Here is a 114422-nt window from a genome sequence, read left to right on the forward strand (position 1 = left end):
GAAGCTGGGTGCAGGTGGGCTGATTCGGGCTTATGCTCAAGCCGTTGCTGAGCTGGTAAAAATTTTGCCGCTTGAGCAGGTAGAGAGCCGCCGGGAGCTCGCCATCAATTACCCCTACAACCTTGAGCCGCAGATCCAGCGCGTATTGAACCTGTTGCAGGTTGAACTACTGGACGAGCGTTTTGGCGAGTCGATTAGTAAAACGCTCAGCGTTGTAGAGTCTGATTTCGACACACTTAAAGCCAGCCTTGAGGGGCTGGCTCATCTTGGAGTGGTTATACAGTCAGAGTCCTAGGTGGGCTTAGACTTTAAAACGACCCACCAACCCTTGCAGGCTGTCGGCCATCTGCAGCAGCTCTGCTGCGCGGGCTTGGGTTTTGTTCGATTCGTTAAACGTCACCTCAGAGAGGTTGTCGATATCGAGAATGCTTGTTTCGATATCTTTAACTACAGCCTGCTGCTCGGTGACTGCCGAAGCTACCTGGCTCTGCATGCCGTTGACTTCACCTACTAGATCGCTGATCTCGTGCAGCCCGTCGTTGGTCTGATTGCTCAGTTCAATGCCGCTCTCGGCTGCCTCGAGTGAGCGCTGTACGCGTGCAACGGTCTCATCGGCAGCACTGCGAAGCGTTTCGATTTTATCGGCAATATTGACGGTTGCCTCCTGAGTGCGAGAGGAGAGCTGGCGCACCTCATCGGCGACGACCGCAAATCCTCGACCCTGCTCACCCGCGCGAGCCGCCTCAATCGCCGCATTCAGTGCCAGTAGACTCGTCTGCTCGGCGATATCGTTGATGACATTGAGTACCTCTTTGATCTGGTCGATCTCGCTGCTGAGTTGTGAGATCGCCTCTGAGGACTGGCGTGTACCCTCGGACAGACGCTCAATCTCATTGCGTGATTTGAGGGCCAAACCACTGCCGGCCTGGCTCACATCATTGGCCTGATTCATGGTCACCAGTGTCTCGTTACTCGTGCGTGCCACCTCATCGATCGAGGCTGCAAATTCTGTCACCGCACTGGCAATACTTTGCGCCATTTCACGCTGGCGCGAGATGTGAGCGCGGCCCTCTTCAGTCGCACGGGCAAACTCGTTTGAGACACCGGCTAGCTGAGTGGCCGATACCGCAACGTCTGAAACTACCGCACGTATCTTGCTAACGAAGGTGTTGAACGCCGTGGACAGCTCGCCAATCTCGTCGTTGCGCTTAGCTGAGTCAAGCTGCACTGTCAGGTCGCCTTCGCCTTGAGCAATGTCGTTCAAGGCAACAACCAACCCTTTGATTGGGTTGATTAGTTTAGACGACATGTAGAGTCCAAACAGGATGCACACGAAAATCATGATCAACAGGACTGAAACAGCGACAATCAACATCGATCGCTGGACGTCGGCTAGCGCGAGGTAAGCCTCTTCAGTCGTTGTCTCAGCGATGATCGCCCAACGCATACCTTCAATTTCAAGTGGTGCGAACGCCATTAGCGATGGGCGGCCGATGTAGTTATTGGCCTCCTCTACGCCAGACTCTCCGGCCAGCGCCAAATCAACGCTTGATTCATGCAAGCGAAGAAGACCGACCGTACTGCCTCGATTTAAGATTTGGGTGATTTGATCGTCAGAGTTCTTCCCGTAGGCTCGGATCTCCTGTTCAAACTGATCGGTATCCTGCAGGAAAAGACGAGTCTCTGTACGCACGGTTTTGTCCGGACCAACCAGATAGACCTGACCTGTATCTCCCATCCCTACCTCTTTCCACCTCTGGTTAGATGTCAGAATTTCGGTAAACAAAGCGACTGGGAGTTGTACGACCAGCGTGCCGATTTGGGTAGTATCATCAAATACCGGAGTCGAGAGGAAAGAGGCGGGGGCTTCGTAGGAGGGGGCATAGGGATCGAAATCCGTCATTGTTATAGTGCCCGCTTCAACGCCTTGCGAACGGCGCCAGGCCGTCGCTAGTCCAGAATCTGAAAAGGGGCCAGTCGCCAGAGACGTGGCGTAGTCGGTCTCCTTGTAGACCGAGTAGATAACGCGACCGTCGTTGTCAATTAAGAACAGATCGTAGAAACCGTACTCTTGTTGAATGTAGCGCAGTTCCCGGTGATAGAGGGTGTGAAGACTGTCATATCCATTGGGAATCAGAGATATCTCTTCGACGTTCTCAAGCTTATCTTTTTCACCCAGCGGATAAGTATTGTCAGCAATGTAACGTGATTGATAGAAGCGTGCCGTGTCATCTAGCTGCTGGTAAAGGTCCTCGCCGAAACTGCTCGATTTCGCGCCATTTTTCTCGCGGTAAACTCGACCAAATTCGTCACTAAAATAGTCGGCGAGTCCCGCTTGGTTGTAAGGGGTCTCAAAGGTTTGAGCTCGGGTAAAGGAGGCCTCGAATTCACGAGCCATCAGGCGTGTTGCCCCCGTTATCGATTGACTGCGCGCCAATGTGTGCATCAGCTTGTCGAGACTATCAATGTAGATTTGAATCGCTTCAGACTTCTCTTCACGCATCGCCACTAAGCGTGCGCTGGTCTCCTCTTTCAGTGCCGTGGAGACCTCTGAGCTGGTCAGGAAATAGTTGATGCCGGAGGCGACGATAAGGGGAAGAACGCCGACCGCGATGATGGCGCTAAGAATTCGGGTTTTTAGTGTCATGCAACTGCTCCTAAGGCCGAACTGATCACCGAATAACCAGTACTGTTAAAGCTTAGGAGGTAAAGTAAGTGGCTGCCAAATAAAATAGGGGGAGATCGAACAATTCGATCTCCCCCATCTAATCAATTACTTAGCAGTTGTGACTTAAAGTGCTTCTATGTTGCGGTACTGATCTTCGAGCTGCGATTTCGCCTTCAGCGCATCGTCCGCTTTGGCGCGCTCTTTGGCGACAACCGCCTCCGGTGCGTTAGCAACGAACTTCTCGTTGCTCAGCTTCTTCTCAACACGATCCACTTCGCCCTGAAGGCGGTCGATCTCTTTCTGCAGACGCGCAAGTTCTGCATCCTTGTCGATCAGGCCGGCCATCGGTACCAGCACTTCCATGTTGCCTACTAGCTGAGTGGCTGACATCGGCTTGTCGTCACCGGCATTGAGCCAAGTGATCGACTGTAGCTTCGCCAGTTTCTTCAGGAAGGTGGCGTTGGCGTTCAGACGGCGCTGGTCTTCCTCGCTGCCGTTAGCAAACAGCAGGTCGAGATCCGTTGATGGAGAGATCTTCATTTCACCGCGGATGTTACGCACAGCGGTGATTACACCTTTGAGCCACTCGATATCGGCTTCAGCCTGAGTATCGATGCGCTCAGCATTTGGCACTGGGAAAGCCTGCAGCATCAGGGTGTCACCCTCAACGCCAGCCAGACCTTTAATCTGGTGCCAGATCTCTTCCGATATGAACGGCATGATTGGGTGGCTCAGGCGCAGAATGGTCTCCAGTACACGGACCAGCGTGCGGCGAGTACCGCGCTTGGCTTCAGTAGAGGCTACCTCGTCCCAGAGAACCGGTTTAGAGAGCTCGAGGTACCAGTCACAGTACTGGTTCCAGACGAAATCGTAGAGTGTCTGTGCCGCGAGGTCGAAGCGGTACTCATCCAGGTGCTTGGTGAACACCTCTTCAGTGCGCTGTAGCTCGCTGATGATCCAGCGATCCGCCAGAGACAGCTCAACGTCGTTGCCAGTCTGGCCGCAATCCTCGCCCTCGGTGTTCATCAACACGTAGCGTGCAGCGTTCCAGAGTTTGTTACAGAAGTTGCGGTAGCCTTCCAGGCGCTTCATATCCCAGTTGATATCGCGGCCGGTGGTCGCCAGTGCTGCCAGCGTAAAGCGCAGGGCATCGGTACCGTGCGCGCTGATACCGTCTGGGAACTGAGCTTCGGTGCGCTTGGCGATCTTCTCAGCCAGCTGTGGCTGCATCATGTTGCCGGTACGCTTCTCCAGCAGATCAGCCAGAGGGATACCGTCGATCATATCCAGTGGGTCAAGGACGTTACCCTTAGACTTGGACATCTTGTCGCCGCTTTCGTCGCGGATCAGACCGGTAACGTAAACATTCTTGAACGGCACCTGTGGTTTGCCATCTTCATCTTTCATGAAGTGCATGGTCATCATGATCATGCGCGCTACCCAGAAGAAGATAATGTCGAAGCCAGTCACCAGCGTGTCGCTGGGGTGGAAGGCTTTGAGGCGATCTGTGTTCTCAGGCCAGCCGAGGGTGCCGAAGGTCCAGAGCGCCGAGCTGAACCAGGTATCGAGGACGTCGTCGTCTTGACGCAGTGCCAGCTCTGGATCCAGGTTGTACTTTTCGCGTGCGGCTTCAGCCGAGTTGGCGACATAGACATTGCCTGCATCGTCGTAGAAGGCAGGGATACGGTGTCCCCACCAGAGCTGACGGGAAATACACCAGTCCTGAATATCACGCATCCAAGCGAAGTACATGTTCTCGTACTGCTTAGGTACAAATTTGATATCGCCATCTTCAACCGCTTTGATAGCCGGCTTGGCCAGAGTCTTAGCATCACAGAACCACTGGTCAGTCAGCATGGGCTCGATAACTACACCGCCACGGTCGCCGTAGGGCACGGTCATCGCGTTCTCTTCGATCTTCACCAGCAGGCCAAGCTCTTCGAGTTCAGCCACGATCGCACGACGCGCGGCGAAGCGCTCCATCCCGCGGTACTTCTCGGGCAGGGTAGGGTCGAGGTCGTTATTCACGCTACCGTCGAAGTTGAAAGTCTGTGCTTCATCGCGGATATCGGCGTTGAGGGTCAACACGTTAACCATTGGAAGTTTTTGACGCTGGCCCACCTGGTAGTCGTTAAAGTCGTGTGCCGGGGTGATCTTCACACAGCCGGTACCCTTCTCCATATTGGCGTGCTCATCCGCAACGATTGGGATGCGTCGGCCAACGAGCGGCAGAACAATCTCTTTACCTACGAGGTTGTCAAAACGCTCATCCTCTGGGTTTACCGCAACACCGGTATCGCCCAGCAGGGTTTCAGGACGCGTAGTACCCACAACGATGTGATCTTTGCCATCTTTGGTGGTGACGCCTTCGGCCAGTGGGTAGCGGATGTACCACATCTTGCCGTTAACTTCGCGGTTCTCAACCTCAAGGTCAGAGATCGCCGTGTGCAGTTTAGGGTCCCAGTTAACCAGACGCTTACCGCGGTAGATCAGGCCGTCATCGTAGAGACGTACGAACACTTCCTGTACCGCGTGGTAGAAACCTGAGTCCATGGTGAAGCGTTCAGTCGGCCAGTCAACAGAGTTACCCAGGCGACGCATCTGCCGAGTAATGGTACCGCCCGATTCCGCTTTCCACTCCCACACCTTCTCGATAAACGCGTCACGGCCAAGGTCGTAGCGGCTTTCGCCAGTTTCAGCGGCAAGTTTACGCTCAACCACCATCTGTGTAGCGATACCGGCGTGGTCGGTACCAACCTGCCAGAGGGTGTTGCGACCCTGCATACGACGGTAGCGAATCAGCGTATCCATCAACGTGTGCTGGAAGGCGTGGCCCATGTGCAGGCTGCCGGTGACGTTCGGTGGTGGGATCATGATCGAGTAGCCTTCGCCCTCGCCAGATGGGGCAAAGTAGCCCTTATCTTCCCAGTCTTGGTACCACTTCTGTTCTATCGCCTGCGGCTGGTAGGTCTTATCCATGAGGTCGCGTTGTCTCTTCGTTGCAAACACTGATTTCTGAAGGGGCCAGATTATACCTGTACTGGCGTCGGTTATACAGCCGCGGGGGAGGGTTCAGTTCAATCGTTTTGACAGAGGGCTCTATTCAGATTGCAGCGCAGTAATCGGATCGAGTGCGCCCGCCTGGCGGGCGGGAATGATGCCGCTGAGAAGCCCGGTAACAAAAGCTATGCCAAGCGCAAGAAAGAGGTAACCCGGGACAAGTTCGACGGGTAGAGAGGGGGCTAGCAGTTGGGTAATTGCGAGCAGTGCCAACGCCAAAACCAGTCCAATGAGACCACCGATCAGCGACAGCAGTGTCGATTCGGCCAGAAAGATCAGGCTCAGGGTCCTGCGCGAGGCCCCGAGCGCACGAATCAGGCCAATCTCCGAACGGCGCTCATGCACGGCCGTCACCATGATCGTCAGAATACCGATACTACCCACTAACAGCGAAATGGCTCCAAGACCGGCGACGCTCAGTTTGAGAATATCCAGGATACGCCCAAGCGTGCTCATCATCTGATCTTGAGTCATGAGCGAGAAGTCTTCGTTACCGTGTCGGCGAATGAGACGCTCAGTTAGTTGTGCTGCGATGGCATCAGCCGTGTAAGCAGCGCTGTAGGTAACATCGATCTCCATGAGTCCGGGTCGGTTAAACAGTGACAGTGCGCGCTCGGTATCGATATAGACGATGTCGTCTAGGTCATAGCCGAGCATCTGCCCTTTTTCAGCAAGTACGCCTACAACGCGATAGCGCTCGCCACCGACGCGAAGAAACTGCCCCAACGCCTCCTGACCCCGGAAGAGCTCCCGCCAGACCTTGGCGCCGACCACTGCAAATGGCTGCGGGTAGCTGCCGCTGCTGTCGGGTAGAAATTGACCCTGAGCCAGATCGAACTGCCAGGCCTTTGGCATCTGGTGGTTAACGCCGAGGATGTCGGTGTAGCGCACGCGGTTGTTGTACTCCACGGCTCCGGTGCCCTGTACCACGGGAATTACAGTCTCTACACCCGGCAGGCGCTGGAGTGAGTTGGCATCATCTAGGGTCAGTGGACGCGTACTGGCTAAGAGCGCGCCGGCGCCGCCAGTCTGTGTGCGTCCAGGATTGATGGCGATGATGCGTGTGCCGAACTGTGAGAAGGTCTGCATAACATACTGCTGCACCCCCTGACCCAGGCTGGTGAGCAAAACAACCGAGAGAATGCCGATTGCGATACCGAGCATCGTTAGTGCGGAGCGCATGGGGTTGGCGCGGATGCTTCGCAGTGTGAACTGAATCAGATCGCTAGTGCGCATTGGCTGCCCCTCGTAACGCGTCCACCGGGTCCATGCGCGATGCTTTACGCGCCGGCAGCCAGGCAAACAATAGCGCAACGCTGATAGCCACACTAACTGCACTGATCAGTGCCCAGAGCGGCATCTCTAGTGGCATAGATGGCCAGTTAAGATGGGCTAGTGTGAGAAGGAAGACTGCTAGAATCACTCCCAGTAGTGCGCCCATGAGTGCCAAAATCGCGGCTTCGAGCAAAAACAGCCCTAAGACCGTGCGCTGTGGCGCCCCCAGAGCCTTTAGCAGTCCAATCTCTGCCGTGCGCTGGGTCACGCTAATCAGCGTGATGTTCATAATGAGTACCCCGGCAACTAGCAGGCTAATTGATGCGATGCCGACAACGGCCGCTGTTAGTACGCCGAGTATCTGGTCGAAGGTGGCGAGCAGGGCGTCCTGGGTGATGAGTGTTACGTCGGGCTCACCCGCATGACGACTGGCAATAAGTTTCAGCATGGCTGGTTGCACTGTTTTCAGCTGATCCTCCGAGTAGAGTTTTATCAGTAGTCGAAACAGCCCCGGTGAGTTAAACAGCTGTTGCGATGCCTGAATTGGAATGATCACCGCGTTACTCATATCGGTGCCGAGCGAGACGCCGGAGGGCTCTAGCACGCCTGTGATACGAAATCGGCGATCACCCAAGCGGATCCACTCTCCAAGCGGGCTTAATGTCGGAAAGAGCGCCTGTGCCACCTCCGCCCCGATAATCGCAACCGGTGTGTTGGTTTGGTCCGAATTGGCCGGTAGATTACGCCCCTGTTGCAGACTGATACCGCGCAGTTCGAGTAGGCGCTCATTGCTGCCGAGCACGATAAGCTCGCGATTGAGACCGCCAACATAAGCCTCACTCAGACCTGCGATCAACGGTACGGTGTATTCGACCTCTGCCATTCGATTGAGCGCGGCAGCGTCTTCTAGTGTGAGGTCGCGGGAGGACTCGCCGGTTAAGGGCGGCAGACCGCCTTGAGTCTCTTTGCGCCCGGGTAGCATGATCAGAGTATCCTTGCCGAGCAGCGAAAACTCTTGCAGCACAAACTGGCGGGCCCCCTCGGATAGCCCGGTCAGTAGCAGCACAGACATTACGCCGACACTGACGGCTAATAGTGCCATCAGCGTGCGGAACTTCTGTCGCAGGAAAAGTTGTAGGCTAAAGCTGAGCTGGTCAGAGAGGCGCATCGTTGAGCTCGTGTTGTAACTGGCCAATTTGCGTCTCAGCGCGCAGCTGACCGTCGACCATCAGCAGCTGGCGCTTGGCCCGTGCGCCGAGCTCAGCATCATGCGTAACAACCACCAAGGTGATGCCGTCGCTGTTGAGTTGTTCGAGTAGCTCTACCACGCTCGCGCCGGAATGCGAGTCGAGGTTGCCAGTCGGCTCATCAGCAAGCAGCAGGCGAGGTTGAGTTATAACCGCACGCGCGATCGCAATGCGCTGGCGTTGGCCACCCGATAGCTGCTGTGGACGTTGGTGTAGGAAACGTTCGAGTCCCAGTTTTTTCAGGAGTTCGCTGGCACGTTCGCGCCGCAGGCTGGGGTCAACACCGGCCAGGGTCAGGGGTAACTCCACGTTCTCCAACGCGGTTAGCCGGTCAATCAGATGATAGGCCTGGAAGACGAAGCCGATCTGCTCATTTCGAAGGCTTGCCCGCTGCGCCTCACTTAACGTTGTGGTTTCGATACCTTCGAAGCGGAAGCTACCGCTGGTTGGCGTGTCGAGCAGACCGAGCTGGTTGAGCAGTGTTGATTTTCCAGAACCCGAAGGGCCCATAACGCTTAAGTAGTCTCCGGCAGCGATACTCAAACTGAACTGGTCAAGCGCTTTGACCTCTTCACCACCGAGCTGGTAGTGACGGCTGAGTGCTTGGAGCTCAATCACTGTGGATTGACCTCAGTATCGAGCAGTTCATCGAGTTTCTCTAAACGCACAAGTATCTGGTCACCGGCTTGGATACCCGAACGAATTTCGCTCCAGCTCCAGTTACTCAAACCCACTTCAACCGCGACCTTCTCAAGGCGCGAGCTCTGTGAATTGAAGCGCACAATCTGATTGCCCCCGAGAAGTGCTTCCGTAGGGACGCGCACCACGGGGTCTGCATGGCCGGTAACAATTTCTACATCCGCGCTGTAGCCTACAAGTAGCTTTACCTCTTCCGGTGGATTAACAAGCATCACCTCGATATCGAGCGTTCTGGCTTGCTTCTCAAGCGCTGATACCCGTGTGCCAGTGCGGCTTACTGCGCCGTCGAAGATTAGCCCACGAAAAGCATCCAGCGTCACGCGTGTCGGTTGACCCACTTCGACGCGAGAGGCCTCAACCTCATCAATCGGAGCCTCGATATAGAGGCAGCTATCATCGATCAGTTCGATGGCGGGAGGCGTCTGAATTCCTGGCGGTGAGGGGGTGGCGATTTCGCCTATATCCCCGTTAACTGCGGCGATCGTGCCGCTAAAGGGTGCATAAAGTCGGGTATTGTTGAGTTGAATTTGGGCCAGTTGTTCCGCCGCCTCAGCATGCTGGCGCATCGCCTCGCTCTGGCTACAACTCAGTCCTTTGAGTTTGGCATCGGTCTTTAGCTGATCTAGGCGCTCGCTGGAGACCAGTTTCTGGTTGAGCAGTGATTCCGCTCGGTCCGCCTCGCGGCGTGCCAACGCAGCGGCGTCGCAGCTGCGCTGTTGCTCAATCTCTGCCGCCAGAAGGTCGGCTGAGGCGAGGGCAAGTCGAGCCTCTTCAGCGCTGTTGTCGAGCTCTAATAGCAGTTGCTCCGCTTTGACAGCCTCACCTTCGTCGACATAGAGTTTTGCTACACGTCCGCCGACCGCAAGCGATAGGTCTGAACTTTTGCAGGCAAATACGGTTCCGGCGCGACTGTTAGCGGAGATACGCTCAACCAGACCAGTGTCGACCCGTTGTAATTGAACAGTTTGTGGCGGCGTGGGTTTGAGCTGCCACCAAGCAGCAGCGATGATTACCGCAAGAAGGACTAACCAGGTTGTGCGCACAGCATGCTTCCTCTCATTCTAAAGGGGCCCTGATGTGGACCCTTTTTAGAGGTGCGACTTAGCTGGGCATTCTGTGGTTATGCACCTCCCAGCCGGCGTCTCTTCGTTGTTTGAAGCTCTCACGGCTAGCCGCAAGGATTTCAGGATCTTGAATCACGATCTCAGCAACGCGTTTAAAGCGAGTGGCCAACGCTGGCTGCGTGATCGCGAGATTGATCAGGAGATCCGCCTCGATATCAGCCTCGGCATCAGTACTCAGCGTTATCGGCGCTTTGAGCTCTTGTCCCAGTATAGTATGTGGCAGGAAAGCTTCCGGCTTAAATGACCAAAGTTTCTGATCTAATTGAGTTAGATCAGCTTCTGAGGGCAGATGGATGTGGATTGTCATCCGATCCTTGGTAAGTTTGTCACAGAGACGACAGACGAACAGCTCGCGGCTGTCGTAGTCGCTCTGTGGCAGAACGTAGTAGTCCGCGCGTGGCACTTAAGACTCTTTCTCTTCTGCAATATCAAGTAGGTATTGGCACAGCAGCGGTACACAGCGGCCGGTTGCACCTTTAGCTTTACCTGAGTTCCATGCAACACCTGCGATATCGAGGTGCGCCCAGGCAAACTTCTTAGCGAAGCGTGACAGGAAGCAGGCGGCAGTGATGGTGCCTGCGGGGCGGCCGCCAATATTGGCGATATCAGCGAAGTTTGAGTCCAGTTGCTGCTGGTACTCATCCCAGAGTGGTAGCTGCCATGCGCGGTCACCGGCGTACTGGCCAGCGTCCAGAATTTTGTCTGCGAGCTCCTGGTTGTTGGACATCAGGCCGGTTGCCTGGTTGCCCAGCGCGATGATACAAGCGCCTGTGAGGGTTGCGACATCGATAACGCTCTGTGGCTCGAAGCGCTCAACATAGGTGAGTGCGTCACACAGAACCAAGCGGCCCTCGGCATCGGTGTTCAGGATCTCAACCGTTTGACCCGATAGGGTGGTGACCACATCGCCAGGCTTGGTCGCGCGATCGCTTGGCATATTCTCCGCCGCTGCAACCAGAACTACCAGGTTGATGGGCAGTGCCATCTCGGCGATCGCTTCGATAGTACCGAGCACGCTGGCTGCGCCACACATATCGAACTTCATCTCGTCCATCTCTGCGCCCGGTTTGAGGCTGATGCCGCCGGTATCAAAGGTGATGCCTTTGCCGACCAGAGCGTGTGGCTTCTCGGACTCATCAGCGCCGGTGTATTTGAGAACCAGCAGGCGAGGGGGCACCGCGCTGCCTTTACCCACAGCCATCAGCGCACCCATACCCAGTTCGGTCATCTGGTTCTCATCGAGAACTTCGACGCTGATCGATTCAAATTCAGACGCCAGACTCTTAGCGTGCTCAGCAAGGTAGAGTGGGGTACAGATGTTGCCCGGCAGGTTGCCCAGTTCACGTGCACTGCTCACACCATTGGCGATAGCAACACCGTCCAGTAGCGCGCCCTCGGCCACCTCAACCTGCTCCTCTTGAGTCAGAATGTGGATATGCTCGAGTTTGATAGGTTCGGCTTTTTTGCTCTTAGTCGCGTCGTAGCTGTATAGCGCCGCTGAGCTCCACTCGGCGATATGACGGGTGTCGCGGTAGATGTCGTCGTCATCAGATGAGGCGCAATCAAGCGCAAAAACAACGGAGCTGACACCGAGTTTAGTAATGGCGCTGGTGGTGCTGGTGATCAGTGTCTGCTGTTTAGGCAGTGTACGCTCACCCGCTTTGCCTAGACCTAGGAGCATCACGCGCTTAGCTGCGACACCCGGTAGGGCACGTAACAGCTGAGACTCGCCGTTCTTACCACTAAAATCACCGGCATCAATCAGCGCTCGGATATAACCGTTGCTCGCTGCATCGATGGCATCAGCAGTTGGGGTAAATTCAGCATCGGCACCGACGCCGATTACCAGGCATTCAGTTTCAATCTCAGCAGGCGAAGCGGTGATAATTTCGAAGTCCATGAGGTTTCCTTAACGAGACTCTTAACAAGGGTCTTTTCAAGACGGCTAATCGGCGTCTTTACAAGACATGTGCATAGCTTTGCGTAATAATGCGGCAATCATAGGCCAACTGGTTTCAATGTAAACCATCAGCAGGGATAAGGACACCGGGTTGATTATCTTTCGATACCTCTCACGCGAAGTGCTGCAAACCGCGCTCGCCGTGACCAGTGTTCTGCTGTTGATTATCACAAGTACCCACCTAATCGGTTATCTCGCTGATGCCGCAGCCGGTGAAATTGCTACGTCGGTTGTGCTGCAACTGGTTTTCAATCGCATCCCGCTCTTTCTCGAACTGCTACTGCCCCTCGGACTGTTTCTGGGAATACTGATCTCTCATGGGCGACTCTATCTCGACTCTGAGATGGTGGTTTTGCAGGCCTGCGGCATGAGTAATTGGCGCCTGCTCGGCTATACCCTAGGTCCCGGCCTGTTGCTGGCGATCATTGTCGCCTTCGTCAGTCTCTATCTGACGCCCGCGGGCATGTTTAAAGCCAAGACGATTGTGGCGGAGCAGCAGAATCGTACCGAGCTGGATATGGTCATACCTGGAGCCTTCCAAACCTCCAAGTCAGGCCAGGTGACCTACGCCCGAGATATTGATGAACAGGGCCGTTTGGTTGATCTGTTCATTAATGGCCGCACGCGCACAGGCGAGCCCTTTGTGCTCAGCGCTCCAACCGGTGTACAGCGCTTCATAGATGGGCAGGGGCGGTTTCTTATCTTAGAGAACGGCTACCGCTACCAGGGGCAGCCAGGTGAAGAGGTTGTTGAGGAGCTCGGTTTTGGTGAATACGGTGTGCGGTTGCCAGATCCGCAGCTAAGTGCACCGATCCGCCATCTGGATGCAATTCCGACCACAGAGCTATTGAGTGCTACGGACGCACCGCGCGTCAGCCGCCTACATTGGCGCCTATCACTGCCGTTTCTCGCGATCGTCGTCGTGTTTTTAGCCGTGCCCTTGGCGAAAACCAGTCCGCGTCGCGGGCGCTATGCCAAGCTCATCCCCTCCATACTCATATACCAGCTCTATGTTGCGGCTCTCACCGGCGCGCGCTCTTCAGTGGAGCAGGGTGACTCGGGGCCCTGGATGATCTGGTTGGTACATCTTGTGGCACTGTTACTGGCTTTGAGCTTTACCCGTTTTGAGCGCCTTTGGGTACTAGTGCTGCGCTACATGCCGCGCCTGCCAAAGCTGCGATCTAAGGAGGCTGCGTCTTGATGTTGTTGTCGCGCCTTGACCGGTATGTAGCTAGCCATATCCTTGGCGCCTTCCTCGTCGTAATGCTCGTGCTGTTGGGGTTGATGGGTATCTCTATGGTGCTTGATGAGCTGGGTGATGTGAATGATCGCTATCCGCTCAGTGCAGCACTCTACTATGTGCTGCTGAGCCTCCCGGCGATGGCCTACCAACTGCTTCCATTGGGGGCGTTGACGGCGACGCTGGTTGGGTTGGGAATCTTGGCAAGTAGTTCGGAGCTAACGGTTATGCGCGCCTCGGGTCTGTCGTTGAACCGCCTTATTCTCACCGTGATTAAACCTGTTTTGCTCTTAGCTTCGGCTGCTCTGTTGTTAACGGAGTTTGCCGTGCCGGTGGCACAGCAGAGCGCTGAGGGCTTTAAAATTGAACGTCAGGGCGCGCGGGCTGCGGCAGAGCGTCAGGCAGGTGCCTGGTACCGTGAACGAGACGCCTTTATTCATGTCGATGCGATTTTGCCAAGCGGAGAGCTGATCGGTGTTATGCAGCACCGGTTTGATGCTGATAGTCGTCTACTGGAGCGTCTGAGTGCGAAGTCCGCGCAGTATGATGGTGCTAGTTGGACGCTTGCAGATGTACAGCGGGTCACCTTTGCCGATGATGGCTCTGCGATGAATATAGAGTCGCTGCCCGCGCTACACTGGAAGACGGAACTGACCCCTGAATTGCTCAGTGTGGTGCTGGTTGAGCCGCGTTACCTACCCGTTTCCGATCTAGGCGAGTACTCCAGTTATCTGCGTCAGCAGGGCGTAGACCCGAAACGCTACGACCTGGCCTACTGGAATAAGATGCTGCAGCCGCTGTCGATCATTGCGCTAGTACTCGTAGGCACTGCCTTTATCTTTGGACCGCTTCGCAGTGTGACTGTGGGACAGCGAATTTTGACCGGTGTTATCGTTGGGCTAGTATTTAAATTCAGCCAGGATCTGCTAGCGCCCGCGAGTCAGGTGCTGGGGTTTGCCGCCTTTTGGGCTGCGCTCATACCTATACTGGTGAGTCTCGCCTTCGCTCTGTATATGCTCGCCCGAGTTCGTTAGATGATCTGATGTAGATCGCTACTTGCGCTTGGGTTTTGGTGTTCTGACGACGACTGAGTTTGACCAGCGATCGTGCCAGGCGAGTTTCTCATCACTCAAAAGGATGAAGAAAAAGCCGAGACCAAAGCAGAGCAGTGAGAAGGCGCCGCCGAAGAAGCGGATGAGCGCCTGGGTCCAGCTCAGTTTGCGTCCGTCATGATTCTGTACGCGCAGGTGCCAGGCGAGCATGCCGAGCGTGCGTCCCGCTTTGGTCCAGCAGTAGCCGAAGAAGAGGAAGTTGATGCACAGTAGTGCCGACTGAAGTGCCGCCTTGCCCAGCGGTGTATCAATCGCCTCACCACCGTTGAGTCCAACCGCGATCAGTACCACCACCATTGAGATAGCAACAACTAGAAGCGTATCGTAGACGATCGCCAGCAAGCGTCGGATGAGTGTTGCAGGCTTTACTTCAGACAGATCTGCAGTGAAATCACGTGGCATATAAGGCTCCTCAAGTGCGGCGCTAGTTTACCAGAGTCCTGACTAAACAACAGAGCGCCAAGGCGTCCTGAACAGGCAGAAAAAAGCCCGCTGGTGCGGGCTCAAAGGTTAGCAATGGAACAGTTACGAGGATGGTACGATTTAGGATTGGCCGAACAGCGGGCGTAGTTTGGTGCCCAGGTAGCTGCCAGCGAAGGCGCAGGCAATCCACAACCAGCCATGCAAGCTGCCAGAGACTACGCCGCCGATAAAGGCACCGATGTTACAGCCGAAGGCGATCGTGGCGCCGTAGCCCAGCATTACACCGCCCAAAAGCCCGCCAACCAGCTGACGGAAGGTCAATTTAAGGTTTAGCACCAGACGTCCCGCGAGCGCTGCCGCTACCAAGGCACCGATAACTACGCCAATGTTCATCAGTGAACCCGCATCGGCGAGTACCGAGTCCATCAAGGCGGTATCGCGGCCAGGCTGCATCCAGTAGGTTGTGAAATCGAGCTCTAGATCAAGCGCAAACATTTCAGCCACTTTGGCGCCCCAGAGTGGGTAGGCCAGTGCCACTGACCAGGGACGTCCGATCATGGCGAGGGTGACGAAATTAAGCAGGGCTAAACCGACCGCACCCCATATCATAGGCCAAGGACCCTGAACGAGACGTGCTAACAGAGGTGCATTGGTATCACTACTGAATTTTGCGCTGCCCTTGAATGAGCGTGTGGCTAGGTAGATCGCGCCGAACACCGCTAGGTTTGCCGCGATCGCAGGAACCACGCCCAGAAGCTCTATAATGTTGACCGGTGCGAGCTGCGGTAGGCTGGTCCACCACTCGTAGTCCAAGGTGGCCCAGAGCGCACCGCCGGCAAACCCTGCAATTACGGGTATCGCCCTGATTTGACCACCGCCGAGGTGGTACAGGTTGCCCGAACCACAGCCGTTCGCAATCTGCATCCCAAAACCGAAAATAAATGCTCCGAAAATAACCGACAGGCCAAGCGGGCGGACGAAGCCGCTGACGGAATTGCCGAAAAGTTCACCGGAGGCGAAGACAGGGAAAAACAGCAGTACGCTCAAAGAGAGCAATACAAGCTGTGCACGCAAGCCAGTGGCATCGCGATCGACTACAAGCCGGCGCCATGCCGTAGAGAAACCGAATGAGGCATGATAGAGACAGAGTCCGAGGCCCATACCCAGAAGCAAGAGTTGCGCCTCAAAGCTGCTCTGTTCAGACCAGACATAATAGAGAGATGCTGTAGCCAGCAGAGCCGCGAGGGCGAGCCAGGCACTCTTACCGGCGGAATAGGACAGGCCAACTACAGACTGATTAGAATTAGATGCTGCGCTCATTCGAATCTCCAATTTGAATCAGCGCAGTTTAGGTAAAGCGATTAAAAGTATCCAAGAATGAATCAGAACACTTTAATTTCTTTTGGTTATTAAAATTTTCTGATATAGATCTAGTGGTGCTATATGAGGTCGGTTATCACTTAAACGGGGTTACATAAGTTGCAACAAACTCAGCGGCTAGCGATTCAGCTTCTGAGCGGCCGGTATCATCCAGCTTCATCAGGAGGCGCTGCTTGATCACACCAGCAGTCTGGTTGCCGCGTTCAGAGGCAGCGTTCATCCAGGCGTAGGCGAGCTGGTCAGGATCAGTCTGTTTCTCATTGCCATTCTTCGTTGCGTAGAGTGTGCCAAGGAAGAACATAGAGTCGGCGTAACCCTGTGCAGCGGCTTCACGGTAAAGGACTTCAGCTTGCTGGTAGTCAATCTCAGTACCTGTACCAAAATTGTATGCGCGAGCAAGATTGTGCACGGCTGCTAGCAGACCTTGTTTCGCAGCTTTGCTGTACCAATCGAAAGCGTTCTCGAGGTTGCGTTCAACACCCTGTCCATACTCATACATCTCGCCGATACGGTTCTGTGCTCGGGCCTGCCCGCCCTCTGCATCCGCTAGCAGGCTATCAAACTCTACTTTGTACTCTTCATTTTTGATGGCACGAAGCGCATTTACAGATTCGAGGTGACCTTGGCGAGCCGCAGATTCGAACAGTCTCATCGCTTCGACTTTGTCTGCTGTTTTCCCCAGTCCGTCCCGAGTCAACACGCCAAGAAGGTAGAGTGCTTCGGCATCACCATCGCGCACCAGTGGTTTAAGCTCTTCTAGCGCTGCGCTGTAGTTCTTTTGCTCAACTGCGCGCTCAGCTGCGAGGATCGAAGCGGCCTGCGCATTGAAGCTCAGTGCTATAAGTGTGGCTGCGACAAGGGGGCCAAATTGTTTCACTAGACCGTTCAACGGAGAGTCTCCTGTACAAAACTGCTCAAAAATTGGGCGCTATTCTAGCGGCTAACGCTGATGAACGGCAGTGCGAAATCGCAATTTGTACCCAGGACCAGGCTGAAACTGATCTAGCGCAGCTGTTTTTTTTCGGGTGGCTCAAGCTAAACTGAGATTGAAATCGTAAATGGAGAACACCATGTTTCAGAATCTTGATGAGATGATGCAGGGCTCGCTAGCGCCGTATAAGAAGATGATCGAAGTGCAGACAGAGATGCTCGAGCGACTCTCTCAGCAACAGATCGAGTGTACTCAAGCTTGTATGCAAGCGACTATTCAGCAAGCGATGGAGCTGCAGAAAGTTACTAACCCGCAAGAGCTGACGCAACTACAGCTCGAGTACACCAAAAAGTTGGAAGAGATGGTGAACCACGCCAGTCAGCAGAACATGAGATCGCTGCAGCAGGCGCAGCAAGCGATTCAGGAGCTGACGCTCAAGGCGATGAATCCGTCCAACCAGTGATGAACAGCTAAGAGTGTAGAGACAGAGCTTGTGGGAAAGGGAGTTCCGCTGCTTTATGGCAGCACAACTGGGAATACTGCGGGCGTTGCTGAGCGTATCGCCGAGCGGTGGACTGGCAGCGAACCGATTGAGCTAATCGATATTGGGGTCGACGGCGTAACTCCGGTTATAGAGTACGAGACCCTGATCATCGGCGCGCCCACCTGGGACTTTGGCGAGCTACAGCAGGACTGGGCTGACGAGTGGGAGAGTTTTTGCCAACTCGACCTCAGCGGTATGCGTGTTGCGCTTTTCGGTGTCGGCGATCAGCTGGGTTACCCAGAGTGGTTCCAGGATTCGCTGGGGTTGATTGCCAACCAGGTCCGCAAGGCGGGTGGTGTGTTGGTAGCGCCTTGGCCGAATCAAGGATACAAGTTCGAGGCCTCACTGGCGCTGATGGAAGGTGAAGATCAGTTTGTTGGTCTAGCCTTAGATGAGGATAGCCAAGCTTGGGCCACGGATGAGCGACTCGAAGTATGGCTCAAACAGGTTCAATTGGAATTCAGTTAACCGAACGAGGTGTCTATGAAATCTAAACTTCTTGCAGGTGTTCTCAGTGCCACAATTATTGGGGCTTCAATGAGTGCTCCGGTTTATGCGGACAAAGCTGAGGATGCGATCAAATATCGTCAGGGTGTCTTTACTGCCTTTCGTTGGCACTTTGGTGCGATGGGCGCAATGGTGCGTGGCAAGGTAGATTACAACGCAGAGCAGTTTGCGCATCATGCGACGCAACTCGCCGCGCTAACTCGTATGCCGCGCGAAGGCTTTATTGAGGGCTCGGATTTTGGTGATACAGCCGCCAAAGGTGAGCTGTGGGAGAACCTTGACGACGTCAACGCACGCTTTGATAAGCTGATCAGCGATGCAGATGCACTGTTGGCTGTCAGCGGCGGTTCGCTCGACGCTGTGCGTCCCGCTTTTGGTGCCGTGGCTAAGAACTGTAAAGGGTGCCACGACAACTACAAAGAGGAGTAATCCCCGAATAAGGCTCTTGAGCTAGATGCTGAAGAGCCAGAGCGACAGACCGACGCCGGCTGCGAGCGCTATCAAGAGTGCAAGCGTCGGCGTTTTTAGTTCCGGCGTCTGCGCTTGCGTGTCGACTGGTTTTGGTTTGCGGCCATGCAGCATCGCTTGAATCAGGGGCTCTTTTTTGAATTTCTGATGGAACAGCACGCCCGCTAAGTGAACGCAAACGGCTGCGACGAGTAGGTTGAACAGGGTTTCATGAATCTCAGTAATCGCCAGTGAGGTGTCGTAACTGACAAGCGATGCCAGAGGTCCTTCGATAAAGATATCGTCGTTGCTGAACAGCCCCGTTAGTACTTGGGCTGAGACCAGTGCTATCAATCCAATAACGCCCAGTGCTCCCAGAGGGTTGTGGCTAAGGTATTCGTTGGAATCTTTGCCTTTGATATAACGCTGTACCTGCCTGGGTGTCTTAACAAAGGCGCTGAATCTGGCGCTCCAGCTGCCCCAGAACCCCCAAATCAGTCGAAAGATAATCAATCCCGCGGTGATAAAACCCGCTTGGGTGTGCCAGATCATCCAGTTGCCACCGAGCTCGGCGGAGAGCCAGCTAAACAGGATCAAGCCCACCAGTAACCAGTGAAATAGGCGAACCCAGATATCCCAAACTTTCACTTCTGATCGCATCAACTTACTCCTAGCGAACGCGCAACAATGATCTGTATGCCTGAGCTTAGCAGATAGCCCAAAAGAATCGCCCAGCTCCACTTCAGATGGCTGCGGAAGGTATAGATTCCTGAGGCTTGTCCCATTAAGGCCACGCCAGCCGCCGAGCCGATCGCCAGCAGTGAGCCGCCTGTGCCGATGACCAAGGTTAGCAGCAGCCACTCCGCCAGCGGCATGGTCTGATCCATCGATAGAACGGCGTACATGATCGGAATATTGTCGACTAGCGAGGAGGCGAGGCCGAGGCTCAGGTTGGCCCAGGTTGAACCTAAGTGGCCATATAGCCCGGTAGAGACAAGCTGTAGATAACCGAGCGTAGCCAGTCCGCCGACACAGAGCACAACGCCATAGAAAAACATCAGCGTATCCCAGCTGGCGCGCTCAACGACACGAAAGATATCGAATCGGCGAACGACTTGAACATGATCACCTTTGGTCTCTCGTGTGTTGGCGAGGGTATCGGCGTGGTGCTGGCGCAGCTCCATTTCGCGCAGCATGGGATCGTGACGACTGAGGTAGAAGCCATAGAGTTTCAGCACACCAAGTCCCGTCATCATCCCGAGAACCGGGGGGAGGCCAAGCTGGGTGTGTACGACCACAGAGAGCGCGGCGGTGGCAACAAATAGTCCGGTGACGATCAGTGCACCCTGTTTCATCCGTTGGCGCAGATGCGCTGCTTGTGGCGGCCCATCCGGTACCTTGAGGCTGATAATAAGGGCTGGCACCAACCAGTTGCTCAGTGCCGCGGGCAGTAGATAGATGAAATCCGAAAAGTTCAGGTGTCCCGCCTGCCATACCATCAACGAAGTGATATCGCCGAAGGGTGAGAAGACGCCCCCGGCGTTGGCAGCAACCACGACATTGAGACAGCCAAGGGCGACAAACTCGGGTGTGCGGCCACCCACGGCCATCACCACTGAACCCATCAGCAGTGCTGCCGAGAGGTTATCGACGACGGGCGAGAGAATGAATGTGGCTGACCCGGTTACCCAAAACACTTTGCGCAGCGAGAAGTCGCGGGCTATCAGCCAAGAGCGCAGCGCGAGGAAGAGGTGGCGCTCTTCCATCATGTGGACGAAGGTCATTGCCGAGAGCAAAAAGAGAAATAGTTCGGCGTATTCGAGAATCGCTTCACGCAGGGCTAGCCCGGCAGTTTCGTGGTCGCCAGTGGATGCGTAGGCGATGCCAACAAGGATCCAAATAAACCCAGCACCCACCATGACCGGTTTGGATTTGCTCAGATGAATACGATCTTCGGCAATGACAAAAAAGTAGCTAATGGCAAAGATCGCCAGCGCAAGTAGGCCGTAACCCGAGGTGGTGAAATCGATCAATGTCTCTGTCTCGCAGCCCGTATCTGATCTCACGCTAGCTCAATGTTGGGTGCAGTGCAATAAAGTTGGTTGGCGCATTCAATCTGCAGCCCGAATCCTGTAATATATGCCGCCATTTTGATAGACCGGAAATCTAAGCGTCCTATGGAAATCAATCCGATTCTAAACCGCCTGAAAGACTTTGCTGAACGCACCGAGTTGCTGCGCGGTTATCTCGAATACGACGTCACTGCTGAACGCCTTGAAGAGGTGGAGCGCGAACTGGAAGATCCAACTGTTTGGAACGATCCTGCCAATGCGCAGAAGCTCGGTAAAGAGCGCTCAGCACTGGAGATGATCGTTAAGAGCATCGATGAACTCACCTCCGGTGTCGAGGATTGTCGCGAACTGCTAGATATGGCAGTGGAAGAGGATGACGAGGATACCCTACATGAGGTTGAAATCGAGGTGGATCGCCTCGGTGAGATCCTCGCTAAGCTCGAGTTCCGTCGTATGTTCTCTGGCGAAGCCGATGCAAATAACGCCTTTGTCGATATTCAGTCGGGTTCCGGCGGCACTGAGGCTCAGGATTGGGCCAACATGACGTTACGCATGTTCTTGCGTTGGGGTGAGTCCAAAGGATTCAAAACTGAGCTGCTGGAAGTCTCTGCAGGTGAGGTAGCCGGTATCAAGTCGGCCACTATTCGGTTTGAGGGTGAGTACGCCTTCGGCTGGCTGCGCACTGAGACGGGCGTGCATCGTCTGGTCCGTAAGTCTCCGTTCGACTCTGGCGGTCGTCGTCACACCTCTTTCTGTTCAGTGTTTGTCTCGCCAGAGATTGATGACAACGTTGAGATCGAGATTAATCCAGCCGACCTCCGTGTCGATGTATACCGAGCTTCCGGTGCCGGTGGTCAGCACGTTAACCGTACTGAGTCAGCGGTGCGTATCACGCATGAGCCCTCGGGTATTGTGGTTCAGAGTCAGGCTGCTCGTTCGCAGCACCAGAACCGCGACACCTGTATGAAGCAGCTGCGTGCCAAGCTCTATGAGATGGAGATGCTCAAGCGTCGTGAAGCAGCGCAAGAGGTTGAGGACACCAAGGCCGATATCGGTTGGGGTAGTCAGATCCGCTCGTACGTGCTCGATGACCAGCGTATTAAGGATCTGCGTACCGGTGTGCAAACCTCCAACTGTGATCGCGTACTCGACGGCGATCTCGACATGTTTATCGAAGCTAGCCTCAAAGCTGGCCTCTAAATTTTTAATCAGGATAGAACTCGATGTCTGATAACACTGCGCCGCAAGATGAGAACCGTTTGATTGCAGAGCGCCGCGAAAAGCTGGCAGCACTGCGTGAAGCGGGCAACGCATTTCCCAACAAATTCCGCCGCGATAGCTACGCGCAGGATTTGCAGGATGCGCATGCTGACAAGTCTAAGGAAGAGCTGGAAGCGGCCAACATTCGCGTATCCATCGCTGGTCGTGTGATGCTGAACCGAGGTGCCTTTATGGTGCTGCAGGATATGAGCGGTCGTATTCAGGCGTACGTTAACAAGGATGCACGTCCGTTCGCTAAGCAGTTGGATCTGGGCGACATCATTGGTATTACCGGTGCTGTGCATAAGTCAGGCAAGGGCGACCTCTACGTTGATATGGAAGAGTTCGAACTGCTGACCAAGAGTCTGCGTCCGCTGCCGGATAAGCATAAAGGCTTGCAGGATACTGAGATCCGTTACCGGCAGCGCTACGTCGACCTGATCACTAATCAGCCGTCGCGCGAGGTGTTCGAGAAGCGTTTCCAGATCATTGCGGCAATCCGTAACTACCTAGCAGAGAAGCGTTTCCTCGAAGTTGAAACGCCAATGCTGCAGGCGATTCCGGGCGGTGCGACGGCGCGTCCCTTCGTGACTCACCACAACGCGCTGGATATCGAGATGTACCTGCGTATAGCACCAGAGCTCTACCTTAAGCGTCTGGTTGTGGGTGGTTTTGAGCGCGTCTTCGAGATCAACCGTAATTTCCGTAACGAAGGTCTGTCGACGCGTCACAACCCTGAGTTCACTATGATCGAGTTCTACCAGGCCTACGCTGATTACAAGGACCTGATGGACTTGACTGAGGATATGCTGCGCACTGTGGCGCAGCAGGTGCTGGGCACGACCACTATCGTTAATACTGTGCGCAACGAAGAGGGCGAGGTGCTGGAGAGCTTTGAATACGATCTCTCTAAGCCATTCCAGCGTATGTCAGTGTTCGATGCGATTCTGCACTTTAATCCTGATATTACCGCTGAAGCGCTGTCGAACGAACACGCTGCACGTCAGATCGCAGAGCGTCTGGATATCGGTGTTAAAGATGGTTGGGGACTGGGTAAGATTCAGATCGAGATCTTCGAAGAGACTGCTGAGCACCGTCTGCAGCAGCCAACCTTCATCACTGAGTACCCGACTGAGGTCTCGCCACTGGCGCGTCGCAGCGATGACAATCCGTTTGTTACCGACCGTTTCGAGTTCTTCGTCGGTGGTCGCGAGCTGGCAAACGGCTTCTCCGAGCTTAACGATGCTGAGGATCAGGCTGAGCGCTTCCGCAAACAGGTGGAGGAGAAAGATGCTGGTGATGATGAAGCGATGCACTACGATGCCGACTTCGTTAACGCTCTGGAGTATGGCCTGCCGCCAACAGCGGGTGAGGGCATCGGTATCGACCGTCTGGTGATGCTGTTTACCGATTCACCGTCGATCCGTGACGTTATCCTCTTCCCGGCGATGCGCCCACGCGTATAAGGCTGGCCCAGAGCGACTATTAAGGAGCGCGTTTGTGAACACTTGGTTTTTTCCGATTGAGAAACGAGAGTTCGCAGGCAAGCGCCACCTGATGATAAGCCTGCGCACACTGCACCTAATGGGTGTCAGTGGCTATGCAGGCTTTTTTCTTTTTGGCTTAGCGAGTGAGCAGTGGCTGCATCTTGGGCTGCTAGCGCTGGTGAGTGGCGTGCTAATGCTGCTGCTAGAGATCTGGGCGGACGGTATCTTTCTGCTGCAGATGCGTGGCTTGGCTGTGCTGTTGAAGTTAGCGATCTTTGGCTGGATTCTGTTCGACCCGAACTGGCGAGTTGAGGGCTTCTTTACCATGATCCTGCTTGCCGGTTACTTCTCACATGCGCCGGCCAAGGTCCGATATTACCTGCCGTTTAGCAGGGTGAATGCGAGTAGTTCTGCGAAATATAGAGAGCTCAGTGGGCTGTGAGCGGCGCACGCGCAGGAGGGTTCGAGATATGGCACTAGAAAAAGCCCCAAGCTGGGCAGCGCATCTTCAGAGTGAGTTCGATCAGCCGTACATGCAGGCGCTTAAAGCGTTTTTGGCTGAACGCAAAGCCGAGCAGGTGAAAATCTATCCGCACTCGTCAAACTGGTTTCATGCGCTAGATGCGACGCCGCTGGATCAGGTGCGTGTTGTTATTTTGGGGCAGGATCCTTACCACCAGCCCGGTCAGGCACATGGGCTGAGTTTCTCGGTGATGCCCGGGGTCAAGATCCCGCCGTCGCTACGTAATATCTACAAAGAGCTCGAGTCCGATTTAGGTATCAAGGCGCCTGGCCACGGTTACCTAGAGAGCTGGGCGAAGCAGGGTGTACTGCTACTCAATGCGGTTCTTACTGTTGAAGATAGCAGCGCCAATGCACATCAGGGCAAGGGTTGGGAGGCGTTCACCGATCGTATTATCGAGCTGGTGAACCAGTACTCTGCGGGCGCTGTGTTTGTGCTCTGGGGTAGCTATGCTCAGAAGAAGGGGGCTAAGGTCGATACCAACCGCCATCTTGTGATCAACTCGCCACATCCGTCGCCGCTCTCAGCACATCGCGGATTCTTTGGCAGCCGGCCTTTCTCTCAGGCAAATAGCTGGCTTGAAGCACAAGGGCGCGGAACAATTGACTGGCAGTTGCCACCCGAGAAAGGGTTTTAAGAGTAGAGCTTATGAATCTGTTACCCCATGAAGTCGTTGATACAGGCCCCAACCCCAACCCCAACCCTAGCTATAGCGTAATCTGGATGCATGGCTTGGGTGCTTCTGGCCATGATTTTGTACCGATCGTACCAGAGCTAAAACTGCCTGTTAGCTGCGACGTTCGCTTTATCTTTCCGCACGCGCCCGAGCGTCCGGTGACAGTCAATGGCGGCTACATCATGCCCTCTTGGTACGATATCTTCAGCATGGAGTTGGAACGCGAAATTGATGAAGAGCAGATTCTTGCTTCGGCAGCTGCGGTGCATCGATTTATTGACGCTGAGATTGAGCGCGGTGTTGCCAGTGAAAATATTGTGCTGGCAGGATTCTCTCAGGGTGGAGCGGTCGCCTATCAAGCGGCGCTGACCTACCCGAAGCCTTTGGGTGGATTGATGGCGATGTCGACCTACTTCGCAACGCCTGAGCTGTGTAAGCAGACTGAGGTGAATGCCCAGCTACCCATTCTGATCCAACACGGCACTGCCGATTCGGTTGTGCCCGAGTCTCTCGGGCGTCAGGCGCAGGGAAGATTAGAGGCTGGTGGTTGGAGCTCGGAATACAGAACCTACCCAATGGATCACGAAGTCTGCATGCCTCAAATTATGGATATTAGCCGTTGGCTGCAGCAGCGAATGACTTGATTTACTCGGTTTCGCAATCCTCGTTGCCGTACTCCTGTAAGCATTGGTTGGCGGCACACTGACGTGCGAACAGAGAGCGTGCATCGCGATGGAGATCACGCTCAACTTCACAGGCATAGGTCTCGGTCACCGTTTCATAGAGCGGGCCGCAGACAGTACGTTCACTGTTCGCCTCATAGGTTGTTACGCACTCAACCTTTCCGGTATCAACCTCCACCTCTCGCGAACACTCGGATTGCATTAGTTCGATACGAGCAGGGTAGCGGTCGTAGGCTTCAATGGAGCACTGATCGTAGGTGCGGCGATACTCCGCTGTGGCACAGGCTGTCAGGGTTAGGGTGAGTGCGATCAGTAAACTCTGTTTCTGCATCTTTGGCTCGGATCTGGTGAGTTGAAGTTGGGCGCCCCGCTGAGTCTTAGGGCGCCGGTATTATTCTAGTTTATATCAGTGCTGCCAGTAACGACGGCGCTCAAATCTACCGCGGTCGTGCCATTGATCAGCGTGCCAATGTTTGCGGTGCCAGCCATCGCGTTTCCAATGACGCGGTGGTTGGTTGTAGTAGTGGGGTGCGGCCTTGTGCTTGTAGTAGGGTTTAGGCGTCTTGTGGTGTGCTGGCGGTTTTGAATAGACCTTTACTTCATCGGCGTTAGTCAGTGCCGTGATGAGTGCGGCAGCTGTGGCGCCAACAATGATCCCGGTAATTACTTTGTCGCTCTTGTTAGAGGGGCCTGCAATTACCGGCGTTGCAATAATCGAGCTGCTCAGTAGCAGAGTTAGGGCTAGATTTTTCATCGGTTGAACTCCTTCTGTTGCGTTCAACCTCAGAATGGTTTTAGTCAGAAAGTTATTCAAAAACAGTAGGTTGTTATCAGATAACGCGAGCTATCTAGCGCTTTGTTATTGCATAACAGAGGTGCGAATGCTTTATTGAAAAGATGAAAGTATCAAAGTTTTTACCCCTGCTGGGGTTGGTGTTTATGTTTACAGTGGCAGAGGTCTCTGCCGCTGACTGCCTCTTCGCGTACAAGGCCAAACGCGATAATCCGTTGCAGCTGCACTACGGTGTAATAGCTATCCAAGGTGAGTGCAGTGCCTCTGCGGCAAAACAAGAGGCGAGCGCTCGCCTCGCCGCTAACGGTTGGTCGCTGTTGCTGCTACTGGAGCGGGTCGATAGTCGTAAACTGAATCAGTACAAGGAGACGGCCGGTGACTATTTCCTCCGTTACTAAGCCGCTGGTTCTGATTAAACGGCTGGCGCTGCTATTAGTCGCTTTGGTTATTGGGCTGTTTGTTTGGGTGCTGCTGCGTCTACCTGATCCGCAAGTATTTAATGCCAACGTTGAACGGATCTTCGTCGAGACAGATCTGAGCTCTCAGGCCGAGATTAAACTGCTTGAAGTGCTTGCTGCATCCGGTTCGCTGTTTGAAGAGTCGATGGGCCTCTACACACAGATCATTACCGCACTGCTTATACTCTGTTTTGCGCTGCTTCTCGTCGCCTTGGGCCTACTGATTCTCAATCTGGATCTTCGAGCGCGCAATCGTGAGGCACAGGCGCGAACTCTCAGTGTTAACCAGATTCGACTCAATCGTGCTGAGAGCTTTGTGCAGATCAACGATCAGCGATTCAAACTGACCGCTTCTAATCTAGAAACCTTAGCTGTGTTGTTGGAGGCGCGTCTGGATGATGAGTATCTGAGTGGTGCCTCGCTCGAAGCAATTGTATCAGGTAAAACCGAATCTCAGTGCGAAGAGGCTGCTGGGGCGGTCCGGATTAAGCGCTTACGTGACCAGCTGGGAAACCAACTGGTGAGCGAACTGCTGCTACGTCATGTGTCAGGGCGGGGATATACGCTGGATGTACCCGCTGGACGGGTGGAGATCGGGTAGGAGCGAGCGTCGACTGCGATTCTACGTGGTCGCCGCTCCGCCGGGGAGGCTCCTACAGCTGCGGTCTAGCGCTTTTTCTCGAAAAGCATAGGGTCAAGCTCATACGGGAGGCCACTGAAGCTCAGCTCTGTGCCAGAGGCTAGTTTGAGCGTTTCGCCGGCATCAATCTGCGCTTGCTGTACGACTGCCAGTAGGTGAGTCTCTGACTCAGTAGATGCGGCGAGTACAACTTCACCGACAGAGGCGCCGTCGCTATTCACTAGCTCGCTACCGGGCTCTACATCCTCAACCACTGCCGCGCTAAAACGGTACATCGCTTTCTTCAGAATGCCGCGGTGCTGCAGGCGTGTAACGATCTCTTGCCCTGTGTAGCAGCCCTTATTAAAGCTGACACCCTCCACAGCCTGAAGGTTGGTCATCTGCGGAATGAAGTGCTCTTGTGTTTCGGCGCGTAAATCGACTAATCCGCGCTCAATGTTAGCCAGATTCCAGTGTGACTCCGGGGTTCCTTTTAGCTTTCCTGCTTCCAGACAAGTTAACAAAATGTTGTCCTCAGCCCAGATTTCGTAGAGTGCTTCGTCGTAGACCGCAACCACGCCATCATCTTTAACATTGAGCGGTTTGTGATCGGGGTTAATCTCGAAGCCTACACAGAGCTTGCGGCTGTTAGTTGCATCAACCGCGACGCCGCTAAGCTCATCTGCAAATCTCAAGGTGACTTTCGAGAAGATACTGTACTTTTTCAGATTGTCGAGGGCGCTCTGTGCAATCGATTCGTGCACCCGCAACCAGATCTTTTGGGGATCCAGGTAGAAGAGGCGAAACAGGCTGATCATATGGCCTTTGATATTGCAGTGTGAGCCAGGGATGTGGCCCACCTCAGCGAGCTTGCGCATATCGCAGCTCAACTGGCCCTGCAGAAACTTTTCAGAGTCGACGCCGCTGACCTCAATAATACGGTAGCTGCTCAGTGCGGTGCAGAGTGGCGCGTTGCTGTCGAGATGTTGAGCGAGTCTGTCGTAGCTCTGGTTCAAGATTTAAGCCTCTTCGCTGTTGTCGCTGCTTTCTAAAAGTTGAGTAAATTCGCCAATCACTTCGCCCAGGCGAACGGGAGTACCGGCTCGGAGCGAGTCGATCCACTCTACCGCCTGATCCGGGAAAAGGAGAATCACGGTTGAGCCCAATTTAAACCGACCCATCTCTGCACCCTGTTCCAGTATAAGAGCTGTGTCGGCATCAGTGCTGAAGATCTTACGTGCGCTCTTCGGTGGTGGAGCAACCTGCCCGCTCCATACAGTTTCAATACCCGCCACGATCATGGCACCCACCAGAATCATCGCCATTGGGCCATGTTCGGTCTCGAATATCGATACCAGTCGCTCATTGCGTGCAAATAGAGAGTCGACGTTTTCGGCTGTGGTCTGATTAACCGAGTAGAGGTCACCCGGTACGTAGATTGACTCCTTCAGAACCGCACCCGCCGGCATATGCACACGGTGGTAGTCCTTAGGTGACAGATAGATAGTTGCGAAGCGACCGCCGATAAAGGGCTCCGCGCGTTTCTCGTCGCCTCCGACTAGAGCGGTTAACGAGTAGCCGCGACCTTTGGCCTGAAGAATCCGCCCATGCTCGATATTGCCGATCTCGGAGATAGCGCCATCAGCCGGAGAGATCAGTAGATTCTCGTCGATTGTGATCTTGCGGGCGCCCTCTTTGAGTTCGCGCGTAAAGAAGGCGTTGAAGTTCTCGTAGGCTTCAGGTTCTGGATTTTTCGCTTCACCCATATCCACATTGAAATGAGCAATAAAACGTTTAATTAGCCAGTTCTTTAGCCAGGGTTGAGTGCACTCAGCCAGCAGACCGACAAGGCGTGAGAGTAGGTGTTGGGGTACGATCTGCTGAAACAGAATAAACAGCGTAGTTTTCAACCTGGGCTCCTTGCAGCGGTGGTCAATCGTTTGGCTCGATAATACTAGTTTCTGGGGCTGAAGTCAGAGTCCAGCATCGAAAGTAGGATCTGTTTATAGCTGGTAAAGCGCTGTTCGGATACAGCGCCGCTCTCGAGTGCTTCATCAAAGGCACAACCGGGCTCCTCTTCATGCGCACAGTCGCGGAACTTGCAGTGTCCAATGTACGGGCGAAACTCTCGAAATCCATCTAACAGGCGCTCGGGATCTATATGCCAGAGGCCAAATTCACGAATCCCAGGGGAGTCGATCAGATCGCCGCCGCCAGGGATGTGGAAGAGTCGCGCGGTAGTTGTGGTGTGCTTACCCTTTTTATGGGTTTCGGAGAGCGCACCGACTTTCATATCGACGCCTGGAAGCAGCGCATTCACTAGCGAAGATTTACCAACCCCCGACTGGCCGACAAAAACGGTTGTACGGCCGCTGAGGAACTCATTCAACTCGTCCAAACCGTGATTTGTGCTGGTTGATGCATAGATAATCTTGTAGCCGATTTCGATATAGGTATCGATCATCGGCAGAATCCACTCGGCATTCTCTTCGTTGATCAGATCGGTCTTGTTGAGCACGATGACAGGTTCTATATCTGAGAGTTCGGCCGCAACCAGGTAGCGATCAATCAGACTTGCGTGTGCTCGGGGCTCTACTGCCACAACGATCAGAATGGCATCGATATTCGCTGCAACCGGTTTGAGCTCACCATGGCTATTGGGGCGTTTAAGCTCAGAGCTGCGATCCTCAATTGCAACAACGACACCTGCATCAGGCGACTGGCGCCAGATTACACGGTCCCCGGTAACCAACTGACCAAGGTGGGTGCGCATATGGCAACGGATAATTTCACCCGCTTCGCTGCCATTAACCGCCTCAACATCAACGAGTTTGCCATAGTGAGAGATGATGATGCCGTGCTGCTCAGGGCCAAGATCACCACCCTCGAGCTGGGCATCAATCTGCGCATCTTTGCGCTCGGCGCGCGCTTTGCGTTCGGCTTGTATTTTCTCTATGCGCCAAGCTTGGCGGCGGTTGACTTTACGTTTTGCCATTCATTAGACCGCGCAGGCGGTGTCCATCAGCAGAATTAATAGCAATATGATACTCGTAAGGGTGGAGCGGGTCGATCTGAAGGCTTATCCTTAGAGCATGTAAAGGAGATAAGAATGTCCCGAGATACCCGCTTAATCTGGATCGACCTTGAGATGACCGGTCTTGATCCCGTGCGCGAGCGCATAATTGAGATGGCGATCATCGTCACAGATGCTGACCTTAACACGCTAGCGGAGAGTCCAGTCCTGGTTGTGAACCAGCCTGATAGTATTCTGGACGCAATGGATGAGTGGAACACCAAACAGCATGGTGGCTCGGGGCTGGTGGATCGAGTCAAAGCCTCGTCTTTGTCTGAAGCTGAAGCCGAACAGCAGATGCTCGAGTTTTTGCGACAACATACCGATGCTGGCACATCGCCCATGTGCGGCAATTCAGTGCATCAGGATCGTCGTTTCCTAAACCGCTACATGCCAGCGCTCGAAGACCACTTTCACTACCGAAATCTGGATGTCAGCACGCTCAAAGAGCTGGTACGCCGCTGGCGCCCTGATCTGATGGCGGGTTTGACTAAAAAAGGTACACATCTAGCGCTGGACGATATTCGCGATTCGATCGATGAGATGCGCTACTACCGTGAGCACTTCTTAAAGGCTTAACAGCCAGCCTGACCGACCCACTTGTAGTTTTTTGTATTAAGTTATACGCCCTGACAGGGCGCCACTTGAGCCAGCGCATAAACAACACCTGAAACTGCGGAGTATCGGAAGGTCTTCGGTTCGGTCTGAAGCTCTGCAACAACCGTCTCAGTTAATTTTAAACTTCCCCAGCTTTTGGGTACGCAGATTAACTGGCCGTGAAAAGAGAAAGAGTAGGGTTGAGCTTTGCGCTCCTCGCGCACCTGATGGCGCGCTCCCTCTACAACTCCCATTACGAAAGCCATACAGCTTGTTTTGTTGGTTTTGCAGTCTGCCAAGAATTGGCCGACGGTGACGATACCAGCTTGTGACACCGATTGTGTGCTGAGCAAAATTGCTAGGGCAAAAAGCAAATTACGCATACTACCTCCATTTTATCGGGAGTTACGCGTAATCGGAGGCGCCGGACTATTTTCGCTTGTGGCTACTTTGGGAGTCGCTTCGAACCCGAATGAATGAACAGCGGTTCGGTCAGCAGTGCTTCTTTGTTTGCAAGCTCGTCCAAGGCCCAATGAATATGCTCATCAACAAGGTCCGATACCACGCCAAGTTTTGATTGCAGCGCCTCAATTGCCGTGTTGCTGGTTGGGCCATTACCCAGTGCGACGGCTAGGTTGCGCATCCAGCCCTGGTAGCCGGTCCGTCGAATCGCGGAGCCCTCTGTTTTCTGAAGGAACTCTTCCTCGCTCCACTGAAATAGCGCCACTAACTCGGCGTTATCTAGCCCGTGACGCGGCTTGAAGTCATCTTCTTGGCTGCGCTGGGCAAAACGGTTCCAGGGGCAGATCAGTTGGCAGTCATCACAACCAAAGACGCGGTTGCCCATCAAGGGGCGCAGCTCCATAGGGATTGAGCCGTTCTGCTCAATGGTTAAGTAAGAGATACACTTGCGCGCATCAAGCACATAGGGCTCAGGGAAAGCGTTGGTTGGGCAAACGTCCATGCAGGCTGTGCAACGACCGCAGTGCTCATCCTCTTCAGCAGCATCAATGGGTAGCGGAATGTTGGTAAACAGTGAGCCGAGAAAGAACCAGGAGCCGGCCTCTCGATTTAGCAGCAGTGTGTGTTTCCCAATCCAGCCAAGACCAGCCTGGCGTGCTAAAGGACGTTCTAGTACGGGAGCGCTGTCAACGAAGGGTCTGTACGAGACCGTCTCTTCTACCTGTTCGCTTAGCCACTGTCCGAGCTGCTTTAGGCGCGAGCGCACCAGTTTGTGATAGTCGCGTCCAAGTGTATAGCGCGCGATATAGGCTTTACGTTTATCCCGCAGAACCTCGGTAATGCGGGTATCTTCGGGCAGGTAGTTCATGCGTAGCATGACGATGCGCACTGTGCCTGCGACCAGTTGACTCGGGTCGATGCGCTTGTCGAAGTGGTTCTCCAAGTAGCTCATATCGCCCTGGTAACCCTTCTCAAGCCAGGCTTTTAAAGACTCTCTCTCTGAGCTGGCGTCGGGGAGCGTAATGGCACAGGCGTCAAAGCCTAGCGCTCGTGCCTCGGCCTTGAGCCTTAGCGTTAATTGCTGCAGATCCGGATTCAGGTTCTTGTCATTGAGGCGGGGCATTCTACGCCACATCTAAACTTGCTATGTTGAACGCCACTATACTTAAAACTGAGCTTAAAAGTAGGGTTCGCTCGTTTTGGGATTGGAGGTTAGATGATAAGTCGGGAGTTGCCACGCGCCGTTTTCAGCGCCGCGCAGTGTAAGGCGTTGGACCGCCGCGCGATTGAGACTTTAGGTATCGCTGGCTATGCGCTTATGCAGCGCGCGGCTCAAGCATCTTTGGCGCTGATCCGTCAGCGTTGGCCGCAGGTGCGCAGCCTGTCGATTTGGGTTGGTGGCGGCAACAATGGCGGTGATGGTGTAGTGCTCGCGCGGCTGGCTGATGAGCTCGGATGGCCAGTTCAACTGGTATTCGCTGACGCATCTGTTCGAGAGCGTGCAACTCACGAGGCTGCCTCTGCCTGGGGTGATCTGCCCAGCTCAATAAAGACTCAGATTTTTGCAGAGAATCTAGAAGTCGACGCTGGTCTTGTCGTTGACGCACTGCTGGGCATTGGCCTCAGAGGTGAAGTGCGAGAGCCTACCGCTGCAATGATCGCTGCTATTAATGCTAGCCAACTACCCGTTTTGGCCTTGGATCAGCCGTCAGGGCTTGATACCGACCTCGGTGTACCGCTCGGCACAGCGGTGAGAGCTGATGTAACCCTAACGTTTATAGCTAATAAGTTGGGTTGGTTAACCGCCGAAGGCTCCGCCTATTCGGGTGAGCGTTACTGGGCTAGCCTGGGCATTCCGCAAACGCTGTTCGAGACTGTTGAGCCCTTCGCTTATTTGACGCAGCAAGAGTGTGTGAGATCTCAGTTACCGCGCCGTGCCCGTTCAGCTCACAAGGGTGACTTTGGAGTGGTCACAATTTTGGGTGGCAATTTGGGCATGGGAGGTGCCGTGATTCTGGCGGCTGAGGCTGCTCTTCGTGCTGGAGCTGGACGGGTGATTCTGCTGACACGGCCCGCACATGTGGCGCCCTGTCTGGCGAGAGTGCCAGAGGTGATGGTTCACGGGGTTGAGACACCGTCTGAATTTCCTAAGTTCGTCGAGCAGAGCAGTGCGTTGGTGGCGGGACCGGGGCTTGGGCAGGATAGCTGGGCGCAGGGTATGTTAGCGCTTGCGGAGAGCTTTGATGGGCCGCGGGTATTTGACGCGGATGCGCTCAATATGTTGGCCAAAGGTGATCTTAGGGCAGGAGGGCATACGGTCTGTACACCTCACCCAGGTGAGGCTGCACGCCTGCTGGGTACCTCTGCGAGAGATGTGCAGCAAGACCGAATCTCAGCCGTGCTCAATTTAGAACGCAAATATGGCGGTGTCCAGGTGTTAAAAGGACCGGGAACTCTGACCTGTTCACAGGGTCAAATAGAGGTGTGTGACCTAGGTAATGCCGGTATGGCGACAGCAGGCATGGGAGACATACTTTCTGGTATCATAGGCGCACTACTGGCACAGGGTTTAACTCTGGCCGACGCCGCTCGCTGTGGAGTGTGGATTCACGCTCGCGCCGGCGACTTGGCAGCTGCTCGGGGGGAGCGTGGGCTGCTGGCCTCTGATCTGTTGGCTCAGATCCGAGGTGCGGTGAATGATAACGAGATCGACATTGGGGTTTAACAACCGATGGCTTCACAGCTTGATTGGCGTCTGCTCGATGAGAGCGACACTTTAGCTGCCGGTGCGATACTGGCGGCTCACAGCGCTGGTTCTGTGGTGTTTCTACACGGCAATTTGGGGATGGGTAAAACCACTCTCAGTCGCGGTGTTTTGCACGCGCTGGGGCATCAGGGGGGTGTCAAAAGCCCTACCTATACGCTGGTAGAGCCCTATGAGCTCAACCTTGGGCGTCGAGTATACCACTTCGACCTGTACCGATTGGCAGACCCTGAAGAGCTCGAGTACCTAGGGGTACGCGACTACTTCGACGGCGAATCGCTCTGTCTGATTGAGTGGCCTGAAAAAGGCGAGGGTTTTCTGCCGACGCCAGATATCGAAATCTACCTAGAGGCAGACCTTCCGGGCCGAAAGCTCTCAGCTATCGCAAACACGCAACGTGGTACGCAGCAGTTGGCAGCGATGAGTGCCGATCCAGCGGTTGGTCATCTGCAGGGAGTCGGTGAATGTTAGCCGTTCGCAGGTTAATCGGTCTATTGCTGCTTATCAGTGCCTCGCTGGTGCAGGCCAATACGCAGATCGATAATCTGCGTATCTGGCTGGCACCGGACAATACGCGTCTGGTTTTTGATCTCAACGGCCCAGTAGAGCATAGCTTGTTTACACTGGAGAACCCGTCGCGCGTAGTGATAGATCTGGAGAGTGCTTCGCTCAATACCGATTTGAGTAAGCTAGATGTGGCTGGGAGCCCGATCAGCAAATTGCGTTCCGGCAAGCGCGATGACGGTTTACGGCTGGTATTGGATCTAGCGCAAAAAGCACAGCCGAGCAGTTTTACCCTGCCGCCGAATGATCAGTATGGACATCGCTTGGTTGTTGACCTTGCAACCAGCGCCCAGCAGGCGCTGAAACCTGCGGCAGAGCCGCTTGTCATTCCTGATACACAACGCGATATCATTATTGCTATCGATGCAGGTCACGGTGGTGAAGATCCGGGTGCTATCGGGCCGAATCGCCTCTATGAAAAGCGCGTAGTACTGGCGATTGCCAAAGAGGTGAAACGCCGTATTGATGCTGAGCCCGGGTTCAGAGCAGTGTTAGTGCGCACCGGAGACTACTACATCAGCTTGCGCGGGCGTACCTCCAAGGCGCGCAAAGCCAATGCCGACCTCTTCGTCTCTATTCACGCGGATGCTGCACGTAACTCCAAAGCGCGGGGCGCATCGGTTTGGGTGCTCTCTAACCGTGGTGCTTCCAGTGAGATGGGTCGCTGGCTGGCGCAAAAAGAGAACTCTGCTGACCTCATTGGCGGTGTCGGTAGCGTAAGCCTTGAGGATAAGGACGAGGCTTTGGCGAGTGTGCTCTTGGATATGTCGATGAACTATGCGCGTACCAGCAGTGTTGATGTCGCACAGTTGGTGCACAATAAGATTGCGAAGTTCGCCAAGATGCACAAGAAACATATCGAGAAGGCCGCCTTCGTGGTGCTGAAGTCACCTGACATACCATCGATCCTCGTTGAGACCGGATTTATCTCAAATCCGGGTGAGGCGAAAAAGCTACGTGATCCGGCCTATCAAAAGCGTATGGCCAAGGCTGTAGCCGAGGGTCTGTTGGAGCACTTCTGGACTCGGCCTCCGCCAGGCACATTGGTCGCCAAACTCAAAGAGAGCGGTCAGTTACCCAAAGGGATGGAGCGCGAGTACAAGGTTGTTGCTGGCGACAGTCTCTCGCGTATTGCCCAGCGCAATGGGGTGAGTCTGGGCGCGCTGCGCTCCGCCAATAAGCTTAAATCTGACCGTATTCGCGTGGGTCAGGTGCTGCGTATACCTGCAGGTTAAATTTTCATGAGTCGAATTGAGTTACTCTCGCCCCAACTGGCGAACCAGATCGCTGCGGGTGAGGTGGTAGAGCGCCCCGCATCCGTTGTTAAAGAGCTATTAGAGAACGCCATTGACGCTGGTGCCTCCAAGGTACAGGTGGATGTAGAGCAGGGCGGCGTTAAGCTGATTCGCATCCGTGATGATGGCTCTGGTATCGACAGGGACGACTTGGCGCTTGCGCTCAGTCGTCATGCCACTTCAAAGATCAAAATTCTAGACGACCTCGAGGCGGTAGTCAGTCTCGGTTTTCGTGGCGAGGCGCTCGCTTCGATCTCGTCAGTATCACGCTTGACGCTGACCTCGCGTGCACAGGGGCAAGAGAGCGCTTGGCAGGTTAAAGCTGAAGGGCGGGATATGGAGGCGGAGCTATCGCCTGCAGCGCATCCGCAGGGGACTACCGTTGAGATGCGCGACCTCTTCTTTAACACGCCTGCGCGCCGCAAGTTTTTAAAGACTGAACAGACTGAGTATCGTCACCTAGAAGAGGTCGTAAAGCGTCTGGCTCTGAGTCGCTTTGATCTGCATTTTCAGTTGAGCAATAACAACCGCGTTGTGCATCAGCTCAAACCGGCTGACACTGAAGCGATGCGTGAGCGGCGGATCGGCTCTCTGCTCGGCTCCGGTTTTATCGAGCAGTCGATCCATCTGGATATCAGTGCCGAGGCCTCAGGCTTGCGGCTCTGGGGGTGGATAGGTCTGCCGACCTACTCGCGCAGTCAGGCTGATCAACAGTACTTCTTTGTTAACGGCCGTGTGATTCGAGATAAATTGGTCACGCACGCTATTCGTCAGGCCTACGCTGACGTGCTCTTCAGCGGCCGCCATCCGTGTTATGTGCTCTACCTCGAGCTCGATCCTGCCCTAGTCGACGTCAACGTGCATCCGACCAAACATGAGGTGCGCTTTCGCGAGGGGCGTCTAGTTCATGATTTCATCTTCCGTACACTGCATCGCGTGATTGCTGATCAGCGTCCGCAGGATAATCCGGCTGGTACGGGTGCCGCGATGCCCCTGAGCTCGGCCGTTCAGCCGCAAGATCAGAGTTTTGATCAGCAGCGTATGTCACTGCCACAGGCCCAAGCGGCAGGTTTTATCGGTGGCAGCGCCTCGAGTGGTGCGCCCAGTGCGAACGGTTTTGGGTCCTATGTGCAGCGCGCCACGCCGAGCTTCTCAGCAGGTGCTGTGCAAGATCAGGTGCAGGCTTATGGTCAGTTGCATCCGCAAGCGGCTGCAGCTGAGCCCAGCGCTCCTGATTTCTCCAATCTTCCCAAAGAGGATCTACCTCCGATGGGCTTTGCTCTGGCTCAGCTACATGGGATCTATATTCTGGCGCAGAATGCTCAGGGTATGGCGCTGGTTGATATGCATGCTGCGCACGAACGGATTGTTTATGAGCGCATGAAAAGTTCATGGGAGTCTGAAGGTATCCGCAGCCAACCGCTGCTAGTGCCGGTTTCGCTCAATGTCAGTGAATCCGAAGCAGAGATTGCCGTGGAGCAGGCTGAGACGTTTTCCCGTCTAGGTTTTGCGGTGGAGCGACTCGGGCAGGAGAGTCTGAGTATTCGCGAGGTCCCGGTGGCTCTGGCTAAGTCTGATGTCAGCTTGCTGGTGCGCGATGTACTGGCCGATATGCGCACCTACGGTAGTAGTCGCCGGATTGAGGAGAGCATCAACGAGTTGTTGGCGACTATGGCCTGTCATGGCTCGGTACGCGCAAATCGACAGCTGACCATTCCAGAGATGAATGCGCTGCTGCGTGATATGGAAGCTACAGAGCGTTCGGGGCAGTGTAACCACGGTCGCCCGACCTGGGTGCAACTTACAATCTCAGAGCTGGATAAGCTCTTCCTGCGAGGGCAGTGAGTGGCCAAACCGCGCGTTCTCTTCATCATGGGCCCTACTGCGTCGGGTAAAACCGATCTGGGGCTGCGTCTGGCTGCTCATCGCGATGTTGCGCTGATTAGCGTCGACTCGGCCCTGATCTACAGGCAGATGGATATAGGAACAGCGAAACCGGACGCTCAAACGCTAAGGCAGTATCCCCATGCGCTGATCGATATCCTTGATCCGACTGAGGCCTACTCTGCAGCAAACTTTGTTGAAGATGCCACGCGCGAGATCGAAAATGCGCTGGAGCAGAACAAGCTGCCAGTACTCGTTGGCGGTACTATTCTGTATTTTAAGGCACTAGCGGAGGGTTTGGCTAAGCTGCCTGAGGCTAATCCAGAGCTACGTGCTCAACTTGAAGCCGAAGCGGCTGAGAAAGGTTGGCCAGCTATGCACGCTAAGCTCTCTGAACTCGATCCTCTTTCGGGAACTCGACTCAAACCGCTTGATTCACAACGTATTCAACGCGCACTAGAAGTTGTGCTGCTAACGGGGCGTTCGATCGAGAGCTTCTGGCAAGAGCAGGCTGAAAAAGTGCTGCCTTGGGATCTTTTGCCGCTGGCTTTAATGCCAATGGACAGAGCGGAGCTGCATCGTCGTATCGCTCTACGTTACGACTTGATGTTAGAGCAGGGATTCAAAGCCGAGGTAGAGACATTGCGTGCGCGCGGTGATCTGCATCTGGGTATGCCATCGATGCGCTGTGTCGGTTATCGCCAGATGTGGCAACATTTGGATGGCGAGCTGACAGAGTCTGAGATGGTAGACAAAGCCGTTGTGGCGACACGTCAGTTGGCCAAGCGTCAAATGACCTGGCTACGCGGCTGGGATGGCGCTATTTGCGTGGATCCGTTGGATAAATCACAAGATCTTGTGGCACAAACCTTGAGACAAATCTAATTAGCCCCTATATACTAATGAACCTTGGTGAGATTTTGTTCCGGAACGGATTCGGCGAGAGGGTATTGACCCGATTGAGCCAAGGGCAGCATCTAAACTACTATTACAACCTCCATCTATAAGGAGAGGGCCATGTCAAAAGGGCAGACACTACAAGACCCTTACTTGAACGTACTGCGTAAAGAGCGCGTTCCGGTTTCTATTTTCCTCGTTAACGGCATCAAACTGCAGGGACAGATTGAATCGTTCGATCAGTTCGTGATTCTGCTTAAGAACACTGTGAGCCAGATGGTCTATAAACACGCAATCTCCACGGTTGTGCCATCTCGTCCAGTTAAGCTTCCAGCAACTGAAGAGTAATACCAGAGGTCAGAAGCTAATTGTTTTTTGAGCGCCCTGAGTCGGGCGAGAAGGCTATTCTCGTCCACGTTGATTTCGCTTCACCTGATGCCAATGACAACCCCAGAGAGCTCGAAGAATTAGCCCTCTCGGCCGGAGCAGATCCGGTCGAATGGCTGACGGGTAGCCGATCTGATCCCAGTCCTAAATTCTTCCTTGGTAAGGGGAAGATCGAAGAGCTGGCCGATCTCGTGCGACTGCACGAAGCTGAAGTTGTTATTTTTAACCACTCACTATCTCCGGCACAAGAGCGCAATATTGAACGCGAGATTCAGTGTCGTGTGCTTGATCGTACTGGACTGATACTCGATATCTTTGCCCAGCGTGCGCGAACCCATGAGGGTAAGTTGCAGGTTGAACTGGCACAGCTCGAGCATATGTCGACCCGCCTTGTAAGAGGTTGGACCCACCTTGAGCGTCAAAAGGGTGGCATCGGCCTGCGGGGACCGGGTGAGACCCAGCTAGAGACTGACCGCCGTTTATTGCGCGCACGTATCAAGGCGATTACTGGGCGCCTCGAGAAGGTCCGCAAACAGCGTGAGCAGGGCAGGCGCGCACGCTCGCGGGCTGAGATACCTACACTCTCACTGGTAGGGTATACAAACGCTGGCAAATCGACGCTGTTTAACTGCATTACTGAAGCGGATGTATATGCCGCTGATCAGCTGTTTGCGACCCTGGATCCAACGCTGCGTCGAATAGAGCTAGACGATATCGGCCCAGCTATTTTGGCCGATACGGTTGGATTTATCCGAGACCTCCCCCATAAACTAGTCGAGTCCTTTCGAGCGACCCTACAGGAGACCGTTGAAGCGGCACTGTTGTTGCATGTGATTGACGCGGGTGATGAAGAGCGGCGTGAGCACATTTTTCAGGTAAATAATGTGCTGCACGAGATCGGTGCGGATGAGATACCGGTACTGGAGGTCTACAACAAGATTGACGGTATGGAAGGCGTTGAAGCACATATTGATCGCGATGACACTGGCGGCGCCGTTCGGGTGTGGTTGTCGGCGCAAACCGGAGAGGGCGTCGAGCTTCTTTTACAGGCGCTCCGTGAACGTCTTGCTGTGGATATGTTCCATCAATATATGGAACTTGGGCCTGAACAGGGCCAGCTTCGTGCGCAACTCTATGCGCAGAATGCAGTATTGAATGAGTCGGTCAGTGAGGATGGTCGAATCGAACTTGAGGTACGTATGCAAACCAAAGAGCTGCGGCGCACCCTTAGTCGACTGAATATCCCCGCAGAGACCTACATTCCGGCCGAAGAGCCGGAGTGGTAAAGAGAAAAGTTTTAAACGTTTTTTTAATTAGCTAACGCAAGTGGAGAGCACTTATGGCTTGGAATGAACCGGGCGGTCGTGACGATAAGAACGACCCTTGGAGCAGTGGCGGTAACGACCGTGGTGGTCGCCGTCCAAATAGCGATGATCAGGGTCCACCAGATCTTGATGAAGCGCTGCAAAAGTTCATGGACAAGATCAATTCACTACTCGGTGCCGGCAAAAAGAGCGGTGGTTCGGGTGGTGGTAGCACCGGTGGTCAGGCGGGGCCTGGCTTGGGTTTTATCGGTGTGCTGGCGCTGCTAGCGGTCGTGGTGTGGGCTGGTATGGGTTTTTACACCGTCGACCAGCAGGAGCGTGGTGTTATTCTGCGTCTGGGTAAATTTACCGAGACTGTGCAGCCGGGTCTGCAGTGGAACCCGCCACTTATCGATGACGTGACTATCCTCAACGTGACGCGCGTGCGTACCTACGATCACCGTTCACTCATGTTGACTAAGGATGAAAACATCGTTGATGTGGATATGACCATCCAGTACGTCGTTTCTGATCCGAAGAACTACGTGCTCAATGTACGTGATCCTGAAGTGAGCTTGGGCCATGCATCTGAATCGTCTCTGCGTCATACCGTGGGCGCTACGATCATGGACTCAATCTTAACCGAGGGTCGTGATACATTGGCTGTTGAAGTACAGGCCCGTCTACAGCGCTATATGGAGGTTTATGGCACAGGTCTGGCGATCTCCCGCGTGAACATTAAGAACGCGACTGCACCTAGTCAGGTACAGGATGCTTTCGATGACGTGATAAAGGCACGTGAGGATGAGCAGCGTGTTAAAAACCAAGCTGAGTCTTACGCTAACGGAATAGTTCCGGAAGCACGTGGTACAGCGCAGCGCGTGATGGAAGAGGCGAATGCTTATCGCGAGGAAGTGGTAGCGAGGGCGACCGGTGAGGCAGAACGTTTCATCGCGTTGTTGGACGCTTACCAGCTTGCACCAGACGTAACTCGCGAACGTCTCTACATTGAGACGCTGCAGCAGGTCTACGCCAATACGCCGAAGGTCATGATCGATAACGACGGTAATGGTAATAACATGATGTACCTGCCACTTGATAAGCTCATGGAGCGCAGTCCGGCTACTAACAGCACTAACCGCAACATCCGACTGGATGATAACAGCCTGCGCCAGATCACCGATCAGGTCATTCAGGAGGTTAACAGCCGTTCATCTTCAACCAGTCTGAGGGAGGGTCGTTAATATGAAACCTACTTCACTCTTTACGGTTGCCCTGGCGGTGCTTGCACTGGTGGTGCTGTCGCAGTCCGTTTACATTATCAAAGAGACCGAGCGCGGCGTTAAATTGCAGTTCGGTGAGGTTGTGGATCCAGATCTAAGACCTGGATTCCACTTCAAAATTCCGATGGTGAACGCCATCCGTATCTTTGATGCGCGAGTACAGACGCTCGATACCCGTCCCCAGGCGTTCCTCACGCTTGAGAAGAAACGTCTGATCGTAGACTCGTACGTTAAGTGGCGCATCTCTGACGTTGAGAAGTACTACACTGCGACGTCGGGTGACTCGTTCCGAGCTTCGGATCTCCTATCGACTCGCATAGAGACAGCACTGCGTAACGAATTTGGTACACGTACGCTAACTGAGGTGGTATCGGGTGAGCGCGAAGAGGTAATGGACGCTGTTATCACAACGCTGAGTCAATTAACTGAATCGGAGCTGGGTCTTGCGGTTGTCGACGTACGTGTCAAACGTATCGACCTGCCACCCGAGGTATCGAGCTCGGTGTACGAGCGTATGCGTACCGAGCGTGAACGTCTGGCACGTGAACTGCGTTCGCGTGGTAAGGAGCTGGCAGAGGGTATCCGTGCGGATGCCGACCGTCAAAGCACGGTTATTATGGCAGAGGCCTACCGCGACTCAGAAGTGATTCGAGGTGAGGGGGACGCTGAAGCAGCGCGCATCTATGCAGATGCCTACAATCGTGATCCAGAGTTCTACTCGTTTAACCGCAGTTTGATGGCATACAAAGAGTCGTTTGGCTCGGGCGCAGATGTCCTGTTGCTAAAACCGGATAGCGAGTTTTTCCGCTACCTTGGCGACTTCAAACGTTAATCTTTCAATCACTTAGTCCAGTTTAAAAAGCGGGTGCCAATGGCACCCGCTTTCATGTTAAAATCTCGCCCCCGGGCGTGTCCCGGTTTTTTTGTGATTATGCAGGATCTTAAATGTCTGATTTCTGGCATGAGCTCTGGATTGCGTTCTGCCTGTTGCTGGTGATCGAAGGAATTATCCCTTTTCTTTATCCGCAGCGCTGGCGCTCGTTAGTCTCGCAGCTGGCTCAGATCAGCGATTCAAGTCTGCGACTCATCGGTTTTATATCGATGCTCGCCGGTACTGCTTTGTTACTGTTATCGCGCTAATCATTACCGCGCAAACCACCCAAAGGGTTTTGGAGTTTTTGGATGGCCTTGGCTGATCGCTGGCTACTGCCTGACGGCATGAAAGAGTTGTTACCCCCTGTTGCACGTGAAGTGGAGCTGGTGCGCCGTCGTATGTTGGATCTCTACGATAGCTGGGGATATGAGCTGGTGATGCCGCCTGTCGCAGAACATCTTGAATCACTCCTGACCGGTGTGGGTCGTGATCTGGGCCTGCAGACCTTCAAAGTGACCGATGAGGTGAGCGGCCATATGCTCGGTATCCGTGCCGATATCACACCGCAGGTTGCTCGCATCGACGCACACCGTCTGCGTAGCGACGGTGTATCTCGCTTATGCTACTGCGGCTCTGTACTGCATACCCGTCCGGTCAATATGCTGGCATCGCGCAACCCAATGCAGCTCGGTGCTGAGCTTTTTGGGCATGAGGGTGTGGATAGCGATGCAGAAGTGATCTCACTGATGCTGGAAACACTCGTCGCGAGTGGCGTTCAGGGGGCGATTAATCTAGACCTGGGTCACGTTGGTGTATTCACTGAGCTGGTACAGGCAGCGGGCCTGTCTAGCCAGCAGACGGAAACCTACATCGATATTTTGCAGCGTAAGGCACTGCCTGAGTTGGCACCGTTTGTGGCGAGCCTGAATCTCAGCTCAGCGCAGGCTGAGCAGCTCAACGCCCTAGCGCGTCTGAACGGTGGTTATGAAGTTCTGGAGCGGGCGCTCGAACTATTTTCTGAATCTTCTGAAATCGTTGCAGCCATTCGTCACCTGCAGCAGTTGGCGCAGTTGGTCGGTGCACGCTACCCAGAGATTGGTTTCTACTTCGATTTGGGTGAGCTGCGCGGTTACAACTACCACACAGGTGTGGTGTTTGCAGCTTACTCCCCTCGCTTTGGCCAGGCTCTGGCCAAAGGGGGGCGTTACGATCAGATCGGTGCTGACTTCGGCCGTGCGCGTGCAGCGACGGGCTTTAGTACAGATCTGAAAACACTTGTGATGCTGGCGCTGGAGACACAGCCTGCCGTGCGAGCAGCGATCCTTGCGCCTGCAGATACCGAAGCAGCACTGCTTGAAACTATTCGACAACTACGCGTTCATGGCGAGCGTGTGGTGATTCAACTGGCCGGCGCTCAGACACCTGAGCACTGCGATCGTCAGTTGGTCAAAAATGGAACTGAATGGGTGCTTGAAGCACTCTAACTTTTAAAATAGAGCACTAAAGAGACATGGGTAAAAACGTCGTTGTTCTGGGCACCCAATGGGGTGATGAAGGTAAAGGCAAAATCGTTGACCTGCTAACCGAGCAGGCAGCTGCCGTTGTTCGCTTTCAGGGTGGCCACAATGCCGGGCATACGCTGGTAATCGATGGTAAGAAAACCGTACTCCACCTGATACCGTCAGGCATTCTGCGTGAGAACGTACTTTGCCTAATCGGTAACGGCGTCGTACTGTCACCAGAAGCGCTGCTCAAAGAGATGAAGCAGCTCGAAGAGAACGGTGTACCGGTCAAAGAGCGTCTGCGTTTGAGTCCTGCTTGTCCGCTGATTCTGCCTTACCATGTCGCGATCGACCAGGCGCGTGAGGTTGCACGTGGTGCGGCGAAGATTGGTACTACCGGTCGCGGTATCGGCCCTGCATATGAGGATAAGGTTTCCCGTCGCGGTCTGCGTTTGGGCGACCTACAGGACAAAGAAGCTTTTGCTACTAAGCTGGCTGAGATCCTCAAGTACCATAACTTCGTGCTCGAGAACTACTACAAGGCTGAGCCGGTCGATTTTGATACCGTACTGGCTGACACGCTGGCGATGGCCGAAGAGCTGCTGCCGTTGATGATGGACGTGACTGCTAAGCTCCACGAGCTGCGCAAGCAGAGCGCTAACATCATGTTTGAGGGTGCGCAGGGTTCACTGCTGGATATCGACCACGGTACTTACCCATACGTAACCTCTTCAAACACCACGGCTGGTGGTACCTCTACAGGTTCAGGCTTCGGTCCACTATACCTCGACTACATTCTCGGTATCACCAAAGCGTACACCACACGTGTAGGTGGCGGTCCGTTCCCGACTGAGCTGCACTGTGAAGTGGGTGCTGGCCTTGCTGAGCGTGGCCACGAGTTTGGCTCTACTACTGGCCGTGCACGCCGTTGTGGTTGGTTTGATGCGGTTGCACTGAACCACGCAATCCAGATCAACTCAGTATCGGGTATCTGTCTGACTAAGCTCGATGTGCTCGATGGCATGGAAGAGATCAAGATCTGTATCGGCTACAAAGATGCACAGGGCAACGATGTCTACTCACTCAACGGCTCAGAAGACTACGAGAAGGTGACACCTGTCTACGAGACTATGCCAGGCTGGAGTGAATCAACGCTGGGCGCGCAGACTATCGAACAGCTGCCACAGGCTGCGATCAACTACATCAAGCGCCTAGAAGAGCTGATGGAGACGCCAATCGATATCGTATCGACCGGTCCTGACCGTATCGAAACTGTCGTACTGCGCGACCCTTACAGCGTCTAACGCATACTGCTAGGGCGCACTTCAGTGCGCGGTAAATTAAACGGGCCCCTTCACAGAAGGCGCCCGTTTTTTGTTGAGCTCTCTTTTTTAATCTTGGTGCTATGATGAAATCCTAAAGGGCAATCGGTTTGGAAGGAGTGGCGAATGAGTAGATTAGCATCAGTTTTAGGGTTATCCGTTCTGTTAATCCATTCCGCCATTCACGCCGGTGAAGGGCAGCTAGAGGAGGGCGAGCACCGTATCTTTCTAGTCGATAAGTCCGGTGAGCGGATTGATATTGGTGCTGTGATGATCACCGATAAAGGTACTGGGTATTCGCTGCACGTCGATCACTCAGGCTTCTCGGACTACTTCTTATCTATGAAGGAGATGAAGTGCTTAGAGGGGCCGGAACTCTACTGTCATATACCTTATCCTTACGATCACCCTACACGTCTGAGTTCTGTTGATCTCTCTTGGTTGTCGCACGATCTGCTATTTATGTTTAAAAGCCCGAAGGAGTTTGGCGCCAATTTCTGGAACGGTGTGTTCTACAACCTCGAAGTGGTCGATGGAGTGATAAAAGGCCAGGCTCAGGCAGTCGATCTTAACCACCTCGCATCTCCCCCAGATGATTTAACCGTGCCTCCGTACGGCGAGTACGACTGCGATGAGCTGGATCTAAACGCGCGTTGGCTCCCATTTATTGAGATTCATTGATCTCGCCAAGCAATAGGGCCTCATTATGCCGCGATAATTGTCTGTTGGCGCCTAATTTATCGTTCTAAAGAACCATAGTATTAGCCCAGAGCACGCGTAATATCGGACAGATAAGAACAACTAGGCATCGATATGACACCGCAACGCTGGTTTACAGAGAGCTCGGCCGCATACGCAGATTTGGGAACATTCCTTCCCCTCGCGCTGGGTCTTATTGTGCTGGGTGGGGTTAGCCCTGTTGGCCTGTTGTTTGGGTTCGGTATCTTCAGCCTCGCGACTGCAGTCATCTACCGCCGTCCGATACCGGTGCAGCCGATGAAAGCCACTGCTGCAATGGGTGTGGCGGGGATGATCGGCCCAGACGTTCTCGTTGCCACCGGCATCCTCTTGGGTATCACGCTTGTGCTGCTCAGTCAGACCGATCTCACACAGCGCATGAAGCGCCTGATTCCTCGTACCGTTCTACATGGCATGCGCGCCGCACTGGCTATTACACTAGTTGTTAATGCCTTTGCCATAGGAGCTATTTCGCTGCCGCTAACCGCTCTCTTGCTCGCGCTGTTGGTTCTGCTGCAGTTCACTGTATTGAGCCCTTTCAGTTGTTTAATCATCGTTCTCGGGGGTTGGTTCGCGCTCGGAGAGTATGTGGAGTTAACAGGCGCATTTACGGCTCTGCATCTTCCTACACCGGTAATGCCCGAGCTCTCTGCCTTTAGTGCAGCGCTAGAGGTTGCCTTCCTACCACAGCTTGCACTCACGCTCACAAACGCTCTGATACTTACCGCAGTTATCGCTCAAGACTATTTTCCAGGGGATGAAAAGCCTGTCACTGAGAAGCGACTCGCTCTGAGCTCTGGTCTGGCAAATATTCTGTTGGCACCGATTGGCGCAATTCCGATGTGCCATGGTGCTGGCGGGCTCTCTGCGCATCATGCAATGGGGTCAAGAACCGGTTGGTCAATCGCTATATTCGGCCTCAGCTGTATCAGCCTGGCTGTTTTTGTGGGTCCTCAGGTTACACAGGTCATCGCCGCCATTCCTCACGAGGTTATTGCAGTTTTGGTGTTGTTTGCCGGTTGGCATCTGGCAGATCCGGAAAAGATCATGAAGACGCGTCCATCCTGTAAGTTGGTGATTGCCGGGATGACGCTGGTGGCGCTCTGGGGTGGTTTGATGACGGCCCTGGTAACAGGCGTTGTTCTGGAGTGGTCGATCTCTAAGTACGCGCAGGCGCGCGCTAACGGGTAAGCAAGCCAGTGCTTGGATAGCAACGTTAAATACCCGTCATTAATTGCGACAACTGGGACGAATCGCGAAATAGCGCTCTGCGCTACATCCCTCTTACTGGATTTGAATGTTCTGTAACTCGAAAGTGATCAGACCACCTTTAAAGATCTCCAGATCCAAGGGCTCTTCTCGGGTCAGTTTTACTAGGCCCACGCTCGGGGCATACCACTCTTTCTGGGTGAGGAAGACATCCTGATAGCCGAGCCGAGGGTCTGCATAGAGGGGGAAAATAGCGGTTCCAGTCACCTCTATACACTTATCGAAGGTCCCTGCCGGCACTGTCACAGAAGCATCTATAGAACTAATCTCATACTCCATCTCAATATCTTTGTCGCCGGGATCATCGACTGCGAATGAGGCAACGCTGTGCAGCGCGTATGCACGGGTATTAGCACTCCAGACACGGCCCAAATCGATATCGCCTGGGTTGGGGAAGACTCTCACCTCGGCAGGTTCATAGCGAGGGTCAAACTCTATCAGCGTGCGTTTGGCGACCCTGTAGATACCTGAGTCGTCGGACAGCAGATAGTAATCGGTACCGTCGCTTGTACGTCGCAAGTAGACTGGCTCGTTCTCGTAATCTCCATCCAGGTCAGCAGGGCCCATGTTGGTGATTGAGAATTCGCGTTCAATTTGGTGATCAGTCAAATCCTCAGTTACCTGGTAGGTCCAAGTGACCCCCTCCTGCAAAGGAAAGTAGTCATCGGGCGGAATCTCAGATCCACAGCCAGCCAATAGCCCCGCAGCCGTTATCAGGCCCAGTCGGAATTTAGCAACCGGATTCATATTTACTTCTCCGGTAGAGCTGGGTCAGGCAGATCGGAGAACTCAAGTTGATACTTGAGTGAGCCGAAAGCTCGTTTCTCTTCTGCGTCAGTTGGGTCTTCTTGGCGCTCTGTGCGTTGTCCAAGTTGAATATTGCCGTGTCGGATCTCCTTGATCGCTAGTTGGATGTTGATGTGCGTACTCTGATCGTAGGGGAGCTTGTATGCGCGCGGTTGAGATGCCATCTCGTTATTTTCAAGATCTGTCAGCCAGACAAAGATTGCCCCGGCAAATCCGTCCTCATCGCGCGGCTCCTCTACCACGGCATAGTGAAACAGCCATTTTTCAGGGATATCCGCATGTGTCGGCCAACCCTGTGCCTGGCGCCACCCTTCGTAGCTGATCCAATAGAAGCCGAAAGCGACCAGCAGCAATACCAGTTTGGCGCCCCAGTGCAAACGACCGGTGATGATCGCCAACAGCAGTAACGCAGTCAGCGCTACGTATGCCAGTACAAGTATGAGTAGAGCCTCAGTCATCTGTTTTGCGCCTCGATTATGCTTTTCTGTAGTTGATTGATGTTGGTTACTTCACCCTCGGGCGTGATGTTAAATCGCAATGCGGTTACTTCACTGCCCTCGGCCGGAAGCTCCATCGTGGTGTAGTTCAACACTTTCATAACTGGGTTCACTTCAGCGAGGTAAACCGTCACCGGAACCGGTTGATCGTTCTCACTCTTAAAGTAGTGCAGGTTTACAAGGTACTCTCCGGGCGGTCGACCACGGATTGTCAGCACCTCTTGGTTGATTGGGTTTACGATTTCGCGGCCATCAATCACCTGCGTATCATTATCTTTCCCCCGGTCATCTCTATCTAAATGCATCAGTCCGTGCTGGGTGCGCATATACCACACCTGGGTCTCTTTCGGGCCTTGAGCCCAGACATCGATATCGTTAGGGTCACCATCGGGCCAGCTTACAGTGATCAGAAACTCCGCTTTTGGATCGATAATCCCAGATTTGGCCGGGGGGTTAAGTAACAGCAGAGCCACCAAAAACAGGAAGGTAAAGGTTAATAACGCATTGAAGAGCAGATCCGTAAAGGGATCTACTCCATAGTCACGGCGATTATTAAACAGTGCCATCCGAAATCGCCTGTTCAGACAGTGTAAGTGTCTCCTGCACGAAGCGGTCCGCCATGCGGTCGAGCAGCAGATACTGTGCGCTTAGCAGCAGGCTGCCAACCAAGCCGACGATGGTTGTGTTCATCGCTATTCCCATCCCCTCGGTCATCTGCTGCATTAACGCTTTGATATCTGATAGATCGAGGGTCTCTAATCCGTGAATAGAGCCAAGCATAATGACAAAACCTATGACAGTGCCAAGCAGCCCTAGCTTTAACATCGCGCCGGTCACAAACCAACCTATCTGGTGCGAACCACGAATCCGCTCAGCTAACACCTCGGCCTGCAGAACACCGGCGTTGACGAAGTAATCTTGTGCGATTGAAGTGCCGGTTGGGTAGGGGGACTTTGTACTTGCGGCATGGCGATTGAACAGCTGGTCAAACATCAGAAACTGGCGGGCGATAAAGAGGCTGCGATATCCGGCATGCAGCGTCATAACCAAAAGCATTGCTGTAATGACTAGGCTGATGCGGGTCTTATCCTGAGAAAAGAGCCCCTGAATAAGTTGTAGATCCCAGCAGATAAATACCCCGAAAAGCATCAGACTTAGCATCAGCAGCCAGTAAAAGAGCGTTTTGTACGCGATAGGTTGATACACAGCCGCTAACCTTTTTTGTGGACTCTCTCCTTGATACAGCATACGGCAACAAGGTTAAAGTCAGGTCAGTACAAAGGTAGCGGGTATTGCTACTCAAGTAGAGTGGTTTGAGGTGGCGAGGATGAGATCTAGCTGTGCCTCGATATCTAGCATCTGGGCATCTATCTCCAGAGTATTTACGTTGAGTTGATTAAGTTGCTGTTGAACGAGTTCAGGTAGATCGATCGCCCCCCCTTTGAATCTCACCAGAGTATCCGCCCTATATCGCTCGGCGAGCGCAGCAACTTCACTTGGGTAGTGCACGCACGCGCCGAGCATCTTAGTACGGTGGTTCCAAGGCTCGTCATCAATAAAAGCAGTAATTTCTGCTCCTCGCTCTTTTAGGGCCCTGCCGAGGGTGTGACTGGGGTAGTCGATACCGAGCAGGATAACCCGAGCCGATGCGGATTTTGCACCGGAGAGCTTTTCGAAAAGTTTTTTTAATGACTTAATCATGTTACTGCTTGTTGCAGATAATGCTCTGATCGAGAATAGACTAAATACTCTGCAGATTCACTATGAAAGAGCCAGGCTACTCATACCTTTTCCGAAATAACTTCGGTCTTTTATTGCTCTCGTTTCTGGCGGTTTTCTCGAGCAGCCTGGGGCAGAGCTTTTTTATCGGTTTGTTTCAGGTTGATATCTCCCAAGCACTCGGAATATCCGCAGGAGAGTTTGGTACCGCTTACGCTGGAGTCACTCTGATCTCTGCCGGAGCACTGATGTACTTCGGTCAGAAAGTTGATTGGATGCCGCCCAAACAGTTTGCTCTAGCGATCCTGACAGGCCTGATGCTGGGAGTAGTACTCCTGACGACGACAGACCTCTTCTGGCTTGGTATTTTGGGCCTCGCTCTAATGCGATTCAATGGCCAGGGAATGTTTGGTCACTTTGGCAGCACATTGGCGGGCCGCGAGTTTAAGGTTGCTCGAGGCCGAGCTTTAAGCCTAGTTAGCTTGGGGTTTCCGTCCGGTGAGATCGCGCTTCCTCTAGTGGTAACCTTTCTGCTGACTGTGCTCACCTGGCAGCAGACTTGGTGGGCTCTGGCTGCGCTCTGGTGTTCGATCTGGTTGCTACTCTATCTCTTTGCTCCTTGGCCTGCATCGCCGTTGAAACTCTCCAAGGCAGAACGAGCACAGAGCCCTAAACCGCTCAGAGACAGTCGCTTCATACTGCTGCTTCCACTCATTATGGCTTTGCCGATCATCTCCACCGGACTGATGATCTATCAGGCGTACCTCACAATAGACTTAAGCGCCGCGCCCTCAGCCTATGCTCTGGCCTTAACCTGTTTGGGCAGCGCACGTATTATCGGCGCTCTCTTTGTCGGTCCGAAAATTGATCGCTACGGTTCAGCAATCACTGCGCGTCTGTTTATTCTGCCTTTTGCGATTGGTTTGATAGTGGCACCAATGATTGGCGGATCGGCTGGTCTCATTACATTAATGACACTCAGTGGACTGGTAGTGGGATTTCAGGAGCCGGTGATCAACGCGTTGTTGATCAGCATCTGGGGGAGTGAGAACCTTGGGCGAGTTCGAGCAACCCTACAGTCAGCTATGGTGTTGGGTACGGCCATATCGCCTGCATTTTTGGGTTATCTAATTGACTACGGGGTGCACTTTCAGACCATTATTTGGGGGATGTTGGCTTATATAGTGCTGGCGTGGCTAGTCGCTCAACCGGTGCTTCGAAAGCTTGATACAGCGCAGTATGAAAGTGAAAAGGCAATCCGGTCCTAATGGTTTCGCCGTAAAACCATATCAAAGGCACGCGAGAATATAACAATGATAAGAAGAGTAATTGTCAATCGTATTTCGATTTTGTATTTGGTAGCTGCGGCTCTTTTTTTTCCTCAAATCTCCCTAGGCTTCGAGTTAGCTATCAGCAATGAGCGCTCAAACGAGGTGTGGGTTCACACACCCGAGGGTAACGTGATCAGACCCTTAGTGTCGTGCTTACGACCAAGAGGCATGTTACCTCAGCCAGCAGACCAGACTCTTTGGATTGCTTGCTCAGACGAGGATTCGGTAATTCGAATTGACAGCAAGACAGGGGAGGTTAAAACGCGCGTTACTGGTCAGATCGGTGCAACGACATTGAACTGGATAGAACCTAACGGTCGGTTGGTTGTTAGTAATGAAGGAGCGAGTTCTGCGAGTGTTATAGAGAGTGGCACTGGCAAAGTTCTTGCTGAATTAGTAACCGGATTTGAGCCTGATGGAGTTGCTTCGGCCGACGGGAAGATCTTTGTTGCCTCTGAAAATGCCGGTGTCGTACACGTTTTTTCGGCTGAGGATTATTCGGAAGTCGATGCATTGGTGACTGATTTAAGACCTCGGCGGTTAGCTGTTTCAGGTGGGGAGCTGTGGGTCTCTTCGGAAATGGGCAGTAAAGTTGAAATATTTGGTATCAGTACATTGGAGCGACTAGGGGAGATAGTTTTTTCACCACGGGGTTTTCGCAGCGAGCAACTAACACCAGTGGATATACGTTTTTCTCGTGATGGCGGAACTGCCTATGTCGCGCTAGGTGCTGCAAACCACGTGGTAATAGTTGATGTTAAAACTCGAGAAGTCGAGAAGTATATTCTTGTTGGGCGACGCGCCTGGGGGTTAGAGCTATCACCGGACGAGGAGTATCTGTTCGTTCTTAATGGGCTGTCCGATGATATGACCATCGTCGATTTAGATCGTCGTCGTCCGATAAGGTCTGTGCGCACTGGGCTGGTTCCTCATGCAGTGAAGGTGATAAATCCATGAAACGTCTCGTTATCGCGTTTTTAGCCGTGCTCAGCTTGGCCGTCAGTGCGACTGAGCTAGAGATCAAGATCCTGACGTTGTCCGGTGAGAAGGCACAACCAAAAACTTTTGCAGGTATCATCGTTGAGCCCCAGCGATCTATTGACCGTGCGGTAGAGCTCGCGCTGTCGGAGTCCAGACTAAAATTCTCGCAGTTCGGGATAGAACCGGTTGTACAGCGAGTCGAGCTAGATCCGAGATTGCCAATTACAACGCAATTGCAGGCAGTTCCGCCGGGCGGACTTTATCTTCTGGACCTCCCCAAAGAGGTGATGCTGGAAGTGGCGCTGGCACTCGAGAATACCAAAGGCATACGTGTCAATGTATCGATAACAGACACAGAGTTGAGAGAGGAGCTCTGTTCTCGTTCGCTGTTTCACGCCATCCCATCCGACAGAATGTATTTTGACGCGCTTTCTCAGTATCTCGTCTATAACGGCTGGCGTAAGGTCCTCTTGGTGCACGGTACCAGTGAAGAAGATGTGAAACGAAAAACAGAGTTAGCGACATCTATTAAGCGTTTCGGGGCGACCGTAGAGGAAGAGAGAGCATTCACTTTATCGCATCACCCTGATGATCGTGATCGCAACAAGCCTGAGTTTCTTACCGGTCAAGCATCTTATGATGTGGTTGCGGTAGTGGATTCTGTTAAGGACTATGGACGCAAAATAGAGTTCAATACTCGGCGACCGAGGCCGGTGGTTGGTGATGTTGGTCTGGTACCGCGTGCATGGCACTTTGCGCTAGAGCGGTACGGCGCTCCTCAGTTAAATGATCGCTATAGAGATTTAGCTCCGAAGTTGCCGGACTTTCGTGCGGCCATGACAGATAATGAATTTGCGGCTTGGGCAAGTGTTAAGTTGGTCAGTAATAGCCTGAACGAGATTCATATGACCGAAGATGGAATCGATTTGAATCGCCTGTTCTTAGATCCAGATGCTCGAGTTGATCTTTATAAAGGTACTAGGGGGTCATTTAGGGACTGGAATCATCAGATGCGTCATCCGATTCTGTTGACGACACAGAACTACGTAGCCGGCATCGCGCCGATGCCAAAGTTTCTGCATCCAAAATATTATGTCGATACCTTAGGAAAGGATAGGCCTGAATCGAGTTGCCGGTTATCGCAGTGAAGAAGGAGAGAGTGCCGCCTAGCGGCACTCAGAACGCAAGTTAACGGTTTGAGAAGTACATGGTAACTTCAAAACCAATGCGCAGATCACGGTAGGCTGGTTTGGTCCACATCTCAATGTCTCCCTATTTTTGTTTGAGTTGCGATCGGGATTTGTACAAAAAGTACACAGGTAATATAGAACGTGCCCGACTTCGATGGAAGTCTGTGCGATAAATATCGACTATTTCTATCTGTTAATGAGTTAGGCGCAGCAGACGCTGCAATTCGGATTTTTCGTCAATGGGACACGATGGAAATCAACCGACATTGCATCGTAAAGTAGCAGCGTACCTTCGAGCTGACTCCGACCTTTTACTATGAGCTTGATCGCTTCGGTGGCCTGTAGAGTGCCAATAGTCCCTGTCACAGGTGATAGCACACCCATGGTGGCGCAACGTTGCTCCGGCACTTCAGTATTCTCAGGTACGAGGCAGGCGTAACAGGGCGAATTTGGCTCGGCGTAGCGATAAACCGAAAGCTGTCCTGTTAGATGGATTGCGGCGCCGGATACCAGTGGAGTCTTAGTTTTGTGTGCTACTCGGTTGATAAGGTGCCGCGTTTTGAAGTTATCGCAGGCGTCGACTACGACATCGGCGACACTCATCAAGGTCTCAATCGTGCTCTCATCTACTCGGTCGGTAACTGCATTGACGCGACACTCAGGATTGATACGATTGAGGTCTTCACGCGCTGACAGGGCTTTATTGATACCAACGCGCGCTTCATTGTGGATCGGTTGGCGTTGTAGATTCGACAGTTCGACTTCATCGAAATCGCAGATAGTGAGTGTGCCTACGCCCGACGCTGCTAGATAGGTAGCTACCGGAGAGCCCAGACCACCTGCACCGACGATCAATACGTGAGAGTTGAGTAGTTTCTCTTGCCCCTCGACATCAATCTCACTCATTAAGATGTGACGGCTGTAGCGCAGGAGCTGGTTGTCGTTCATCCTAACCGCCGCCGCGTTTCATCGACCAATCCATATGTTCGACCAAGGCTGCTTTGGCCTCTTCACTGCCGCTTAGAAAGGTCCAAGTTGCCTGCAGGCGTGATAGTCGCATTAATGCGATCACCAGATCGGGCATAGGTGCAATATCGATACGAATCTGCACCTCACCTTGAGTTACAAAAATGGAGTCACCCTCAATACGTATGCCGCCCGGAACAGCTTGTTCCAGGCCGGTTTCATACTCTTTACGAGTGGCTGTGACTTCACGTACTTGGACATCGAGAGAGCCGCCAAACATCCTCATCCTCCGGCCACAGGTGGCCAGATAGCCACAGTTTCACCGTCTTTGAGAATTCGAGCCGCGCGATTTTCTGGGGCTACAAATACTCCGTCTACCAGAACCAAATGTACGAGGCGCTCGGGTAGATCAAAACGCGCTATAAGGTCGGCAAGAGATTCGTCTGGGGCCAGCTCGATGGTGGCTTTATTATCCACCGCTCCCGAAGGGAGGTACTGGCCCAGACTTGCGTAGAGCTTAAATGTTAAGTGATGCGACATTCAAAACACCTGGTTTCTGAGAACATGCTAGATATGCCTCAGTCACCTTAAGGGGATCATTCATCAGCTCCGCTTTCCAGCGTTCGCCAAGCTTCACCTTGCCTTGAATCAGGCCACGCAGAACACCTACATGCTGAGTCAGACCGACTGAGGTTGCTCCTACCAATACATCATCTTTGAACTGCAGACTGATGTATTTGTGAGCCTTGGCGTCAGCATACTCAACACCTTTACCACCCTCAAGGCCTTCCCAGGCGCCAAATGAACTTGAGATGAGTCCGAGTGTGTCCAAAACGTTGATGGCGAGGATACCCTGATGCTCTGTACTCTTGCCTGCCATATTCAATGCAGCCACACGCGCTGTGTCGGCAGCGTTGGGTTGGATTGCCGATACCATGGGGGCGCCAGTAAACATATCTGGTGCTTCGACGACGTCACCTGCAGCATAGATGTCTGCCACAGAGGTCTGCATCTTCAGGTCTGTCAGAATACCGTTGCCAGTCTTAACACCCGAGCCATCGAGGAAGGCGGAGTTTGGACGTACACCCGCTGACATAATGACGAGATCACACTCAATCTTCTCACCGGTCGACAGTGTAACGACCATGCCGTCGCCAGATGCGGCAACAGCAGCAGGTGCTTCGTTTGAGCCGCCACCAAAGAGACTTTTGATAGCGCCCAATATGCCGCCGCTAGACTGTGCAGGTGCTGCGGCAGGCGCAGCACCAGCGCCGTCGATACGCTCAACTTTGGCTGAGGTAACAACGCGAACGCCTTTGTTCTCTACCCAATCTTTGATCATCGCACCGGCTTTACCGGTCATCATACGCGGTACCATACGGTCACCCAGCTCTACGACAGTCAAGTCGACGCCACGCTTAGCAAGGGCTTCAAGAATGATACAGCCGATGAAACCTGCGCCCACCTGGACAACACGTTTACCCGAAGCGGCTAGGTTTGCGATTGCTCGCGCATCATCAAGGGTCCAGCAGGTGTGTACATTCGGCAGATCAATGCCTGGAATTGGTGGGCGAATCGGGTGCGAGCCGGTCGCGACCAACAGTTTGTCGTAGCTCTCGCTACTACCATCCTCAAACTTTACAGTTTTCGCTTCAGCATCCACTGAGATCGCTTTGCCGACTTTATTAGAGATGCTTTTGCTGCCGTAATGGTCGGCATCTTTGCGTAAGTAGGTGCCATCTTCCTGTATATTACCTTCCAGCAGATAGGGGATGGCCATACGCGAGTAAGGTGGCGCGTTCTCAGCTCCCACCATAGTGATTTCACAGGCTGGGTCAGCCTTGCGCAGTGTTTCAGCGGCGATTACGCCAGCAGGACCGTTGCCGAGGATAAGATGTTTCATGGTGAACCTCAGGAATTATTATTCTGTTTCAACAAAAAACCCCTTTCCCTAGCGGAAAAGGGGTTCTTTCAACTCAATGTAGAGAGCCCTTACAGACCGAGACGATCCAGAGTCTCTTTAGTTGGTACGCCTTCAGCATCCCAGCCGCGCTTCTCGTAGTACTCAGGAAGCATCTCTGGCACACCAGCAACTAGACCCTTAGCAGGACCTTCCTGCGCAGGTTCAGTAGTTAGGCGCTCTGGCAGTTTGTCATCATCTTTAGTCAGACCTGCCTGCAGGTTGAAGAGCTTCTCCATGTTCCAGATACGCTCGCCAACGGCGCTGAGTTTCTCGAGTGACCAGTCGCCTTCACAAGCAGCGTCGATCTGTGGCTGGATGTCTCCCAAGCCCCAAGCGAAGCTGGTGAAGATACACAGGCCCGATGCGTCAAATGCTGCTGTAGCATCCTGGAACGCCATAACCAGATCTGGTTTGCCTTCTGTTACCAGAGGGTCTGTCTTAACTGGGATACCCAGTACTTCAGACGCTACAGTGTAAGAACGCAGGTGACACGCTCCACGGTTAGAGGTCGCGTAAGTCAGACCCATACCCTGGATGCCGCGAGAGTCGTAAGCAGGGAACTCCTGACCTTTAACGCTCATCGACAGTTCAGGGCGACCGTACTTCTCACACATACGCTTAGAGCCCAGACCGATATCAACACCGAAGCCTTCGCCCAGAGCTGTCATATCAGCCAATGCGCAGAGTGCTTCAGCAGAACCGAAAGGTGCTTTCAGACCGATCTGCTCTTCAGTCAAGGTGCCGTCTTCATACATCTCCATCACTGCACCAATTGTGGCACCGAAGGAGATTGGGTCCATACCCTGTTCGTTACAGATCAGGTTGGCGTACTGCAGCGCTTCCAGGTCACCTACACCGTTAGCGGCGCCCAGTGCCCAAGCAGCTTCGTACTCAAGACCACCCGACGCACCGTGGTACTGTGGCTTCTCTTTTACAGAGAAATGGTCTTTGTCGATTTTAGAGATACGACCACAAGCGATAGTACAGCCGAAACATGCAGCGTTTGTAACCAGGTGTGGCTTGCCGTCTGATTCGCGTGGCTTAGCCATCGCTTCAGCAGAGATATCGCCCGCATTTTCGAACTGAACTGATTTGTGGTTACGAGTTGGCAGTGCGCCCATCTCGTTAATAACGTTCATCAGTACCTGAGTACCGTAAGCAGGGAGACCTTCACCTGTAACAGCGTTCTCTGCCAGGATCTTCTTCTTCTCCATGGTAACTTTGGCAAACTCGCCCATGTTATCCACGCCTGCAACACCTTTAGTACCGCGAATAGCGACTGCTTTGAGGTTCTTAGAACCCATTACAGTACCCACACCCGAGCGGCCTGCCGCGCGGTGTAGATCGTTGACGATACACGCGTAAAGAACGCCATTTTCGCCCGCTTTACCGATAGAGGAGATACGTACCTGTGGATCCTGCATCTCTTTTTTGATGGTCTCTTCCGTATGCCAAGTAGAGGTACCCCACAGGTGAGATGCATCACGCAACTCAGCTTTGTCATTTTCGATCGCGAGGTAGACAGGTTTCTCTGCTTTACCTTCAAAGATCACCATGTCCCAGCCGGCAAACTTCATCTCAGCGCCGAAGTAGCCGCCAGAGTTTGAACAAGCGATTGCGCCTGTGAGTGGGCCTTTGGTAACGACTGTGTATCGACCACCGGTTGATGCCATGGTGCCGGTCAGAGGGCCTGTCGCCATGATCATTTTGTTTTCCGGTGACAGCGGATCAACTTTAGGGTCGATCTCTTCAACCAGGTATTTGGAAGCGAGGCCGCGTGAACCCAGGTACTCCTGAGCCCATTCCATGTTTAGAGGTTCTGATTTACAGGTTCCTTCAGAGAGATTTACTCGAAGAATTTTTCTTGTCCAAGCCATTTCTCTTCTCCTTACAGACTAGCGTCGTTAGCTTTAGCAGCCCACGCACGCATGCGCTCCAGGCCAGTCCAGTTGCTGTCTACGAAAGTAATAGCTTCGGTAGGACAAGCTTTCGCACACTCCGGATCACCGCCGCAGAGGTCACATTTCGCAACCTTTCCGGTTTCAGCAACGTAGTTAACGGTACCGAATGGGCAAGAGATAGTACAAACCTTACAGCCGACACAGGTGTCCTCTTCCACAACCTTGGCGCCCGTCAATTTGTCGAGTTTGATTGCATCTGTAGGACAGGACTGCATACACCAAGCTTCGTCACACTGCGTACAGGTGTAAGGCACCTTGCGGCCCTCTTCTTCAAAGCTGAAAACTTTGATACGCGACTGTGAAGGGTTGTAGACACCGGTGTTTTCGAGCGAACACGCCATCTCACACTGTAGACAGCCGGTACACTTGGCAGGATCTATATACAGAGACTTTTGCATAGTTATTCCTTGTTATTTTGACGAATGCGATTCTGGTACACCGCATTCCTATGGTCGATTAACGCAGAGACTATTTATGCAAAATGCCCCGCGCCTACGGCTTCCCAACGCTTAAAGTAAGCGAACCACCTAAGCTTGTCTATTGATGCGCACTATACTTTCGTACTTAAAAAATGGGTCTTTAGTACTAGTCCCTATTTCTTTGAATTTTCAGTCTTTTTAACTCGTGAGGCGCGATTTAAGTGAAAACAGACCCCGTTGCCGGGGTCAAGGAAGATGCCCCCTGAATGCTGCCACTCAAATAGGCACGACTCGGTTAAATCACGGACAGGAGTTCCAAGCGCTGAAGCGTCTCAGTACATCAATCTGCGCACCATTAGGTTAAGAGTTTTGGCTAGCAATTCCCATACGACTTCGGCGTAGAAACTATCCTTCTATGGTCCTAGTTTCGTTGCCGGGATTTGAATCGATAACTCTACGGTAGAATGCCAGCTCAGTCTCGAGTGCGCTTATTTGGTTTTCCAGCTTTCTGAAACCGTGCCCCTCATCACTGAAGTATTTAGCCGTTACGTCCACGCCACGTTGTTCCAGTGCATTAACCATGAGTTGAGTCTGATCGGGGGTTACAACGCTATCTCTCATACCTTGAAGAAACAAAACGGGCGATCGAATCTTGTCGATAAGAGAGCGTGGTGTGTCATAGTTTTTCTCTGGTAGCAGCCAGTCGAGATAGTGTGATTCGAATTTGTGCGTGCTCTGTTTAAGCGTTTCCGGATCCATGACACCGAAGTAGGAGGTTCCTGCGGCAATCTTATCTGATTTGGCTAGCGCCAATAGGGCTGAAAATCCGCCCGAGCTGCGTCCTCGAATAAATACCTTGCCCGCCTGCGCAAGCCCCAGGTCGATTAGGTGCTTTATGGCGTGCTCGATATCCTCAACTTCGGTTTTACCCCAGCTCTTTTTCAGGGCAAAGCGATAGTGGCGGCCAGAGTTGCTGCTGCCGCGATAGTTAAGATCGAACAGGGCGAACCCCTGATTGCACCAATACTGGATAGCGAGATTAAAGATCGGGTAGGTCGACGACGTCGGCCCGCCGTGAAGTGTTATCAGTAATGGGGGAGGCTCAGCAAGCGTTGTGCGTTGGTTAACTGTGTTGGATGCCGCGTAGTAGTAACCATGTACTTGGTGCCCGTTGACCTCAAATTCGATTAACTTGGGCAAGCAGGTGCGTTTAGTGTCCTCTCTATGGGGGGGCGTTAATCGTTTCGGTCTAGCGCCAATAATATCGATCTCAAGCAGTTGTAGGGCTTCAGCCGGGCCAGCCGCTATGACGGCAAGCAGACCCTGATGGTAGCTCAGTTCACGAAAGTGGTTATATCCGGGCAGAGCTAATCGCTGCTCTCCAATAAATAACTCGACACCGGTTGCTGAATATTCGAAGCGCATAAGCGCATCGGAGGTCTGCTCGTACTGACGTATACCACTCTGCCAAGGTGAGGATATGTGATCAATCTGTTCGCGGCTGAGTGGGGTCGTCCTATTTGACAACTCATCTCGGCTATAAACGCTCCAGTAACCGCTGTGATCGCTGACAAAGCAGAGTTGACCGTCGGCTGAGAAGGAGGGCATGACCATCGACTCGCTTTCAGCTTGCTCGCGCGGAATAGCGCGTGTGTTACTTAAGCCCTGGTCGGTTAGTTCTGCGCAATAGATCTGAGTATCGGTCCAGGGAAGGCTGGGGTGATTCCAAGTTACCCAAGCGAGTCGATCTTGTTGAGGGCTAAGCGTCAGCCCCGAATAGAAGTCGTTGCCGGCCTGCAGTGTAACTATCTCACCGGTCTCTAGATCCAGGCGCCCGATCCTGTTCTCAACCTCGATAGCCGAGTGCAACTCCCAAATAAATATCAGGCTGTTGGTGGGTTGGTGCCACAACGGCTCCATAAAACGCTGATTAAGGTGATCGGTGAGTTGCTCGAGTTTGTCGGTATCTAGGTCAGCGCGAAAAAGTTGCTGACTGGCTTGCTCTACGTAGTAGACGCAGTTAGCACCCCAGCACCAAGCGCGTCCGCCATATTCGTGTACGCGACTTCCGACGCTTACCCCGGGGGCTGAGAGTTGGCGTAATTGACCTTCCTCTTGGCATACCAGTTGAGTCTGCTGATTGGTTCTATCAGAGCGCTCCAGCCAACCTAGCACACCTTTTGGCGAATATGCGATCTGTGAAAAATCGCTCTGCTGGGCACAGGCTTGGGCGGCGCTAGTAGGAGAGTTGTTACTGCTTGAAGAAGACACGCGAGTTCTTGTCATTACGGTAGATGAACTCTGGCTCGCTCTGCTGCTCTAATTGCTCGTTGGTACGCCGTGCATCGAGGATCTTCTGATGATCGGGAGACTTTGAACACACCGGATCCGCAGCCGCTGCATCGCCAGTTAGCATGAAGGCCTGGCAGCGACAGCCACCAAAGTCTTTCTCTTTCTCATCACAGCTACGACAGGGCTCTTTCATCCACTCAAAACCACGAAAATGGTTAAAGCCATTGTCGTCGTACCAGATCTCTTTAAGCGATTGTTTGGCGACGTTTGGAAACTCGAGGGGCAGCATGCGAGCAGAATGGCAGGGCAGTGCAGTGCCATCTGGAGTCACTGTCAAAAATACCTCCCCCCAGCCGTTCATGCAGGGTTTAGGGCGCTCCTCATAGTAGTCGGGCGTGACAAAAATCAGCTTGAGTTTGCTGCCCTGTGCGGCGAGCTTTTCGCGCCAGATGTTGGTGCGCTCTTCGGCGTAGCGCAGCTGCTCAATGCTGGGCATCAGCCAATCGCGGTTTTCAAAGCCCCAGCCGTAGTATTGGCAAGTAGCAAGCTCGACGAAATCGGCTTCAAGTTCGATACAGAGCTCAATAATGCGGTCTATCTGGTCAATATTGTGACGATGGGTCACAAAATTTAGCACCATAGGGTAGCCTTGGGCTTTGACCTCGCGCGCCATTTTCAGTTTCTGCTGGAAGGCTTTTTCGCTACCAGAGAGCATGGAGTTAACGCTCTCATCACTCGCTTGAAAGCTGACCTGAATGTGGTCTAAACCCGCTTCGCGGAAGCTAGCGACTTTCCGCTCGTTGAGACCCACCCCAGAGGTAATCAGGTTTGTGTAGTAGCCGAGGTCGCGGGCGGCTTTGATTAGCTGATCTAGATCTTGTCTAACGAGAGGTTCCCCGCCTGAGAATCCAAGCTGTACGGCGCCCAGTTCTCGTCCCTGACGGAAAACCTCTACCCACTGTTCAGTCGTGAGCTCAGCACCTGCGCCGGCAAAATCAAGCGGATTGGAGCAGTAGGGGCACTGCAGCGGACACTTATAGGTCAGTTCGGCGAGCAACCACATCGGCCTGCCGGGAACTTTGGCACCTGTACCAAGCGTGGTGGGAGATCCGTTACAGGGTGATCCAGTTTTGCTCATGTGCATCTACCAAGAAAGCTTCGACATCATCGGCCAGGTCATCCGCTTCAGGGAAGTTCTTCTGCAGTTGGTCGACTATTTGTGCCACCGAGTGTACACCATCGATGCGCGTGAGTATCTCACTTGCAGGACCATTTAGCTGCACCATGCCTTCTGGGTAGAGTAGTACATGCGACTCTTGAGCCGGCTCCCACTGAAGACGAAAGTGCGGATTGAGGGCCGGTATTTTCTGATTCATTTCGTGTGTCATCGGAATAACCCCTTGTGGTACACCCGCTCATTAGTCACGGTATGGAAGGGCGCTCGGTCAAGTTCGTACGCCATAGTCATGGCATCCAACATGCTCCAGAGTACGTCGAGCTTGAACTGCAAAATCTCAAGCATGCGATCTTGCTGTTCGCGCGTTGTGTAGTGATCGAGGGTGATATCCAGCCCGTGACTCACATCTCGACGTGCCTCGCTCAGGCGCTTGCGGAAGTAGCTGTACCCCTCGGGTTTTATCCAAGGGTAGTGCTGCGGCCAGGCATCCAAACGACTCTGATGGATTTTGGGTGCGAACAGCTCGGTCAATGATGAGCTAGCGGCCTCCTGCCAGCTCGCTCGACGGGCAAAGTTAACGTAAGCATCTACGGCGAAACGCACGCCCGGCAGTACATGCTCTTGGCTAAGGATCTCATGACGTGTCAAACCAACCGCTTCACCTAGATTAAGCCAAGCCTCTATCCCACCATCATCGCCGCTGACGCCATCATGATCGATGATACGCTGAACCCACTGCCGACGAACCTCGGGGTCCGGGCAGTTCGCCATAATGGCCGCATCTTTGAGTGGGATGCTAATCTGGTAGTAAAAGCGGTTAGCGACCCAGCCCCGGATCTGCTCGGGGGTGCTGCGCCCCTCATACATCGCGCGGTGATAGGGGTGCTCAGTGTGATACAGAGCGCCTTTGGCACGCAGTGCATCTTCAAACTCTTGTCGCGTTAGGGGTAGATTGTTGTTCTTCTTCATAGCCTTTTACCCTGAACGATTAGATTTCAAATGACATGCCGTCATAGGAAACCTCAATTCCATGCTGGGTGAGTTCCGCACGCTCTACTGAGTCCTCATCCAGAATAGGATTAGTATTGTTTATGTGTATCAACACTTTGCGCGGTTTTGAAAATTGGTCCAGTAGCTCAATCATTCCGCCAGGGCCAGATTGAGGCAAATGCCCCATCTCTGTTCCTAAACGTGTTCCCACCCCCCGTTGCTGCATCTCATCATTACGCCAGACCGTGCCATCTACAAGCAGTAGATCGGCATCGGCCATCAACGGGATCAGATGCTCCTGTATCTCGCCAAGGCCAGGCGCATAGAAGAGTGACTTACCCGAAGTTGTGTCTTTCACCATCACGCCTATATTGTCGCCGGGGTTAGGATTGTTACGACGGGGCGAGTAGGGTGGAGCATTGCTCAAAAGTGGAATGGCGGTGAGCTCTAGTGAATCGAAGCCAGGAATCGAAAACTTGAGCGGCTGGTATCCATCAACGGGTATGGTATTGATCTCGTTACCATCCCAGTGCTTTAACATCGATAGTATCGGGAAATTCTCCGACAACTCTTGCTCGACAGCACTTGTGCACCAGATCTTGTGGGGGCATCCCTCTCGGAGCATCAGCAGACCCGTCGTATGGTCGATTTGAGCATCCATGAAAACAATATTGCTGATGCCCGTGTCGCGCAACGCTCGATTCGGTTGCATCGCTGGAAAATCTGCAAGCTGCTGGCGAATATCAGGTGAGGTATTGAACAGTATCCAGTCGCTGCCATTCTCACTGATGGCAATCGAGGATTGGGTTCGCGATTTGGCGTTGATGGTGCCGGCTCTGAAGCCTGCGCACATCACGCAGTTACAGTTCCACTGCGGAAAACCACCACCGGCCGCCGAGCCCAAAACATGGACCTTCATAGTTATTCTCGTTTTTATAATTGGGGTGACGCAGAGTATAAATAATTCGAGTGCCGGAGTCGGCACTCGAGGGGTATTGCTTAACGGTTTGAGAAGTACATTGTTACTTCGAAGCCGATACGTAGATCTTTGTATTCAGGTTTAGTCCACATAACTTATCCTCTTTTTTGTTGTATTTGCAAATACACTCGTAATATAAGCGCAATCTGCAGTTTTAAATATGGTACTTTCGACCCAAAAAACAGTGTCCTTTGGGTCGAAAGCTAGAGCTTATTTAGGCAGTTTGAACGTCCAAACGGTGCCACCCTGGTTGAGGTGCTTAACGCGTTTAGCGACTTCACCACCCCACAGAGGTACCGCACCACCCCAGCCAGATACGACTGTCAGGTACTGTTCACCATCCTCTTCCCAAGTGATTGGGGAGCCAACGATGCCTGAACCGGTGTTGAAGCTGTATTTCTCTTCACCTGTCTTCGCGTCGAAGCCTTTGAGGTAGCCCTCTGGAGTACCTGTGAATACCAGGTTACCGGCAGTGGTTAGTACACCGCCCCACAGAGGTGCGTAGTTTTTGTAGCTCCATACGACTTCGCCTGTTTTAGGATCCATCGCGCGCAGCACACCGATGTACTCGTCGCTCAGAGGCTTGATGGTGAAACCTGCACCGAGGTAAGCCGCACCTTTCTTGTATGCGGTTGGCTCATTCCAGATATCCATCTCCCACTCGTTCGATGGGACGTAGAAGAGTTCAGTATCTTTACTGTACGCCGCTGGCATCCAGTTCTTACCGCCGAGGAAAGATGGTGCCGCTACGATTGTCTGACCTTTCTTGCCGTCAGCTGAGTCAGCCGGGTTACCTGGACGGTTAGAGTCGTCGTAGATTGGACGGCCAGTCTTTGGATCCAGACCCTTAGCCCAAGTGATCTTATCGACAAATGGGAAGCCGCGGATAAAGTCGCCGTTTTCACGGTTCAGGACGTACATGAAACCGTTACGGTCAGCTGTCGCTGCTGCTTTGATAGTTTTGCCGCCTTCGTTCAGATCGAACGAGATCAGCTCGTTAACACCATCGTAATCCCAGCCATCGTGTGGAGTTGTCTGGAAGTGCCAAGAGATCTTACCAGTGTCTGGATCGATCGCTACGCGTGAAGCCGAGAAGAGGTTATCGCCTGGGCGTAGGTGAGAGTTCCAAGGAGCAGGGTTACCTGTACCGAAGAACAGCAGGTTGGTTTCAGCGTCGTATGTACCGCCGAGCCAAGTTGCTGCACCGCCCGATTTCCACATGTCGCCTGGCCATGTGCGGCCCGCTTCGCCACCGGAGATACCGTTCTCCATCTTCTTGCCATCTTTCCAGATGTAGCCCATGTGGCCTTCAACGGTTGGGCGTGTCCAAACCAGATCGCCGGTCATCGCATCGTAAGCTTCTACCTTACCCACGATACCGAACTCACCACCCGATACGCCGGTGATAACTTTACCGTTTACGATCAGCGGCGCAGCTGTGATCGAGTAGCCTGCCTGGTAATCTTCAACGGTCTTTTTCCACTTAACCTTACCTGTCTTCTGGTCTAGCGCTACGAGTTTAGCGTCGAGTGTGCCGAAGATAACCAGATCGCCGTACAGAGCAACACCACGGTTGATTACGTCACAGCAAGGCATGATGCCGTCAGGTAGGCGTGCGTTGTACTCCCACAGCTCTTCACCGGTTTTTGTATCGACCGCGAATACGCGTGAGTAAGAGGCAGTAACGTACATTACGCCATCTTTCACCATTGGCTGCGACTCTTGGCCGCGCTGTTTCTCACCACCAAAAGAGAAAGCCCAAACAGGGCGCATATCTTTAACGGTTTCGGTATTGATCATGTCCAATGGGCTGTAACGCTGGCCCTGGTGGCCCATACCGTTAGTAACAACGTCATTCGTTGTCATCGCATCGTTCATGATGTCCTGGTCAGTAACAGCTGCTTGAGCGCTACCCGCTGTCAGCATGGCTGCGGTCAGTGCACTGATCGCAAAGGTCTTCGCGTGGCCAAATTTAGTCATCGCTGGCTCCTTAGAATTATTTTGATTCGTACTCGGCACAACTCCGGATACTGCGCACTATTCTTCGCGTGTCTAGTTAAACGGACAATTAAACAGGTGGAGTAGTTTCCTACTTACTTGGTAGTACTACTTTTTGGAGAAGGCCGTGATTTCGTAGTCGGGGTAGAGGTGAGCGATGGTACGCGTCAGTTCATAGCGGGTCAGTGCTATGCTGCTGAACTCTGCAGGGACCTCTGTGTCGCGCAGTTCATTCATAGTCAGCCCTTGAGCGGCGGACTCTGATAACAGTCGATCCAACCATCTGAGGTAATGCTCCATCTGATCAAGTGCATCTTTCTTACTACTGATAGGGCCGTGTCCGGGTATAACCTGATCGAAGGGGAGTGTGCGTAGGTAGTGGATATCGGCTAGCCAGACATCAAGCCCCGGCGTGTGGGGTGTTGCGAGCGCTCGCTGGAAGAAGACCATATCGGAAGCAAATAGCACTCGACTCGTTTTATCCAGCAGCAAAAGATCCGCGCCGGTATGGCCCTTGAGTGCGATCACGTCGAAACGCTCGCTATCACTAAACATTTGACCGGCTTCAATGATTTTGTTCGGCGCTAATACCTCAGTACCGCGCATCCAGTCGCCAACCATCAGGTAAAGAGACTCTGCGAAAGCATTACCCTCGGATTTCAGCTGCGATGCAGTCTCTTTGAGTGCCCAGATGTTTATATCGGCAAATGCCTGATTACCGAGGGAGTGGTCAGGGTGGTGATGTGTCAGTAGCAGGTCCGTAGGCTCTTGCCCCGTTGTATTGACGATCAGTCTTCTTAACTGCTCGCCAAATCGCTTTGATGGACCGCTGTCGATAACAAGAACGCGATCATCATCTCTAACAAAAGCGATATTGGCGATGGCGCCGCCGTTTTGCGGAGTAAAACTTTCACGAACAGCTTCGAGATACCAGGTATCCTCTGCGACTCGTATCGGCTCCATCGGGTACTCAAAACTTTGAGCATGCGATGTGTTAACGCTGAGTATGCTGACAAGAAAGCTTGCGGTGAGTAACTGCAACTTATGCGTTTCTTTAAAGTTCTGTTTCAAAGATATTCCCGCCGTTGTCCCGCATCCAGAGGCTGTACTCTTGGCTGTCATCGTTGATATCGAAGGTGAATACTGGATTTTCACTGACCGGAGGGTAGAGCTCCATACTGGCGCGTTTGGTGTTGCTGGCGTCGCGAATCTCGAGCTGCTCGATGTAGAACTCAGGTACTGCGTCGACTAGCCCAGTATCCATGGGATGGATAACACGAAAGCGATAGCGGGTTGTATCGGCACGCGTGAACTCGGCTGACTCGACCTCGCCGAGATGATTCTCCCAGTAGGGGTTTGCGGCTGCCAGAGTGGGAGCTGTACAGCCCCCGCCAGTCGCGTCGATAAAGGTGTACCCGATATGCCAGAGGCCGTCGGTGGTTTGCACCGCTGCCCGAACGGGTGTCCCCTGTTGTACCCGGATACGCAACGAGATGATCGGCTCGACGACTGGGTCGGGATAGTAGGTAAAGATATGTTGAATAGGGTTGAGGTCCGCCCAAACCACTATCTTCTGTAGATCGTCTCTAAAGGCCAGAGCGTTGATGGTGATTGGCACCTGGCTAGAGTCTTCAGCGAACTCTGGGGCAGAGACAACAACTCGTTTGTCAAACTGGTAAGGGCCGTCCCCGATAAAGCCAGGGTAAAGATAGTTCCACATCGGTGAGCCGAGGGGATCGGGCTGTGCCGCGAGTACGGCAGCAGGCAGCCACAACAGAAGGCTGTATGCCCCCTGTATTCCTCTAGTTCTCCAATTCTTGGTAAAGCCCAGGAAGTTCATGCTGTAGTCCGAGTTTATTGAACAGTTGCTCGACCTCTCCCGATAGGATCATTCGCTCCATGATCCAGTCGATCTCGTTGCCGAGCTGTCGGTCGCTTTGGCGAATTGCCATGCCGATATCCCACTTCTGTTTACCGATCATCGGGAAACCGTTCTCAGCGAGCTTAAGCTTAGGGTTATTTGCACGGCTTAGCCAATGGTCCGCTTCGGCGCGCATAGACATAACGCCCGTCACTTCCCCGCGATCTAGGGCAGCGTAGGCGTCCTCAGCTTTAGCGTAGTGTTTGGTCTTATCGCGCATGCGGCCGTTGAATGCAGATGTTAGATAAAAATCCGGCAGGCTATCAATTTCGACTCCTATAGGGTGGTACTGAAATTTAGCAATAGTGGAGACTTTATCGATCTTGGAGCTATCAAAGGCTATCTGCCAGGTCTCCCGTTGATAGGGGCCAAACATCACCACCATCTCATTCACATATTCGCCGGTCGAGATATCTTGTCGGTATGAGTACTCCTTGTCGTAGGGTACCCGCATCATCAGATCGGCAACGTTTTTGGGAATGTGCGCGCCATCTTCGGATTTATCGAGGTAGTGGCCCTTCCAAACGTTGTTACGCAGGTCATCTTCTAGATTTTCGTCAGGTATTATCCAGTGCGGTTCGAAGCGCACGCCGAGCTTTTCGGCAATCGCTTTGCCGAGCTCCACGTCGATGCCCGCTGGCTCGCCATTTTCGATGTAGGAGTAGGGTGGAAAATCTTTATAGACGCCAACACGAATAAACCCGCTTTCGATGACAACATCGTAGTAGCGGGCTTGAGCGATTGTGCTGCTAGCGATGGCTAGCAGCAGTGCAATTAGACGCGCCATTGGCGATCAGTCCGTTGGCTGTGCCAGGACCCAGGTACGAATGGCCCAGAGTGCCTCTTGTGGAATGTAATCAGCCATTTTCGGCATGTAGACGCGGCCATCACGAACGGCACCATTGATCACGCGCTCTTTATACCACTCGTCGCCATCATAGCCAGCTTCGAGGTAGCGGAGGTCAGGTGCGATACCACCGGAGATTGCCTCCAAACCGTGACAGCGAGCGCAGTTCTGGTTGTAGGCAGAGGCGCCGACACGCATTGCCTCGTCATAGACTGCCTGATCGAAGTTGTCGTTATCCTCTTTGCCGTACGGGTTGCGATCAGTCCACTCTTCGCCTAGCGCTGGAAGGCTTGAAACATCAACGTTCTGAGGGGTGACGTCGCCGTGAGACCAAGCGGAGGTGCTAATGATGGCGCTTAGAAAGGCGCTTGTTGCAAGACTGGTCAGTTTGATACCGCTGTTCATTACTTCGAACCTCATTACTCTAGATTTGCAATGGGGAGAGTCTCCATGAAAGCTCCTCGGCTGAGAACTGTACTTTGGCGCTCTGACACTAGTACCAAAGTACCAAGTTTGGTCGGAATATAAGGGTTTGAGGATAAATTAGTACTTTGGTACTACTACTTTTCATCTGAAGCATTATGTTTGTGCTCAAGCGCATGTCTTACTCTCAGTGGACAATATGAGGCTTGAAATGCGTTTAACATTTATTCTAATGCTCCTGGCTCTCTGTTCGATGCCTGCGAGCGCCAAAACAGAGATCTCGTTCTTCTACGGAGAGCTGATTGTCGACAAGGGTCCCGTTCTCTCGAACATCCTGCCGCCTCCGGAGGATCAAGGGCTTCGTGGTGCTGAACTGGCAGTGGCTGACAGCAATACGACAGGACGTTTCCTGGGGCAGGAATACCTGCTCAAAAGTGTATCGACAGAAGATGAGGCTGAGTTGCTCGCGCAAACTCAGAGCAGCTATGAGGCTGGGGACCGCCTCTTTATTATCGACGCTCCCTCGGCTCCTCTGAGTAGAATCGCTTCGACACTTGCATCTGATGCGTTGATCTTTAACGTGAGTAACCCTGATGATGCTCTTCGTCTTCAACAGTGCAGCGCTAACCTGTTTCATACCTATCCGTCACGCGCCATGCTGAGCGACGCGCTGGTGCAGTGGCTCAAAGCGAAACGTATGGATGAGGTGCTTCTCATCCGCGGCCAGAGAGACGGGGATCAAGCCTACGCAGCGGCGGTTCAACGCTCGGGTCAACGTTTTGGGGTTGAGATTGTCGAGGAGTTGGTCTGGGATTTTGATACCGATCTTCGTCGAGCGGCACAGCGTGAACTACCGTTGTTTACGCAGACAGACGAATATGATTTTGTCATCGTGGCTGATGAAGTGGGGGATTTTGGAGAGTATGTTCCTTTCAATACCTGGTATCCGCGTCCTGTGGGAGGCACTCAAGGCCTGATAACAACGGGATGGCATCGAGTTGTAGAGCAATGGGGCGCAGCACAGTTACAGTCACGCTTTGAAAAGCTAACTGGACGCTGGATGAACGCACAAGACTACGCAGCTTGGGCCGCGGTTCGATCCGTTGCTGAGGCAGTAACGAGGACCCAATCCGCCGAACCTTCGGTTATTCGCAACTTTCTACTCTCTGCTGATTTCGAGCTGGCTGCTTTTAAGGGGCGACCCTTGAGCTACCGCGGTTGGAATCAGCAGCTACGCCAGCCGATCGCACTGATTCACCCCAGAGCGCTGGTGAGCATGTCACCGCAAGAGGGTTTTTTGCACCCACGTAATGAGTTGGATACGCTGGGGTATGACGAGCCCGAGTCAGAGTGTCGTTTAAATTAACCCCAGAGAGATAACAATGAAAAGAACGCTTCTCAGTCTGATTTTACTTTCGGGTGTGTTGCACGCCGGTGAAGTGGCTTACGTCTCTAACGAAAAAGATAACACCCTCTCTGTGATTGATTTGGAAAGCTTTGAGGTTATTGAAACGGTCGAGGTGGGTAAGCGTCCTCGAGGGATTACGCTGAGTAAAGATCGCAGCAAACTATATATCTGTGCCTCAGACTCTGATGCGGTTCAAGTGATGGACCTGAGCACACATGAAATTATCAAGATGCTCCCTTCGGGCGAAGACCCCGAGCAGTTCGCCCTGCATCCAAATGATAAGCACCTTTACATTGCTAACGAGGACGATGCCCTGGTCACTGTGGTCGATACAGAATCGAATCTTGTATTGGCGCAGATTGATGTAGGGATTGAGCCTGAGGGTATGGCGGTCAGTCCGTTGGGCGATGTGGCAGTAAATACCAGTGAGACCACCAATATGGTGCACTGGATAGACACCAAGGATTGGGTGATCATCGATAACACGCTGATTGATCAACGTCCGCGTCATGTGGAGTTCACCAAAGAGGGGGATATTCTCTGGGCGAGCTCCGAAATTGGCGGAACCGTATCGGTTATTGATGTGGCTTCGCGGACCATCATGCACAAAATCAACTTCAAGATTCGCGGTGTACATCCTGACAAAGTCCAACCGGTAGGTGTAAAGCTCAGCAGCGACGGTAAGTATGCCTATGTCGCTTTGGGACCTGCCAATCATGTGGCGGTCGTTAACGCTAAAACCTATGAGGTTGAAGACTACATTCTAGTTGGTCGCCGCGTGTGGCATCTTGAGTTCAACGCCGATGAATCGCTGTTGCTCAGCACCAACGGAGTGAGCGGCGATGTTAGTGTTATCGATACAGCGAAACACAAAGCGATAAAGACGATTAAAGTCGGGCGCTACCCCTGGGGTGTCGTTACGCTCAACCGTCCTTGAGTGAGATATTTTGAATGACAGATGCTGCGCTAAAAGTCTTCGATGTTGAGTTCTCCTATGCCAAGCGCAAGGCTTTGTCTGGTGTGTCGCTGGAGTTACTGCCTGGCAAGGTTACGATGCTATTGGGTCCAAACGGAGCAGGGAAATCAACGCTCTTTGGGCTATTAACTGGGCTGCTCGATCTGCAGCGCGGTGAAATTCATTTCGAAGGTCGCTCGCTTCAGGAGAGTCGAGCTTCATTGTTGTTACATCTGGGTGTTGTATTTCAGCAGAGCACACTCGATCTCGATCTAACAGTGGAACAGAATCTGCGCTATCACGCAGCGTTACGAGGTATGTCTTCGGCTGAGGCTGGCGAGCGCATTCGGGAGGAGCTTGAGCGGTTCGCGTTGATCGAACAAGCCAAGGACTCGGTGAGATCGCTCAATGGTGGGCATCGGCGGCGAGTTGAGCTGGCACGAGCGCTGCTTCATCGCCCGAAAGTTTTGCTGCTAGATGAACCCACGGTCGGGCTAGATGCTCATACGCGCCAACGCTTGGCGGAGACTGTGCGTCAACGTTGCGTTGATTCTGACGTCGCTGTGCTCTGGGCGACGCATTTGATGGATGAGATCGAGGATGAGGATCAGATCTATCTGCTGCATAAAGGGTCGATGGAGTTCTCTGGTAAGGCGGCTGAGCTGAAACAACATGCTGGTACCGACACCTTGGTCTCCGCATTTAACAAATTAACGCAATTTGAAGAGGTGAGGGTATGAATCTGCGTATCGCCACCTCAGCATTTAACGGCATATTAGTGCGCGAGTTTCTGCGTTTCGTACAGCAGCGCAGCCGATTTCTGAGTGCTCTGGTAAGGCCGCTGCTCTGGCTCCTTGTCTTTGCAGCGGGCTTTCGAGCAGCCCTAGGTATAGCAATAATCGAGCCCTACGAGACCTACATCACCTATGAGGTCTATATCGCGCCGGGTCTTTGCTGCATGATTCTGCTGTTCAACGGTATGCAAGGCAGTCTCGCGATGGTCTATGACCGGGAAATGGGCAGTATGAAAGTCTTGTTGGTCAGCCCTCTGCCACGGCCGTTTTTGCTGGTGGCGAAGATGACAGCAACGTCGTTGATCTCTCTGGTGCAGGTCTATGCGTTCCTAATAATTGCTCTAGCCGTTGATGTCACACCGCCTCTGCTTGGCTACCTTACGGTGCTGCCTGCGCTGTTTTTGGTCGCCTTGCTTCTCAGTGCAATAGGCCTGTTCCTGTCGACGCAGATCAAACAGCTGGAGAACTTCGCAGGGGTGATGAACTTCGTTATATTTCCAATGTTCTTCCTCTCCTCGGCACTCTACCCATTGTGGAAGATGCAGGAGTCGAGCGAGCTGCTCTACTGGATTTGTCTGTTCAATCCGTTTACCCACGCAGTGGAGTTGGTGCGGCATGCGCTCTACGCAAGTCTGAATTTAGAGGCCTTAGGTTGGACCTTGGTCGCGTTAGCGGTGGCGTTATCGGCTGGCATACTGAGTTTTAAGCCGAGTCGTGCGGCGGGATGAGGCGGGTTGCCGGGCTTGGCTCAGTGGCTTTGCTGCTTGTTTGCCTTCTTGCTCAGGGCGATGAACGTTTGTTTGACGAGCAGGGGTATCGCATCGCTTGGTTGCGCTCGCCAACGCCCGAAACCGTGGAAGGAGCCAGAACACTGAGTGTAAAACAGCTTGAGCATTTGTTGCATAGCGAACCCACTGCGCTGTTACTTGATGTGCTGCCCCTGACCTGGATGGGTATCTGGGTTGAAACCGAACCACACCACTCGTTACCGGGAGCGGTTTGGTTACCGAATGTTGGGCGAGCAGAGCTTAATCCGCTGTGGGATGGATATCTCGATCAGAATCTCGAGCGTCTAACCGGTGGTGACAAGCGTCACCCGCTTATTGTGTTTTGCCGAGCTGATTGTTGGTACTCGTGGAATGCTGTTAGGCGTTTAGTGCGGCGCGGATACTCAGATATCTATTGGTATAGATTGGGAACGGATGGCTGGTTAGAAGCGGGTCATCGGCTTACAGATATAGACCCAGAACCGATGTTGGAAAGATCAGAGCAATCGATCGAAGAAAAATAAGAGTTGAGGAAAAGACGGTGTATAAATTCTTAATTGCTGACGACCATCCGCTATTTCGTGAAGCGATAGGCAGCGTCATCCAATCGACCTTTGAGGGTTCGGAGATAATCGAGTGCGAATCCCTGGACGAAGCGGCTGAACAGGCTGCCGCCCTCGATGATCTCGATCTTATTCTGCTTGATCTAAATATGCCGGGCATGGATGGATTAAATGGCCTGATGCGCATGCGTAACGAGTCGCCACTGGTCCCTGCGGTCATCGTGTCGGCTGAAGAGGAGAAATCAGTTGTGCTACAGGCGATAACCTATGGTGCGATCGGGTTTATCACTAAGTCGAGCCCGAGAACTCAGATGGCACAAGCGCTGCAGCAGATTTTGGGGGGTAACGTCTACCTGCCAACGGATGTGATTCACGGCACTGCGTCAAGCGCAAAGGCGACAACCAGTCGGCCAGCTGCTCGTGATGAGTCTATCTCGCCTGAGATGCTCGAATCTCTGACTCGTCGGCAGTTGAAAGTTTTGGAGCGGATGGCGATGGGTGAGTCGAACAAACAGATCGCCTACAACCTCTCAATTGCTGAAACCACGGTCAAAGCGCACGTATCTGCAATTTTGCGTAAGTTAAACGTGCATAACCGCATTCAAGCGGTTCTCAACGCCGGTAATATCGATTTTAGTGAGTATTTGAAGCGCTAACGCCCTAGGCATGTACGCATAGGTGGGTCAGGAGCGTCTTCAGTCGTAGCGGCTTCACCGGTTTGTTCATCAGGTGGTAGCCAAGCTCTCGCACTTCGCTATTCAGCTCTTTGCTGTAATTTGCGGTTATCATCAGGACCGGTACCTGAGTCTCGAGACGCGGCAGGATCGCTGCTGCTGCCCCTATTCCTGTTTCTCCATCATCAAGGTGGTAATCGCAAATCAGTACGTCCGGAGCGCTACGCTGGATATCGACTCTTTCTAAGAGTTGATCGAGCGAACGTGCAGTAACAACCTCAGCTCCCCAATTCTCTAACAGCAGTCGCATCGCTAGACAGATCGCTTCATCGTTATCGATTAACCAGAACAAGCTGCCTTCAAGCTCATGCCCAAAGCTGGCGCTCGGTTCAATATTTGTCGCTTTGGGTGTGAAGCTGTGTTGAATTTCACGGGGCACCGTGACGCTGAATATTGAGCCCTTGCCTACTTTTGAACGCACCGTAATTGGGTGATCCAGTACACTGGATATCTTCTCAACGATAGCGAGTCCTAAGCCGAGACCGCGATCATTTCTGCGCTGGTGGCCACTTAAACGACGAAACTCCTGGAATATAACCCTCTGGTCATCCCGCGTAATTCCCGGGCCCGTGTCGTAGATCTGAATATCCACGCGATTGCCCCGTGACCGCACTCTGAGCCCAACCTTGCCGGCAACGGTATAGCGTACAGCGTTGGTTAATAGATTTCGCACGATACGCGCCAAAAGCTGTGAATCTGAACGGATCAGCGTGCTGGCTCCGCGATATTCGAACTCCAAGTTCTGAGATGACGCAACTTGCTTGAATTCAGCGGCAAGGTTATCTAGCAGTTGGTTAGCGGGGAACACGGTAGGTTCGGCTTGCAAGAGACCGGCATCTAGCTTGGAGATATCGACTAGCGTTCGCAGAAGACTTTCGACATCGTCTAGAGAGGTATTGATAGAACCGGCTAGGGTTTGCGTGTCGCTTCCAGTCAGTTTCTCCTCCAACGAGGAGCTAAAGAGCCTTGCAGCATTCAGCGGCTGTAGCAGGTCGTGGCTAACAGCCGCGAGGAACTTGGATTTCGATTCGTTAGCCTGTTCCGCTTCGTTTTTGGCATCTTCAAGCGCGGAGTTAAGCGTGAGTAGTTCGTTTGTCCTTGCCTCGACCCGTTGCTCCAGGTTTTGTCGCGCACTCTCAAGCTCTTCGGCATGGCGGTGAGCTGTGGTGATGTCACGGTTCATCACAAAGAAACCGTCGGCTTGTCCCTGTGCATCAAAGTTAGCGACATAGGACTTCTGGATTCGACGCAACTGTCCGTCGGCGTTGCGCTCCCAAACTTCAAAGGTTTGGTTCCATCCAGACAGCGCAAGCTCAACGTGATCATCGGTGCTGTGTCCCAGGCGATTGAGCATGCGTGCAATGGGGCGACCAATCAGTGAACCTGTGGGTACATTAAACCAACTGTCGTAGACCTTATTGGTGAACTTGTAGGTTCGGTCTTTACCAACAAAAGCGATCATTGCCGGCACGTTGTCGGTGATCAGACGGATCCACTGCTCGGATTGGCGCAGCGACTCCTCATAGGTGTAGCGTTCGGTAATATCAGTGAAGGTGAATACCGAGCTGCCGTCATCCAGCGGATGTGCTTTGATCTCTAGAATTTGACCGAGGTTTGTTTTGTAGACGCTCTCTTTATTTGCTCTGTCCGTTTGATCTGCTTGGCGATGGTGCTCACTCATTCGGCTCCTATCCCGAAGCAACAGATTAAAAGCCTCTGTGGTTTTCAAGTCTGCGGTGGTGAAGCCGGTAAGTGATAGGAATTGGTCATTCCAGAGTTTGGCTTTACCTTGCTCATCGACTAGTACGACACCTTGGGAGAGGTTGTCGATGGTGCGCTTCATCAGTTCAGCTTGTTGGGCGAGCGCGTCCTCGCGTTGGCGTGTTTCACGAGCAATCAACTCGCTGATGTCGGTGTACAGAACGACAAGTCCACCTTCGGCGGTGGCGCGCTCGCTCATCTGTATCCAACGCCCGTCGCCGAGCAGATACACTTTGGCACTGTTATCGGTGGCGGGGTAGGTTTCGCTGATCATCCCCGATTGGTTCGCTATACGGTCGAGTTCACTGAGATAATCACCCGCTCTCAGTCGGTGACCCACCGAACTCCAGAGCTTTTCAAAATGGCGGTTGTAACGCAGTAGACGGCGATTGGAGTCGAACAGTGCGAACGCATCGGAGATTGATTCGATAGCGTCTTCCATCTGCTGGCTGACGCGGGCCGTAACAGAGTTGGCTTGCTCGAGTGCTTTGTGACTCTGTTTAATCTCATCCAGCGCTTGGTTGAGCTCCTCGGTGCGCACTTTGACCAGCTCTGCCAGACTTACCGAGTGCTCAAAGGCTGCATAGGGCGTTGTTGCCTGATGCGCACCGGCTTCAACGCGCGTCATCAGTACCTTGTTGATCTTGGTTAGTTTGGCGTTTTGCGCTTCGAGCTCTTTAACTCGAACTTCAAGCCAGTTCTGGTGCTCGCTTGCGTTTGCCAATTGCTACGCCCGTTAACGTTTGGTTTATGTGCATGCCCTGATGTTGTTCGCCGTAGGTGTTCATGCCGATGATTCCAAGCTTGACCATCAAATTGGAAATCTGCTCATCTATATTCAGTGCTTCGGCCTCCAGCCGGCGCAGGAAGCAGTCGAATCCGATAATCAGCTGTGGCTCTCCAAGACGCTCCTCAAGTTTGCGGTACTGAGACTCAATATTACTGATCAGGTCTGTACGTTGCATCACGTTGAGCACAATGCCGGCCTCAACTGCACAGAAAAATTTCAGGGCGTTCTCTTGCTCGACACTCTGTATCGAGCGGATAAAGTAGTCATCACCGAGTTTAACAGCGAGTGGGTGCAGCGCGAACTGCGCAGGGCAGGTCGATTCCAGGTCAATACCGACAGCTTGGGAATAGATCTGAGCGGGTGAGTCGGCATCGAGCTCCGTAACTGTGCGTGATGCAACATCAGCATCAGTGACGACCAGCTTTTCATCTGTCGGCACACAATGATGCGTCGTGAATACCTCGAACTCATAGGGTGTAGAGAAGAGTAATACAATGGCTGCGTCTTGGTAGAAACGGCCCTGATGGAATACATGAGTGCTAGCGAGGTTAATGTCGTCGCCAGCTGAGCCGCCAAAATTTGGGCAAGACCCAAGCGCGGCATTGAGTTGCACAAGGAACTGCTCTTCCTGAATTGACAGTCCATCGATCAGCGTAATGGCAAAGCAGCCTTGTGAAATAGGAACGTTTCGCTGCTGCTCGCAATCATACTTGAGTACGTCAATGAGATCGCGTGCATCTGAGGGAGTAAAGCTCGCAAGTTCGTTAACGCAACCGACGCTAATACCGAAGTCATCCTCTGGGAATCCGATTGCGGTAATTGAGCCTTGGCAGTAGCCATCTGGTGAGATCTCGCCAGCGGTGGTACAGCCCGATACATTGAGACCGTTGAAATTTCGGTTTATGGCCTGTTCAAGCGCGGCTAGCTCGTACTGTGCAGAGCAGAAAAAGAGTACGTGGCGGATAGCTTGCCCTTTGAAAAACTGAGCAAGCTCAGCAATGGCCTCTTTCGCGTCAGTTCTGTGTGAAACGGCGCGGATAATTCCTGTCATGGTCTGTTCTTATCTTTATAGGATAGTCAGAGAATATCCCGCAACAGGAGTGAGGTAAAGACGATAGAACTAGTTCCAAAGTCTTAAGTTGAGTCTGCAGGGTCAGCATGAAGAGTATAGCTGCGCCCAAGCGCGCCTGCTCAGAAAGTGATCTCGAAAGGACTCCTGTCGCAGGAACTCTGCCCCAAGAGCGTAGGCTTCGAGCTCACCCTCGTTCTGACATCGCCAGTGGTCGGCTACACCGGTCTGCCACTGCACGTGGTGCACCAGCTCGTGTAGCAGGATCTCTTGAGTGGCAATATCATCATAGAGTTCGTCGGGGTCGCCGGTGTAAAGCAGATAAATGGTACCGTTCTCTCCGTCCAGCGGGGTGTATAGGGCTTTGATCCGTGGGTCAATACCGTCGTCCGGGGCGTATTCTGGCGCGTCAGAGTAGTACTCTGCGGTGATCTCTTCGGCGCTAACCAATTTCACGTCTGGCTCGTTTATCTTTGATGTATCGTAGGCGCTGTTTGATGCTATCCAGACCAGCAACGAACCAACCAAAGTTTCAATACTGCCCATGCCTGTTTCCTCAATTCGTACCCTTGTTACTCCTGCTGACGGCCGTAAGATCATCGGCTTGCGTGAATTTTTTGCACTTTAGTACTAGTTCCAGGGCATAGATTGGTACGAAAGGGTAGTCGAGTGTCATAACACTCTCGCGTAAGTTTCGCAGTAGAGAGTGAAGAATGTCATGGAGACCACTATGTATCGCAAACTGCTTTTTCCCTTCGTGCTTGGCTGTTCGCTGGGTTCGTCAATCGCAAGCGCACATGAGCTTGGGTTTGCGGGTCTGCTCTCAGGTAAGAATAAAGCTGAGATGCCCGAGTTGATCCTTGCTGCAGGTGAGCCTCTAGCCGCAGTCAGCGAGATCAATCTAGAGTCGGGCAAATATTACGAGCTTGAGATCCGGGCCGATGGTTCGGCTGAACTTGGGCTGTCGGGGGCTGGGTTCTTTCGAGCAATCTGGGTTGATGAAGTGGTCATCAACGGCCTAGAGGTACGCCCTTTGGGGTTGGACAGCGTTGAATTTGATGATGCCGGCGAGATGGAGATTGGTTTTGTTGCGATTAAACCGGGTAGCTATTCACTCTCGGTGCCAGGAAGCACCGGTGATACCCAGCGCGTTAAGATAAATATTCGATAGAGGCTCGAGTACAGATTGAAAAGGCGCTCGTAAAGAACGAGCGCCCGTTCGATTTAACGCTGCTTGCTAATACCGTTGACAGTCGTTAGCAAGGTTTTGAAGATCTTTGGATTACCAGCAACCAGTTGGCCATTGCTGCGGTAGCTAGCGCCGCCGTTGAAGTCGGCGGCTAAGCCCCCAGCCTCCTGCAGAATTAGTAGGCCTGCTTCGAGCTCTTCAGCGTGAACCTCGGGTTGCAGCATTGCATCCAAACGTCCAGCCGCAGTGTAGGCGAGGTTGAGAGCTACAGAACCAGTACTGAAGGTCGAAGCACCCGCTTCAACGATTGCACGAGTGATATCGAGCTGCATCTCTAGGTGTTTCTTGTCACTTGGGCGGCCGAGGTGACCGGTGCCAATCAGTGCACCATCAAGCGTTTTCATTGCACCTACCCGCAAGCGACGGCCGTTTAGCTGCGCGCCCTGACCGCGGCTAGCAGTAAACTCCTCGCCGGTAATTGGATTGAGGATAAGCGCATGCTCGACTTTGTCTTTTACGCGGCCGACAAGACAGAGTGCGAACGAGGGTAGTGCATTAGAGAAGTTGGTTACAGAGTCTAGCGTGTGGATCTGCCAGTGGCAGGGTGTTGGACCCTCGGTGGATGCGGGCTCGTACAAGCCTGAGTATTCCCCCGTCACGCTGTGGTGCGGGTAGGCTTTCTGAATCACCTGAGCGATGTTTTTCTCAACGCTATTACAGGTGTCGTTCAGGAACTTGGCAACGCTGCCCTGTTCAGATTTGATCAGGTCGAGGCGTTCAAGAGCTCGTTCGATTTGTTCGCTTGCTTGGCGCGCAGCGCGCAGCGCGATATTGACCATCGGTTGCATCAGTCGGGTATCCATCAGTTTTAAAAGAGCGAGGCCAAAGTATAACCCAGACGGGTGGACGAACTCCAGCCAATTAAGTGCGCCACTGCTGGGCTTCTGGTAGACTCGCGCCACCTAAATTGGGAGGCACAGATGCTCGATAGAATTCGTATTGTTTTGGTGAATACAACCCATCCCGGCAATATTGGAGCAACTGCGCGTGCCATGAAAAATATGGGGCTGTCTGACCTATGTTTGGTAGAGCCTAAGTTCTTTCCTCATGAGGAGGCGCAGGCTCGTGCTTCAGGCGCGGATGATATCCTCGCGTCGGCTCGTGTCGTTGGTTCGATTGATGAGGCCTTAGCGGATTGTCAACTGGTTGTCGGGACGAGCGCGCGCGAACGCCATATCCCCTGGCCGCTGGTAAATCCCCGTGAGCTCGGCGCAATTAGTGCCCAGATGTTGCAAAGTGAGGCAGGTGCAGCGGGCCGTATAGCGGTGTTGTTTGGGCGCGAAGCGAGTGGCCTCACAAATGAGGAGCTGCATCTGTGTCACAAGCATGTGCACATACCGACTAACCCAGACTTTAGTTCGCTCAACGTTGCCGCTGCGGTGCAGGTTATTAGCTACGAGATGCGTATGGCGCTAGTTGAGGCTCAAATTGCTGATGCACCTCAGTGGGGTACTCAGTGGGATATCGAGCTTGCCGATAATGCAGAGCTAGAGCGAATGTTTGAACATCTTGAGCGCACGCTAATTGATATAGAGTTTCTCGATCCGGACAATCCGCGTCAGTTGATGCCGAGGCTCAGACGCCTAATTCTGCGTGCAGTGCCGGATAAGGTTGAGGTCAACGTCTTACGTGGAATCCTCAAGAAAGTGGGGCTCTACGGTAAACGTTAGGATCGTATTTTAAACGGCTGCCCCAATTCCTACTAAATTACTCAGGTAAATAGTTGACCAATTTTGTAGGAGAAAGGATAATGACTCCAGATCCATAAAGGAGATGAGGTAAAGCCATGCGTCTTACCACCAAGGGGCGGTATGCCGTCACAGCAATGTTGGACCTAGCGCTGCATCAGGGCAAAGGGCCGATTAGTTTGGCCGACATATCCGACCGGCAGGGTATCTCGCTCTCGTATCTAGAGCAGCTGTTCGCCAAGTTGCGTAAGCAGGGTTTGGTTCAGAGTGTGCGCGGCCCGGGCGGTGGGTACGAATTGAAGCGCGATAGCGCGCAGATCAACGTGGCGCAGGTTGTAGATGCGGTAAATGAATCGGTCGACGCTACAGGTTGCCAGCAAAAGGGCAACTGTCAGTCGGGCGAAATATGTCTGACTCACCATCTGTGGATGGATTTGAGCGGACAGATTCATGGTTTTTTGAGCGGGATTAGTCTAGCTGATCTCGTTGTGCGTAATGATGTGCAGATGGTGGCCCAACGTCAGGAGGGCCGCGTTACTGAAGAACTGATTCTCGCGAGTCGCAACGGTTAAGCGACTCGGTTGTTAAAACTTTGGAGAGATAGATGAAACTGCCAATATATATGGATTACTCGGCTTCAACCCCAGTCGATCCACGTGTTGCTGAAAAGATGATGGCTTGCCTCACACCCGATGGTAACTTCGGTAACCCAGCAAGCCGCTCTCACTTGTTTGGCTGGAAGGCAGAAGAAGCCGTTGAGACCGCGCGTCGCAATGTTGCTGACCTGATTGGTGCGGACCCACGTGAGATTGTCTGGACTTCAGGTGCGACCGAGTCAGACAACCTCGCAATTAAAGGTGTGGCGCACTTCTACCACAAGAAAGGTAAGCACATCATAACCTCTAAAATTGAGCACAAAGCAGTTCTCGATGCGACTCGACAGTTGGAACGCGAAGGCTATGAGGTTACCTACCTTACGCCCGGCTCAGACGGCCTGATCTCGCCGCAGATGGTTGCTGATGCGCTGCGTGAAGACACGATTCTTGTCTCTCTAATGCACATCAACAACGAGATTGGCACTATCACTGATATAGCCGCAATAGGGGAGCTGACCCGTAAACATGGCGTTCTTTTCCATGTGGATGCGGCTCAGAGTGCCGGTAAGATCCCTCTCGATATGCAAGAGATGAAAGTCGATCTGCTCTCGCTATGCGCTCACAAGATTTACGGTCCTAAGGGGGTAGGCGCGCTCTACGTGCGTCGTAAGCCACGTGTACGCATTGAGGCACAGATCCACGGTGGCGGCCACGAGCGTGGTATGCGCTCAGGTACTTTGGCAACGCACCAGATCGTGGGTATGGGTGAAGCTTTCCGCATCGCCAAAGAGGAGATGGAGTCTGAGAAACAGCGTCTTATTTCGCTGCGTGATCGCTTCTGGACACAGATTCAGGATATGGAAGAGGTTTACGTCAACGGTTCGTTTGATGAGCGCTACCCCGGCAATCTCAACGTCAGTTTCGCTTTTGTAGAGGGCGAGTCGCTGCTGATGTCACTCAAAGATCTTGCGGTCTCTTCAGGCTCTGCTTGTACTTCAGCAAGCTTGGAACCGTCGTATGTGTTGCGTGCGCTCGGTTTGAATGACGAGATGGCACACTCATCGATTCGTTTCTCTTTCGGTCGTTTCACGACTGAGGAAGAGGTTGATTATGCAGCCGCTCAGGTCCGCACCGCAGTCGACAAACTGCGTGAACTGTCTCCACTTTGGGATATGTTCAAAGATGGCGTTGACCTCAGCAAAGTAGAGTGGGTTCACCACTAACATCACCGGATAAGAGTTTTAGGAGTTCAACATGGCTTACAGCGAAAAAGTTATCGACCATTACGAGAATCCACGCAACGTCGGCAAGATGGATGCGGGTGACTCTCACGTAGGTACTGGCATGGTGGGTGCGCCAGCCTGTGGTGACGTTATGCGTCTGCAGATCAAAGTCAGCGATGACGGCGTTATCGAAGATGCGAAGTTTAAAACCTATGGTTGCGGCTCTGCGATCGCGTCTAGCTCGCTAGTGACTGAGTGGGTCAAAGGTATGACGCTTGATCAGGCTGCTGATCTCAAAAATGCGCAGATTGCTGAAGAGCTAGCGCTACCGCCGGTCAAGATCCACTGTTCAGTGTTGGCTGAAGATGCGATCAAAGCGGCGATCGACGATTACCGTAACAAGCAGAAGTAATGAGCAGCCGGGCTTTGGTGCCCGGCCCTAGTTTAGGAAACGTTATGGGTGTGTCTATGACCTCCGCCGCAGCAAATCATGTGGCGAGATATTTAGAGAAACGTGGCAAGGGCGTCGGCATACGTCTGGGCGTTCGTACCTCAGGTTGTTCCGGTATGGCTTACGTTCTGGAGTATGTTGATGACCTAAACACCGAAGACGAAGTGTTTGAGTTCGAGGGTGTGAAGGTTGTAATTGATCCGAAAAGCCTAGTCTACCTGGAAGGCACTGAGCTCGACTTTGTCAAAGAGGGCCTCAACGAAGGGTTTAAGTTCAACAACCCGAACGTGCGCAGCGAATGCGGCTGTGGTGAGAGCTTTAACGTCTGATTTTTCTCCTTCCGCTGCGCAAAAGAAAGGGTAAGCTCACGAGAGTGTATGGATATTTCTAAGAACTTCTTCGAACTGTTTGAGCTCGCCCCAGGGTTTGATCTAAATACGCAGCAGCTTAGTGAGCGCTACCGCGAACTACAGCGTGAATACCATCCAGATCGCCATGCTCACAAAGGTGAGCGCGAGCAGCGACTAGCTGTGCAGGCGACTACTCATCTTAATGAAGCCTTTGAGACGCTTAAACAGCCGCTTAAACGCGCGCAATACCTGCTTAAGCTGCGCGGTGTTGAGACCGGTGAGGAGACTCGTCAGCAGTTGCCGGGTGCCTTTTTGATGCAGCAGATGGAGCTCCGCGAGGCGCTGTTTGAAGTGGGCGAAGCTGATGACCCGTTTGCTGAGCTTGAGGATTTGGAACAACAGGCCCGTGCGCTTGAAACCCAAGAGTATTCGCAGTTTAATGCGGCGCTTGCTGCAGACGACCTCGAAACCGCAGAGGTCGCGATTAGAAAGCTGCAATTCGTAAACAAGTTATTGCACGAGATTGAGGCGGCTGAAGATCGTCTGGACGAGGAGTACTGATTACTATGGCGCTGTTGCAGATTGCAGAGCCCGGATTAAGCCTGGACCCGCATCAGCGTAAGCTCGCTGTCGGTATCGACTTGGGTACTACCAACTCGCTGGTTGCCAGTGTACGCAATGGTGTTGCTGAGACCTTGGCGGATGAGAGTGGTGCCCATATTTTGCCATCTGTTGTCCACTACACGCAGGGCCAGCAGCCGCTAGTGGGCGCTGAAGCAGCTCTGCGGGCGACTCAGGACCCTTATAATACCATCCAGTCAATCAAGCGCCTCATGGGGCGCTCTGCAGATGATGCGCTGCAGCTTGGCGAGCAGCTTCCGTATGAGTTTGTAGAATCTGACACGGCGATGCCCTACCTGCGTACTGCAGTGGGCGATTTGAGCCCAGTTCAGATCTCAGCAGATATTCTCAAAAGTTTGGTTGCGCGCGCAGAGGCGAGCTTGGGTGGTGATCTCGAGGGGGCTGTTATAACCGTTCCTGCTTATTTCGACGATGCGCAGCGCCAGGCGACGAAAGATGCCGCTCAGATAGCCGGAATTAATGTTCTTCGACTGCTCAATGAGCCAACCGCGGCCGCGGTAGCCTACGGCCTTGATCAGCAGGATAAAGGCGTAGTCGCTGTTTATGATTTGGGTGGTGGTACATTCGATATCTCAATTCTGCGTCTGACGCAGGGTGTGTTTGAGGTGTTGGCCACCGGTGGTGACTCGGCGCTGGGCGGCGACGATTTTGACCATGCGCTGGCTCACTGGTTGATGGATCAGGCAGGCGATCAGGTCTTTGATGCGAGCTCCAGTCGCGAACTGCTGAGAATTGCGCGTCACACCAAGGAGCAGCTTACGAGCAGCTCTGAGGTAGAGGTTGCTCTACCGTGCTCTGGCACAGGGGTACAGGTAAGCCGTGATCAATTTGATGCTCTGTGTAAGCCGCTTGTTTCTAAAACTATCCGTGCCTGTAAGCGTGCGCTCAAAGATGCCGGTGTGGCGCTCGATGAGATTCAGGACGTAGTTATGGTCGGTGGTTCGACCCGCGTGCCTCTGGTGCAGAGCTCAGTCGGTGAATTCTTCAAGCGCGATCCACACATCGATATTGACCCCGATCGCGTTGTCGCAATTGGTGCGGCGATCCAAGCGGATATTCTGGCCGGCAATAAGCCTGACTCCGAATTATTGCTGCTTGATGTGCTGCCGCTCTCGCTCGGTCTAGAGACTATGGGTGGACTGGTGGAGAAGGTGATTCATCGCAACACCTCAATCCCAGTTGCGCGTGCGCAAGAGTTCACGACCTATCAGGACGGTCAGACGGCGATGCTGGTGCATGTGCTGCAGGGTGAGCGAGAGTTGGTTGATCACTGCCGTTCGTTAGCGCGCTTTGAGCTGCGCGGTATTCCACCGATGGCAGCTGGCGCGGCTCATATTCGGGTCACCTTCCAGGTAGATGCTGATGGCCTTTTGAATGTGGCAGCCAAAGAGCTCTCGACGGGTATTGAGTCTGCTATTCAGGTGAAACCATCGTACGGACTTTCAGACTCTGAAATTACCCGTATGCTACAGGAGTCCTACTCTAATGCTGCGGACGATCGCGAAGCGCGCAGTCTGCGTGAGCAGCAAGTTGAGGCTGATCGTTTAGTTAGCGCACTGCGTAACGCGATCGCCGAAGATGGCGAGCTGCTGTCAGAGCAGGAGTTGAAGGATCTTAATACTGAGATTGATGTGCTCGAGAAGCTCGCACAGGGCTCGAGTGCTGGTGCCATTGAGGCTGGTGTGGAGCATCTGGCCCAGGTGAGTGATTTCTTTGCGTCGCGTCGTATGGATCGCTCGATTCAGACGGCTCTGCAGGGGCAGAGCGTCGATATCTTCGACCCCGTTTCTAATAACCGTTCCGAAAAGGAGAAGGGCTAATGCCGCAGATTATTTTTCTACCCCACGAAGAGCTTTGCCCTGAAGGCCAGGTCATCGAAGCTGAGCCCGGGGTGACTATCTGCGACGCGGCGCTGCGTAACGGTATTCATATTGAACACGCGTGTGAAAAGTCTTGCGCCTGCACTACCTGTCACGTAGTTGTGCGTGAAGGCTTCGATAGCATGGAAGAGTCTGATGAGCTCGAAGATGACATGCTTGACAAGGCTTGGGGTCTGGAGCCAGAGTCGCGCTTGAGTTGTCAGGCAGTTGTTGGTGATGAGGACCTAGTTGTAGAGATTCCCAAGTACACTATTAACCAGGTTTCTGAGGGGCACTAACCGCTCCATTGCGTGATTAAGGTCGCTCGCCGAAATGCTACCCTCGGGTCGACCTTTGGCGTATAATTCGCGCACCAAAATTTTCATCCAACTAATTTAAAGGTTAGGTCAATGGCTATCGAACGTACTCTCTCTATCATCAAGCCAGATGCAGTTGCCAAGAACGCAATCGGCGAAATCGTTGCTCGCTTCGAAAAAGCTGGTCTGAAAATCGCTGCTATGCAGATGAAGCAGCTGTCACAGGCTGACGCTGAAGGCTTCTACGCTGAGCACAAAGAGCGCCCATTCTTTGGCGATCTGGTAGCTTTCATGACTTCAGGTCCTGTTGTTGTACAGGTTCTGGAAGGTGAGAACGCAATCGCTCTGAACCGCGAACTGATGGGTGCTACTAACCCACAGGAAGCTGCTGAAGGCACGATCCGTCGTGACTTCGCTGAGTCTATCGACGCTAACGCCGTACACGGTTCTGACTCTGCAGCATCTGCTGAGCGCGAAATCGCGTACTTCTTCGGCGCATAAGTTGAAGATCCGGGCACAGGTGGAAACACCTGTGCCAACCCTCAAGAGACACCCCGCACCATGTCCGAATCTAAAGTAAACCTCCTCGGTTTATCCCCCGCAAAACTCGAAGAATTTTTTGAAACCCTTGGTGAGAAGAAATTTCGTGCTGTTCAGGTATTGAAGTGGATGCACCAGCAGGGCGCTAGCTCCTTCGATGAGATGACCAATATCAGCAAGACGCTGCGCGCTAAGCTGGCAGAGGTGGCGGAGATTCGTGAGCCTGAGATTCTGATCGATAAAACCTCCAAAGATGGCACGCGTAAGTGGGTTATTCAGATGGATGGTGGTTCAGCTATTGAGATGGTGCTGATCCCAGAAGGGGATCGCCGCACACTCTGCGTCTCTTCTCAGGTGGGTTGTTCTCTCGACTGCAGTTTCTGCTCTACAGGTAAACAGGGCTTCAACCGAAACCTAAGTACTGCAGAAATCATTGCGCAGTTGCGCGTGGCTATACGTTGTTCTGGCGGCTTTGATCCAAGTGGCGAGCGTCGCGTCAGCAACGTCGTCCTTATGGGCATGGGTGAGCCGCTGATGAACTTCGACAACGTTGTCGATGCCGTACAGATGATGATGGATGACAACGCTTACGGACTCTCCAAACGCCGCGTCACTTTGAGTACCTCGGGTGTTGTGCCTGCACTGGAGAAACTCGGTGATGTAACTGATGTTTCGTTGGCCGTCTCGCTGCATGCTGCCAATAATGAGTTACGCGATGTCTTGGTGCCGATCAATAAAAAGTATCCGATTGAGGTACTTGTCGATTCGGTTAACCGTTACTTCGCTAAGCTTGGCGATAAGCGCGTGCCTACTGTCGAGTACACGCTAATTGCAGGTGTGAATGACCAGCCTGAGCACGCACGTGAGCTCGTTAAGTTGCTGCGTAAAATGCCATGTAAGCTCAATTTGATTCCATTCAATCCGTTCCCGAACTCAGGCTACGAGCGTCCAAGTGAAAACGCTATCTCTCGATTCAAGGCTGAGATGCTCAAAGGCAAGATACTGACAACAGTGCGCCGTACTCGTGGTGATGATGTTGATGCAGCCTGTGGTCAGTTGGTTGGTCAGGTCGCCGACCGGACCCGTCGAAGCCAGAAATATATCGAGCTGCGAGAGGCTAAATAACAGCGGCTTGTAGCTGCTAAGAGTCTGAATTTTCGCTGGAATTTTCTTCTGCCAGCATGACAGATTGACCGTCCTGTGTTAGAACTAAATCTATAACGTTTATCACAAGGAAATCGAGTGAATACTCAACGTCAGCTGGCTCTGGCTCTACTCCTCACGACTCTACTTGCAGGTTGTTCTAGCTTCTCTTCGAGCTCAATGAACGCCAAAGCCACGCAAGCTTCTGTTGAGTCCTACACCGATCTCGGTATCAAGTACCTGCAAGCGGGTGACACAGTGAGTGCTAAGTCATCCCTGAAGCAGGCGCTCGATATAAATCCGAATCATGCGCCGGCGCTCAATGGACTTGCGTTAGTATTCCAGGCAGAGGCTGAAAACGCGCTGGCCGAGAACTATTTTCGTGATGCGGTGAAGAATGATCCTGGTTCGGCGATGATTCACAACAACTATGGTGCATTTCTCTATGCTCAACAGCGTTACGAGGAGGCTTGTACCGAGCTTTCGCGTGCCACTGAAGATCCCTTTTATGCTCAGCGAGCACAGGCCTTTGAGAACCTCGGGCGCTGCTATCGTCTGATTGGACGTGATGATGCCGCTGTGTTTGTGCTTGAGCGCGCCCTGACGCTCTCTCCGGATCGTCCTCTGGCAATGATCGAGCTTGCTGATCTCCATCTTGAGCGAGGCAACGCAGATGCAGCTGCAAAGTGGTTTGCTGAATTCAGAGATCTAGTAGATCGTGGTCTGGTCGACCATTTTGCTAAGAGCCTCTGGGTTGGTGTAAGGTTGGCACGCATACAGGGGAATGCCAGCAGGTCTGCGACTTACGCACTGCTGTTGAAAAATTTATACCCAGAATCAGAAGAATATAAGAAATACGAGGAGTCCAGCCGGTGAGCGATCAGGACTTGGGTTTTGAAGTTGGCGGAGGTTTTGCCAGCGATCAGTTAATTCAGGCGCGTGAGGCACTTGGCCTCAGTGCCGAAGCGATTCAGCGTGAGCTGCGTCTGACATCGCGAGTAGTTGTTGCACTTGAGTCTGGAGACCTAGCAGGAATGGGGCAGCCCGTTTTTGCGCGCGGTTACATCCGCTCCTACTGTAAACGCGTCGGTATCGATGCTGAACCCTTTGTAGCGCAGTACGATGCGATCATTGGTGAAGCAGCGCCTAAACGCTCCAAAGCCCGAGACCTGCCTTCCGGGGCTGCGTCGGCACCTGCAAGTATGACGTTGTCCAAACGCCCCTCCAAGCTGCCACGCATCCTAGGCGGGGTAGTTAAGGTTTTGGTCGTTGTCGGGATTTTAGGCGGGGCCGCTTACGGCGTAAGCAAACTGGACATTAACCTTGGTGGCTTTAATCTGAGCGGCCTGTTCGGCGACTCTGAGCCAGAGCAAGAGGCTGACCCTAACCGTTTAGTGATTCCTGGGACGTCGTCAGCTTCTCAGGCACCGGTAGTCCCGACTGTGGAGGCGGATGCCGAGCCGACTGCGGTTGCAGAGGAGCCGAGCGTTGAGAGTGTCATTGAAACTGTAGCCGAAGAGCCGGCCGTAGAGGTGTCGACTGAAATAGCTCCTGAGGTGCAGACTGAAGTCGTCACGAGTCTGGAAACGCCGGCTGCTCCTGATCCGCAGCCAGAATCTGCGGAGCAGGCCACTGCACCGGAGCCTGCGGTGGCACCAGAACCACTACATGCACCTGAGGTGGTCGCGCAAGTTGAAGAGCAAGCTGCGCAGCCGGACGCTGAGGGTGTCGCTCGCGTTACTATTGAGTTCTCAGATGTGAGCTGGGTAAACATCAAAGATGCTAAAGGTGAGGCACTGTTTAACGGATTGGCGGAGAAGGGGCGTAAGCTGGAATTGAGTGGTCCGGCACCGGTTAATTTCGTTATTGGTCGTGCTGATGCTGTGAGTACGCTTACTTTTAATGGCACAACAGTTGATTTAGAAGCGTTTACCAGAAAGAATGTCGCCCGTTTAACTCTGCCGCGCTGATGCGGTAGACAGTTTTTAAGTAGTAGCGAGTTCTTTTTAAATGGCAAAACTTCAAGCCATTCGTGGTATGAATGATCTGCTGCCAGACCAATCCCCGGTCTGGCAGTATCTCGAGAGCACTGTTAAAACCGTTCTTCAGAGCTACGGTTACGCAGAGGTGCGCACACCGATCGTTGAACAGACTGAACTGTTCAAGCGCTCTATTGGTGAAGTTACCGATATCGTCGAGAAAGAGATGTACACCTTCGAGGATCGTAATGGCGATAGCCTGACGCTTCGTCCTGAGGGTACTGCTAGCTGTGTGCGAGCAGCAGAGCAGCATGGATTGTTGTACAACCAGGTGCAGCGATTCTGGTACACCGGTCCAATGTTTCGTCACGAGCGTCCGCAGAAAGGGCGCTACCGTCAGTTCCACCAGATTGGTGCAGAAGCTTTCGGTATGCAGGGACCGGACATCGATGCCGAAGTGATTTTGATGACCGCGCGTTTGTGGCGTCAGCTTGGTATTGATCAGGCTGTTGAGTTGCAGATTAATACTCTGGCGAGTAGCGAAGCCCGTCATGCATTTAAGAGTGATCTGGTTGCATACTTAGAGACGCGTAAAGACGCTCTTGATGCAGACAGTCAGCGTCGTTTAACGACCAACCCTCTGCGTATTCTCGATTCGAAAGATCCGAACACTCAGGCTCTGTTAGATAGTGCGCCCAATTTTAATGACTACATCGATGACGAGTCGCGCGCGCATTTCGAACAACTCTGTGCCCTGCTCGACGCCGCTGGTGTAAACTACGTCGTCAATCCGCGACTCGTACGTGGTCTCGACTACTATGGCAAGACAGTATTTGAATGGGTGACTAGTGCGTTAGGAGCTCAGGGAACTGTCTGTGCTGGTGGGCGTTACGATGGCTTAGTAGAGCAACTGGGTGGTCGTCATACTCCAGCTGTGGGCTTTGCAATGGGCGTCGAACGCTTGGTGCTATTGCTCGAGGAGTTAGAAGCAGTGCCCGCTGCGGCCCGCCAGCTCGTTGATGTTTACATGATCGGTATTGGTGATGAGAACCTCGCACCGGCGATGGCGGTGGCTGAAGCGCTGCGCGCGGACGCGGGAATTAACGTACAGCTGCATTGTGGCGGCGGAAGTTTCAAAAGCCAGATGAAAAAAGCAGACCGTAGTGGGGCTCACCTGGCGGTGTTGATGGGTAGTGAAGAGCGCGAAGCTGGGGAAGTGGCAGTGAAGCCGCTGCGCAGTGCCGCAGAACAGATTCGTTTACCAATAGAGAATTTAGCTCAATCGCTAAAACAGCGTTTAGAGCAGGAGCTTGGAGAGTAAGGTGGCTGAGTTACGTACCGAAGAGGAACAGGTCGAGTATATTAAGAACTGGTGGAAAGAGAACGGAAACTCTCTTCTTATCAGTGTGGCGATCGCTGTAGCGGGTGTGTTCGGTTGGAAAACCTGGGTTTCAAATCAAGAAGCGACCGCTGCAAATGCTTCGGCGATCTACGAAAATATTAGTAGCGTTGTAACAGCCGCGTCTATTGACGCTGCGCAGCGTCAGTCAGCCTTCCATCTGGGTGATGAACTGAAGGAGGATTACGCTTCAAGTGCCTACACGCCGATGGCATCAATGCTGCTGGCGCGCGCTGCTGCGGAGGCGGGTCAGCTTGATCAGGCTAAAACTGAACTCGAGTTCGTTCTGGCAAGCGATGCGGCCGATGAGCCGATGAAGCAGCTCGCGCAGCTGCGCCTAGCCCGTGTGGCAATGGCTCAGGGCGATTTGGCAGCTGCAGAGTCTGCGTTAGCGGCAGTAACCTCGACTCAATATGCGAGTTTGCAGAGTGAGTTGAGTGGAGATTTGGCTTTTGCAAAAGGCGATCTGGATGCTGCTCGTTCGGCTTATGCCAAGGCTATCGAGTCGGCTGATCAACAATCACGCTCGCTGATTCAGCTCAAGCTGGATGATATTGCAGCAGGAGATGCGTCCTAATGAAGAGACAGCTTCGCTCGACCCTTATTGCTCTAAGTATCACCGCACTCAGCGGTTGTGGTTTCTGGTCTGGGCCTCAAGAGGCGCAGCCTCAAGAGTTAGTTCAGTTCACACCCGAGAAGCAGGTAGTGCGTCAGTGGAGTGTTGATATCGGAAGTGGGTTTGGTGATCTGTACCATCAGTCGCGTCCGGCGGTCACTGAGACAGGCGTCTACGTTGCTGACGCAGCGGGTCTGGTTAGCTCAATTGATTTTAAAACCGGCGCGGTGCAGTGGCGTACTGATCTGGATCAGCCGGTCAGCGCAAGTGCGGGCGCGGCATTTGGTGTAGTGGCTGTAGCGCTGAGCTCGGGTGAGGTTGTCGCTTTAAGCGCGGATCGTGGTCAGGAGTTATGGCGTATCGCGCTGCCTGCTGAAGTGTTGGCGCAGCCGCAGATTAATGCTGATAAGGTGATTGTGCAGACTACGAGTGGGCAGATTATTGCGCTCTCACGCCAGACCGGAGAACAGCTTTGGGTTTACGATGCGCAAGAGCCGGCCCTGACATTGCGTGGTACCAGCACTCCGTTGCTTTTACGTGATGGTGTCATGGCAGGCTTTGCAAATGGCAAGGTTGTGGCGCTTGCGCTTGATACGGGTGCTCCAGTCTGGGAGTTGCGTGTATCTCAAAGCAGCGGTCGCTCCGAGCTCGAGCGTCTAGTCGATCTCGATGGGCGTTTTTTGATCTCGGGTGAGCTTGTCTACACGGGTGGATACCAAGGTAAACTGGTGGCAATCAACCCGGCCACAGCATCGACAGTTTGGACACGTGACTTCTCAACCTACCGCAGTTTGGCGGCCGGTTTCGGCAATATCTATGCGTCGGATTCCGTGGGAGCGGTTGAAGCCTTCGATGCTTCCTCAGCGGCGAGTGTTTGGCGTAACTCCAACTTCGCACTGCGTCGTTTGGGTAGTCCTGCGGTGGTTGGTAATGATCTAGTGGTTGGTGATGCACTGGGTTATCTGCATGTGTTGTCCCAGTCAGATGGTCATATGGTGGCACGTTATCAAGTGGATAGTTCGCCAATCTATGCAGAACCAGTAGTAGTAGATGATACACTACTGGTGCTAAGTAACTCTGGGAAGCTTGAGGCTCTGCGCGTACAATAGCGCGCCTTGATCCCCCATCATGCGGTGATCTGCTTGGCAGATTGCCGCTTTTTTGTTTTTGCTTATATGTTGTGTAGGTGTGCATTATGCTACCGGTAATTGCCCTTGTGGGGCGCCCGAACGTCGGTAAGTCGACACTATTTAACAAGCTGACACGCTCACGCGATGCGCTTGTGGCAGACCTTCCTGGTCTAACCCGTGACCGCAAATACGGTGAAGGCCGTATGGGTGAGCGTGATTACATTGTTGTCGACACGGGCGGTATATCGGGTGATGAGACCGGTATCGATACGGTGATGGCGGCCCAGTCGTTGCAGGCGATTGATGAAGCGGACATTGTTCTCTTTCTAGTGGATGCACGCGCTGGCCTCAATCCAGCCGATGAGATGATCGCAAACCATCTGCGTCGCCGCGAAAAGAAAGTCTACCTCGTCGTCAATAAGACTGATGGGCTCGATGAGGATGTGGCGCGCTCGGACTTCTTTGCGATGGGCTTGGGTGATCCCCTCTGTATAGCAGCAGCGCACGGCCGTGGTGTTCGTCAGTTGATCGACATGACGCTCGATGAGGCGGGTGTGCCGCTACCAGATCCGGATGCTGAAGACGAAGAAGATGATGACAACATCAAAATCGCCATTGTTGGACGGCCCAATGTAGGCAAGTCGACCCTGGTAAATCGCATGTTGGGCGAAGAGCGAGTTGTGGTTTTCGACCATGCTGGCACGACCCGCGACTCTATCTACATCCCATATGAGCGTGATGAACAGCAATATACGCTGATAGATACAGCCGGTGTTCGTCGCCGTCGTCAGGTTACAGAGGCGGTAGAGAAGTTCTCTGTAATCAAAACGCTTCAGGCGATCAACGATGCAAACGTTGTTATTGCGGTGATTGATGCGCGCGATGGTGTTACAGAGCAAGATCTACATATGTTGGGATTTGTGATCGACTCTGGTCGCGCTCTAGTGGTTGCTTTAAACAAGTGGGACGGTATGTCTCCGGATGAGCGTGACAAAGTAAAGTCTCAGGTAGATCGTCGTCTTGAGTTTGCATCTTTTGCCCGTTTCCATTTTATCTCGGCTAAGCATGGCACTGGAGTAGGCGACCTCTATCGTTCTGTTAACGAGGCCTATAAGTTCGCCTTTAAAAAATGGTCTACCAATGCGCTGACTAAACTTCTGGAAGACGTGGTGGCAGATCATCAGCCGCCATCAGTGAAGAATCGTCGTATTAAGTTGCGTTACGCTCACCAGGGTGGGTCTAATCCGCCGATTATTGTCGTGCACGGTAATCAGACGGATTCGTTGCCAGGTTCGTACAAGCGGTACCTAGAGAATCGCTTCCTGAAATTCTTGAAAGTGCGCGGTACGCCGTTGCGTTTTGAGTTCCGTACAGGTGACAACCCCTTCGCTGGGAAAGTAAATCGTTTAACACCTCGTCAGCTGGCCAAGAAAGAGCGTAGTCGCCAACATATCAAAGATATGAAGAAGCGCGAGAAGGATAAAAAACGTCGCGGTTAAAAATTTCTGAGATTAGCTGTTGACTATAAATTTGGGCGCGGTAATATACGCGCCTCGCTTGGGGAGACAGCGGCAACGCGGTCTACCGGATACAAGCAACGCTCTTTAACAAATAGATCAAGTAATGCGTGTGGGCGCTTGTTGGGATTAGGCAATAAAGCTTAATCAAGACAAGCAACCTATATGTGAATTCATTTAGCGTAATGTTTTTCTTGAGCAGATTTAGATGGAAAGCCTTCGGGTTTGAAATCGAAAACTTTTAACTGAAGAGTTTGATCATGGCTCAGATTGAACGCTGGCGGCAGGCCTAACACATGCAAGTCGAGCGGTAACAGGGATAGCTTGCTATCTGCTGACGAGCGGCGGACGGGTGAGTAACGCGTAGGAATCTACCTAGTAGTGGGGGATAAGCCAGAGAAATTTGGTCTAATACCGCATACGTCCTAAGGGAGAAAGGAGGGGATCTTCGGACCTTTCGCTATTAGATGAGCCTGCGTAAGATTAGCTAGTTGGTGAGGTAAGAGCTCACCAAGGCGACGATCTTTAGCTGGTCTGAGAGGATGATCAGCCACACTGGGACTGAGACACGGCCCAGACTCCTACGGGAGGCAGCAGTGGGGAATATTGGACAATGGGGGCAACCCTGATCCAGCCATGCCGCGTGTGTGAAGAAGGCCTTCGGGTTGTAAAGCACTTTCAGATGTGAGGAAAGGTGAGTAGTTAATACCTGCTTACTGTGACGTTAACATCAGAAGAAGGACCGGCTAACTCCGTGCCAGCAGCCGCGGTAATACGGAGGGTCCGAGCGTTAATCGGAATTACTGGGCGTAAAGCGCGCGTAGGTGGTTTCGTCAGTCAGATGTGAAAGCCCAGGGCTCAACCTTGGAACTGCACCTGATACTGCGGAACTAGAGTACGATAGAGGGGAGTGGAATTTCCGGTGTAGCGGTGAAATGCGTAGAGATCGGAAGGAACACCAGTGGCGAAGGCGACTCCCTGGATTGATACTGACACTGAGGTGCGAAAGCGTGGGGAGCAAACAGGATTAGATACCCTGGTAGTCCACGCCGTAAACGATGTCAACTAGCCGTTGGGTAACTTGATTACTTAGTGGCGCAGCTAACGCGATAAGTTGACCGCCTGGGGAGTACGGTCGCAAGATTAAAACTCAAATGAATTGACGGGGGCCCGCACAAGCGGTGGAGCATGTGGTTTAATTCGAAGCAACGCGAAGAACCTTACCTACTCTTGACATCCAGAGAACTTTCCAGAGATGGATTGGTGCCTTCGGGAACTCTGAGACAGGTGCTGCATGGCTGTCGTCAGCTCGTGTTGTGAAATGTTGGGTTAAGTCCCGTAACGAGCGCAACCCTTGTCCTTATTTGCCAGCACTTCGGGTGGGAACTCTAAGGAGACTGCCGGTGACAAACCGGAGGAAGGTGGGGACGACGTCAAGTCATCATGGCCCTTACGAGTAGGGCTACACACGTGCTACAATGGCCGGTACAGAGGGCTGCGAACTTGCGAGAGTGAGCTAATCCCAGAAAACCGGTCGTAGTCCGGATTGCAGTCTGCAACTCGACTGCATGAAGTCGGAATCGCTAGTAATCGCGAATCAGCATGTCGCGGTGAATACGTTCCCGGGCCTTGTACACACCGCCCGTCACACCATGGGAGTGGACTTCACCAGAAGTAGCTAGCTTAACCTTCGGGAGGGCGGTTACCACGGTGGGGTTCATGACTGGGGTGAAGTCGTAACAAGGTAGCCGTTGGGGAACCAGCGGCTGGATCACCTCCTTAAACGATAGCCGAGTCCTGGCAAGCGTTCACACGCATTACTTGATCGAATGTAAAGAGAGCAAAATGTTGTTCGCAGCAACTCGAGCCGAGCAAGCTTTAGCAAGATTAGCTCGAGTGTATGCCGAGATAATAGGCCTATAGCTCAGCTGGTTAGAGCGCACCCCTGATAAGGGTGAGGTCGGTGGTTCAAGTCCACTTAGGCCTACCAATTTTCCGATTCTCTTCGTTGGTTTGTTCGTCGCATAGCAGGCTATGCTTCCTCACAAACCGCCTCGATAATCGAAAAATTATGCGAACAGCGATACGGTTATAACGCCGTAGTTCGAAACCTTAAATAAAAGGCCGAGAACGCAGGATTTTTGAGGCTCTACAAGGCGCACGCCAGAGCGATCGAAGGAGTGTACATCAGGTACACGACTGAGAGAGCGACAAGTGCAACGTAGTAGAGGCACAAAAAGACCAGTTATCGAGGGGCTATAGCTCAGCTGGGAGAGCGCCTGCTTTGCACGCAGGAGGTCTGCGGTTCGATCCCGCATAGCTCCACCATTTCACGCATCTCTGCGTTGAAGGATTCGTCGCATAGCTCACTATGCTTCCTCACCCTTCGCCTTGATCTGCGCAAAATGGTGACTGTAAAACTCTGTGATCAGAGCTCTATAAATTACTCATCAGCAACATTTGATGACTAACTTATAGAGCTTTCTTACGAATGCTCTCGCTCTTTAACAATTTGGATCTGAAAAAGTCGTGTTAATTGACCTACTCTAGCCGGGTAGGGTGTTAGCACAAGATTGTCTTGTATTGTTTGATACAAGCGCCAACCGGCGTAATCAATCGTTACGAACCATTCAGTTGAACAGACACCTTCGGGTTATATGGTCAAGTGAATAAGCGTGCACGGTGGATGCCTTGGCAGTCAGAGGCGATGAAGGACGTTGTAACCTGCGAAAAGGTTCGGGGAGCTGGTAAACAAGCTTTGATCCGGACATGTCCGAATGGGGAAACCCACCCGCTTGCGGGTATCTCTTTACTGAATATATAGGTTTAGAGAGGCGAACCTGGGGAACTGAAACATCTAAGTACCCAGAGGAAAAGAAATCAACCGAGATTCCCTTAGTAGCGGCGAGCGAACGGGGACCAGCCCTTAAGCTGTTTAAGTCTTAATAGAACACTCTGGAAAGTGTGGCCATAGTGGGTGATAGCCCCGTATATGAAAAGTCTTTTACAGTGAAATCGAGTAGGACGGGACACGTGTTATCCTGTCTGAATATGGGGGGACCATCCTCCAAGGCTAAATACTCCTGACTGACCGATAGTGAACCAGTACCGTGAGGGAAAGGCGAAAAGAACCCCTGTGAGGGGAGTGAAATAGACCCTGAAACCGTGTACGTACAAGCAGTGGGAGCCGACTTAGTTCGGTGACTGCGTACCTTTTGTATAATGGGTCAACGACTTACTTTCAGTAGCAAGCTTAACCAGTAGGGGAGGCGTAGGGAAACCGAGTCTTAATAGGGCGCATAGTTGCTGGGAGTAGACCCGAAACCGGGCGATCTATCCATGGGCAGGTTGAAGGTTGAGTAACATCAACTGGAGGACCGAACCGACTACCGTTGAAAAGTTAGCGGATGACCTGTGGATCGGAGTGAAAGGCTAATCAAGCCCGGAGATAGCTGGTTCTCCTCGAAAGCTATTTAGGTAGCGCCTCATGTCTCACCTTGGGGGGTAGAGCACTGTTTCGGCTAGGGGGTCATCCCGACTTACCAACCCGATGCAAACTCCGAATACCCAAGAGTGCAATCATGGGAGACACACGGCGGGTGCTAACGTCCGTCGTGAAAAGGGAAACAACCCAGACCGCCAGCTAAGGTCCCAAAGTTCTAGTTAAGTGGGAAACGATGTGGGAAGGCTCAGACAGCTAGGAGGTTGGCTTAGAAGCAGCCACCCTTTAAAGAAAGCGTAATAGCTCACTAGTCGAGTCGGCCTGCGCGGAAGATATAACGGGGCTCAAACTAGACACCGAAGCTGCGGATGCCTTAGGGCATGGTAGAGGAGCGTTCTGTAAGCCGTTGAAGCGGAAGCTGTAAGGCACCGTGGAGGTATCAGAAGTGCGAATGTTGACATAAGTAACGATAAAGGGAGTGAAAAACTCCCTCGCCGGAAGACCAAGGGTTCCTATCCAACGTTAATCGGGGTAGGGTGAGTCGACCCCTAAGGCGAGGCTGAAAAGCGTAGTCGATGGGAAGCAGGTTAATATTCCTGCACCTCGCATAACTGCGATGGAGAGACGGAGAAGGCTAGGCTAGCGCGGCGTTGGTTGTCCGCGTTTAAGGATGTAGGCTGAGGAGCTAGGTAAATCCGGTTCCTCTTAAGGCTGAGATCTGATGACGAGCTTCTATATGAAGTGAAGTAGTTGATGCCCGGCTTCCAGGAAAATCTTCTAAGCTTCAGGTTATGTGGGATCGTACCCCAAACCGACACAGGTGGTCAGGTTGAGAATACCAAGGCGCTTGAGAGAACTCGGGTGAAGGAACTAGGCAAAATGGCACCGTAACTTCGGGAGAAGGTGCGCCGGTTTTGGTGATGGGACTTGCTCCCTAAGCTGAGGCCGGTCGAAGATACCAGGTGGCTGCGACTGTTTATTAAAAACACAGCACTCTGCAAACACGAAAGTGGACGTATAGGGTGTGACGCCTGCCCGGTGCTTGAAGGTTAATTGATGGGGTTAGCTTAGGCGAAGCTCTTGATCGAAGCCCAAGTAAACGGCGGCCGTAACTATAACGGTCCTAAGGTAGCGAAATTCCTTGTCGGGTAAGTTCCGACCTGCACGAATGGCGTAACGATGGCCACACTGTCTCCACCCGAGACTCAGTGAAATTGAACTCGCTGTGAAGATGCAGCGTACCCGCGGCTAGACGGAAAGACCCCGTGAACCTTTACTATAGCTTCACACTGAACTTTGACCTTACTTGTGTAGGATAGCTGGGAGGCTTTGAAGTGGAGACGCCAGTCTTCATGGAGCCAATCTTGAAATACCAGCCTGGTAACGTTGAGGTTCTAACTCAGGTCCCGGAACGGGATCGAGGACAGTGTGTGGTGGGTAGTTTGACTGGGGCGGTCTCCTCCCAAAGAGTAACGGAGGAGCACGAAGGTACCCTCAGGCTGGTCGGAAATCAGCCAATGAGCGCAAGAGTATAAGGGTGCTTGACTGCGACACAGACACGTGGAGCAGGTACGAAAGTAGGTTCTAGTGATCCGGTGGTTCTGTATGGAAGGGCCATCGCTCAACGGATAAAAGGTACTCCGGGGATAACAGGCTGATACCGCCCAAGAGTTCACATCGACGGCGGTGTTTGGCACCTCGATGTCGGCTCATCACATCCTGGGGCTGAAGCCGGTCCCAAGGGTATGGCTGTTCGCCATTTAAAGTGGTACGCGAGCTGGGTTTAGAACGTCGTGAGACAGTTCGGTCCCTATCTGCCGTGGGCGTTTGAGATTTGAGAAGAGTTGCTCCTAGTACGAGAGGACCGGAGTGAACGAACCTCTGGTGTTCCGGTTGTCACGCCAGTGGCATTGCCGGGTAGCTACGTTCGGACGGGATAACCGCTGAAAGCATCTAAGCGGGAAGCCCCCTTCAAGATGAGATCTCACTGGACCTTTAAGGTCCCTAAAGAGCCGTTCAAGACTAGGACGTTGATAGGCTGGGTGTGTAAGCGTTGTGAGGCGTTGAGCTAACCAGTACTAATTGCTCGTGAGGCTTGACCATATAACGCCAAAGTTGTCTGAGGTGTGCTGATTAAAAGCGCATCAAGATGAACGACTGAGTGGTTTAAGATTGATTACGGTTGTAGCTTGTACCAATCGATACAGACAAAGACTTTTTCGCTGATCTGACCTAACAAGGGTCAGACAGACAAGATCCAGATTTAGCTAGAAAGCAAACGCAAAACTAGCAACCAGTTTTGCCTGGCAACAATAGAGCCGTGGAACCACCTGATCCCATCTCGAACTCAGTAGTGAAACGCGTCATCGCCGATGGTAGTGTGGGGTTTCCCCATGTGAGAGTAGGTCATTGCCAGGCACCTAACAAAACAAAAGCCCCCATCAGCTACGCTGGTGGGGGTTTTTGCTTTGTGGCGTCCGTAAACGGACGCTACACGACAAGTTCAAGGTGAAGTCACACTGAATATCTACCTCAGCGTACGCTGGGTAGCACTTCGGAGAGGGCAGCCTTGCAGGCTGCAGAGTAGGGCGTCGCCTTTCGCGCATCCATGCGCTCGGCGACATAAAACCATCCTGGTTTTAATTGCCGATCGCTGCGCGATCCCTTATCCCGATACTCCTCGTCTTCAGAAGTTACGCTCCGAGCTATAAAACCCAACCGGTAGGTGTCCTGAGACTCTTGATTTACAGGGATGTAAATCACGAAGCGATACAGGGATGTTTTAAGCGGGTCTTAGGACATCTGCCGGTTGGGTTACCACCTATTTGGTGTCCCACTAGCGGTCTCAACGATGCAATTTATTGGGCGACTTAAGCCAGAGATCGGTGTCGCTCACTAAAGTGAGTTCCTACACTGAGCCCCTACAGAAGTGTTACTCAATAGGTGCTCACCCCTAGGTCGCTTTGGTTTATACTTGCGCCTCACGATCTGGATTGGAGTTCAACCGGTGTTTACTGAAGGTGATATTCGTAGGCTTACTTGGCAGTCTCGTCGCGGTATGTGGGAACTAGATCTGCTGTTTGTTCCGTTTATGGAGAACGCTTTTAGGGATCTTCCGCTGGAGGATCAGGAGCGGTTTGTGCGACTGTTGGACTGTGAAGATCAAGAGCTCTTTATGTGGTTTATGCAGCGGGAGGAGCCAACAGATCCAGATCAAGCGCGAATCGTTAAGTTAGTGTTGGACTATATCCGCAGTACTAAGAAGTAAAAAGGGGGCGCTAAGCCCCAAGATTATAGGGGCTAGCGTGCACAACTGTCCCCTAATCGGCGTCACTCAATTTCAGGTGGAGTTACGCTAACTTTAAAAGCGGCGTAGTAAGCTGCGAGGTTTTTAATCTGAGCTTTTTTGAGCCCCTGCGCAATTAAACTCATTCGCCTGTCTTGTCTCATACCTTTCTGATAATCAACAAGCTGTTTCTCGATGTACAGTGCGGATTGGCCTGCTAGGCTCGGTGCCTCTGGGTCTTTCGACAACCCATCTTTACCGTGACATGCGGAACACTGCACTGATAACGCCTTACCTTCAGCAATATCAGCAGCTGTCGCAGGGAGCGCCAGTACTAAAAAAATCGGAACTAAAAGTAGCCGACTAAACATCATTCACTCCTTTTGATGGAAGGACCGGCCCCGTTGCGGGGCCGGTTTAAGGCGCAATTAGCCTTCGTAGCTAATACGGTAGATTGCACCCGCATAGTCATCAGACACGAGGATTGATCCATCCTTCATCTGAATCACATCGACTGGGCGTCCGTCATACTCGCCGTTATCGTTGAGCCATCCTTCTGCAAACGGCACCATTGTTGCGTTGCCGTCAGCATCGATTGATGTGAACATTACGCGTGCACCACAGGGGTCGGTACGGTTCCATGAGCCGTGCTGTGCTGAAAAAATTCCGTTCTTGTATTCGCCTGGGAACTGTTTGCCAGAGTAGAACGACATACCCAGGTCAGCACAGTGAGCATCAGTTGCAACTGCTGGCATCACTACATCCACGGGTACTTCCTGACCAGCATACTCATTAGTGCGGATGTCACCGCCGCCGTACCACGGATGGCCAAAGTGTTGGCCTGCAGCGGTCTGACGGTTCAACTCGCCCGGTGGAATCATATCACCCATGCCATCAACTTGGTTGTCTGTCCACCAGAGTTCACCGGTAACAGGGTGGAAATCATGCCCCACGGAGTTACGCACGCCGTAGGTGTAGACTTCACGATTCGAACCATCGCGATCCATACGGACAATGCCGCCGATACCGGTTTCGGTGTAAAGATCTAGTTTCTCTGGCGGAGCGACGTTGTAAGGCTGACCCAAAGAGATGTAGAGCTTGTTGTCTGGACCAATTTTCACGACGCGAGCAGTGTGGTTGTAACTCTCTTCACTTTCTGGGATCAGGTTACCTTTCGCAACCACGTCAACGGCCACGACATCAGGTCCTTCGTAGAAGAACTCAGCTGCTGGGAAAACACGCACTTGGTTGGTTTCTGCGATGTATAGGAAACCATCCTTACTGAATGTCAGACCATTAGGTACATTGAACTCCAGTGAGGGGGCAAAGTCTTTTACCTCATCGGCTACGCCATTACGATCGCGATCAGAGACGACCCAAACCTTGTCTTTACGTGTGCCGACAAACAGCACCGTTCCCTGAGGTGCCATAGCCATGTGGCGCGCGTCGGGAACAACAGCGTATAGTTCGATTTTGAATCCCTCAGGCAATTTGATGTTCTGCAGAATTCCACGCAGGTTTTCCGCCTTCTCACCATTTTGATCGATGAAAGTATGGTCGCCCATACCTTTACCTGACTTGTTGAATACACCTACATCTGCCATTGCCATTCCTGAAAGGAGGCTTGTAGCAATGCATGCTGCGAGCAGTTTCTTCTTCATGTTGGTTACCTCAATTATTTTTTTTCTCTTGGGTCGGTGGGTTTAGGCACCATGAAAGCTTCTTTGCTGAGATCAGTCACCGCGATCGAATGGGGTCTCGCAGCTAACTCAACCTATTACTCTTTGCCGTGTAGATGCTTAGCGGGTTCATCTTTGTGAACCTTTTCCATATAGCAGAACGTAAACTTCTACCCTTCTCGGCTTTACCAAATTAAATTCGATAATCTTAGAAGGGAAATAACAGCCCTGAAGAATAACTATAAGAAAACGTGATAAAGGTACCCTGATGTTGCGACTTCGAGGAGTTGACCTAAACCTGCTGGTCGTTTTTCAGCAACTTTACTTGCATAGAAACACCAGTACAGTTGCTGAAAAGCTTGGCATTACTCAACCCGCCGTGAGTAACTGTCTCGCTCGCCTACGCAAACAGCTCAATGATGAGCTCTTCGAAAGAACGCCTCAAGGAATGTCCCCCACCCCTTACGCAGATATGATTTCTGAGGCAATTGGCTATGGCCTTTCGACATTGGAGGCTGGTCTGGGTGTGGTCGATAATTTTGATCCTAAAGTCAGCGATCGAACTTTCCGGTTGGCTATGTCCGAGATGACAGAGACTGACGTCCTACCACTCCTTTATCAATATCTAAAAACAGCGGCCCCCAACGTGTGTATTCAGTCCGTTGGCGAACGCGGAGCGGAGCTCAAAACAGAGTTAGAGGAGGGCGATGTCGATCTCGCGATCGGCTTCTTCCCACAGCTACAAGCCGGCTTTTATCAGAGAGGATTGGTCGAAGAGCCATACGTATGCCTGCTTCGTGAGGGGCATCCAATGCTGTCGGGAGACAACACCGTCGAGCGTTTGGCCGAATACGACCATCTGATTGTCGATGCCAGAGAGTCAGGCCACTCTCACGTTGAGCAGAGTTTGCGCGCAGCTGGCATCGGCCACACGCGGGAAGTGCATATACCAAACTTTCTGAGCGCGCCTTTTATCGTGAAAGACTCTGATCTGGTTGTTACCTTGCCGCAGCGTTTTGCTCATGTAGTGGCGGCTCCCTTTGGGCTACATGTACTTGAGCACCCCGTGAATATCGAACCGAGCTGGGTTAGGCTGTTTTGGCATAAACGTTTCCACCGTGATCAAGGGTTGATCTGGTTGAGGCAGTGTCTGGTTGACCTGCGGAGTTCATCAGCCGCTTCGCAGGCCGTCGAACAGGCTATACTAAGAGTTAGTTCAGTAGCCTAATCCTTAAATTATGCGACCCGCCTCCGGGAGATCAGTTGTTTTCGCCACTCAAAATAGAGCTCAAACCCTCGAAGCGCTGGTATACCTTTGTTATTAGCGCCCACCTCGTCGCTCTTTTGAGTCTGCTTTTCCTGACGCCGCTAGAACCCTTCGTTCGGTCGCTGCTAGCGATTTCATTGTTGTTGAGCGGTTACAGTTTCTTCCGTTTTCCGATTAACCAGGGCGTTTCAGCCTTTATCTGGAATGCGGATCAGAGACTGTTTGCAACTCAGAGTGTTGAGGGGAACCAGACTCAGCATGAGATGCCAAAATCCCTGCTGGTTTTCCCGTTTTTAGTGTGCCTTAAACTGAGGGCGAGCGCGCCGATCGCTAGCCAGTGGCTGATTCTACTGCCGGATATGATGAGCAAAGATGAGTGGCGCAGGTTGCAAGTCCTGTCGCGTTGGAGCGAGCTAGACGCCTAGCCGGTCAGGCGCACTATCTGCGGCTGGGCGATTAATCTCGAGCCTAGTCGATCGACCAGTGATAATTGTCTGGGACGAGCACTGTGTCGTATAGATCGGGCTCGGGTTCAGGGTAGTCTAGGGTGTAGTGCAAACCGCGACTCTCGGTACGCTTCATCGCGCAGCGAATTATCAACTCTGAAACCAGCGACAGGTTGCGAAGTTCGATCAGATACTTACTGACACGGTAGTTTTTGTAGTAGTCCTGAATCTCACGTTGCAGCAAATCCACACGGTGTTGAGCACGCTCAAGACGCTTGTTTGTTCGCACGATGCCGACGTAGTCCCACATAAATCGACGCAGCTCATCCCAGTTATGTGAGATAACGACGTCCTCATCTGAGTCGACCACTTTAGACTCATCCCAAGGTGGGACTTCTAGCTCTTCGTATGTTGTTTCCTCGAGCTCTTGTGCAATCGATTTTGCTGCAGTGCTACCGTAAACGACACACTCTAAAAGTGAGTTGGAAGCGAGGCGGTTGGCACCGTGAAGCCCTGTAAACGCTGTCTCACCAATCGCATAGAGGCCTTTGAGATCAGTACGGCCGGCAGTGTCGGTGATCACGCCACCACAGGTGTAGTGTGCGGCAGGTACAACTGGAATTGGCTCTTTGGTGATATCAATTCCCAACTCGAGGCAGCGCTCATAGATGGTTGGGAAGTGCTCTTTCACGAACTCGGCCGGCTTATGTGAGATATCGAGATACATACACTCGCTACCGAGACGTTTCATCTCGAAGTCGATTGAGCGTGCGACGATATCGCGCGGTGCGAGCTCTGCGCGTTCATCAAAATCTGGCATAAAGCGAGTGCCGTCGGGGCGCAGTAGCACTCCGCCTTCACCGCGCACGGCCTCGGTGATAAGTAGCGATTTAGCTTTGGGATGGTAGAGGCAGGTCGGGTGGAACTGATTGAACTCCATATTGGCAATGCGGCAACCGGCGCGCCACGCCATCGCGATTCCGTCACCCGACGCACCACCATCCGAGTTAGTGGTATATAGGTAAGCTTTCGAAGCACCGCCCGTCGCCAAAACGACGCGTTGCGCGAGGAAGGGCTCTACACTGCTGTCGGTTTGATTCAGTACATAAGCACCGATACAGGCGTTGCCGCCTAAATTGAGCTTGCGGCGTGTTATTAGATCGACGCCGATATGGTGCTCGAATAACTCGATATTGGCCGCTGCTTGAGCGCGTTCCATGAGCGTCGTCTGAATTGCCCGACCCGTTGCATCAGCAGCATGCACTATACGTCGATGGGAGTGGCCGCCTTCGCGTGTGAGGTGATAGTCGTCGCCGGAACGGGTAAAGGGTACACCTTGGTCAATTAGCCAGCGGATACTGTCTGGACCGTGTTTGACTGTCTGGTCGACACTATCGCGGTGACTGAGGTTGGCACCGGCAATGTAAGTGTCTTGGGCATGGGCCTCAGTTGTATCACTCTTTTCGAAAACACCGGCGATACCACCTTGCGCCCACCAGGTCGCGCCATGCTCGAGACGTCCTTTACTAAGGACGGCAACGCGCAGATTCGAGGGGAGGTTAAGTGCCAGCGTAAGCCCCGCTGCACCGCTACCAAGAATCAAGACATCGAACTGTTTAGCCATGGACCCTTTAGCCTTAGAAAATACTGGGCTGAATTCTTGAAGGGCTATTATGCCGAGTCTTTTGCGACTTTAGTAATGCTAGTGAAAGAAAATTTATAGATCAGGGGAACTTTTATCAAAAATAGCGCTCTGAGTAGGTGTAGCGCATTGATTCCGCTTGAATTCTTAGCTGTCTACGCCACATACTTTCAGAAAACCGAGTGTAAATATCTCGGGAAAAAGGAAGTCTGTGTCGAATAACAGCCAGAAAGCAACGGATCAAATCTTAGTTGAGCGCGTACAAGCGGGGGACAAGGGTGCCTTTGATCTGCTTGTGAAACGCTATCAGCATAAGGTTATTGGCTTGATTGGTCGTTATGTGCAGGATCAAGCTGAAGCGCTTGATGTTGCTCAAGAGACCTTTATCAAAGCGTACAAGGCGCTCGATAGCTTTAGAGGTGAAAGCGCGTTCTACACCTGGCTTTACCGAATCGCTACGAATACAGCGAAGAATTATTTGGTAACCCGCAGTAGACGCCCGCCCGGCACGGATGTGGATATAGACGATGTTCTCCAGGCAGAGTCTGAATCTGAACTCAGAGAGATAGAAACTCCTGAGAACAATCTGTACCGGGATGAGCTGTTCAGTGTCATGGCCTCGACACTGGAAGCTCTACCCGAAGAGCTGCGAGTTGCATTGACGCTCAGAGAGCTTGAAGGGATGAGCTACGAAGAGATTGCTGAGGTGATGGATTGTCCCATCGGCACAGTTCGCTCACGCATCTTTAGGGCGCGTGATGCGATAGATAAAGAGTTAAAACCCCTGCTTACGGATTGATTCCCCAGATTGGGGAGTTGGTCGAAGCAACTGAGGATAGAACATGTCTTACTCAGACAAACCGGAAAACTTGTCGAAGTTAGAGAGCCTTTCGGCACTGATGGATGGCGAGAGCAATGAGCTTGAGCTGCGTCGAACGCTTAGAACAGCCTCCGAAGAGGGTGAGTTATCCGAAACCTGGCGCCGTTACCATTTGGCACAGAGCCTAATGAAGGGTCAGGGTGTTGAATCTACGATCGATATTAGCGTCGGCGTGATGGCTGCGATTGAGAGCGAAGAACAGACAGCGGCTGAGCTGGAGCTCGCCAAACCTCAGACTCATTGGTGGCAGGGTGCTGCAAGTGTGGCTGCGGCTGCCTCCGTAACGCTCGCAGTGCTCTTGGGTGTTCAGCAGTTCTCTGGGCAAAAAGATGTCACAGGTATGCAGCAGGCGGGTGTCATTGAACGTGCTGGTGCTACTTCAGCGCTGGTGCCGACCTCGCTCTCCGGCGTTACTGACAATACAAGCGGTGCAGAGGCGATAGAAGTGATTCGTTTGTCTGAAGATATGCGTCGCTCGATTTCTCAATACCAAACTACTTTAGCCTCATTGTCGCCCAGCTGGCAGCCTGATTGGTTGCCTGAGGGTTACACTGCAGCTGGAGTTCAGTTAGACGGTGCAACTACCACGCGTCTCTACAGCAAGTCAGGTGAGCTTCTGACCTTAGCCGTTGAACCGCTGACTGAACAGTCGCCTGCCCCAGGTAGTTACTCCCAAGCAGGGCTGACAGCGCTAGGTCGAGTAGTCGATCAGCACTTTGTATCGCTGGTAGGCCAGGTCTCTCTGGATGAGGCGGATCGTGTGATCAGCTCGCTGCAGTGGCTGACAACTGTCCACTAAACAGGGAAACTTCTCTAGTTAATGATTGAAGAGTCCGCTCAGGTTACTCGAGTTGCCGAAAACGGTATCTGGATTGAAGTGAACCGCAAAAGCGCCTGTGCCGCGTGCAGCGCGCAGGCGGGTTGCGGGCAGAAAAAACTGGTCGACTGGCTGCCGAGTAAGCAGGTTGAAGTCTTCGTCGATAACCCTCTAAACCTCATTCTCTCGCCCGGACAAGCCGTTACTGTTGGGCTGGAGGAGGGGGCGCTGTTGCGGGCCTCTATGCTCGTCTATCTCACTCCATTGATGGGATTGATTGCGGCAGTATTAATATTAAATCTTCTCAACTTTTCAGAAACCTTTCAGATCCTAGGGTCTATTCTAGGCCTCACAGTCGGGTTCATATTGACCCGTGTAGTGAGTGTTCGCAGAGTTGCTCTGGGCGATTTCACGCCGCAACTGCTTCGTACTCAATAGTTCAATTACTCGAGGAGTAGACGATGAAGATGATCAGATCCCTGATGCTGATTGTTGGTCTGGCGTTCAGTGCGCAAACTTGGGCGGTGGATCTGCCAGATTTTACCGGCTTGGTGAAATCCCTCTCACCTGCTGTAGTCAATATAAGCACAATTAACGAGGCGAAACCTCAAGAGCCACAGAACGAGCAGTTTCGCGGGCCCAACGGCGAAGAGATCCCAGAGATCTTTCGCGACTTTTTCCGCGGTTTTCAGGGGCCGGGTGGTGCACCACGTGTGAACCCTCAATCCCTCGGGTCCGGCTTCATTATCTCAGAGGATGGCTACGTGCTCACCAATCACCACGTGGTAGAAGGTGCTGACAAGGTGATGGTTCGGATGAATGACCGTCGCGAGATTGAAGCTGAGGTGATCGGTTCGGACAAGCGTTCGGACGTTGCCCTGCTTAAAATCGACGGCTCGGATCTTCCAACTGTTGAGATCGGAAGTTCAGATGCACTCGAGGTTGGTGAGTGGGTACTGGCAATCGGCAGCCCCTTCGGCTTCGATGCGACAGTTACCGCGGGTATTGTCAGCGCAAAAGAGCGCTCGTTGGCAGGTGACTCCTACGTGCCATTCATCCAGACTGACGTAGCCATCAACCCGGGAAACTCGGGCGGTCCACTGTTTAACCTTGACGGTGAAGTGGTCGGAATCAACTCTCAGATCTATACACGTTCTGGTGGCTTTATGGGGCTCTCCTTCGCTATCCCTATGGATGTCGCGATGGAAGTTGCTGACCAGTTGCGCGACCAAGGGTATGTCGATCGTGGCTGGCTGGGCGTGATCATCCAAGAAGTGACACGGGATCTCGCCGAATCTTTTGGTCTGGATAAGCCATCCGGTGCGCTGGTTGCGCAGGTCCTGCCAGACAGCCCTGCAGAAGCGGCAGGCTTACAAGAGGGTGACGTGATTATCGGCTTCAACGGCCGTGAGATAGGCCTCTCATCTGAGCTACCGGCGCAAGTGGGACGAGTAGCGCCAGGTAAGTCGGCGGCAGTCGATGTCTATCGCGACGGTAAAACGCTCACAATTGATGTGGAGATTGGTCTTCTGCCTTCACAAGAGGAGTTGGCGCAAAGCCGCATTGCACCTGATGAGCCACGTAAATCAGTTAGCCTAGGTCTCAATGTGCGAGATCTGACCGATGAGGACAAAGAGCGTCTGGAAGTTAGCTCGGGTGTGCTGGTTGAGGGGGTGTCTGCGGGTCCTGCCGCTCAAGCTGGCGTGGCTGTGGGGGATATCCTCACCACACTCGGTGGCAAGACCGTAGATTCCGTGTCAACGTTGCGAGAGCTTGTTGATGATCTTTCGGGTGATCGTCCTGTTCCACTGCGGATCGTGCGCGGCGGTAGTCCGGTCTATCTGGCGCTACGTATTGAGTAACCCAATACTAATGGGTTGCGAGAAGGGGAGCACTGCTCCCCTTTTTCGTTTTGCAGTTCAAGGCATTTCCTATCTATGTGGCGCGAATTCAAGTAAAATTCGGCGCTAATTTTTGGGTCAAATGCCCGTGTTAACAGTATTTTTGGGTAAGAATTATAGTGAGTACGCTCGATCACATTCGTAACTTCAGCATTATCGCGCATATCGACCATGGTAAGTCGACCTTGGCTGACCGTATTATCCAGATCTGTGGTGGTTTGAGTGACCGCGAGATGGCGGCACAGGTGCTTGATTCGATGGATATCGAGCGCGAGCGTGGTATTACAATCAAAGCACAGAGCGTGACGCTTAACTACAACTCGAAGAACGGCAAGACCTACCAGCTTAATTTCATTGATACCCCCGGTCACGTTGACTTCTCATACGAAGTATCCCGTTCGCTCTATGCTTGCGAAGGCGCGTTGCTGGTGGTTGATGCCGCGCAGGGTGTAGAGGCTCAGTCGGTGGCTAACTGCTACACAGCAATCGAGCAAGGACTTGAAGTTCTCCCTGTTCTTAACAAGATGGATCTGCCACAGGCGCAGCCGGAAGTGGTGCGTCAGGAGGTTGAAGAGGTTATTGGTATCGATGCATCGGGTGCTATTCCCTGTTCTGCCAAGACTGGCATGGGTGTAGAGGATGTACTTGAAGCTCTAATCGAAGTTATTCCGCCGCCTCAGGGCGATTACGACGCGCCGCTACAAGCGCTGATTATCGACTCTTGGTTTGATAACTATCTGGGCGTCGTCTCACTGGTGCGTATTGTGCAGGGTACCCTGAAGCGCAAAGATAAGATCATGGTGAAGTCGAGCGGTGTTAACTACCAGGCTGAGATGGTCGGTATCTTTACGCCGAAACAGACGACCACTGATATTCTGCGCGCGGGTGAGGTTGGCTTTGTGGTTGCGGGTATCAAAGACATTCACGGTGCGCCTGTCGGTGATACGCTGACGCACGCGAAGACGCCTGATGTCCCATCTTTGCCTGGTTTCCAGAAAGTTCAGCCTCAGGTGTATGCGGGCCTGTTCCCAACCAGCTCTGATGACTACGAAGATTTCCGCGAAGCGTTGGATAAGCTGACATTGAACGATGCTTCTCTGTTTTTTGAGCCAGAAACTTCGGATGCACTGGGTTTCGGTTTCCGTTGCGGCTTCCTTGGCATGCTGCACATGGAGATTATTCAGGAGCGACTCGAGCGTGAGTATGATCTAGATCTGATCACCACAGCACCCACCGTTGTCTATGAGATTGAGATGAACAACGGCGATGTGATCTATATCGATAGCCCGTCAAAGCTGCCTGATCCGGGCGGTATCCGCGAGATGCGAGAGCCGATCGTGCAGGCCAATATACTGGTGCCGCAGGAGTACTTGGGGCAGGTGATCGGGCTCTGTGTTGAGAAGCGCGGTACGCAGAAGAACATGTCGTTTGTTGGTAACCAGGTGCAGCTTACATACGAATTGCCAATGGCCGAAGTCGTGCTCGACTTCTTCGATCGCCTCAAGTCATGCTCGCGCGGTTATGCATCGCTAGAGTATAACTTTGTCCGCTTCGAGGCAGCCAAACTGGTGCGTATGGATATCCTGATCAATGGCGAGAAGGTCGATGCACTGGCTGTGATTCTGCACCGCGATAATGCGATGTACAAAGGGCGCCAGCTCTGTGAAAAGATGAAAGACCTGATACCGCGTCAGATGTTTGATGTGGCGATCCAGGCAGCCCTCGGTGGTAAGATCATTGCTCGTACTACGGTAAAAGCTCTCCGTAAAAACGTACTTGCGAAGTGTTACGGCGGTGACGTCAGCCGTAAGAAGAAGCTGTTAGCGAAGCAGAAAGAGGGTAAAAAACGAATGAAGCAGGTTGGGCGTGTGGAGATTCCACAGGATGCTTTCCTTGCAGTGCTGAAGGTGGATGATTAAACCGTCATGAATTTAGATTTTGCGCTGATTCTAGTTGTAGTAACCCTGGGTAGCGGTGTTATCTGGTTGATTGATAAGATCTGGCTTACGCCTAAACGTATCAAAACGGCTGAGGCAGCTCCAACCGAAGAGGCGAAGGCTAAGCTGCTTCAGCAGAACGCTATTGTTGAGACCAGTAGCTCGATCTTTCCTGTCTTGGCTGCCGTGTTGATACTGCGCTCGTTTTTGTACGAACCGTTTCAGATCCCATCCGGCTCAATGTTGCCAACATTGAAAGTGGGTGACTTTATTTTGGTTAATAAATACCACTACGGTTTGCGCACGCCGGTTGGAAATATCACTTTCGTTGAGAACAACTCTCCTGTGCGCGGAGACGTAGTAGTATTTAAATATCCAAAAAATCCAAGTATTTACTATATTAAACGTGTCGTCGGTCTTCCGGGCGATGAGATTGTGTACAAGGACAAGGTAATCTACGTTAACGGCGAGCCGCAGGCTCAGGAGTTGATAGCGCAGTTGCCACCTGCCCAGCCTGAGCGTTTGCTTGTAAGCGAGACGCTCGGCGAGTTTGAACATGAGATCTATCAGGACATCAACGCTCGCAATATGCAGGGTGGTTGGATTGTTCCAGAAGGCCAGTACTTTGTAATGGGCGACAACCGAGATAATAGTAATGACAGTCGTTACTGGGGAGCGGTTCCTGATGAACTGCTTGTCGGCAAAGCGGTGAGTGTATGGATGCACTGGGCGAATTGGACCAGCATCCCAGACTTTACAGCGATGCGAGGAATTCAGTAGCGCCCGTCCTAGGAGCACACATGCACTCAATGGATCGTCAGCGCGGTATTTCATTCCTCAATCTACTGATCGTACTTATGGTCGGCGGTATCTTTTTCGCAGTTGGGTTTAAGCTGTTTACCCCTTACGCGGATCATGAGACCTTTAAGTCGATATTGACGTCAATTACCGAAGATCGTGAAGAGATGAAGAAAGATCTCAGCACGATTAAGCGCAATATCCAGCGCCGCTTTACGATCAATCAGGTGCGGCTGCCAAAATACGCGCCAGATGGTGAGACACCCTCACTTGTGATCAAACAGAAAGAGAGTGAAGTGTTCTTTACGCTCGATTATGAAATTCGCGTGCCGATGTTTTATAACGTCGATGCCGTGGTGAAATTTAAAGAAGAATACGTAGCAACCAAACCTTGATTCGACCTGTAACCGATTTAGTCCGCACACTTGGCCACAACTACGCTGATGAGTCCCTACTTGAACTCGCTCTGACTCACCGTAGTTGTGGTAAACGCAACAACGAACGCCTCGAATTTCTGGGCGATTCAATCCTCAACTTTGTGATCGCTGAAGCGCTTTTCAATAAGTTTCCTAAAGCTCGAGAGGGCGAGATGAGCCGCCTGCGCGCGCGTTTGGTAAAGGGTGAGACGCTGGCAGAGATTGCCCGCGAGCTAGGTTTGGGGGATTTTCTGCGTTTGGGATCTGGTGAGTTGAAGTCTGGCGGCTTTCGCCGCGACTCGATTCTTGCGGATGCAGTTGAAGCGATTATCGGTTCTATTCACCTAGATGCCGGCCCGGTCGCCTCTAAAAATTTTGTTTTGAAACTCTATGCTAGCCGTCTTGATGCTCTTGATCTGGAAGAGACGTTGAAGGATTCGAAAACGCGTCTGCAGGAGCATCTACAGTCTCGTCGGCAGCCTCTGCCTGCCTATGAACTTGAACGCG

115 protein-coding genes, 2 tRNA genes and 3 rRNA genes (2 of these 120 only partly in view) are annotated in these 114422 nt (G+C 52.8%); 70 read left to right on the plus strand and 50 right to left on the minus strand.

The genetic code is table 11. The features are described from left to right. Positions 1-295: the end of a YigZ family protein gene (locus tag AC1WNR_RS04475; protein WP_481643328.1), read on the plus strand. 317 nt of this gene lie to the left of the window's left edge; the window shows 295 of its 612 coding nt (coding positions 318-612); the start codon falls outside the window, past its left edge; it ends in the stop codon at positions 293-295. Positions 296-301: 6 nt separating this feature from the next. On the opposite strand, the gene AC1WNR_RS04480 is transcribed toward AC1WNR_RS04475, so the two are convergent. The 8 genes from AC1WNR_RS04480 to AC1WNR_RS04515 form a co-directional block, all read right to left on the minus strand. Then, on the minus strand, positions 302-2647 hold the full coding sequence (locus tag AC1WNR_RS04480; protein WP_481643329.1) for a methyl-accepting chemotaxis protein: 2346 nt from the start codon (positions 2645-2647) through the stop codon (positions 302-304). 144 nt (positions 2648-2791) lie between these two features. Then, positions 2792-5647 (minus strand): valine--tRNA ligase, encoded by a 2856-nt coding sequence (locus AC1WNR_RS04485; protein ID WP_481643330.1) that lies wholly within the window; start codon positions 5645-5647, stop codon positions 2792-2794. A 120-nt stretch (positions 5648-5767) separates the two neighbouring features. After that, positions 5768-6964, minus strand: coding sequence for an ABC transporter permease (locus tag AC1WNR_RS04490; RefSeq protein ID WP_481643331.1), 1197 nt, complete (start codon positions 6962-6964; stop codon positions 5768-5770). Beyond that, positions 6954-8171 (minus strand): ABC transporter permease, encoded by a 1218-nt coding sequence (locus AC1WNR_RS04495; RefSeq protein WP_481643332.1) that lies wholly within the window; start codon positions 8169-8171, stop codon positions 6954-6956. The genes AC1WNR_RS04490 and AC1WNR_RS04495 overlap by 11 nt, the downstream gene beginning before the upstream one ends. Then, on the minus strand, positions 8158-8868 hold the full coding sequence (locus AC1WNR_RS04500) for an ABC transporter ATP-binding protein (protein WP_481643333.1): 711 nt from the start codon (positions 8866-8868) through the stop codon (positions 8158-8160). The genes AC1WNR_RS04495 and AC1WNR_RS04500 overlap by 14 nt, the downstream gene beginning before the upstream one ends. Then, positions 8865-9992, minus strand: coding sequence for an efflux RND transporter periplasmic adaptor subunit (locus tag AC1WNR_RS04505; protein ID WP_481643334.1), 1128 nt, complete (start codon positions 9990-9992; stop codon positions 8865-8867). The genes AC1WNR_RS04500 and AC1WNR_RS04505 overlap by 4 nt, the downstream gene beginning before the upstream one ends. 58 nt (positions 9993-10050) lie before the next feature. Beyond that, positions 10051-10476, minus strand: coding sequence for a DNA polymerase III subunit chi (locus AC1WNR_RS04510; protein ID WP_481643335.1), 426 nt, complete (start codon positions 10474-10476; stop codon positions 10051-10053). Further along, positions 10477-11973: a leucyl aminopeptidase gene (locus tag AC1WNR_RS04515; protein WP_481643336.1), complete on the minus strand. Its 1497-nt coding sequence runs from the start codon at positions 11971-11973 to the stop codon at positions 10477-10479. It abuts the gene before it with no gap. Positions 11974-12124: 151 nt separating this feature from the next. Here AC1WNR_RS04515 and lptF point away from each other — a divergent pair, with 151 nt between their 5' ends. Both lptF and lptG read left to right on the plus strand, forming a co-directional pair. Continuing rightward, positions 12125-13234: an LPS export ABC transporter permease LptF gene (gene lptF, locus AC1WNR_RS04520; protein WP_481643337.1), complete on the plus strand. Its 1110-nt coding sequence runs from the start codon at positions 12125-12127 to the stop codon at positions 13232-13234. Then, positions 13234-14307, plus strand: coding sequence for an LPS export ABC transporter permease LptG (gene lptG / locus AC1WNR_RS04525; RefSeq protein WP_481643338.1), 1074 nt, complete (start codon positions 13234-13236; stop codon positions 14305-14307). Before lptF ends, lptG begins: the two co-directional genes overlap by 1 nt. An 18-nt stretch (positions 14308-14325) precedes the next feature. Here lptG and AC1WNR_RS04530 read toward each other — a convergent pair whose 3' ends face one another. The 3 genes from AC1WNR_RS04530 to AC1WNR_RS04540 form a co-directional block, all read right to left on the minus strand. Next, on the minus strand, positions 14326-14787 hold the full coding sequence (locus AC1WNR_RS04530; RefSeq protein ID WP_481643339.1) for an RDD family protein: 462 nt from the start codon (positions 14785-14787) through the stop codon (positions 14326-14328). A gap of 141 nt (positions 14788-14928) precedes the next feature. Beyond that, positions 14929-16128: a YeeE/YedE family protein gene (locus tag AC1WNR_RS04535; RefSeq protein ID WP_481643340.1), complete on the minus strand. Its 1200-nt coding sequence runs from the start codon at positions 16126-16128 to the stop codon at positions 14929-14931. A gap of 136 nt (positions 16129-16264) precedes the next feature. Further along, positions 16265-17077 (minus strand): tetratricopeptide repeat protein, encoded by an 813-nt coding sequence (locus AC1WNR_RS04540; RefSeq protein WP_481643341.1) that lies wholly within the window; start codon positions 17075-17077, stop codon positions 16265-16267. Between the two features lie 181 nt (positions 17078-17258). Here AC1WNR_RS04540 and AC1WNR_RS04545 point away from each other — a divergent pair, with 181 nt between their 5' ends. The 3 genes from AC1WNR_RS04545 to AC1WNR_RS04555 are packed head-to-tail and all read left to right on the plus strand — an operon-like array spanning position 17259 to position 18599. Next, positions 17259-17582: a phasin family protein gene (locus AC1WNR_RS04545; protein ID WP_481643342.1), complete on the plus strand. Its 324-nt coding sequence runs from the start codon at positions 17259-17261 to the stop codon at positions 17580-17582. 30 nt (positions 17583-17612) lie between these two features. After that, the gene (locus tag AC1WNR_RS04550; protein ID WP_481643343.1) at positions 17613-18131 is read left to right on the plus strand and encodes a flavodoxin; all 519 of its coding nucleotides are present in this window, start codon (positions 17613-17615) and stop codon (positions 18129-18131) included. Positions 18132-18146: 15 nt separating this feature from the next. Further along, entirely contained in the window at positions 18147-18599 is a 453-nt protein-coding gene (locus AC1WNR_RS04555; RefSeq protein WP_481643344.1) for a c-type cytochrome, read from the plus strand. 21 nt (positions 18600-18620) lie between these two features. On the opposite strand, the gene AC1WNR_RS04560 is transcribed toward AC1WNR_RS04555, so the two are convergent. Beyond that, the gene (locus AC1WNR_RS04560) at positions 18621-19277 is read right to left on the minus strand and encodes a cytochrome b/b6 domain-containing protein (RefSeq protein WP_481643345.1); all 657 of its coding nucleotides are present in this window, start codon (positions 19275-19277) and stop codon (positions 18621-18623) included. Continuing rightward, positions 19277-20683, minus strand: a complete 1407-nt coding sequence (nhaD, locus tag AC1WNR_RS04565) for a sodium:proton antiporter NhaD (protein ID WP_481643346.1) — start codon at positions 20681-20683, stop codon at positions 19277-19279. The genes AC1WNR_RS04560 and nhaD overlap by 1 nt, the downstream gene beginning before the upstream one ends. Positions 20684-20794: 111 nt before the next feature. On the opposite strand from nhaD, the gene prfB reads away from it, so the two are divergent. Genes prfB through AC1WNR_RS04590 form a run of 5 tightly spaced genes read left to right on the plus strand, consistent with a single transcriptional unit; the run spans position 20795 to position 25279 of the window. Continuing rightward, the gene (gene prfB / locus AC1WNR_RS04570; RefSeq protein WP_481643347.1) at positions 20795-21889 is read left to right on the plus strand and encodes a peptide chain release factor 2; all 1095 of its coding nucleotides are present in this window, start codon (positions 20795-20797) and stop codon (positions 21887-21889) included. A gap of 23 nt (positions 21890-21912) precedes the next feature. After that, positions 21913-23415, plus strand: a complete 1503-nt coding sequence (gene lysS / locus AC1WNR_RS04575) for a lysine--tRNA ligase (protein ID WP_481643348.1) — start codon at positions 21913-21915, stop codon at positions 23413-23415. Positions 23416-23449: 34 nt separating this feature from the next. Next, the gene (locus AC1WNR_RS04580; RefSeq protein WP_481643349.1) at positions 23450-23878 is read left to right on the plus strand and encodes a hypothetical protein; all 429 of its coding nucleotides are present in this window, start codon (positions 23450-23452) and stop codon (positions 23876-23878) included. 28 nt (positions 23879-23906) lie between these two features. Beyond that, on the plus strand, positions 23907-24596 hold the full coding sequence (gene ung, locus AC1WNR_RS04585; protein ID WP_481643350.1) for a uracil-DNA glycosylase: 690 nt from the start codon (positions 23907-23909) through the stop codon (positions 24594-24596). Between the two features lie 11 nt (positions 24597-24607). After that, on the plus strand, positions 24608-25279 hold the full coding sequence (locus tag AC1WNR_RS04590; protein WP_481643351.1) for an alpha/beta hydrolase: 672 nt from the start codon (positions 24608-24610) through the stop codon (positions 25277-25279). A gap of 1 nt (position 25280) precedes the next feature. On the opposite strand, the gene AC1WNR_RS04595 is transcribed toward AC1WNR_RS04590, so the two are convergent. Both AC1WNR_RS04595 and AC1WNR_RS04600 read right to left on the minus strand, forming a co-directional pair. Further along, on the minus strand, positions 25281-25649 hold the full coding sequence (locus tag AC1WNR_RS04595) for a hypothetical protein (RefSeq protein ID WP_481643352.1): 369 nt from the start codon (positions 25647-25649) through the stop codon (positions 25281-25283). Between the two features lie 75 nt (positions 25650-25724). Beyond that, positions 25725-26072 (minus strand): hypothetical protein, encoded by a 348-nt coding sequence (locus AC1WNR_RS04600; RefSeq protein ID WP_481643353.1) that lies wholly within the window; start codon positions 26070-26072, stop codon positions 25725-25727. A gap of 185 nt (positions 26073-26257) precedes the next feature. On the opposite strand from AC1WNR_RS04600, the gene AC1WNR_RS04605 reads away from it, so the two are divergent. Further along, positions 26258-26509: a hypothetical protein gene (locus tag AC1WNR_RS04605; protein ID WP_481643354.1), complete on the plus strand. Its 252-nt coding sequence runs from the start codon at positions 26258-26260 to the stop codon at positions 26507-26509. Next, entirely contained in the window at positions 26487-27170 is a 684-nt protein-coding gene (locus AC1WNR_RS04610) for a hypothetical protein (RefSeq protein ID WP_481643355.1), read from the plus strand. The genes AC1WNR_RS04605 and AC1WNR_RS04610 overlap by 23 nt, the downstream gene beginning before the upstream one ends. A gap of 65 nt (positions 27171-27235) precedes the next feature. On the opposite strand, the gene ygfZ is transcribed toward AC1WNR_RS04610, so the two are convergent. The 3 genes from ygfZ to rsgA are packed head-to-tail and all read right to left on the minus strand — an operon-like array spanning position 27236 to position 30183. Next, entirely contained in the window at positions 27236-28204 is a 969-nt protein-coding gene (gene ygfZ / locus AC1WNR_RS04615; RefSeq protein WP_481643356.1) for a CAF17-like 4Fe-4S cluster assembly/insertion protein YgfZ, read from the minus strand. A gap of 3 nt (positions 28205-28207) precedes the next feature. Further along, a complete protein-coding gene (asd, locus tag AC1WNR_RS04620) occupies positions 28208-29098 on the minus strand; it encodes an archaetidylserine decarboxylase (RefSeq protein WP_481643357.1) in 891 nt (296 codons plus the stop codon). Positions 29099-29142: 44 nt separating this feature from the next. After that, on the minus strand, positions 29143-30183 hold the full coding sequence (gene rsgA, locus AC1WNR_RS04625) for a small ribosomal subunit biogenesis GTPase RsgA (protein WP_481643358.1): 1041 nt from the start codon (positions 30181-30183) through the stop codon (positions 29143-29145). A 114-nt stretch (positions 30184-30297) separates the two neighbouring features. On the opposite strand from rsgA, the gene orn reads away from it, so the two are divergent. Continuing rightward, the gene (gene orn / locus AC1WNR_RS04630) at positions 30298-30840 is read left to right on the plus strand and encodes an oligoribonuclease (protein WP_481643359.1); all 543 of its coding nucleotides are present in this window, start codon (positions 30298-30300) and stop codon (positions 30838-30840) included. A 41-nt stretch (positions 30841-30881) separates the two neighbouring features. Here the strand turns inward: orn and AC1WNR_RS04635 are convergent, their stop codons facing one another. Together AC1WNR_RS04635 and queG are read right to left on the minus strand one after the other, a co-directional pair. Next, positions 30882-31241 (minus strand): Rap1a/Tai family immunity protein, encoded by a 360-nt coding sequence (locus AC1WNR_RS04635; RefSeq protein WP_481643360.1) that lies wholly within the window; start codon positions 31239-31241, stop codon positions 30882-30884. 62 nt (positions 31242-31303) lie between these two features. After that, a complete protein-coding gene (gene queG, locus AC1WNR_RS04640) occupies positions 31304-32455 on the minus strand; it encodes a tRNA epoxyqueuosine(34) reductase QueG (protein ID WP_481643361.1) in 1152 nt (383 codons plus the stop codon). 81 nt (positions 32456-32536) lie between these two features. On the opposite strand from queG, the gene AC1WNR_RS04645 reads away from it, so the two are divergent. The 14 genes from AC1WNR_RS04645 (at position 32537) to AC1WNR_RS04710 (ending at position 47325) form a co-directional block, all read left to right on the plus strand. Then, on the plus strand, positions 32537-34045 hold the full coding sequence (locus tag AC1WNR_RS04645; protein ID WP_481643362.1) for an NAD(P)H-hydrate dehydratase: 1509 nt from the start codon (positions 32537-32539) through the stop codon (positions 34043-34045). Positions 34046-34051: 6 nt separating this feature from the next. Next, positions 34052-34555, plus strand: a complete 504-nt coding sequence (gene tsaE / locus AC1WNR_RS04650; RefSeq protein ID WP_481643363.1) for a tRNA (adenosine(37)-N6)-threonylcarbamoyltransferase complex ATPase subunit type 1 TsaE — start codon at positions 34052-34054, stop codon at positions 34553-34555. After that, entirely contained in the window at positions 34549-35883 is a 1335-nt protein-coding gene (locus AC1WNR_RS04655) for an N-acetylmuramoyl-L-alanine amidase (RefSeq protein WP_481643364.1), read from the plus strand. The genes tsaE and AC1WNR_RS04655 overlap by 7 nt, the downstream gene beginning before the upstream one ends. Before the next feature lie 6 nt (positions 35884-35889). After that, entirely contained in the window at positions 35890-37788 is a 1899-nt protein-coding gene (gene mutL, locus AC1WNR_RS04660; RefSeq protein WP_481643365.1) for a DNA mismatch repair endonuclease MutL, read from the plus strand. Next, a complete protein-coding gene (miaA, locus tag AC1WNR_RS04665) occupies positions 37789-38712 on the plus strand; it encodes a tRNA (adenosine(37)-N6)-dimethylallyltransferase MiaA (RefSeq protein WP_481643366.1) in 924 nt (307 codons plus the stop codon). A 132-nt stretch (positions 38713-38844) separates the two neighbouring features. Continuing rightward, positions 38845-39072 carry an RNA chaperone Hfq gene (gene hfq, locus AC1WNR_RS04670; RefSeq protein WP_481643367.1) on the plus strand — a complete coding sequence of 76 codons (228 nt, stop codon included), beginning with the start codon at positions 38845-38847 and terminating at the stop codon, positions 39070-39072. A gap of 20 nt (positions 39073-39092) precedes the next feature. Beyond that, positions 39093-40397: a ribosome rescue GTPase HflX gene (gene hflX, locus AC1WNR_RS04675; protein ID WP_481643368.1), complete on the plus strand. Its 1305-nt coding sequence runs from the start codon at positions 39093-39095 to the stop codon at positions 40395-40397. Positions 40398-40450: 53 nt separating this feature from the next. Next, the gene (hflK, locus tag AC1WNR_RS04680) at positions 40451-41659 is read left to right on the plus strand and encodes an FtsH protease activity modulator HflK (protein ID WP_481643369.1); all 1209 of its coding nucleotides are present in this window, start codon (positions 40451-40453) and stop codon (positions 41657-41659) included. Position 41660: 1 nt separating this feature from the next. Then, complete coding sequence (gene hflC / locus AC1WNR_RS04685) at positions 41661-42530, plus strand: protease modulator HflC (protein WP_481643370.1); 870 nt, start codon at positions 41661-41663, stop codon at positions 42528-42530. Positions 42531-42643: 113 nt separating this feature from the next. Further along, positions 42644-42838, plus strand: a complete 195-nt coding sequence (locus AC1WNR_RS04690) for a DUF2065 domain-containing protein (RefSeq protein ID WP_481643371.1) — start codon at positions 42644-42646, stop codon at positions 42836-42838. A gap of 42 nt (positions 42839-42880) precedes the next feature. Next, entirely contained in the window at positions 42881-44056 is a 1176-nt protein-coding gene (locus AC1WNR_RS04695; RefSeq protein ID WP_481643372.1) for an ATP phosphoribosyltransferase regulatory subunit, read from the plus strand. Positions 44057-44082: 26 nt separating this feature from the next. Beyond that, a complete protein-coding gene (locus AC1WNR_RS04700) occupies positions 44083-45378 on the plus strand; it encodes an adenylosuccinate synthase (RefSeq protein ID WP_481643373.1) in 1296 nt (431 codons plus the stop codon). Positions 45379-45522: 144 nt separating this feature from the next. Beyond that, entirely contained in the window at positions 45523-46077 is a 555-nt protein-coding gene (locus AC1WNR_RS04705; RefSeq protein WP_481643374.1) for a hypothetical protein, read from the plus strand. Between the two features lie 132 nt (positions 46078-46209). After that, complete coding sequence (locus AC1WNR_RS04710) at positions 46210-47325, plus strand: putative sulfate/molybdate transporter (protein ID WP_481643375.1); 1116 nt, start codon at positions 46210-46212, stop codon at positions 47323-47325. Between the two features lie 93 nt (positions 47326-47418). Here AC1WNR_RS04710 and AC1WNR_RS04715 read toward each other — a convergent pair whose 3' ends face one another. The 5 genes from AC1WNR_RS04715 to AC1WNR_RS04735 form a co-directional block, all read right to left on the minus strand. After that, entirely contained in the window at positions 47419-48150 is a 732-nt protein-coding gene (locus AC1WNR_RS04715) for a hypothetical protein (RefSeq protein WP_481643376.1), read from the minus strand. A gap of 2 nt (positions 48151-48152) precedes the next feature. Next, positions 48153-48668, minus strand: coding sequence for a hypothetical protein (locus tag AC1WNR_RS04720; protein WP_481643377.1), 516 nt, complete (start codon positions 48666-48668; stop codon positions 48153-48155). Continuing rightward, entirely contained in the window at positions 48665-49273 is a 609-nt protein-coding gene (locus AC1WNR_RS04725; RefSeq protein WP_481643378.1) for a hypothetical protein, read from the minus strand. Before AC1WNR_RS04725 ends, AC1WNR_RS04720 begins: the two co-directional genes overlap by 4 nt. Beyond that, positions 49260-49913: a MotA/TolQ/ExbB proton channel family protein gene (locus tag AC1WNR_RS04730; protein ID WP_481643379.1), complete on the minus strand. Its 654-nt coding sequence runs from the start codon at positions 49911-49913 to the stop codon at positions 49260-49262. Before AC1WNR_RS04730 ends, AC1WNR_RS04725 begins: the two co-directional genes overlap by 14 nt. Before the next feature lie 93 nt (positions 49914-50006). Further along, positions 50007-50408, minus strand: a complete 402-nt coding sequence (locus tag AC1WNR_RS04735; protein ID WP_481643380.1) for a nucleoside-diphosphate sugar epimerase/dehydratase — start codon at positions 50406-50408, stop codon at positions 50007-50009. 62 nt (positions 50409-50470) lie between these two features. On the opposite strand from AC1WNR_RS04735, the gene AC1WNR_RS04740 reads away from it, so the two are divergent. The 3 genes from AC1WNR_RS04740 to AC1WNR_RS04750 all read left to right on the plus strand — a co-directional run bounded on the left by AC1WNR_RS04740 (position 50471) and on the right by AC1WNR_RS04750 (position 53886). Further along, entirely contained in the window at positions 50471-51694 is a 1224-nt protein-coding gene (locus AC1WNR_RS04740; protein WP_481643381.1) for an MFS transporter, read from the plus strand. A gap of 231 nt (positions 51695-51925) precedes the next feature. Continuing rightward, entirely contained in the window at positions 51926-52714 is a 789-nt protein-coding gene (locus AC1WNR_RS04745) for a beta-propeller fold lactonase family protein (protein ID WP_481643382.1), read from the plus strand. Next, entirely contained in the window at positions 52711-53886 is a 1176-nt protein-coding gene (locus AC1WNR_RS04750; RefSeq protein ID WP_481643383.1) for a type 1 periplasmic-binding domain-containing protein, read from the plus strand. The genes AC1WNR_RS04745 and AC1WNR_RS04750 overlap by 4 nt, the downstream gene beginning before the upstream one ends. Positions 53887-53926: 40 nt before the next feature. On the opposite strand, the gene pqqA (AC1WNR_RS04755) is transcribed toward AC1WNR_RS04750, so the two are convergent. The 18 genes from pqqA (AC1WNR_RS04755) to pedF all read right to left on the minus strand — a co-directional run bounded on the left by pqqA (AC1WNR_RS04755) (position 53927) and on the right by pedF (position 69846). Further along, positions 53927-53998 (minus strand): pyrroloquinoline quinone precursor peptide PqqA, encoded by a 72-nt coding sequence (pqqA, locus tag AC1WNR_RS04755; RefSeq protein ID WP_481645360.1) that lies wholly within the window; start codon positions 53996-53998, stop codon positions 53927-53929. 131 nt (positions 53999-54129) lie between these two features. Beyond that, on the minus strand, positions 54130-54876 hold the full coding sequence (locus tag AC1WNR_RS04760) for a HesA/MoeB/ThiF family protein (RefSeq protein WP_481643384.1): 747 nt from the start codon (positions 54874-54876) through the stop codon (positions 54130-54132). Between the two features lies 1 nt (position 54877). Beyond that, complete coding sequence (locus AC1WNR_RS04765; protein WP_481643385.1) at positions 54878-55174, minus strand: hypothetical protein; 297 nt, start codon at positions 55172-55174, stop codon at positions 54878-54880. Between the two features lie 2 nt (positions 55175-55176). Next, positions 55177-55434 (minus strand): sulfur carrier protein ThiS, encoded by a 258-nt coding sequence (thiS, locus tag AC1WNR_RS04770; RefSeq protein ID WP_481643386.1) that lies wholly within the window; start codon positions 55432-55434, stop codon positions 55177-55179. Then, positions 55412-56797 (minus strand): NAD(P)/FAD-dependent oxidoreductase, encoded by a 1386-nt coding sequence (locus AC1WNR_RS04775; protein WP_481643387.1) that lies wholly within the window; start codon positions 56795-56797, stop codon positions 55412-55414. Before AC1WNR_RS04775 ends, thiS begins: the two co-directional genes overlap by 23 nt. Positions 56798-56886: 89 nt before the next feature. Then, positions 56887-58734 carry an aldehyde ferredoxin oxidoreductase family protein gene (locus AC1WNR_RS04780; RefSeq protein ID WP_481643388.1) on the minus strand — a complete coding sequence of 616 codons (1848 nt, stop codon included), beginning with the start codon at positions 58732-58734 and terminating at the stop codon, positions 56887-56889. A gap of 11 nt (positions 58735-58745) precedes the next feature. Further along, positions 58746-59216, minus strand: coding sequence for a 4Fe-4S dicluster domain-containing protein (locus AC1WNR_RS04785; protein WP_481643389.1), 471 nt, complete (start codon positions 59214-59216; stop codon positions 58746-58748). Between the two features lie 426 nt (positions 59217-59642). Continuing rightward, positions 59643-61508, minus strand: a complete 1866-nt coding sequence (locus AC1WNR_RS04790) for a S9 family peptidase (protein ID WP_481643390.1) — start codon at positions 61506-61508, stop codon at positions 59643-59645. After that, positions 61489-62667: a pyrroloquinoline quinone biosynthesis protein PqqE gene (gene pqqE / locus AC1WNR_RS04795; RefSeq protein WP_481643391.1), complete on the minus strand. Its 1179-nt coding sequence runs from the start codon at positions 62665-62667 to the stop codon at positions 61489-61491. Before pqqE ends, AC1WNR_RS04790 begins: the two co-directional genes overlap by 20 nt. Continuing rightward, positions 62642-62917 carry a pyrroloquinoline quinone biosynthesis peptide chaperone PqqD gene (gene pqqD, locus AC1WNR_RS04800; RefSeq protein ID WP_481643392.1) on the minus strand — a complete coding sequence of 92 codons (276 nt, stop codon included), beginning with the start codon at positions 62915-62917 and terminating at the stop codon, positions 62642-62644. Before pqqD ends, pqqE begins: the two co-directional genes overlap by 26 nt. After that, complete coding sequence (gene pqqC, locus AC1WNR_RS04805) at positions 62914-63675, minus strand: pyrroloquinoline-quinone synthase PqqC (RefSeq protein ID WP_481643393.1); 762 nt, start codon at positions 63673-63675, stop codon at positions 62914-62916. Before pqqC ends, pqqD begins: the two co-directional genes overlap by 4 nt. A gap of 19 nt (positions 63676-63694) precedes the next feature. Further along, positions 63695-64615 carry a pyrroloquinoline quinone biosynthesis protein PqqB gene (gene pqqB, locus AC1WNR_RS04810; protein ID WP_481643394.1) on the minus strand — a complete coding sequence of 307 codons (921 nt, stop codon included), beginning with the start codon at positions 64613-64615 and terminating at the stop codon, positions 63695-63697. A gap of 80 nt (positions 64616-64695) precedes the next feature. Next, entirely contained in the window at positions 64696-64767 is a 72-nt protein-coding gene (gene pqqA / locus AC1WNR_RS04815; RefSeq protein ID WP_481645361.1) for a pyrroloquinoline quinone precursor peptide PqqA, read from the minus strand. A 118-nt stretch (positions 64768-64885) separates the two neighbouring features. Beyond that, complete coding sequence (locus AC1WNR_RS04820; protein WP_481643395.1) at positions 64886-66655, minus strand: PQQ-dependent methanol/ethanol family dehydrogenase; 1770 nt, start codon at positions 66653-66655, stop codon at positions 64886-64888. Between the two features lie 126 nt (positions 66656-66781). Further along, the gene (locus AC1WNR_RS04825; protein ID WP_481643396.1) at positions 66782-67636 is read right to left on the minus strand and encodes a quinoprotein relay system zinc metallohydrolase 1; all 855 of its coding nucleotides are present in this window, start codon (positions 67634-67636) and stop codon (positions 66782-66784) included. Positions 67637-67727: 91 nt separating this feature from the next. Further along, entirely contained in the window at positions 67728-68513 is a 786-nt protein-coding gene (locus tag AC1WNR_RS04830; RefSeq protein WP_481643397.1) for a quinoprotein dehydrogenase-associated SoxYZ-like carrier, read from the minus strand. Further along, a complete protein-coding gene (locus tag AC1WNR_RS04835; protein WP_481643398.1) occupies positions 68476-69381 on the minus strand; it encodes a substrate-binding periplasmic protein in 906 nt (301 codons plus the stop codon). Before AC1WNR_RS04835 ends, AC1WNR_RS04830 begins: the two co-directional genes overlap by 38 nt. Positions 69382-69387: 6 nt before the next feature. Next, positions 69388-69846, minus strand: coding sequence for a cytochrome c-550 PedF (gene pedF, locus AC1WNR_RS04840; RefSeq protein ID WP_481643399.1), 459 nt, complete (start codon positions 69844-69846; stop codon positions 69388-69390). A gap of 229 nt (positions 69847-70075) precedes the next feature. On the opposite strand from pedF, the gene AC1WNR_RS04845 reads away from it, so the two are divergent. The 6 genes from AC1WNR_RS04845 to AC1WNR_RS04870 are packed head-to-tail and all read left to right on the plus strand — an operon-like array spanning position 70076 to position 75007. Continuing rightward, positions 70076-71230, plus strand: a complete 1155-nt coding sequence (locus AC1WNR_RS04845; protein ID WP_481643400.1) for an ABC transporter substrate-binding protein — start codon at positions 70076-70078, stop codon at positions 71228-71230. A gap of 16 nt (positions 71231-71246) precedes the next feature. Next, positions 71247-72209 (plus strand): YVTN family beta-propeller repeat protein, encoded by a 963-nt coding sequence (locus AC1WNR_RS04850; protein WP_481643401.1) that lies wholly within the window; start codon positions 71247-71249, stop codon positions 72207-72209. A 14-nt stretch (positions 72210-72223) separates the two neighbouring features. Then, positions 72224-72967: an ATP-binding cassette domain-containing protein gene (locus AC1WNR_RS04855; protein WP_481643402.1), complete on the plus strand. Its 744-nt coding sequence runs from the start codon at positions 72224-72226 to the stop codon at positions 72965-72967. After that, positions 72964-73749, plus strand: a complete 786-nt coding sequence (locus tag AC1WNR_RS04860; protein ID WP_481643403.1) for an ABC transporter permease — start codon at positions 72964-72966, stop codon at positions 73747-73749. The genes AC1WNR_RS04855 and AC1WNR_RS04860 overlap by 4 nt, the downstream gene beginning before the upstream one ends. 23 nt (positions 73750-73772) lie before the next feature. Further along, positions 73773-74312 carry a rhodanese-like domain-containing protein gene (locus AC1WNR_RS04865; RefSeq protein ID WP_481643404.1) on the plus strand — a complete coding sequence of 180 codons (540 nt, stop codon included), beginning with the start codon at positions 73773-73775 and terminating at the stop codon, positions 74310-74312. 17 nt (positions 74313-74329) lie between these two features. Further along, a complete protein-coding gene (locus tag AC1WNR_RS04870; protein ID WP_481643405.1) occupies positions 74330-75007 on the plus strand; it encodes a response regulator in 678 nt (225 codons plus the stop codon). Positions 75008-75011: 4 nt separating this feature from the next. Here AC1WNR_RS04870 and AC1WNR_RS04875 read toward each other — a convergent pair whose 3' ends face one another. From AC1WNR_RS04875 to AC1WNR_RS04885, 3 genes are all read right to left on the minus strand, one after another. After that, a complete protein-coding gene (locus AC1WNR_RS04875; RefSeq protein ID WP_481643406.1) occupies positions 75012-77288 on the minus strand; it encodes a hybrid sensor histidine kinase/response regulator in 2277 nt (758 codons plus the stop codon). 247 nt (positions 77289-77535) lie between these two features. After that, positions 77536-78687 carry a nitric oxide-sensing protein NosP gene (gene nosP / locus AC1WNR_RS04880; RefSeq protein ID WP_481643407.1) on the minus strand — a complete coding sequence of 384 codons (1152 nt, stop codon included), beginning with the start codon at positions 78685-78687 and terminating at the stop codon, positions 77536-77538. 102 nt (positions 78688-78789) lie between these two features. After that, entirely contained in the window at positions 78790-79251 is a 462-nt protein-coding gene (locus AC1WNR_RS04885) for a DUF6647 family protein (protein ID WP_481643408.1), read from the minus strand. 184 nt (positions 79252-79435) lie between these two features. On the opposite strand from AC1WNR_RS04885, the gene AC1WNR_RS04890 reads away from it, so the two are divergent. After that, complete coding sequence (locus AC1WNR_RS04890; protein ID WP_481643409.1) at positions 79436-79876, plus strand: cupredoxin domain-containing protein; 441 nt, start codon at positions 79436-79438, stop codon at positions 79874-79876. Positions 79877-79929: 53 nt separating this feature from the next. Here AC1WNR_RS04890 and AC1WNR_RS04895 read toward each other — a convergent pair whose 3' ends face one another. Continuing rightward, positions 79930-80742 carry an inositol monophosphatase family protein gene (locus tag AC1WNR_RS04895; RefSeq protein WP_481643410.1) on the minus strand — a complete coding sequence of 271 codons (813 nt, stop codon included), beginning with the start codon at positions 80740-80742 and terminating at the stop codon, positions 79930-79932. Between the two features lie 132 nt (positions 80743-80874). On the opposite strand from AC1WNR_RS04895, the gene AC1WNR_RS04900 reads away from it, so the two are divergent. The 22 genes from AC1WNR_RS04900 (at position 80875) to AC1WNR_RS05005 (ending at position 102114) form a co-directional block, all read left to right on the plus strand. After that, positions 80875-81624 (plus strand): RNA methyltransferase, encoded by a 750-nt coding sequence (locus AC1WNR_RS04900; protein WP_481643411.1) that lies wholly within the window; start codon positions 80875-80877, stop codon positions 81622-81624. Between the two features lie 116 nt (positions 81625-81740). Continuing rightward, entirely contained in the window at positions 81741-82214 is a 474-nt protein-coding gene (gene iscR, locus AC1WNR_RS04905) for a Fe-S cluster assembly transcriptional regulator IscR (RefSeq protein WP_481643412.1), read from the plus strand. A gap of 32 nt (positions 82215-82246) precedes the next feature. Beyond that, entirely contained in the window at positions 82247-83461 is a 1215-nt protein-coding gene (locus tag AC1WNR_RS04910; protein WP_481643413.1) for an IscS subfamily cysteine desulfurase, read from the plus strand. A 31-nt stretch (positions 83462-83492) separates the two neighbouring features. Next, entirely contained in the window at positions 83493-83873 is a 381-nt protein-coding gene (gene iscU, locus AC1WNR_RS04915) for a Fe-S cluster assembly scaffold IscU (RefSeq protein ID WP_481643414.1), read from the plus strand. A gap of 44 nt (positions 83874-83917) precedes the next feature. Continuing rightward, positions 83918-84241 (plus strand): iron-sulfur cluster assembly protein IscA, encoded by a 324-nt coding sequence (iscA, locus tag AC1WNR_RS04920; protein ID WP_481643415.1) that lies wholly within the window; start codon positions 83918-83920, stop codon positions 84239-84241. A gap of 48 nt (positions 84242-84289) precedes the next feature. Next, positions 84290-84823, plus strand: a complete 534-nt coding sequence (gene hscB / locus AC1WNR_RS04925) for a Fe-S protein assembly co-chaperone HscB (RefSeq protein WP_481643416.1) — start codon at positions 84290-84292, stop codon at positions 84821-84823. A 5-nt stretch (positions 84824-84828) separates the two neighbouring features. Continuing rightward, positions 84829-86724: a Fe-S protein assembly chaperone HscA gene (hscA, locus tag AC1WNR_RS04930; protein WP_481643417.1), complete on the plus strand. Its 1896-nt coding sequence runs from the start codon at positions 84829-84831 to the stop codon at positions 86722-86724. Further along, entirely contained in the window at positions 86724-87062 is a 339-nt protein-coding gene (fdx, locus tag AC1WNR_RS04935; protein ID WP_481643418.1) for an ISC system 2Fe-2S type ferredoxin, read from the plus strand. The genes hscA and fdx overlap by 1 nt, the downstream gene beginning before the upstream one ends. A gap of 111 nt (positions 87063-87173) precedes the next feature. Further along, positions 87174-87581: a nucleoside-diphosphate kinase gene (gene ndk / locus AC1WNR_RS04940; protein WP_481643419.1), complete on the plus strand. Its 408-nt coding sequence runs from the start codon at positions 87174-87176 to the stop codon at positions 87579-87581. Between the two features lie 60 nt (positions 87582-87641). Continuing rightward, complete coding sequence (rlmN, locus tag AC1WNR_RS04945) at positions 87642-88745, plus strand: dual-specificity RNA methyltransferase RlmN (RefSeq protein ID WP_481643420.1); 1104 nt, start codon at positions 87642-87644, stop codon at positions 88743-88745. Between the two features lie 117 nt (positions 88746-88862). Further along, the gene (pilW, locus tag AC1WNR_RS04950; RefSeq protein WP_481643421.1) at positions 88863-89639 is read left to right on the plus strand and encodes a type IV pilus biogenesis/stability protein PilW; all 777 of its coding nucleotides are present in this window, start codon (positions 88863-88865) and stop codon (positions 89637-89639) included. Further along, positions 89636-90733, plus strand: a complete 1098-nt coding sequence (locus tag AC1WNR_RS04955; RefSeq protein WP_481643422.1) for a RodZ domain-containing protein — start codon at positions 89636-89638, stop codon at positions 90731-90733. Before pilW ends, AC1WNR_RS04955 begins: the two co-directional genes overlap by 4 nt. Positions 90734-90773: 40 nt before the next feature. Continuing rightward, entirely contained in the window at positions 90774-92063 is a 1290-nt protein-coding gene (gene hisS, locus AC1WNR_RS04960) for a histidine--tRNA ligase (RefSeq protein WP_481643423.1), read from the plus strand. 1 nt (position 92064) lies between these two features. Continuing rightward, complete coding sequence (locus tag AC1WNR_RS04965; RefSeq protein ID WP_481643424.1) at positions 92065-92718, plus strand: YfgM family protein; 654 nt, start codon at positions 92065-92067, stop codon at positions 92716-92718. Next, positions 92718-93866 (plus strand): outer membrane protein assembly factor BamB, encoded by a 1149-nt coding sequence (gene bamB / locus AC1WNR_RS04970; protein ID WP_481643425.1) that lies wholly within the window; start codon positions 92718-92720, stop codon positions 93864-93866. The genes AC1WNR_RS04965 and bamB overlap by 1 nt, the downstream gene beginning before the upstream one ends. A gap of 86 nt (positions 93867-93952) precedes the next feature. Next, positions 93953-95386 carry a ribosome biogenesis GTPase Der gene (gene der, locus AC1WNR_RS04975; protein WP_481643426.1) on the plus strand — a complete coding sequence of 478 codons (1434 nt, stop codon included), beginning with the start codon at positions 93953-93955 and terminating at the stop codon, positions 95384-95386. A gap of 260 nt (positions 95387-95646) precedes the next feature. Next, a 16S ribosomal RNA gene (locus tag AC1WNR_RS04980) occupies positions 95647-97186 on the plus strand. 131 nt (positions 97187-97317) lie between these two features. Then, a tRNA-Ile gene (locus AC1WNR_RS04985) sits at positions 97318-97394 on the plus strand. A 262-nt stretch (positions 97395-97656) separates the two neighbouring features. Beyond that, positions 97657-97732: transfer RNA gene (locus AC1WNR_RS04990), tRNA-Ala, on the plus strand. A 331-nt stretch (positions 97733-98063) separates the two neighbouring features. Beyond that, positions 98064-100949 (plus strand): 23S ribosomal RNA (locus tag AC1WNR_RS04995). Between the two features lie 199 nt (positions 100950-101148). Beyond that, positions 101149-101264: ribosomal RNA gene (gene rrf, locus AC1WNR_RS05000) — 5S ribosomal RNA — on the plus strand. The 16S, 23S and 5S rRNA genes sit together here with 2 tRNA genes alongside, the layout of an rRNA operon. Positions 101265-101853: 589 nt before the next feature. Next, positions 101854-102114, plus strand: a complete 261-nt coding sequence (locus AC1WNR_RS05005) for an FAD assembly factor SdhE (RefSeq protein ID WP_481643427.1) — start codon at positions 101854-101856, stop codon at positions 102112-102114. A 62-nt stretch (positions 102115-102176) separates the two neighbouring features. Here the strand turns inward: AC1WNR_RS05005 and AC1WNR_RS05010 are convergent, their stop codons facing one another. Beyond that, positions 102177-102503, minus strand: a complete 327-nt coding sequence (locus AC1WNR_RS05010) for a c-type cytochrome (protein WP_481643428.1) — start codon at positions 102501-102503, stop codon at positions 102177-102179. 57 nt (positions 102504-102560) lie between these two features. Next, entirely contained in the window at positions 102561-103736 is a 1176-nt protein-coding gene (locus tag AC1WNR_RS05015; protein ID WP_481643429.1) for a PQQ-dependent sugar dehydrogenase, read from the minus strand. Between the two features lie 343 nt (positions 103737-104079). Here AC1WNR_RS05015 and AC1WNR_RS05020 point away from each other — a divergent pair, with 343 nt between their 5' ends. Together AC1WNR_RS05020 and AC1WNR_RS05025 are read left to right on the plus strand one after the other, a co-directional pair. Next, the gene (locus AC1WNR_RS05020; RefSeq protein WP_481643430.1) at positions 104080-105039 is read left to right on the plus strand and encodes a LysR family transcriptional regulator; all 960 of its coding nucleotides are present in this window, start codon (positions 104080-104082) and stop codon (positions 105037-105039) included. A gap of 35 nt (positions 105040-105074) precedes the next feature. Beyond that, positions 105075-105503, plus strand: coding sequence for a protein YgfX (locus AC1WNR_RS05025; protein WP_481643431.1), 429 nt, complete (start codon positions 105075-105077; stop codon positions 105501-105503). A gap of 43 nt (positions 105504-105546) precedes the next feature. On the opposite strand, the gene nadB is transcribed toward AC1WNR_RS05025, so the two are convergent. Then, positions 105547-107148 (minus strand): L-aspartate oxidase, encoded by a 1602-nt coding sequence (gene nadB, locus AC1WNR_RS05030; protein ID WP_481643432.1) that lies wholly within the window; start codon positions 107146-107148, stop codon positions 105547-105549. A gap of 229 nt (positions 107149-107377) precedes the next feature. Here nadB and rpoE point away from each other — a divergent pair, with 229 nt between their 5' ends. From rpoE to rnc, 8 genes are all read left to right on the plus strand, one after another. After that, the gene (rpoE, locus tag AC1WNR_RS05035) at positions 107378-107965 is read left to right on the plus strand and encodes an RNA polymerase sigma factor RpoE (RefSeq protein WP_481643433.1); all 588 of its coding nucleotides are present in this window, start codon (positions 107378-107380) and stop codon (positions 107963-107965) included. 43 nt (positions 107966-108008) lie between these two features. After that, on the plus strand, positions 108009-108845 hold the full coding sequence (locus AC1WNR_RS05040; protein ID WP_481643434.1) for an RseA family anti-sigma factor: 837 nt from the start codon (positions 108009-108011) through the stop codon (positions 108843-108845). A gap of 21 nt (positions 108846-108866) precedes the next feature. Further along, entirely contained in the window at positions 108867-109301 is a 435-nt protein-coding gene (locus tag AC1WNR_RS05045) for a SoxR reducing system RseC family protein (protein WP_481643435.1), read from the plus strand. Positions 109302-109324: 23 nt separating this feature from the next. Further along, on the plus strand, positions 109325-110725 hold the full coding sequence (locus AC1WNR_RS05050) for a DegQ family serine endoprotease (RefSeq protein ID WP_481643436.1): 1401 nt from the start codon (positions 109325-109327) through the stop codon (positions 110723-110725). Between the two features lie 158 nt (positions 110726-110883). After that, entirely contained in the window at positions 110884-112683 is a 1800-nt protein-coding gene (gene lepA, locus AC1WNR_RS05055) for a translation elongation factor 4 (protein ID WP_481643437.1), read from the plus strand. Positions 112684-112689: 6 nt separating this feature from the next. Then, positions 112690-113481, plus strand: a complete 792-nt coding sequence (gene lepB / locus AC1WNR_RS05060) for a signal peptidase I (RefSeq protein ID WP_481643438.1) — start codon at positions 112690-112692, stop codon at positions 113479-113481. Between the two features lie 20 nt (positions 113482-113501). After that, on the plus strand, positions 113502-113894 hold the full coding sequence (locus AC1WNR_RS05065) for a DUF4845 domain-containing protein (protein ID WP_481643439.1): 393 nt from the start codon (positions 113502-113504) through the stop codon (positions 113892-113894). After that, positions 113891-114422: the 5' portion of a ribonuclease III gene (gene rnc / locus AC1WNR_RS05070; protein WP_481643440.1), read on the plus strand. Its footprint extends 164 nt past the window's final position; only the first 532 of its 696 coding nucleotides appear in the window; it begins with the start codon at positions 113891-113893; its stop codon lies off the right edge, out of view. The genes AC1WNR_RS05065 and rnc overlap by 4 nt, the downstream gene beginning before the upstream one ends.

Source organism: Marinobacterium marisflavi, from assembly GCF_982447095.1.

Bases quoted from the DNA above. Each gene is read 5' to 3' on its own strand.
- AC1WNR_RS04690 (WP_481643371.1), top strand. From the start codon at position 42,644: ATGTCTGATTTCTGGCATGAGCTCTGGATTGCGTTCTGCCTGTTGCTG.
- der (WP_481643426.1), top strand. From the start codon at position 93,953: ATGCTACCGGTAATTGCCCTTGTGGGGCGCCCGAACGTCGGTAAGTCG.
- AC1WNR_RS04885 (WP_481643408.1), bottom strand. From the start codon at position 79,251: ATGGGCAGTATTGAAACTTTGGTTGGTTCGTTGCTGGTCTGGATAGCA.
- AC1WNR_RS04635 (WP_481643360.1), bottom strand. From the start codon at position 31,241: ATGCGTAATTTGCTTTTTGCCCTAGCAATTTTGCTCAGCACACAATCG.
- AC1WNR_RS05050 (WP_481643436.1), top strand. From the start codon at position 109,325: ATGAAGATGATCAGATCCCTGATGCTGATTGTTGGTCTGGCGTTCAGT.
- AC1WNR_RS04725 (WP_481643378.1), bottom strand. From the start codon at position 49,273: ATGGCACTGTTTAATAATCGCCGTGACTATGGAGTAGATCCCTTTACG.
- pqqC (WP_481643393.1), bottom strand. From the start codon at position 63,675: ATGAAGAAGAACAACAATCTACCCCTAACGCGACAAGAGTTTGAAGAT.
- AC1WNR_RS04645 (WP_481643362.1), top strand. From the start codon at position 32,537: ATGATAAGTCGGGAGTTGCCACGCGCCGTTTTCAGCGCCGCGCAGTGT.
- AC1WNR_RS04720 (WP_481643377.1), bottom strand. From the start codon at position 48,668: ATGACTGAGGCTCTACTCATACTTGTACTGGCATACGTAGCGCTGACT.
- AC1WNR_RS05040 (WP_481643434.1), top strand. From the start codon at position 108,009: ATGTCTTACTCAGACAAACCGGAAAACTTGTCGAAGTTAGAGAGCCTT.
- AC1WNR_RS04845 (WP_481643400.1), top strand. From the start codon at position 70,076: ATGCGTTTAACATTTATTCTAATGCTCCTGGCTCTCTGTTCGATGCCT.
- ung (WP_481643350.1), top strand. From the start codon at position 23,907: ATGGCACTAGAAAAAGCCCCAAGCTGGGCAGCGCATCTTCAGAGTGAG.
- AC1WNR_RS04545 (WP_481643342.1), top strand. From the start codon at position 17,259: ATGTTTCAGAATCTTGATGAGATGATGCAGGGCTCGCTAGCGCCGTAT.
- iscA (WP_481643415.1), top strand. From the start codon at position 83,918: ATGGGTGTGTCTATGACCTCCGCCGCAGCAAATCATGTGGCGAGATAT.
- AC1WNR_RS04590 (WP_481643351.1), top strand. From the start codon at position 24,608: ATGAATCTGTTACCCCATGAAGTCGTTGATACAGGCCCCAACCCCAAC.
- AC1WNR_RS04890 (WP_481643409.1), top strand. From the start codon at position 79,436: ATGTATCGCAAACTGCTTTTTCCCTTCGTGCTTGGCTGTTCGCTGGGT.
- AC1WNR_RS04895 (WP_481643410.1), bottom strand. From the start codon at position 80,742: ATGCAACCGATGGTCAATATCGCGCTGCGCGCTGCGCGCCAAGCAAGC.
- hscA (WP_481643417.1), top strand. From the start codon at position 84,829: ATGGCGCTGTTGCAGATTGCAGAGCCCGGATTAAGCCTGGACCCGCAT.
- AC1WNR_RS04830 (WP_481643397.1), bottom strand. From the start codon at position 68,513: ATGAACTTCCTGGGCTTTACCAAGAATTGGAGAACTAGAGGAATACAG.
- AC1WNR_RS04900 (WP_481643411.1), top strand. From the start codon at position 80,875: ATGCTCGATAGAATTCGTATTGTTTTGGTGAATACAACCCATCCCGGC.
- AC1WNR_RS04530 (WP_481643339.1), bottom strand. From the start codon at position 14,787: ATGCCACGTGATTTCACTGCAGATCTGTCTGAAGTAAAGCCTGCAACA.
- nadB (WP_481643432.1), bottom strand. From the start codon at position 107,148: ATGGCTAAACAGTTCGATGTCTTGATTCTTGGTAGCGGTGCAGCGGGG.
- AC1WNR_RS04785 (WP_481643389.1), bottom strand. From the start codon at position 59,216: ATGCAAAAGTCTCTGTATATAGATCCTGCCAAGTGTACCGGCTGTCTA.
- ndk (WP_481643419.1), top strand. From the start codon at position 87,174: ATGGCTATCGAACGTACTCTCTCTATCATCAAGCCAGATGCAGTTGCC.
- lptG (WP_481643338.1), top strand. From the start codon at position 13,234: ATGTTGTTGTCGCGCCTTGACCGGTATGTAGCTAGCCATATCCTTGGC.
- AC1WNR_RS04495 (WP_481643332.1), bottom strand. From the start codon at position 8,171: ATGCGCCTCTCTGACCAGCTCAGCTTTAGCCTACAACTTTTCCTGCGA.
- AC1WNR_RS05045 (WP_481643435.1), top strand. From the start codon at position 108,867: ATGATTGAAGAGTCCGCTCAGGTTACTCGAGTTGCCGAAAACGGTATC.
- AC1WNR_RS04775 (WP_481643387.1), bottom strand. From the start codon at position 56,797: ATGAAACATCTTATCCTCGGCAACGGTCCTGCTGGCGTAATCGCCGCT.
- AC1WNR_RS04710 (WP_481643375.1), top strand. From the start codon at position 46,210: ATGACACCGCAACGCTGGTTTACAGAGAGCTCGGCCGCATACGCAGAT.
- AC1WNR_RS04850 (WP_481643401.1), top strand. From the start codon at position 71,247: ATGAAAAGAACGCTTCTCAGTCTGATTTTACTTTCGGGTGTGTTGCAC.
- rlmN (WP_481643420.1), top strand. From the start codon at position 87,642: ATGTCCGAATCTAAAGTAAACCTCCTCGGTTTATCCCCCGCAAAACTC.
- AC1WNR_RS04535 (WP_481643340.1), bottom strand. From the start codon at position 16,128: ATGAGCGCAGCATCTAATTCTAATCAGTCTGTAGTTGGCCTGTCCTAT.
- AC1WNR_RS04875 (WP_481643406.1), bottom strand. From the start codon at position 77,288: ATGGAAGACGCTATCGAATCAATCTCCGATGCGTTCGCACTGTTCGAC.
- AC1WNR_RS05015 (WP_481643429.1), bottom strand. From the start codon at position 103,736: ATGGCAGATGTAGGTGTATTCAACAAGTCAGGTAAAGGTATGGGCGAC.
- AC1WNR_RS04595 (WP_481643352.1), bottom strand. From the start codon at position 25,649: ATGCAGAAACAGAGTTTACTGATCGCACTCACCCTAACCCTGACAGCC.
- AC1WNR_RS04910 (WP_481643413.1), top strand. From the start codon at position 82,247: ATGAAACTGCCAATATATATGGATTACTCGGCTTCAACCCCAGTCGAT.
- pqqB (WP_481643394.1), bottom strand. From the start codon at position 64,615: ATGAAGGTCCATGTTTTGGGCTCGGCGGCCGGTGGTGGTTTTCCGCAG.
- AC1WNR_RS04715 (WP_481643376.1), bottom strand. From the start codon at position 48,150: ATGAATCCGGTTGCTAAATTCCGACTGGGCCTGATAACGGCTGCGGGG.
- AC1WNR_RS04485 (WP_481643330.1), bottom strand. From the start codon at position 5,647: ATGGATAAGACCTACCAGCCGCAGGCGATAGAACAGAAGTGGTACCAA.
- AC1WNR_RS04780 (WP_481643388.1), bottom strand. From the start codon at position 58,734: ATGGCTTGGACAAGAAAAATTCTTCGAGTAAATCTCTCTGAAGGAACC.
- AC1WNR_RS04705 (WP_481643374.1), top strand. From the start codon at position 45,523: ATGAGTAGATTAGCATCAGTTTTAGGGTTATCCGTTCTGTTAATCCAT.
- pedF (WP_481643399.1), bottom strand. From the start codon at position 69,846: ATGAACAGCGGTATCAAACTGACCAGTCTTGCAACAAGCGCCTTTCTA.
- hscB (WP_481643416.1), top strand. From the start codon at position 84,290: ATGGATATTTCTAAGAACTTCTTCGAACTGTTTGAGCTCGCCCCAGGG.
- fdx (WP_481643418.1), top strand. From the start codon at position 86,724: ATGCCGCAGATTATTTTTCTACCCCACGAAGAGCTTTGCCCTGAAGGC.
- AC1WNR_RS04820 (WP_481643395.1), bottom strand. From the start codon at position 66,655: ATGACTAAATTTGGCCACGCGAAGACCTTTGCGATCAGTGCACTGACC.
- pqqD (WP_481643392.1), bottom strand. From the start codon at position 62,917: ATGACACACGAAATGAATCAGAAAATACCGGCCCTCAATCCGCACTTT.
- nosP (WP_481643407.1), bottom strand. From the start codon at position 78,687: ATGACAGGAATTATCCGCGCCGTTTCACACAGAACTGACGCGAAAGAG.
- thiS (WP_481643386.1), bottom strand. From the start codon at position 55,434: ATGTCGCATCACTTAACATTTAAGCTCTACGCAAGTCTGGGCCAGTAC.
- AC1WNR_RS05020 (WP_481643430.1), top strand. From the start codon at position 104,080: ATGTTGCGACTTCGAGGAGTTGACCTAAACCTGCTGGTCGTTTTTCAG.
- AC1WNR_RS04555 (WP_481643344.1), top strand. From the start codon at position 18,147: ATGAAATCTAAACTTCTTGCAGGTGTTCTCAGTGCCACAATTATTGGG.
- AC1WNR_RS04480 (WP_481643329.1), bottom strand. From the start codon at position 2,647: ATGACACTAAAAACCCGAATTCTTAGCGCCATCATCGCGGTCGGCGTT.
- AC1WNR_RS04560 (WP_481643345.1), bottom strand. From the start codon at position 19,277: ATGCGATCAGAAGTGAAAGTTTGGGATATCTGGGTTCGCCTATTTCAC.
- hflC (WP_481643370.1), top strand. From the start codon at position 41,661: ATGAAACCTACTTCACTCTTTACGGTTGCCCTGGCGGTGCTTGCACTG.
- AC1WNR_RS04765 (WP_481643385.1), bottom strand. From the start codon at position 55,174: ATGTTTGGCGGCTCTCTCGATGTCCAAGTACGTGAAGTCACAGCCACT.
- AC1WNR_RS05065 (WP_481643439.1), top strand. From the start codon at position 113,502: ATGCACTCAATGGATCGTCAGCGCGGTATTTCATTCCTCAATCTACTG.
- mutL (WP_481643365.1), top strand. From the start codon at position 35,890: ATGAGTCGAATTGAGTTACTCTCGCCCCAACTGGCGAACCAGATCGCT.
- iscU (WP_481643414.1), top strand. From the start codon at position 83,493: ATGGCTTACAGCGAAAAAGTTATCGACCATTACGAGAATCCACGCAAC.
- iscR (WP_481643412.1), top strand. From the start codon at position 81,741: ATGCGTCTTACCACCAAGGGGCGGTATGCCGTCACAGCAATGTTGGAC.
- AC1WNR_RS04700 (WP_481643373.1), top strand. From the start codon at position 44,083: ATGGGTAAAAACGTCGTTGTTCTGGGCACCCAATGGGGTGATGAAGGT.
- orn (WP_481643359.1), top strand. From the start codon at position 30,298: ATGTCCCGAGATACCCGCTTAATCTGGATCGACCTTGAGATGACCGGT.
- prfB (WP_481643347.1), top strand. From the start codon at position 20,795: ATGGAAATCAATCCGATTCTAAACCGCCTGAAAGACTTTGCTGAACGC.
- AC1WNR_RS04835 (WP_481643398.1), bottom strand. From the start codon at position 69,381: ATGGCGCGTCTAATTGCACTGCTGCTAGCCATCGCTAGCAGCACAATC.
- AC1WNR_RS04860 (WP_481643403.1), top strand. From the start codon at position 72,964: ATGAATCTGCGTATCGCCACCTCAGCATTTAACGGCATATTAGTGCGC.
- AC1WNR_RS04515 (WP_481643336.1), bottom strand. From the start codon at position 11,973: ATGGACTTCGAAATTATCACCGCTTCGCCTGCTGAGATTGAAACTGAA.
- hflK (WP_481643369.1), top strand. From the start codon at position 40,451: ATGGCTTGGAATGAACCGGGCGGTCGTGACGATAAGAACGACCCTTGG.
- pqqE (WP_481643391.1), bottom strand. From the start codon at position 62,667: ATGAGCAAAACTGGATCACCCTGTAACGGATCTCCCACCACGCTTGGT.
- AC1WNR_RS04735 (WP_481643380.1), bottom strand. From the start codon at position 50,408: ATGATTAAGTCATTAAAAAAACTTTTCGAAAAGCTCTCCGGTGCAAAA.
- tsaE (WP_481643363.1), top strand. From the start codon at position 34,052: ATGGCTTCACAGCTTGATTGGCGTCTGCTCGATGAGAGCGACACTTTA.
- AC1WNR_RS04655 (WP_481643364.1), top strand. From the start codon at position 34,549: ATGTTAGCCGTTCGCAGGTTAATCGGTCTATTGCTGCTTATCAGTGCC.
- queG (WP_481643361.1), bottom strand. From the start codon at position 32,455: ATGTGGCGTAGAATGCCCCGCCTCAATGACAAGAACCTGAATCCGGAT.
- AC1WNR_RS04600 (WP_481643353.1), bottom strand. From the start codon at position 26,072: ATGAAAAATCTAGCCCTAACTCTGCTACTGAGCAGCTCGATTATTGCA.
- AC1WNR_RS04695 (WP_481643372.1), top strand. From the start codon at position 42,881: ATGGCCTTGGCTGATCGCTGGCTACTGCCTGACGGCATGAAAGAGTTG.
- AC1WNR_RS04855 (WP_481643402.1), top strand. From the start codon at position 72,224: ATGACAGATGCTGCGCTAAAAGTCTTCGATGTTGAGTTCTCCTATGCC.
- AC1WNR_RS04745 (WP_481643382.1), top strand. From the start codon at position 51,926: ATGTTACCTCAGCCAGCAGACCAGACTCTTTGGATTGCTTGCTCAGAC.
- rsgA (WP_481643358.1), bottom strand. From the start codon at position 30,183: ATGGCAAAACGTAAAGTCAACCGCCGCCAAGCTTGGCGCATAGAGAAA.
- lysS (WP_481643348.1), top strand. From the start codon at position 21,913: ATGTCTGATAACACTGCGCCGCAAGATGAGAACCGTTTGATTGCAGAG.
- AC1WNR_RS04490 (WP_481643331.1), bottom strand. From the start codon at position 6,964: ATGCGCACTAGCGATCTGATTCAGTTCACACTGCGAAGCATCCGCGCC.
- hfq (WP_481643367.1), top strand. From the start codon at position 38,845: ATGTCAAAAGGGCAGACACTACAAGACCCTTACTTGAACGTACTGCGT.
- AC1WNR_RS04750 (WP_481643383.1), top strand. From the start codon at position 52,711: ATGAAACGTCTCGTTATCGCGTTTTTAGCCGTGCTCAGCTTGGCCGTC.
- AC1WNR_RS05010 (WP_481643428.1), bottom strand. From the start codon at position 102,503: ATGTTTAGTCGGCTACTTTTAGTTCCGATTTTTTTAGTACTGGCGCTC.
- hisS (WP_481643423.1), top strand. From the start codon at position 90,774: ATGGCAAAACTTCAAGCCATTCGTGGTATGAATGATCTGCTGCCAGAC.
- AC1WNR_RS04740 (WP_481643381.1), top strand. From the start codon at position 50,471: ATGAAAGAGCCAGGCTACTCATACCTTTTCCGAAATAACTTCGGTCTT.
- lepB (WP_481643438.1), top strand. From the start codon at position 112,690: ATGAATTTAGATTTTGCGCTGATTCTAGTTGTAGTAACCCTGGGTAGC.
- bamB (WP_481643425.1), top strand. From the start codon at position 92,718: ATGAAGAGACAGCTTCGCTCGACCCTTATTGCTCTAAGTATCACCGCA.
- AC1WNR_RS04605 (WP_481643354.1), top strand. From the start codon at position 26,258: ATGTTTACAGTGGCAGAGGTCTCTGCCGCTGACTGCCTCTTCGCGTAC.
- AC1WNR_RS04825 (WP_481643396.1), bottom strand. From the start codon at position 67,636: ATGGAGCCGATACGAGTCGCAGAGGATACCTGGTATCTCGAAGCTGTT.
- AC1WNR_RS04760 (WP_481643384.1), bottom strand. From the start codon at position 54,876: ATGAACGACAACCAGCTCCTGCGCTACAGCCGTCACATCTTAATGAGT.